The organism is Siphonobacter aquaeclarae, assembly GCF_900103285.1.
Taxonomy (GTDB): Bacteria; Bacteroidota; Bacteroidia; order Cytophagales; family Spirosomataceae; genus Siphonobacter; species Siphonobacter aquaeclarae.
Map to the genome: position 1 here is coordinate 173,015 of NZ_FNGS01000003.1, position 115,343 is coordinate 288,357.

Consider the following 115,343-nt stretch of genomic DNA (forward strand, 5'->3'; position numbering starts at 1 on the left):
TCCGCATAGCCCCTGAAGGGGAGTAAACGGGCGGCCCGTGAGCCGCCCGTTTACCCGTGTTATTGTTCAACCAGCTCGTGCTGCTCTTCACCTGGCTCTTCGCCGGCTGCAGGTTCCCCTTCGTGCGGTTTCAGGGGATAGCCGAGGATCTGAAGCATGGATTCATGCGTCTGCTGCGGCGCAAACAGCCGCGTAACGATGTTTCCGTCCTCATCGCGGTCGACGATCACGTGCTTCGGCGCCGGAATGAGGCAGTGCTGAATGCCGCCGTATCCGCCCAGGGACTCCTGATAAGCGCCGGTGTGGAAGAATCCGATGTACTGGTCTTCCTGGTCAATGTCAAAGCTCGGCACGTATAAGTCTTCCGAGTGCGCTTCGGTATTGTAGAAATCCTGTGAGTCGCAGGTAAGGCCGCCGAGGTTGACCTTTTCATACGGCCGCTCCCAGTTATTAACCGGCAGCATGATGTATTTCTGACCGATTCCCCAGGAGTCCGGCAGTTGCGTAATGAAACTGCCATCGATCATGTACCATAGCTCGCGGTCGTTCTGCTGCTTTTTGTCTACTACCTTGTAAACAACTGCGCCGCTTTCTCCTACCGTATAGCTGCCGAATTCCGTAAAGATATTCGGAACCGGTACGTTGTTCTTGTTACAGATCCACTGGATATTTTCGATGATTTCATCTACCATCGCCTGGTAATCGTACTTGAAAAACACCGACGTCTGAATCGGCAGGCCGCCGCCGATATCGATCGAATCCAGGTCAGGACATACCTTTTTGATTTCGCAGTACTTGAACATGAACCGGGTCAGCTCCGACCAGTAGTAGGCGTTGTCCTTGATGCCCGAATTGATGAAAAAGTGAAGCATTTTCAGCTTCAGCTTCGGATTGGGCTCGATCTTGTTCTTGTACAAATCCATGATATCCGAATACCGGATACCCAGACGGGAGGTATAGAAAGCAAAATTCGGCTCCTCGTCCGTAGCGATACGAATCCCGAGATTGACCGTTTCCGCGTGCGTATTCTGAATGTAATAGTCGATTTCCTTGAGGTTATCGAGAATAGGCACGCAGTTGAACCCGTCGTTGATCAGGTTTGTAATGTATTTCTGGTATTGCGGAAGCTTGTATCCGTTACAAAGAATATAGGTGTTCTTTGACAGCTTTTGCTGACGGTACAATTCCCGGATAATGGCAATGTCGTAAGCGGAAGAAGTCTCCAGGTGACAGTTATTGCTCAGTACTTCTTCCAGCACAAACTGAAAGTGAGACGACTTGGTACAATAACAATACGTGTACGCACCCTTGTAATTGAACTTTTTCATCGCGTTCCGGAACAGGACGCGGGCATGTTCAATATGCTCTTCGATTTTCGGCAGGTACGTAAGCTTGAGCGGAGTGCCATACTGACGGATGATGTCCATCAGGGGGACGTTGTTGAAGAGCAGCGTGTTTTGCTCGTCAATACCGAATTCCCGGGTAGGGAACTCGAAGGTCTGCTCAATGAGATCAATGTAATTTTTCATCCTTTGGGACGGAGGAACATAAAAAGGTTATTTTGTTTGCGTTCGTCCCCGGGTACTTCCCGGGAGGCCGGCCCCTTCCGTAGGACCGTCCGAAAAACGGGCGTGCGAAATTGCACGGAAATTACAACCTTTGCAACCGAAAAACGGATGCAATAATTGCAGGCCCGTTCATTTTTTTTCATTGAAGCTCAGATAATTGCCCGTCGCTTCCGGGAGAGGGTCCGCAAAGCAGCGGAATAGTCCCTTTTCTTGGAAATATTAAATTTTTAAATCACTGATTTTGAATGAGTTCACCTGACGTCACTACGCCGCAGCGTATTCACTTCATCGCCATCGGCGGAGCTGCTATGCACAATCTGGCCCTGGTTCTTCACCAAAAAGGCCATGCCGTGACCGGTTCCGATGATGAAATCTACGAACCGTCCCGCTCCCGGCTTGCGCAGGCGGGACTGCTTCCGGCCGAAATGGGCTGGTTTCCGGAGAAAATTACCGGCGATCTCGACGCCGTCATCCTCGGGATGCACGCCCGGGCCGATAACCCCGAACTGAAAAAAGCGCAGGAGCTGGGTATTCCGGTCTATTCCTACCCGGAGTTTGTGTACCGGCAGAGCCGGAACAAGCAGCGCGTGGTGATTGCTGGCAGTCATGGCAAAACCACGACTACCGCGATCATCCTCCATGTGCTGAAGCATTTCGACCGGAAATTCGACTACCTCGTCGGCGCACGCGTTGCCGGGTTCGATACCATGGTCAAATTGTCGGATGACGCGCCGGTGATTGTCATCGAAGGCGACGAGTATTTCTCTTCGCCGATCGATCGTCAACCCAAATTCCTGCACTACCATCCGCATATTACCCTGATTTCGGGCATTGCCTGGGATCACATCAATGTCTACCCGGAGTTTGAAGAATACGTACGTCAGTTTGAACTGCTGGCCGAAGATTCCCCGAAGGGCGGCGCGCTGATCTACGACGAAACCGACGACGTTGTTTCTGTTATTTGCAAGAAGGAACGCGTTGATGTTCAGCCCATTGGGTATGGTGAGCACCCGCATGTGATCCGGGACGGAAAGACCTACCTCGTCAAGCCTGACGGCGGCGAAGTATCCCTCCAGATCTTCGGCGGTCACAACATGAAAAACCTGAACGGCGCCAAGGCAGTACTCGAAAAGCTCGGCGTCGAGGACTTCATGTTTTATGAAGCTATTCAGTCGTTTACCGGCGCAGCCAACCGCCTGGAGCGTGTCGGAGAAAACAGCGGTACGGTGATTTTCCGGGATTTTGCCCACGCGCCGTCGAAGCTCGAAGCTACGTCTGACGCCGTGAAGAGCCAGTTTCCAGACCGCCGGCTGATCGCCTGCGTGGAGCTTCATACCTTCAGCAGCCTCAACAAGTATTTTCTGCCCCAGTACAAAGGGACCTTCAACACGCCCGATGTAGCGGCGGTGTACTATAGCCCGCATACCATCGAGCACAAGAAACTGACGCCGATTTCGCCGGAAGATATCGTCTCCGCATTCGGAAATCCGGACCTGAAGGTATTTACCGATAACCAGTCGCTCAAGCAATTCCTGCTGGCGCAGGACTGGCACAATGCCAACCTGCTCCTGATGTCGTCCGGTACTTTTGACGGCCTGAATGTGCCGGAACTGGTGAAGGAAATTCTGAACTGACAGAAATACCCATTCGTTCTCACCAAGCGGATGCTGACCCAGTATCCGCTTTTTATGTCGCTGGATATGAGAATGTTATCAATTGTTTCCGTACTTTTGTGCCTCCTTTTCCAAACGAAGGTACACGCCGCCAAACCCGGGCAGGGTATCCGCGGCCAGGTTGTCTGGAAAGCGGGCAATCAGATGCCGTCGCCTGACCGGCCTCCGTCGCAGGCAAAAGGCGTCAGACGGGAAGTGTGGATATACGAACTCACCCGGCAGGATCAGGTGACGAGCGACGAAGGGTTTTACGGACACTTCCGAACCAAACGGATCCGGAAAGTCGTTACCGACTCCCGCGGCCGGTTTTCGGCGGCGCTCCCACCCGGCCGGTATTCGGTGTTTACGAAAGAACCGAAAGGCCTATGGGCGAATATCACCGACGGCGACTCAAATCTGTATCCGGTGACGGTGGAGAAAGGAAAATGGACAGAGATCCGTTTTGAAATCAATTACGCGGCGGCATTCTGACCGGCGAAACTGAGCAATGAAAACAAAGACATTACGAAAGAATAAAGTCAATATCGTTACCCTGGGCTGTTCCAAAAACCTGGTCGATTCCGAAAACCTGTTTACCCAGCTGAAAGGCAACGGGTATGCTGTTTCCCACGAATCCCAGCAGGATGATTCCCAGATTGTCGTCATCAATACCTGCGGATTCATCGACAATGCCAAACAGGAATCGATCGATACCATCCTCCGGTATGTCGACGCCAAGGCGGAAGGAATGGTCGAAAAGGTGTACGTGACGGGCTGTCTTTCCCAGCGTTACAAAGACGAGCTGGAAGTCGAGATTCCGGAAGTGGATGCCTGGTTCGGGAGCAACGAAATGCCCCGCCTGCTCAAAACGCTCAAGGCCGATTACAAGCACGAACTGGTCGGTGAACGCCTCCTGACTACCCCCGCGCACTATGCCTACATGAAGATTGCCGAGGGCTGCGACCGCCCGTGCAGCTTCTGCGCGATTCCGCTGATGCGGGGCAAGCACGTTTCCCGGTCTATCGACGACCTCCTCACCGAGGCAAAGTCACTCGCCCGCCGCGGAACGAAAGAACTGATTCTCATTGCACAGGATCTGACCTACTACGGGCTGGATATTTACAAAAAGCGGAATCTGGCCGAGCTGATGGACCGCCTCTCGGACGTCGAAGGCATCGACTGGATTCGCCTGCAATACGCCTATCCGGCCGGTTTTCCGATGGACGTCCTCGACGTCATGAACGCCAAGCCAAACATCGCGAAATACCTCGATATGCCCCTGCAAACGGGTTCCACCGAGCTGCTGAAACTGATGCGCCGCGGCATTACCCGGGAAAAAACAGAGGATCTCATCCATACCATCCGGGACAAAGTACCCGGCATCGCGCTGCGCACCACGCTGATTGTCGGTCACCCCGGTGAAACCGAAGAGCTTTTTGAGGAAACCTATCGCTTTGTGGAAAAAATGCGGTTCGACCGCCTGGGTGTTTTCCAGTATTCCCACGAAGACCAGACGCACTCTGCGACGATGGAAGACAACGTTCCGGCTGAAGTAAAACAGGAACGTGCCGACGATATCATGGAACTGCAACAGGGTATTTCCCTGGAACTGAACCAGGCGAAGGTCGGTAATACCTATAAAGTTCTTTTTGACCGGAAAGAAGGCGGTTACTTCGTCGGACGGACAGAGTCTGACTCGCCCGAAGTCGACAACGAAGTGCTCGTTCCGGCAAGCCAGTATGTCCGCCAGGGAGACTTCGCCCAGGTCCGGATTACATCGGTAGAAGAGTTTGACCTCTACGGCGAACTGGTTTAAACTACCCTTCCGTGTATTCTGTGGTTTCTGTGAGAAATATCTTTTTGTTCTCACAGAAACCACAGAATACACAGAAAAAGAGGGAGTAGTTGTTTCTTCCGCCTGCAATCGGCAACCGAATAAAGCTGATTCGTCCCTTTCCTTTTCCTTACTTCTTCCGGTTTTGAACTAAGCGCTCCGCATTGCGGTTTGTTTGCTTGCCCCAATTCGCGAACTTCGGGCACCCAAATTCCGGTATTATGCAGGTTAGCTGTATCCCATTGGCCGCCACCCGGCAGTTTTCTTCTCTGTTTCTGAATTTTATTTCCGGCGATGAAACGCTGAAACCTTTTTACGGAGAATTTCCGAACCTGGATGGATTCCGCCGGCAGCTGGAAATCAAGCAACTCGATCCCGAAAGACGCCGGACGTTGGTGTCAGTTCTTGAAAAACAATATGCCGGGCTGGAAAATCAGCCGGATATCCGTTCCCTGCTCGACGAAAAGACGTTTACCGTTACCACCGGTCACCAGCTCAATCTCTTCACGGGGCCGTTATACGTGATTTTCAAGCTGGTATCAACCATCAACCTAGCCAAACGCCTCAGCCGGGAGTTTCCGGAACACCGGTTTGTACCGGTATACTGGATGGCTACGGAAGACCACGATTTCGACGAAATCAACCATTTCCGTCTTTCCGGAAAGACCTATACCTGGAATACATCGCAGACGGGCGCCGTCGGCCGGATGGACCCTTCCGGCTTAAAGGCGTTGTTTGAGGAAATTCCGGAACGCCTTCCCCTCTTCGAAAAGGCCTATTCCGAACAAAAGACACTGGCGGACGCGGTTCGGTTTTACATGCACGAACTGTTCGGCGCTGAAGGCCTGATTTGCCTCGATGCCGACGACCGCGACCTGAAAGCGTCTTTCCGAAGTGTCATCGAAGACGATATCCGTCACCATACCGCGCAGCGCCTCGTCGCCGAATGCGGCCTCGACGCCCTCGGCTACAAGCAGCAGGTCACCCCGCGCGATATCAATTTCTTTTACCTGAAAGACGGCCTCCGTGAACGGCTCATTCCCGCAGACGGAGGCGTACAGGTAAACGATACGAAAATTCATTTTTCAGACGCCGAAGTCCGGGATCTTCTGGAGCAAACGCCGGAAGTATTCAGTCCCAATGTCATTCTCCGGCCGTTGTACCAGGAAATGATTCTCCCGAACCTGGCCTATCTCGGCGGGCCGGGTGAATTGGCTTACTGGCTGCAATTGAAGCCGGTTTTTGATCACTATGGCGTGCCATACCCGGTATTGATGCCGCGGAACTTTGCGATGGTACTCTCGGCTGCGACACGCCGGCGTATCAGTAACCTGGATCTGTCTGCGGAAGAACTCTTTCAGGACGAGACACATCTGCGCCGGAAATACGTTGAAAAACATGCTGAGTATTCCCTCGATATCCACCCGGAACTCGGGCAAATCCTGAAATCGCTGGAAGGTATCCGGGAAAAGGCAGCACGGATCAACCCGACGCTCGACGGCCATATCAAAGCCGAAGAGCAGAAAGTAAAAAACTGGGCGGAAAGGCTGGAGCGCAGGCTGTTTGCCTCCGAATCGCAGAATCAGGAAACGGCCATCCGGCAGTTGAGCGAGTTGAAAGCCTATCTGTTTCCCGGGGGCGGTCTTCAGGAGCGGACGGATAACTTCCTCAATTTCTCCCTGGCAGACCCGGCATTCATCCCGAAACTACTTGAAACCTTTGACCCCTTCCGCTACGAATTTTACCTGCTGGAAGTATAGAAAAAGCCCCGGAATTCGAAATTCCGGGGCTTTTTTCAATCAGGATAATAACGTTTCGACAGGTAATAGTACGGCTCCAGGAAATGGTGGGTAAATACCCCTTTGGAACTGTCGGGATAGAGAGCAGGATACTTGTCGTCGGGCGCCAGAATAACCGGTACCCCCGCCCGTGTATAGTTGTGTACTTCGACGTATTTCGGCTGAACAAGGTCAGGCTTGAACTTGCGTATCTGGCTGTATACCACCTTGCCGAGGTATTTCCGGAAACGCCGTTCAGACTTGCGGGTGGAGCGGTTCAGGTGGTTGTATACCCGGTTTCCGTAAAGTCTGACGAGGAACTTCTGCTTTTTGAGGACCAATTTGATGTCCTTGAACGGGTTGACGTCGTTAAAATCGGACAGGGTTTGCAGCGAAAACGCCGTTTCCGGTACCCAGTCCTGCGAGTTGAGCACGGTAAAGCTCCAGCCACCGCGTGTCAGAAACTCATACTCATAGGCATAATAGAGGTTACCCGGTTTCGGCGCGGCGCTGCAATAGGTTTTGAAGCGGAGGTCTTTCGGCAGCTCTCCTTTTTCCATCAGGTCGGCCAGGTAGGAACGCGTCAGGAACGCCAGCGCGCCGCCCTGGCTATGGCCCATGAGGAGAAACTCCCGGACACCTGCGGCATATTGCTCCCGTATTTTCGGAATGAGCGTGACGGAAAGATCGGCGAGGCCCACGGTCCATCCGACATGTACCGCCGCTTTCGGGTTTTTCGACAGCTGATACCGGAACGTGCGCTGTTTATCGAGCTGCAGTTCGCCGGAGGCCGGAATCATGGCGGCGTAGAAGTTTTCGAGCCAGCTGGGGAGGTCGCTCGTCGTTCCGCGGATGGAGATAATACCGACGCCATCGTTCCGTTTCCACAGTTCCCAGCGGTTTTTCAGCTCGGATTCCGGGCTGCGGTAGAGGCGCTTGCTGCGGGCCGGTGCCGGAATAAGGTCTGATTTTACCGTGTCGATTTGCTGAAGGAATATTTCGAGCAATTCCCGGTATTCCTTGCCGTCAAAGCCGGGGCGAAGTTGCTGGGCCGACAGACCCCCCACGGAGCAGAGTATGCATAACAGAGTCAAAAAGCGGGTCATAAGGGCGGTTGGGGGCTGAAGGAGGTCATTTTTCCGGAGAATCCCGGGGAAGAATGCCGTCCAATGATGAGAGATAGCGAACTTCGGCAAAAATCAATCAAGAAAGCAAACTCCTGCCTATAATTCCTTTGCGTATGCGTTTTGCCACAAAAGCCATCCATGCCGGTGTTGAACCCGACCCTACGACCGGGGCCATCATGACACCTATCTACCAGACGTCGACCTACGTTCAGGAGGCGCCGGGCGTACACAAGGGGTATGAATATTCCCGCACGCATAATCCGACCCGCACGGCGCTCCAGAATGCGCTCGCAGCGCTGGAAAACGCCACGCATGGCATTTGCTACGCCTCAGGCCTGGCGGCTACCGACGCCCTGCTGAAGCTTTTCAAACCCGGGGATGAAATCGTCGCAACCAATGATCTCTACGGAGGTACCTACCGGATTTTTACGAAGGTCTTTGAAGGGTTCGGATTGACCTTCCGCTTCGTGGATATGAGCGATCCGGAGACGGTAGCTTCCGCGCTGACGGACAAAACACGCATGCTCTGGCTCGAAACGCCGACCAATCCCCTGCTCCGCCTCATTGATATCGAAGCGCTGACGACCCTCGCCAAAAGCCGGGGAATCCTGACCGTGGTAGACAATACGTTCGCGTCTCCCTACCTGCAGAATCCGCTCGATCTGGGCGCTGATATGGTCATGCACTCCGTCACGAAGTACCTGGGCGGGCATTCGGATACGGTAATGGGTGCGCTCATGCTCAACGACGACGATCTCGCCGCGCGCCTGCGGTTTATTCAGAATGCCTGTGGCGCAGTACCCGGCCCGCAGGACTGCTTCCTCGTGCTGAGAGGGCTGAAAACCCTGCCCGTCCGCATGCGCCAGCACTGCGAAAATGCCCGGAAGGTAGCCGCCTGGCTTCAGGCGCATCCGAAAGTGGGAAAAGTCTATTATCCGGGGCTGAAAAGCCACCCCGGCCATGCGCTGGCGGCGAAGCAGATGCGGGATTTCGGCGGAATGGTGTCGTTTGAGCTGAAAGGCGACGATTATGCGGAAGCCGTACGGGTAATGTCGTCCTTCCATGTTTTTTCCCTCGGCGAATCACTGGGTGGCGTCGAATCGCTCTGTACGCATCCCGCGAGCATGACGCACGCGAGTATTCCGAAATCCGAACGCGAAAAATCCGGACTGAAGGATACCCTCATCCGCCTGAGCGTTGGAATAGAAGACGTCGAAGACCTGATCGAAGACCTCGCACAGGCAATCGGCTAAGAAAAAAGGGAGGCTCGAAGGCCTCCCTTTTTTTGTAATACCCCGGGATCAGTTTTTATCCCAGAAGAGTTTGGAAGTGACCTTGTCACTTCCGATAGCATTGGATGCCGCCTGCCAGTTGGCGTTGTTCAGGGTCTGTTCGCCGATCGGATAGGTAAACCGTACGGGAATATCGGCATAGGTCATACCCGGAGGCGGATTAAATGTCGGAAAATCAAAGCGACGCCATTCGGTCCAGGCCTCGAACCCCCGGTTGTACAGGGCGATATACTTTTGCGTACCGATGACCTGCCGGAATGTTCCTTTGGCTGTTGCATAGGCCACATCGGGAGTGGCAAGGTAGGCCGAAGCGTCGTCCACAGTACCACCCCAGTAAGTAATGGAAGCGGTAATTCCCTTGTTGTAGAAAGATTCGGCCGTTCCGCCAACGTTAAAGCCCCGCGCGGCGCCTTCCGCCAGTCCGAAACATACTTCTGAGTAGTCCATCAGAACACCTTCCAGCGACGGAGTAAAGAAGATATCTCCGACCTGAGAGAAATTGGTATAGTTGCCGCCGGCCGCATAAGCTCCGCCGACGTATTTCCCGTTGAGAAGGGTGAAATACGCCTTTCTTCTGGGATCCGCGAGCTGGTTCATGAGATCCACGACGGTATTGGCGGGCACGAAATCGTGTCGCTGGCTTTGGACGAGATCCAGCCATACCGGGTTGGTATTGGGCATACTGGCCGAATACCGAAGCCGAGTGTTATCCGCATCGGACGAGAAAACACCTGCCGCCGCTGCTTCCACCATGGATTTGGCCGTTGCCGGATCCACGTCTGACAGGGTGAGCCCGATTTTTAATTTCAGGCTGTTGGCAAACTTCGCCCATTTGGTCATATCTCCCTGATAAATGAGATCGGCTGAGCCGAAAGACCCCCCATCCGCCTTGATACCTGCAATGGCAGCATCGAGGCGTTTGGCTAAATCCTGGTAGATCGTCTTGGCGTCATCGTATTTGGGCAGGACATTATCCGGGTTCGTGGCCTCAGAGTAGGGCACATTGCCGTAGGTGTCGACCAGGACCTGATACGTATAAATGGTGAGCAATTCGATGACCTGAATCTTGTTGGCTTTCGCTACTACTTCATCAGGTGCAATCGGCTTTTCAGCGGTAACGAGTGCTTTGGCCTCTTTGAGGTTGTTCAGCACCCGTATGTACAATTGAAACCAGACGGCATCGGGAATTTTGCGGTTCACGATGTTGTAGTTGCTTTCGTCAGTATAGGTGGTTTCTGTCCATTGCTGTGCAAACAGGCGGAACACGTTTCGGTTGACGCTCGTATTGACCATTTGCTCGAAAAGGTTCGTTTCAGCGGCCGCAAAGACGGTACCGGAGGGGACTGTTCCGGCGCTGGGATGCTTTTTGTCTGTATTGAGATCCTGAAGATCACGTTCGCAGGAAGCAGCAAGGGCCGCGACGATCAGGAGGGAAAGTATCTTTTTCATCTTAGTCAGATTTTGTCTTGATAGAAGGGCTGTGAGCTGATCAGAAAGAAAACCGGAGGCTTCCGCCAATTTCCCGCAGAGAAGGATAGGCGCCTGATTGCCAGCCCGACAGGTTTCCGGAGGTCAGCCCGTCTTCGGGGTCAGCATAGGGAAGATTCTTGTGGATAATCCACAGGTTGCGGCCTACCACAGATATTGACGCTGACTTGAAGAACCGGGTGTTACCGAGGATAGTAGCCGGCAATTTGTAAGAAAGGGTTACTTCCCGGAGTTTCACATAACCTGCGTCGTATACAAATACGCTGGCTGGGTTTCTCCGGTAGCCAAACACCCCGTAATTTTCGCCTGATACGCGGACAGTATTGGCGGATCCGTCTTCCTGAACGCCGTCGAAAACCCAACCGCCGCCCTGCGAAATCGGAGCACGTACCGAAACGCCCTTGTCATTGAGGATATCTGTTTCCTTGTATAGGCCGGTCGCAAGTCCGTAGTACCGGTCTAGGGAGAAGATACTGCCTCCATGCTGGATATCAATCAGGAAGCTGAAAGAGAAGCTCTTGTAATTCAAGGTGTTGGAAACACCCATTTTCCATTTCGGGGTGACGTTACCAATGATGGAAGTAGCATCCGTCTGCGTGTAGTAACCCGTTGTAGCGACGAGCTTTTGGCCGTTATCGTTCAGTTTGATGGCAGTCCCCTGCAATACGCCGTACGCCTGGCCACGGGTGGCGTTCAGGGTTACTCCGCCTCCGAAAGAGGCAAGTTGCAGGTTCGGGGTATCCCCGTAAAGCGAAACCACTTCGTTCCGGTTACGCGTAAAGTTGACGAGTACCCTCCACGAAAAGTCCTTCGTTTCCACCGGCGTACCGAAGGCTGAGAGTTCAATACCTTTATTCTGAATGGTACCTGCATTGACATATTTCGTGTCGTATCCGGTCGCTTTGGATACTGCCACCGGCATGATCTGGTCGACAGACATCGTGCGGTAAGCAGTCAGGTCAAATCCGATCCGGTTTTTGAGGAACTTCATTTCCAGACCGATTTCAGCGCTTCTTGTCCGTTCGGGACGCAGGTTCGGGTTGTTCAGCGTCGAGGATACGGCAAATAGTGTCTGGCCGCCGAATGCATCGCGGTTGTCGGCATTGAGGTTGGTCGGCTTGACATAGGTATTCTTCAGGCTGAATGCCGGTGCTGTATTTCCCACTTCCGCGTAGTTGACGCGCAGCTTGCCGAAGCTGAGCGCCGGAATCTTATCGCTGAGGTGATTCGAGAAAATATAGCTCAGCGAAGCCGACGGGTAGAAGTAGGTATTGTTCGCGACAGGAAGCGTGGAAGATACGTCGCGGCGCGCCGTCAGGTCCAGGTAGTACGTGTTTTTATAACCCAGAGAGACACTTCCAAAGACCCCCTGCTGATACAGTGCTACCGCGGTTTCAGTCGGAGCGCTCATCGGAGAGGCAGAGTTGGAAAGGGCGTAAATTCCCGGAACGACCAGTCCGCCTACCGTTGCAGCCCGCATGGTATTGACGTCTGTCCGCCGGATGTTATTCCCGAGCATCGCCTTGATGTTGAAATCTTCGGTGATGTTTTTTGAATAGTTGACAAACAGGTCGTAGTTCATTTCCCGGAAATCACGATTGAAACGCGCGTACTGGGCTGTCCCGTTGTTGACGATTGAGCCCACGGCCACCCGCTCTTCCTGAAGTTCGTTGTAAGTGTCCATGGTTACCCGTCCCATGACGTTGATGTCGTCCGTGATTTTATAGGTCAGGGCAACATTTCCGAAAAGGCGGTTGCGCCAATCTGTTTCGTAGTCGTTGTAGCGCTGCCAGTAAGGGTTGTTCCAGTAAATCGGCTTCAGATCGGTCGGGTCTGCCCAGTTCCAGGTAATGTTTTGACCGGTGCGTTCGAAAGCATTTTTCAGGTCGACGATGTCTACGTTCCGCTGATACCATTGGCGGAACGACGTCATGAGGTTGTCGCTATACCCGTTGCTGTATCGGCCTTTGGCATCCTGACGAGTGAAGTTGATGTTCGTGGAGACGGACAGCTTCTTGTTGAAATCATGCGTACCGGAAAACGAGAAATTGTTCTTCTGAAGCCGGCTGTTGGGAAGGATACCGGTTTGATCAAAACGGGTATAGGAAACGCGGAAAGATCCGTTTTCGCCGCCGCCGTCAATACCGACAGTACCGTTGAAAGTTGTCGCGTCCTGAAGGAACTTCGTCGGTACGTTCGCAGCGGCTGTCCACGGGCTGGTTTTTTGGTAATGTGAAGAGGTTGGATCAAAAGACCGCCAATCGTATACCTGCAGATTCGGGTCGAATTTGGCTCCCCAGGAAGCATCCTCCGAGGTCGGTACGACAAGGTGCTTTTTTCCGTCACTCGCCATATCCGGGAAGAGGTCGTTCAGGTCCCGGTAAAGGAACCGGGACGTGGGATCTTCGTAATACAAGCCATATCCGCCGCCGTAGTTGTTCTGGTACTTGGGTAATGTACTCTGATCCGGTGAGCCGACCGAATATCCCACACTCATCGATACCCCCAGGCCCTGGTTTTTCCGGCCTTTTTTGGTGGTAATCATGATGACTCCGTTGGCGGCCCGTGAACCGTACAGGGCCGTCGAGGCCGCTCCTTTCAGGACGTTGATAGATTCAATGTCGTCTGGGTTGATGTCGGACGCTACGTTACCGTAATCATACCCTCCACGCCCGGTTGCGGCGTCGTTGGTCGATGAGTTCGAGTTGTCAATCGGGACACCATCTACTACAAACAGGGCCTGGTTATTGCCCGTCAGGGATTTGAATCCCCGGACAACGATGTTCGAAGATGCGCCCAGGTTGTTGTTGCGTTTGATTTCAACGCCGGAAACTTTCCCGGAGAGGGAGTTGATAAAGTTGCCCTCTTTTGCCGTGTTGACCAGCTCTCCCTTGATTTCCTGTGAGGCATATCCCAGCGATTTCTTCTCGCGCGAGACCCCGAGTGCCGTCACAACGACTTCGGAAAGCGCGGAGACGCTTGGTTTGAGGTGTACTTCAAGGGTTGTCTGCGTATTGCCGACTTCGATGGTTTGCGGATCAAAACCAATGGATGTGAAAACGAGTACCGCGTCGTTGGAAATCCGGAGACGGAAGGTGCCGTCTGTTGCGGTATTGGTGCCGGTAGTGGTTCCCTTGACGGCAATACTGACGCCGGGAATCGGCGAGCCGTCATCACTGGAGGTTACTTTACCGGTGATGACCCGGTCCTGCGCCTGTGCCGTCCAGCAGGACAACACCAGCAGGAAACAGAAGAATAGAAATTTCTTCATGATGTAGTGGAAATAAGTGAATGAAAAAAAGGAGTTAGCAGCATGTAGCCGCCAGAGCGGCTGACCCGGGGCATGCTTCCCGGCCGGAAGTCAGAAAACAGCTTGGCAGTAAGAGGGCATAGTCATGGTTTCAGAAATTGATGAAGTGCGAAAAATACTCAAGATTAATGTATTTTTAAAAAGGATATTATAATTATATAAATACCAAAAGATGTATTATTGATAAATTGACAGATAGTGAGCGTTTTGAAGGATAAAATCTAACCCTTTATGGGGGATGTTGAAAACATGTTTCCGGAGTTTTCAACCATTGTTCTAGAAGATCAGCAGAAACTTGAATGTAATTATAATAGGAAAAAATAGATTTTATCAGCTATGATACAAAATATTATTCGGCTGAATACGCCAGTCAGCCGGGTAAGACTTGTTCAACGGTATTGAATAGGTGTTTCAATGCGGAAAAACGAAGGAACAAATATCCTTCAAAAAGGGGTAAGTGTAAGTCGCTAGAGAGTGCTATTATTGTCTATAGATAGAGTAGACATAGAAAGAATGAAATGCCGTGCAGAGGTATACGATCTAACGCTATTTTGTTATGTGACGCAGGTATATGAATAAAAATACCTATTTTTTTTAAGCACAGTACGGGTGCGCATTTTCAGGCAGGAACTGTCCCGGGGCGAGGGCATAAAAAAAACGGACTCCCTGCGATAGGGAGTCCGTTTTTGACGTGCAAAGAAGTTCAGCGATCAATAGCCGTCATTCTGAACCAGCTTGGGGTTTTTCTGCATATCATACAGCGGCAGGGGCAGTACAACATAATTAGAACCATAGGGCTGAGCTCCGACGATGCTGTGCGCGGGAATACCGCGGCCCGTCCGGAGGAAGTCGATGATGCCGTGGCCTTCGAAAGACAGCTCTCTGCGGCGTTCTTTCAGGATGGCATCGATCAGATCCGCCTTTGCGGCCGGAGCCGTAATGGCAGTAGCCTTGGAACGGGTCCGGATCTGGTTGACCAGGTCAACGGCCGTCTGGCTAACGTCTGAAGCAAGCTGCGCTTCGGCTTCCGCCTTGATCAGGAGGATTTCCGGGTAGCGCAGGATCGGCGCCCAGTCTGTAACAGACGTGTACTTCGTCGTCCAGGTCTGGCTGGTCGATACCTTCGTGAGGGTAGTCAGACGCAGGTCGGTTGCCTCAAACAGATCGGTGTAGTCCTTGCTGATGGAGATATCACCGCGCTTGTCCGGTGCATAGTGCTGGCCGAGGGCGTTGTTCGTGTTCGGGTTATCTGCACCGTTGTGTGCTACCGAGAAGATGTTTTCGGGAGAAGTATAAGTCCGGAAAGCAACGTCAGGCGTAGCATTCAGGCTGTACTTCTTGGAGGCGATAACGGCATCGGCATACGTTTTGGCAGAGGCATAATCGCCTTTGTCGAGGTACAGACGAGCCAGCAGGCCTTGCGCAGCGGCTTTCGTGGCGCGGGCTACGTTGCTGAAGTTGGCGTCTGAATAATCTGCCGGCAGGCCGTCGATGGCTGCTTTCAGATCCGTTTCGAGCTGCGTATACACTTGAGCGACGGTCGCACGGGCTACCTGGTTGGTGGCTGCAAACGGATCGTCGGCTGCTTCCAGAATCAGCGGTACACCGGGGTGAGAAGCGTCAGCCTTGAATTTGTACGGCTGCGCCCACAGGCTGACGAGGTAGTAGTACGACAGCGCCCGGATGAACTTCGCTTCGGATACGTACTGCGTGTACTTGGCGTCGGTTACCTTGCTCTTGTTGGCATCCAGGTTTTTCACGAAGAGGTTAGCTTCGTAAATCGTCCGGTAGCCGCCCTGCCAGGCGTTCGCTACGGTAGCGTCGCTGGAGATGAGGGTGTTAAAGTTCGGCATCTGGCCGAAAAACGTCGGAACGTTCGTATCGATGCTGCGGATGTCCGCATAGATCAGGACACGGCCACCGAGGTATTCCGGGTTCTGGAGTTTGTCGTACATCCCGACCGCCGATTTTTCAATCCGTTCGGCAGTAGCGAAAGCCTGCTCGGGTGACAGGTTTTTGTAAGGCTCCTCGAAAAGTTGCTTTTCGCAGGAAGACAGCCCGGCCAAAAGCACAGAGGCGAAGCCGATCTGCAAAAGATATTTATGAGTACGTTTCATGCTTTTTCGAATTTTTTCAGACGACACTACCTTAGAAAGCAACACTCAGGCCGAGCGTAAACGACCGGGGTTGGGGTACGGCACGGTTATCGATACCGACGGCGATGTTGCTGTTGTTCCGGTTGCTGTTGATTTCCGGATCAGCGCCTTTGTATTTCGTCAGGACAAATGCGTTGTACACCTGGCCATAGAGACGGATCCGCTCGACGCCGACTTTCTCACCGAGCAGACGCTTCAGGTCGTAGCCCAGGGTGATGTCCTGCAGACGGAGGAAGTCGCCCTTTTCCAGGAACCGGGTAGAGAACTGATTGGCCGTGTTGTTGGCAAACCACAGACGGGGAACATCCGTTACCTGACCCGGGGTCGTCCAGCGTTCCTTGATTTCGGCAACGTTGTTGTTGAGGTAGTTGCCCAGCATGCCTGACCGCGTGGTGTTGTAGATATAGAAACCACCTACGTAGTTGAACGTGAACCCGAAGTCAAAGCCTTTGTAAGTCAGGTTTGACGTCAGACCGCCGTACATGGTCGGAAGGCCGGATTTTCCTTCGATGTAAACCTGGTCGTTTCCGCCGATGGCCGTGGTAGCCGCTCCGTCAGAAGTATACCATTTTGACGTCGAGTAATCGAGGAACTTGCGAACGCCGTTTTTGTCGAGCCACGAGGGATTACCCGTTGCCGGATCTACGCCTGCCCAACGGAGGGTGTTGTAAACGCCCAGTACGCGGCCGACGCTGGCGCGGGTGATGGTACCGCTGATGATGTCGGAGCCGTCAGCCGTCAGCTGCGTGACGCGGTTTTTCAGGGAAGTAAAGTTGACCGTAACATTCCAGTTCAGGTCTTTCGTCCGGATGATGGAACCGTTGACGGTGAACTCCAACCCTCTGTTATACATCGAACCGATGTTTGTCGTAATGGAAGAGCTCGGGATACCCACCGTGTGGAGTACCGGCGCTGCCAGCACCATGTCGGTGATGTTGTTGTAGAAGTATTCCGCCGTCAGGCCGATGCGGTCGTCGAGGAAACGGGCTTCCAATGCCACGTTAGTCTTCTTGGAAGCTTCCCAGCGAAGGTTCGGGTTACCTGCCTGGGACAGACCAAAGCCGTTCAGAATGGCATACTGACCACCGCCGTACAGGGTGCGGGCTGCATATGAGCCAATACCGCGGGAGTTACCGACGATCCCGTAGCTGCCACGCAGTTTCAGGTAATTCAGCCAATGCGTCTGACCTTTCAGGAAGTCTTCTTCTGAAATCGTCCAGCCGGCAGATACAGACGGGAATTTCCCTACGCGTGAATTGGTACCGAAACCGGAATATTCATCTGAACGGTACAGACCTTCGATGGTGTACTTGTCTTTGTAGATATACGCCAAACGACCGAAGAAGCCACGCAGACCATTGGAGATGAGGTCCCCGCCGGTGAGTACCAGCGGCGTTCCGCCTGATTCGCTCGTATACAGACCATCCAGAATGTTCTTGTAGAACGGATCTGCGAAGTTTGAACCGCCCGTGTAGATCTGTTGCTCGCGGGTGTATTGCAATTCAACCCCTACGCCGGCCGATACGCGGTGATCGTTACCGAAGTTGTGGTCGAAGTTGGCGTAGTTCTGCCATGTCCAGAGGTTTCTCCAGAGGTAGTTATCCTGAACCAGACCGTTGTAAGACTTTCCGAGACCACCGATGGTCGGATCGCTGTACTGATCTTCAAAGTTGGTGAGGTAATCGATACCGAATTTCGAAGTCAGCGTCAGTGACGGAATCGGCTTGATGTCGATGTACGCGTTACCGACGAGGTTTTGCGCCGTGTTGTCGTTCCGTTGCAGGGCTACAACCGCTACCGGGTTGTAGATGTTGTTCTGGACAGAGCTGGCGCCGTTTACAGCCGTCAGGTTGTTGCCGAGGCCGAGGAGACCCGTGCCGGTGAGGTTGTAACCGCCGGTTGAGTTGTACGGAGAAATCGTCGGCAGGGCGTTCAGACCCGCTACCGTGATACCTGCGAGGTAGTTGTCGCTCAACAGACCGTTGTTAAAGGCCTTGTTGTAGCTGAACTGGATACCGGACTTGATCCATTTCTTCGGGGTTACGTCCACATTAAGGCGGACAGAACCGGTGCGCAGGCGGTTGCCGTTGGCAATACCCTGCTGATCGCTGTACCGAACGGAGCCGTAGTACGTAGCCTTGTCGCTGCCACCTGACATCGAGACGCTGTTATCGTGCGAGAAACCGGTGCGATAAATCTGGTCGAGCCAGTTGACGCGGTCGGGCTTGCCGTCGCCGTCCACATCGCTGTCTTTCGCGATGATGGCGTTCGGAGAGGCAGCGCCGAAACGGTTTGTCGATTTTTCGTTCTGGATGGCATTGAACTCGTCGCCGTTGAGGAGTTTCAGGTAGCGGCTCGGCTGGGTCCAGCTGATTTTCGAATCAACTGAAATCCGGCTGGAGCCTTTCTTGCCTTTCTTGGTCGTGATGAGGATAACGCCGTTGGCTGCGCGTGAACCGTACAATACGGCAGCGCCTGCATCTTTCAGGACTTCGAGTGACTCGATGTCGTTCGGGTTCACGAGAGCGAGCGGGTTGAAACGCGTACCGTTACCGGAGTTGAAAACGTTGAGGTTTTCACGCGTGTTGCTCGGCACACCGTCGATGACGATGAGGGGCAAAGAGCTGTTACTGATGGAGTTAATACCCCGGATACGAATGGCTACACCGTCGCCGAGAAGACCACCGGCGCTGGATACCTGCACACCTGCGGTTTTGCCGGCGAGTGCTTTGTCAAACGAACTGGTCGGAAGCGAGGCCAGTGCGGAACCGTTGATCCGGCTGATAGCGCCGGTCAGGTCCTTTACCTGCTTCACCCCGTAGCCCGTAACAACCACTTCGCTCAATTGACCGATGTCGGTTTTGAGCGTCACAGTGAGAGAGGTTTGGTTTCCGACAGCAATCGTCTGAGACTCAAAGCCGACGAAGCTGAACACGAGGGAAACCTGGGAAGAAGGAAGCGCAATCTGGAATTTTCCTTCGGAGTCGGTCGAAGCACCCCGGGAAGTACCCTTGATCTGGATGCTGACACCCGGGAGGGTTGTTCCGTCCTCCGCTTTGACAATCCCGGTCAAAATCCGGTCCTGTGCCTGAGCTGTCCAGCCGAACAACAGCAACAGGAAACTGAAGAATAGAATTCTCTTCATGATCTGTGGATGAATTGATTAAGAAAAATGAACGAAATGAAAAATCTTAACAGACCGGTTATCCGCCGTTGTGCAGCGACTGAACGGGACCCAAAGGCAAAAACCGGTAAAGAAGCGTGTATCTAGGAGACTGCAGGGGAGCCAGAAAGTCCGGAGAATTCCGGAATGCAGTGACAAGGGCTCAATGTAAATAAACAGTTCATAGTGGATGCTCGATGAAGTGGAAAACCGTTTGTAAATACCTAAAAACCACGACCAGTCTTTGTGATAAAAATACTATCTGTGTGGGTTGAAGGGGGATGTTTCACAAAATGGGTTACGAAATTACTTGATTTGATCAGATCTCCAAAGAAAATTTTGGGGATGCTGACTTTCCCCTTCAAACAGGTAGGAAGCGGCGCTTCGGATCTTCTGTTAGCAGAATCTCAAAAAAGGGGATTTTTGAGGCCATAAATTTATTTTTTTGAAAAGGAAGGCGGCCTTTTTTGAGAAAGTCTCAGCGCCTGGCCGAAAAGCAATCCCGCAAAATAAAATTTTTTAAAATAGTTCTTCTGCCCTGAAGCCTCCCCGGCGAATAAATGAGGGTACCTCATATTGGGTTAAGTAATAATATTCATCTGCCTAATTCAATACTTACTTCTGATGACCGGAATCCGGTCGCAAATAAAAAAGGGGTAGGTAAGCCGTGATTTCACCGAATTTTATCCCCCAATTCCGGAAATAGGGATAAAAAAAGGCCGCATACGGAGGTATGCGGCCCGCTCTTCGAGATGTTCCACAGGACATCTCGGGCGAAAGAGCAAAAAAAGCCGCATACATAACGTATGCGGCCTTGCATGGGATAAGCCCCAGGTTTAATTATCCTTACACAACGTATTCAACGCCAGCTCAGAAGCAGAAATCGGCCAGATGTAACCGCTTTCGCCCGGAGCCTTTGCCAGAATGGAACCCTTTGCAGGGATCGTCTGCTGCAGACGCATCAGGTCGTTGTTGCGGAGACCTTCACCGAGAAACTCGATCCGGCGCTCCTGAAGAATCGCCGCGATCAGTGCTGCGGGGGTTGCGAAGTTGGCCGCAGTGAACGTCTTTCCGGCGTCCGAGCGATTCCGGACGGCATTCAGCAGCGCAACAGCCTGGGGATCCACAGCGTTCGTCGTACGCACTTTTGCTTCAGCGAGGTTCAGCAATACTTCAGCGTAGCGGATAACCGGTACGTAGTCCGTATATGGGCTCGGCGCTTTGTATTTGATCAGCCAGCTCTTTGTGGCGCTCGTTGCTTTAATAAATGCCCGACGTTTGTCGGAGGCTCTCCAGGTAGTATCAGAAATAATTCCCTTGGAATTTAGCGAGTACTCCTGATTGCCGACACCGCCGTTGCTTGCAGAGGGAGAAAAATAGTAGGCCAATTGGTTCTGCGTGCCTGGGTAATCTCCTGCCGTGGAGGTCATCGGCATGGACAAAATGGATTCAGTCGTCGTATACGCAGTGAAGACGGTAGCAATGTCTGCCTGAAGGGCATTGGCCACGCCCGTCGGTGCTGAGAAGGGAGCTGCTGCCGGAACAATCTTGTTTGCCTCGGTTACTACCTGCGCATAATTCTGCATGCTGAGGTAAACCCGGGTTTTCAGTGCAATCGCCGTGTTTTTGTGCGCACGCGTCGTATTATCAGTAGCGGTTGCATAGGAGGAAGGCAGTCCCGCTTCTGCTTCGTTGAGATCCTTCAGAATCTGGGTATAAACTTCCGCGACAGTGCTTCGGGCCAGATTCGAAAAGCCGGAAACGGTAATGGGTGTCAGGCGCAGGGGCACGCCGAGGGACGAACCGTTGCCATCTGCATACGGCTTCGCATAAAACTGAAGCAGGCTGTAAAAGCTGAGAGCCCTCACGAGCTTTGCTTCGGCGATGTATCGCGTGGCTGTTTCGGTCGAGACAAGCGCGCTGCCTCCCTTGTCCATTTTGTCAAGGAAAATATTAACCCTGTTGATCGCCGAGTAGGCTGAACTCCACAGGTTTACGACGGCAGTCGCACTGTTGGTTGCATTGAGTGACCAGACATCGGATCCCGTCACCAGGTTCGATGTTTCGTTGATGAATTCTTCACTCCGGATGTCCCCGTAAATCACGAAACGGCCCCCGTAAAAGTTACCGGCTTTCAACGCTTCATACACCGAGAGCAGTTGCGTTGTTACGCGCGCCGGGGTATTCATGGATTCGTCTACAGCCACCGACGTCTGCGGAGTAGGATTTAACAGATCTCTGTTGCAGGAGCTGACAGTGGCCAGGGCTGCTACAGAGGCGTAGAGAAATATCTTTTTCATAAATGGAGATCATTAGGAATTAGAAACCAGCCTTGATGCCAAAAGTAAACGTCCGGGTATTGCCGACCGTGTTGCGATCTACACCCTGTCCGGTATTGCTGGCGAAACCGTTGGAAGAAACTTCCGGGTCCGGACCGGGATACTTCGTCCAGACGGCGAGGTTCTGGCCGCTGACATACACACGCAGATTGGTCATTTTTACTTTTGACAGCAACGAAGACGGAAGCGTATAGCCAAGCGTAAGTGTCCGGAGCTTCAGAAAATCTCCTTTGAAGACGTTGATGTCCATCGGAATGGCAGAGCCATTAGAGACGTTATCATTGAAGATCGGCTTGGCATATTTCTTGCCGGTGTCGCCCTCCTTCATCCAGGCATCGGTCAGAACGTCCGTGGCGTTGTTCCACCAGCGCTGATCGTGGAGACCTGCATTGGTACCGTAATAAACATTGAAGCCCAATTGATACGTCAGGAGTACGCCAAGGTCGAAGTTCTTGAACTTGAAGTTGTTGTCGAAACCGCCGTATTGCTTCGGGTTGACGTTGGCATACATGACCGCGTCAGCAGCCTGCGTAATCGACGTGCTGGACGGACCAATGTACCGGGTCTTTCCGTCCGGCGTTGTCGAGTAGTTGTACTGACCACTGGGAGCGTAATACTGATAGTAAACCTTTTGCCCCTGAGAGTTCAGGAAGATACGCTTACCTGTAGAAGGGTCTACACCGGCCGTACGCACTACCCAGAGCTGGCCAAGGGAATAGCCCGGAGCTGTCTGGTTGACGGTTTCCAGACCGCTGGTTCCCGTTTGCAGTACACTCATACCGGGTGCGAGAGCCGTTACTTCGTTCTTGTTGAACGTAATGTTGAAGTTCGTATTCCACTGGAACTGCGGCGTGCTGATAACGCGGGCACTCAGGGAGACTTCCAGGCCTTTGTTATACATCGAACCGATGTTGAGCGGAGGGCTGCTCGGCAGACCGGTCGACGGCGCCTGGGCAACATACAGAATCAGGTTGTCGATGTCATTCTTGTAGTAGGCTACTTCCCCGGTAATACGCTCGTTGAGGATGCCGAAGTTGAACCCTACGTCCGTTTTGGTGCTGGTTTCCCATTTCAGGTTCGGGTTTCCTACGCTTGAAAAGCCAAGGGTTGCCAGGCCGCCATAGTAGCCGGAAGAGAAAGTAGAGTACGGCGTATAATCGCCGATGCCGCCGATGTTACCGACTTTACCGTAGCTTCCGCGGATCTTGAAACTGCTGAATACATGATCGAGCTTCGCAGCCTTCCAGAAGCCTTCCTGTGCGATTTCCCAACCGGCAGATGCTCCCCAGAAGGTACCTTTTTTCTGGCCCAGCGCGGAGTATTCATCCTGACGGAGGTTACCGCTGAGAAAATACTTCTCCTTGTAGTTGTAGCTCAGACGTCCAAAGCCGGAAAGGAGATAGTTTTCACCATAGGTAAGCCCGGCAGTGTTGTTGTTGACATAACCTGCCTGAAGCTCGGTGTATGAAGCGTCGGAAAGACTCTGACGGTTCAGGCCAAACCCGCGTGACGTGCGGCGCTGCTGCTCCTGCCCGATGAGAAGACTGAAGTTATGCCGACCTCCTAAAGAACGGTCATACTGAGCTGTATTGGTCCAGAGCGACGTCTTGTATTTGCCATAGATACCGGTACCATAGCCACCGTAAGAGTACCCGTCGCCTGTTACCGGAGACCAGAACAGATCGTTATCGACAAACAAATAATCGATTCCGTAGGTACTCTTCAGCGTCAGGCCCTTGAAAGGTACTACCTGAAGATAGATATTGGATTGAATGTGGCTGACTTCCGAATTCGAACGGTTCAGCTTGAGCAGGGCAACCGGGTTGTAGTAAGAAAGGTTGGAAACGCCGGCGATGTTATTGGCAGAGCCGATGGCTGCTCCATTGGTATTGAGCGTACCATCGTTGTTATAAGGCGCCAGAATCGGAGGAAGAACAATTGCCAAGCGTCCGAGGCCGGAAGTGCTGAATGCTTCTCCGCTCAATGAACCGGAAGAGGTTGCCGCCAGGTTTTTCTCATTGGAGTAGGAGATTTTTCCTCCGATCGTTACGGCCTTGGTCAATTTGCTGTCAACATTAAAAAGGGCGTTGAGGCGCTCAAAATTATTCTTCCGGATAATCCCCTGTTGAGAGGTGTAGCCGGTAGAGAAGTAGTAGTTGGTCTTCTCACTACCCCCGGATACGTTCAGGTTGTGGCTGTGAGACGTTGCCTGACGATATACCTGGTCCTGCCATTTCGTGTCGATCGGGTTCCCGTTAGCATCGTTTGTCTGGGTGAATTTGTATGCACTTGCACCCGGGTTGTTAGCCACGGCCATCGTTTTATAAGCGATATAATCTTTGGCGTTAAGTACCTCGGGAATACGGTAGGTACTCGAAACGCCGACCCAGCCGTCATAGTTGACGCTTACCTTGCCTGATTTACCTCTTTTCGTAGTAATAAATACCACCCCGTTTGCTGCACGGCTACCGTAAATGGCTGTTGCAGCGGCATCTTTGGCGATATCCATGCTTTCGATATCGTTGGGGTTGATGCTGGCCAGCGGGTTACTGGCCGCGTTGGTCGAGCTGTAGTCGCCCGTAAACGTCGGAATACCATCCACCACGATAAGCGGATACGAGCTCAGGGAGATGGAGTTCGTGCCGCGGATCCGGAAGACCGGAGGCGCATTCAGTACCCCGGAAGGCACCGTGATCTGTACCCCTGCGGAACGACCGGCGAGGCCGGATTCAAAGCTTTGAACAGGCATTTGCGCAATGGTGGCACCTTTTACGGAACCGATGCTACCGGTAGCATCCCGCTTGGTTTGCGTACCGTACCCGATCACGACTACTTCAGAAAGCTCCCGCGAATCGGCAATCAATTGAATGTCTACTACTGAACGCGTGCCAATCGTCACTTCCTGCTTCTGGAAGCCGATGGAACTGAAAAGAAGAACAGCATTGGGGGAAGAAACACTGATCTGGTACTTCCCGTTGGCGTCGGTGGTAACACCCTTCGAAGTACCTTTGATAGATACGTTGACGCCCGGGATGGCGCTCCCGTCGTCAGAAGTCGTGACGATACCGGTCACAATCCGGTCCTGCGCATAGGTCACTCCGCCGGTGACCAATAGCAGAACACTCAAAAAGAGTAGGATTCTCTTCATTTTAGTTGGTAATTGGTTAAGGAATGTGTGATATGGGAAACAGGGAATGCGACTTTTCGGACAGCCGAAAAGACTACGGCGAATGAACAGCATGCCGCTCACCGCCAGGGGAAATCCAATAAGAAAAAGGGAAATACGCGACGACTCAGGCAGTCAACCCGCCCGAAGAGCTGCAACAGGAAATGGGAATGGAGGAAGTAGAAAGGAGAAACATACGCGATGATGAAGTTTTGGTTAAGGAAATATTGCAAGTATGTACAAATGTAGATGGAATATTTTGTCAAACAAGTAGATTGTATTTTTTTTACAAAAACTACCTGCTTCTTGACAGTTCCGTCAAATTCTCCCCTGCGTGAACCGCAAAAATTTTCATTTTAATAAAAAAAGAGCCCCGCTGGTTGCAAAACAACAACCGCAAAAAACAGAACCAAAACTATGAAATATGCTATTTTAATCTCCTTTTTAAGTTTTTCGGCCATCGCCGGCGGCCCTACAGATCCCCTCAAAACGGAAATGGACAAACGGGCCAAGGAAGTAGAGCAGAAGGTGGTCCGCTGGAGGCGGGATTTTCACGAAAATCCGGAGCTCGGCAATCGTGAATTCCGTACCGCCGAGAAAATCGCCGCACACCTTAAGTCGCTTGGCCTTGACGTGAAAACCGGCGTCGCCAAAACCGGCGTGGTGGCCTTGCTGAAAGGCGGAAAGCCTGGTCCGGTGATTGCGCTGCGGGCCGATATGGACGGCCTTCCCGTTACCGAGCGGGTCGATATCCCGTTTGCTTCGAAGGTCACAACGGAATACAACGGACAGAAAACAGGCGTCATGCATGCCTGCGGGCACGACGGCCACGTGGCCATCCTGATGGGTGTGGCCGAAATCCTGGCATCGGTTAAAAAGGACCTTCCCGGAACGATCAAATTCATCTTCCAGCCTGCCGAAGAAGGCGCGCCGAAAGGAGAAGAAGGCGGAGCCGCGCTGATGGTCAAGGAAGGCGTCCTCGAAAATCCGAAAGTGAATGTCATCTTCGGACTGCACCTGAACGCGCAAACGCCGATAGGCCAGATCAAATACCGTCCCGGAGGAACGATGGCAGCCGTAGACTTTTTCAGCGTGAAGGTACGCGGCAAGCAGTCGCACGGCGCGTATCCCTGGCTTAGCGTCGATCCGATTGTGACAGCCGCGCAGATTGTGAACAACATCCAGACGATCGTGAGCCGGAAAGTGGAGCTCACGAACGGAGCCGCGGTGGTCACCGTAGGCGCCATCCACGGCGGCATCCGCCAGAATATCATTCCGGAAGAAGTCGACATGATTGGTACCATCCGGTACCTCGACAGCCCCGCGCAACAGGTAATACACGACAACCTGAAGCAGATTGCCGAAAAAACAGCCGAAAGCCAGGGCGCAAAGGCGGACGTGAAGATTGATGTCATGTACCCCGTCACGTACAACGATCCCGCGCTGACCGATCAGATGGTACCGTCACTCGAAGAAGTAGCCGGCAAGGAAAACGTGCTTCTGACGCCGGCGGTAACGGGTGCGGAAGACTTCTCTTTCTTCCAGCAAAAAGTACCGGGATTGTTTTTCTTCCTCGGCGGCGCGCCGAAAAACAAGACGGTCCGGGAAACGGCTCCGCACCATACCCCCGACTTTTACATCGACGAAGGCGGGTTTGAACTGGGGCTGCGCTCTTTCTGCCACCTCGTGGTAGACTATGCCGCGAAATTCAATCAGGGAAAGGCCGTTACGGCAGGTCACTAGCCGAAATCCGGTAGTTTCGGATCATTCTCCACAACAAACCGGGGGCGTATCGTTTGAGGTACGCCCCCGCTGTTTCTTTCAGCCCGCCGATGTAGGCTTCGCGCTTTCGCTTGCGGATAGCGCGCAGAATCTGCGCGGCACAGGCTTCGGCGCTGAGGCCGTTGGCCTGATTATCGTCCATGCGATTATTGGGCTGCCCGTGCTGGTTGAGTGCGTTGACGGAAATAGCGGTCCGGATATACCCCGGGCAGATGGTCGTCACCCACAATCCGTCCCGCCAGATTTCTGCTCGCAATGCGTCAAAATAGCCTCTGACGGCAAATTTGGACGCCGCATACCCCGTCCGCATCGGCGTCGCAACGTGGCCCGCGATACTGGAGATGGGGACAAACAATCCTTTTTTCCGGGCGAGCATAGCGGGTAAAGCAGCCTTTGTCAGGGCGATTACTCCGAAAAAATTAACGTCCATGAGGTACCGGTCTACTTCCAGCGAGGTATCCCGGGCAAGGGAGCGCTGACTGATTCCGGCGTTGAGTACCAGGATATCAATGGCGCCGAACGTATCGAGGACCTGCTGAACGTGCGCGGCGGCGGCAGCCGTATCCGTGACATCCATCGGAAGAATCAGGACGCGGCCGGCCGGCAGGTTCAGCTCCGACGCTACGCGTTGCAGTTCGGCTTCGCGCCGGGCGGAGAGTACCAGCCGGCTGCCCTCCCGGGCAAAGGTATGCGCCAGGGCTTCTCCGATACCGGACGAAGCGCCGGTTATCCAGACGATCTGATCGTTGAACATGATAGCAGGCTTTAAGCTGTAGGCAGTAAGCAATAGGCTGTGCGCCCCGAAGATACGGGTGAAAGTATTCTGTAATAGAGATATCGGTCCCTGTTCGAAATAGCAGAAACCAACTCCCGGACTTATAGCTTATGGCATAAAGCCTAAAGCAAAAAAAGAACCGTCGCTTCAAAGAAGCGACGGTTGCTCTCACCCCAAAACTTAAACTACCCACAAGGGGATATTTTTATGCTTGTTGCACAGGAACCTAGTTATTGGAACCGGGCCGGCGGCGAAGTTCGCCTTTCTTTTCCTCGTACGTTTTCCACTGGGCCTCGGTCAGAATTTTCTGCAGTTCTTTTTCTTTGTCTCCGTTGAGCGACTGCATCTGCTCCCGGAAATTGTCTCCGCGATTGGCAAATAATTCCGCCATTTTTTCCGCGTACTTACTGTTGAGGGCTTCGACTTTCGGCGTCTGTTCCGGTGTAAGCTGCAGGGTGGTTTTCATCCACTCTGTTTGCCGGGTAGCCATTGCCTTGGGATCGGGTCCCTGCGCAAAGGCAGCCCCCATGAAAAGACAGGCGAGAAGGGTCAATACTGCGTTTTTCATTGTCTTGAATCGGTTTAGAGAATGGAAAAACATTTGCCGGGCGCCTCACCGGATCTCCGCGCCGTCAACGGAGCGGTTCGAAATCCTTCGTCAAATAACAAGGAAAGGATCGGGATTGTCACGGATGGGCAAACCGGAAATATACTGCCTTCGACTTTCTGCCGATCAGTAAGTTTAAAAGCGAGATAAGAATAATTGACAAAAAAGGGATAAGAAGCACAGGCCGCTTCAAACAGGCAGTTTATTCCACCTTTCCGGCGTTAATAGCTTTGAACAAGGCCTCTCCGTAGGATTCGCTGATCGGAATATGTACCTGCCCGATCTTGATGCGCAGGTTACGGATGGATTCAATCTTGTCGAAAGCAATAATAAAAGACTTGTGTACCCGCATAAACGGGCCGCTGGGAAGCTTTTCTTCCATCGCCTTCATCGTGAGGCGGGTAATGACCGGACGGGGCTGTCCTTCGAGGTAAATCTTGACGTAATCTTTCAATCCTTCGACATACTGAATCTCCGAAATCCGGATTTTGACCAGCGAATAATCCGCATTGACAAAGAGGTATTCGGGGGCAGTAGCCGTTTCCGGCTGCGGGCGTGTGCCTTCCTGTTTGCGCAGCGTGAAAAGCTCGTTCGCTTTGTTGACGGCTTTGAGAAACCGGTCAAACGAAACGGGCTTCAGGAGGTAATCCACCACGTCCAGGTTGAATCCTTCCAAAGCAAACTCTTCATAGGCGGTCACGAAAATCACCATCGGCGGATTCGGCTGCGCCATGCTCTGAACAAACTGCAAACCGGTAATACCCGGCATCTGAATGTCGAGAAACAGCAGATCAATCTGTTGCTGCTGCATGATCTCCTGCGCTTCAAAAGCGTTTTTGCACCGTTTGACCAGGTTCAGAAACGGTACTTTCTGGATGTTGTCTTCCAACAGATCCAGCGCCAGAGATTCGTCATCGACAGCCAGGCAATTCATCATGCGTTTGGAAAAGGATTTCTCGCGGGAACCAGTGCGGCCCGCGAATCTGTACGAAAGATAATACAAAAATGCGGTCAGATGTTCAGCGCCACCTTTGCAGCGGGCTGTTTCAGCGGCTGCTCGGTGAAATGAAGCGTCAGCTTCACCTCGTACCACTCGTCGTTTTCCTCGATCAGCAACTCGTGGGAGTCGGGATAGAGCAGGCTGAGCCGCCGGCGGACATTGGGCAGTCCGATACCTGAACTGGCGTCCTTGGCTTCCTTGAAGCGGCGGTTCACCTTGTTTCGTACCCTAAAAAACAGGGTATTTTCCCCGCCCTGCAATTGTACGTCGATGACCGGGTCCGCGATCAGGCCGACGCCGTGCTTGAAGGCGTTTTCGACAAACGGAATCAACAGCATGGGCTCAATCAGCTGGTTGGGCAGGCTGTTCCGCACCTCGAAGAGTATCCGGACGTCGTTTCCGAACCGGATCCGTTGCAGGTCAATGTAGTTGTTGAGGTATTTGATCTCCTTGTCGAGCGATACCCGCGAGCCATTCGATTCATACAGCATATACCGCATCAGGTCCGAAAGCTGAATCACAACCGGCTCTACCAGATCCGACTTTTTCCGGGATAGTGAAACAATACTGTTCAGTACGTTGAACATGAAGTGCGGACTGATCTGCGACCGGAGAAAGCTGAGTTCTGAACGCAAACGCTCGTTTTCCAGCTCCTTCCGCTGTTGCTCATCGGCGAGGTAATCGCTCAATGTGCGGTAGGTGGTGCTGATCGCCAGAATGAAAAAAATCGGGAACAGGGTATAGGTGGTAATCCGCGCCGAAGGCAGTTCCGGGAAGAAAACGTAGTTCCGAAGCGTCAGGTTGATCGATAGTACGGCTGTTACCGACAACGCGATATAGGCCAGGTAGAACCAGACGCCTTTGGTTTTTAATACCTTGGGAATCAGGATATTGGCATTCAGATAAAAAAGAGGAACAGCCAGCATCTGCAAGAGGATGATGACTTCGTCCGGTACTTTGACCCTTGGAGTTCCCGGCGGATTCTGCGGCGGCCTCAGCAGAAAGGGCAGAGAAAGGAAAAACGCCCAAAAGGCCAAGTGCACGAGAACCTGCAGCGTTTGGCTAAAGGATTTATTTTTCAGTTCTCCCACAGAATGGCGTGAATAGTATGGATAACTAAATTAAGAAAGGGAGAGTTTTCCCGGTTCTTCAAAGCGGCGAATCTCGCGATTACCGGGATAAAGTTCGCATTTGGAGCGATTTTTAAGAAACCGGAAACGTATTCCCGGGCCACCGCTCCTCCCCTTCTTTCATATTCGAAAAATTCGATGCATTTGACTCATTATCAGGAATGTGCGGGAATGTCAACGTAAAAAGTACTCCCGGTATCCAGTATACTTTCCAGCGAAATACTCCCTCCGTGCCACTGCGCAATCCGCTGGCAGACAGCCAGGCCAACACCGTAGCCGCTGAAACGGAGGGCGTTTCTGCCCCTGAAAAAAGGCTCGAAAACAGACGCCTGATCCTCCGGTGCGATGCCGATGCCGGTATCCCGGATGGCAACCCGGTAGCCGTTTTCATGACGCTCCAGGGTAATAGACGCCGCCTGACTGGCCGAGTACTTACAGGCGTTGTCGATCAAATTTGAAAAAAGGATGCGAAGAAGCGGCTCATTTCCGAGGACGGGGTATTCTTCCAGCCCTGCCGGATCAACCAAAACCGTATAATTCGGCCGGGAAGCCAGAAAATCAGCCTGGATATCGAGTAGTACATCCGTAACAGAAAAAACCCTCTTTTTAAGATTGCCCGAAAGATCGAGCGGGCGGGCGAGCTGCAGTAGCCCGTTGGTGAGACCGATGAGCCGCTGGGTATCGTCGTGCAGGTCTTCGAGGAGCCGCCGGTACTCGCGGGGTGTGAGGTCTTCTTCCAGGCCGGACTGAATATCGGCCTTCATGGCTGCCAGCGGAGTACGCAATTCGTGTGACGCATGGCCGACGAAACTGCGCTGCTGCTCGAACGACCGCTCCAGCCGGTCCAGCATCTGATTGAAATGAATGGCGAGCTGCGCGATTTCGTCTTTTTGATTTCCCTCCGGCAGCCGGTCCTTCAGGTTTTGGACGGTTATCTGCTGTACCTGCTCGTTGATCGCGGCGACGGGTTTCAGAAACAGGCCGGCGAGCATGCCCGAAGCCATAATCGTCAGCAAAACGCCCACCACCCAGGCTGCAACGAGGGTATTGCGGAGGTTGGCGAGTTTGCTGCGACCGAACTTGTCGTACGCGGAAGCCAGTACGACATAATCGCCCTCCGGGCCTTTGATGCCGGACGGAATGAGCAGGCCCACGAGCTCGTTCCGGCCGATGTTGTGTTCGACGTGTTTGTCACGACGGACTTCGTCGATCAGCGCCCGGTCGAAGGGCACCGCCTCGTCGTCGACATTGGAATACAGGAGCTGATCGTTCTGGTCGAAGACGAGGACGCGCTCATCTACCAGATCGCTGACCGAGTTCTGGTCAATGATCCGGAGTAGCTCGCCGGTAATTTCCTGTACGTCGACAAGGTAGCGGGCCGTCGTCCGGGCTTTGTTTTCCAGTCGCCCGAAAAACTCCTCTTCCCGGTATACTGCCGAGTTCTGGTAAATCAGCAACGAAAAAAGCGTGTGGAGGCCGGCCACGACCAACGTAAAAAGCAGCGCCAGCTTGTAGCGGATTCGCATGCGCAACGGAGGTTTCCGGTCAGGTTGGCTTCACCTGGTAGCCCTGTCCGGGTTTGGTGTGGATAAGTTTGGGCTCGAAGTTGCGGTCGACTTTCTTCCGCAGGTATGCGATGTATACTTCGACAATATTGGTTCCGGGATCAAAATTCAGTCCCCATACCTCTTTCAGAAGTTCGGCTTTGGTAATCAGTTTGTTCTGATGAAGCAGCATGTATTCGAGCAGGGCGTACTCCCGGGCGGTGAGCTCGAGTTTGTTGCCGCTGCGGGAAACGGATTTTGCCAGGAGGTTCATTTCCAGATCGGCGACTTTAAGTACCGTCTGCATCCGGAAATCATCGATGAACTCATTCCGGCGGAGCAGGGCCTGAATCCGGGCGTACAGTTCGCGGATATCAAAAGGCTTCGCCATGTAGTCGTCCGTACCCTGCTCAAAGCCCTTCAGGCGGTCTTCGGTATCGTCGAGCGCCGTCAGCATCAGGATAGGTAGCCGGGGTTTCTGCGCCCGGAGCTGCCGGCAGATGGCATAGCCGTCCATGCCCGGTAAAACAACATCCAGAATGACCAGGTCAAACGCCTGTGAAAGTGCCTGTGCGAGACCTTCGGCGCCATCGGGAATGGCCGTGACGTTGAACCCTTTCCGCACGAGCGTTCGGGAGATACTTTCCGAGAGGCGGTGGTCGTCTTCCACCAAAAGAATATGCCTGGTCTTCATGCCTGTTCCTGGAGTCTGCTGCCAAAACAACGGTAAAATACGGACAGAATGGATAAATCCGGTCGTGATCGGATAAGCGCGGCTCCGGCAAGTAGCCTGTGATCCCGTATATTTGCCGTAAATGGTATCCATGGATCAGCGGTTTAGAAAATCGGAGCGACTGAAAAGCAAAAAGACAATTGACCGGCTTTTTGCGCGGAATAACGAGGAGATCCTGGCCTTGTTCAGCTATCCGTTGAAGGTTTCGGCATTGCCCGGACCGGCGGAAGCCCTTCCTCAAATCTTGATATCTGTCTCCAAACGGCATTTCAAGCGGGCGGTAGACCGCAACCTCATCAAGCGCCGCATCCGCGAAGCGTACCGGCTCAACAAAGCCCTGCTGACGGCCGGCGGACATGCGCCGGCGAGCATTGCACTGGTATACGTTGCGAAAGAAATACTTTCTTATGCCGACATTGAAAAAAAGGTAAAGGTCGTTTTAAGAAAGTTGGGTAAACCGGAAGAATAAATCGTCTATCTTTATATAAACGGGTATACGTAAGCAACACTTGCCTATGAAATCGCTGAAAGTTGGAATTGTGGCCGTGGGAATGGCCGTCGGGCTGTTTGCCTTTACGGATCCGGGAGAGCGGACGTTCGAGATCATGAAGAACCTGGACATTTTTGCCACGCTCTTCAAAGAACTCAATACCTATTATGTGGATGACGTGAATCCCAACAAGGTCATCCGCACGGGCATCGACGCCATGCTGAAAAACCTCGATCCGTACACGGTATATTATCCCGAAGACGACATCGAGGACTACATGACGATGACCACGGGCAAGTACAACGGTATCGGTATTCTGACGCAGCATCGTCAGGGAAAATTCCTGGTTGTGATGGTATATGAAGGTACGCCTGCGGAGAAATCCGGCCTGCGCATCGGCGATGAGATTCTGAAAATCGACGGCGTAGAGATTTCAAAGGCAGGTACCAATGTCGACAAGCTGATGAAAGGCCAGACCGGAACGGCGGTGAAACTATCCGTCCGCCGGTACGGGCAGCAGCAGAGCGAGGAAATTACGGTCACCCGGGACGTCGTGAAAATGACCAACGTGCCCTACTACGGCATGATCAACGATGAAACCGGTTATATCGATCTCAAAGATTTTACGGGAACAGCCTCTCGGGAGGTTCGCCAGGCTTTTACCGAGCTCAAGGGCAAGGGGATGAAGAAGGTCATCTTGGATCTGCGCGATAATCCGGGCGGGTTGCTGAATATGGCGGTGGATATCTCCAATATCTTCGTCAACAAAGACTCTGAAATCGTTACAACGAAGGGTAAGGTAGCCGAATGGAACAAAACCTATACGGCTTTGTACCCGGCGGTTGATGCGAATATTCCGCTCGCCGTCCTCACCAACAGCCGCAGTGCTTCCGCTGCAGAAATCGTAGCGGGTGTTATTCAGGACTATGACCGGGGCGTACTCATCGGGCAGCGGAGCTTCGGAAAAGGGCTGGTGCAGATCACCCGGGACCTGAGCTATAACAGCAAACTGAAGATCACGACCGCGAAATACTACATTCCTTCCGGCCGGTGTATTCAGGCGATTGACTACAGCCACCGCAACCCGGATGGATCGGTCGGAAAAATCCCCGATTCCCTCCAGACGGCATTCAAGACCAAGACGAGCGGTCGCACGGTATACGACGGCGGAGGTATTGCTCCTGACCTGCCGGTAGAGCGCCCCGCCCAGTCTGCGATCCTGACGAGTTTATACCGCAAAGGATACCTGTTTGATTATGCCAACAAATACCGGTTCGATCACCCGAATATCAAACCCGGACGTGACTTTTCGCTCAGTGATGCAGAATATCAGGAGTTTGTAAAATGGCTCGGCGACAAGGACTATGATTACACGACGGATGTCGAGCGGAAATTTGAAGAACTCGAAGCGTCTGCACGCAAGGAAAAATACTACGATGTGGTGCAGGAGCAGTTGAAGGCGTTAAAAACCAAATTCGCCCACAGCAAAGACTCCGACCTGATGAAATTCCGGGATGAAATCCGGTACCTGCTGGAGCAGGAAATCGTCCTCCGTTATTACCTGCAAAAAGGCCTGCGCGAGCACTCGTTCACGAAAGACCCCGAAATCCAGGAAGCGCTCAAGCTCTTTGCAAATCAGGGCCGGTATGAGGCGATTCTGAAGGGAACGAAGTGAGGCTTAAAGCCTTGAGCATTAGGCTATAAGCTTTAAGCAGATGCCCGACGACACTATTCACGAATCGATGACATTGCTTATCGCTTATAGCCTACAGCCTATAGCTTCATGCTACAAGCAATAGGCCATACGCTTTAAGCCAGATGCCCGGCGACACTATTCGCCACTCGATGACATTGCTTATCGCTTATAGCATACAGCCTACAGCTAAACCAAAGGATTCAGGTCGGAATCGATCCACTGCCCCGGTTCCAAACCCATCAGCCAGGTTTGCCGGTCGGCTTCCTGGTGAGTATTGACTGGTGTGGTGACACGGGCGCCATCGGCGACGTAAATGACAGTCATTACTTCCCGCAGCCGGTCTGAGCTATTGCCGGGTGCGGCGTGGAGCGTCCAGCCGGCGTGGAAGGTAGCGTCTCCGGCCCGCATGGTCGTCGCCCGCGTAACCGGGTAGCCCCGCTCCTGAACAATACGGCTAAGTACTTCTTCTGATTCATCCGAAATAGCCATATTGCCGAGAAAGCCCAGTTCGTGCGAACCGGAGGCGAAAGTCAGCATGCCCATTTCTTCCGAGATATCCACGAGCGGCATCCACATGGTCACAGTCCGGTCGGTATCGACCGGCCAGTAGTACTGATCCTGATGCCAGGGAGTGGGCCCGCCTGAAGGCTCTTTGTACAGCGCCTGATCGTGGTAGATGCGCACGCGGTCGACGCCCATCAGGTCTGCTGCGATACCGGCGAACCGCTTTGCGAGGGTGAACCGGGCGACGTCCGGGTCCCGGCGCCAGAGGTTCATGATCTGGAGGAAGGCCTTGCCGTAGGTGTCACGATCTTCCATTTTGCGGGTTTCGGTATTGTAGCGGGCGGCCGCACGGGAGATGTATTCCCGGCTTTCTCCCGCCTCTGCGGGAGTCAGAACGCCGCGGAGAAGGATGTGTCCGTTGTCCCGGTAAGCGGCTTTCGCATCATCGGAAATCGCATAATACTGGTCGGGCAGAAAGAGGCCTGTTTTCATGGAAAAGAAGTTTACGGCAGGCAAATCACGGCGTTTCCGCTGCTCCTGACAAGCTAAAATTTGGCGGAAACTTGACGGATATTAGCCTGATTTTTTAAATTTGTCACAGAAGTATCAAAATAAGGCAAATGAAGCCCTCTTTCGAGCACATTGATTCGTTACCTGACAGTTCCTTCACCTTCCGAGAATTTGTATTACCCGCGTTTGATGCCCCCTATCATTTTCATCCGGAAATAGAACTGACACTCATTCTTTCGAGCCGCGGCAAGCGGTTCGTCGGCACAAATGTTTCCGATTTTGAAGCCGGAGACCTGGTCCTGATTGGCCCGAATCTGCCGCATTACTGGAAAAACGAAGGGAATACCGAGGAGGCCCATTCCATCGTGATTCAGTTCCGGGTTGATTTCCTCGGCGCAGACTTTTTCCGGAAGCCGGAATTCCTGTCGATCGCCCGGTTGCTGCAACGCTCCAAGTCGGGCCTGCATTTCTACGGAAAAACGGCTGAGCGCGCGATCAAGGAAATCCAGTACCTCCTGAAAGACAGCCATTTCCATCGCCTGCTGGGTTTGCTGGACCTGCTGCATACCCTTGCCGAAAGCCAGGAAGTAAACGTGCTGGATACCAGTCAGTTTTTTGCGCAGCTGCCGAAAACGGACTACGAACGTCTCAACAAAATCTATGCCTTCATGGCGGAGAACTTCCGGCAGGAGATCCGGCTGGAGACGATTTCGGAGCTGATCAACATGACGCCGCAGTCGTTTTGCCGCTATTTCAAGAAGGTAACGAAGAAAACCTTCATCGATTCGCTCAACGAATACCGGATTCGCTACGCCAGCCAGTTGCTGCTGTCGGACGGGGACCTGACCGTCGCCGAAATCTGCTACCAGAGCGGATTCGGGAATATTTCGCACTTCAACCGGCAGTTCCGGCAGATCACGGGCCTCGCTCCGTTGCAGTATCGCAATGAATTTTTGCGGGCGTAAGTTGCATTTCGAAAAAAAACGTCGTATTCTTGCAACCCGAAATCGAAGTACTGCACCATCGGGATGTGGAGCAGCTGGTAGCTTGCCACGTTCGGGACGTGGAGGTCGTGGGTTCGAATCCCGCCATCCCGACTCAAAAAAGGACAAAACGGACACTGCGCTGTTTTGTCCTTTTTGTTTGTAGCCGGATGTATGTTCCACCCATACCGGTTTCCTGATTACTTTTGGGATTCCGATTCCGGTTATTGCTCTCCTGCCTGGCTCTTATGCCTTCGTGATGGACCCGACGCGCGACGAATCCGCCGAACAAGTACTCTGGCACGCCTTCCGGGCGGGCGACGAAGAGGCTTATACCCGCCTCTATCACAACCACATCCGTGCCCTTTACCGGTATGGCATGAGCCTGGTGCCGGCGTCCGAGTCGTTTGTGCTCGATTGTATTCAGGATGTTTTCACGGAACTATGGATCAAGCGGGAGCGGGTAACAACGCCGGCCAGCGTCCGCCACTACCTGCTCAAAGCCCTCAAAAACCGCATTCTTCACCTCCTCGAACGAAAGGAAAAACCTTTTCAGCGGTTTCAGGAAATGGACCCGGAAGAACTATGGGCCGAGCCGAGCGAAGTAGAACAACGCGAAGAACTCGCTCACGCCCGTACCCGGGAAGAACGGCTCGAACTGCTCATCGCCCGGCTGCCACCCCGGCAACAGGAAGCACTCCGCCTCCGGTTTGTCGAAAACCTGGATTATGGCCGCATCGGCGAGCTCCTCGAAATCAGTAAACAGTCTGCCCAAAACCTCGTTTTCAGAGCGGTCGAGAAGCTTCGTGGCTGGATTTCGGTCGTTTCTGTACTTTTTCTATTATTTTTTTGAAAGAAAGCGAGTATGTTTTTGGAGATACTGTCATCTACTGACAACTAACTCCGGAACATGTCTCCTGCCGAACTCCTGACTGACGACGCGTTTGTCGACCACCAGCTGACGCCGACGCCCGCTTCGACGGCCTACTGGGCCGGGCGACTGTCCCGTTTTCCGGAAGAAAAACCGGCGTACGACGAAGCCAAGGCACTGCTTGAAGCGATCCGGCTGGGCTTGGACCGCTATGCGCAGACAACGATTCCGGAAGAGACCGTCCGGCAGTTGTTGTGGAAAATCCAGCAGGTCAACACATTGCATGGTTCAAAAGGGCGTAAGCCTGTTGTCCGTCGCTGGTTCAGCGGAGCGGCAGCAGTTGCTGCGGGTCTCGCACTGCTGCTTGGCGGGGGTGTCGCCTGGTGGCAGCTGTCCCGCCCGGTTCCGGCCTATGTCCGGAATACCGCCTCACTAAAAGATACCTCCGTCGAACGAACGAATACAAGCGGCAAGCCGGAGACCTTCCGCCTGCCGGACGGCTCGGAAGTCGTGCTCTCCTCAGGCAGCCGTCTGAGCTATCCTGCCGACTTCAACCGGCAGACGCGTACCGTTTATTTGTCGGGAGAAGCGAGTTTTTCGGTCACCAGAAATGCCGGCGTTCCTTTCCTGGTATATGCCAATGACGTGGTCACGAAAGTCATCGGGACGCGGTTTGTCGTCCGCGCGTTTGAGGGCGAGCAGGAGGTACGGATCAATGTTCAGTCCGGGCGGGTTTCCGTGTACCAGGACCGGCAAGCGCCCCGTGCCGACGCCAGGGGAGGGGTACTGCTTCTGCCCAATCAGCAGGTGGTCTTTTCCCGTCTGACCGAGCAATTCACCAAAAGCCTTATTGCACTTCCTCACCTGCTGCCCGGAGTGAGTACGCCCCGGTTTTCGTATGAAGAAACGCCCATTACCCAGGTTTTCAGGGACATAGAAAAGGCCTATGGCATCACGATTCTTTACAACGAAGAAACGCTGGGGCATTGCCAGCTGAATGCCTCGCTTGCGTCGCTCGGTTTTGAAGAAAAAATGGGTGTTATCTGTACGACGCTCGGCGCGCGTTACGAAATCATCGACGGACAGGTAATCCTGACCGGAGGTGGCTGCGAATGATGTATTTCCATTAACCGAAATTCTATTCACGCTATGATCCGTTAATCTCTACTCCTTTCCTCAATCCCCCATCCCGTCCGACTTATTACGACCAGCCTGCGCAGGGCCGGCAGGGAAATCGTGTGCCCGACTTATCCCAAATAACCTCCAGATCGATTACGAATGAAAAAACCTCCTTTTCACAACTATTTGAGAATAGCCTTCATCCAGGTACTCCTGGCGTCGCTGCTGGTCTCCGTTTCCTGGGCGCATCGTGCCGCCGCGCAGGAAGTACTGACGCAGCGGCTGTCGCTCAACGTCCGGAACGAGAGCCTGAAAAACGTTCTCAAGCTGATCGAAAAGTCGCTTAACGTTCGGTTTTCCTACAGCCCGCAGGTCGTTCCGCCGCATCATGCGGTATCGCTCAGCGTACAGTCAAAGCCGTTGCATGAAGTACTGGAGCAGTTGCTTACCCCGCTGGATGTGAGCTATACCGTTACGGGTCAGCAGATTATTCTGGTCCGGTCAAAAGGTCCCGGAATGGGCTTTCAACCGCCCCACCCCGCCGAAGCCATGGAAATTCCGGCGGAAGACCGCCCGATATCCGGCAGCGTCCGGGATGAAAAAGACGAACCGCTTCCGGGCGTGAACATCCTGCTCAAAGGCACCACGCGCGGTACCATGACCGACAAAAACGGGAATTACCGGCTGAGTATTCCGGAAGGTGCGCAGACGCTCGTATTCAGCTTCGTAGGCTTTCAGACGGAAGAAATTCCGGTGACGACGCAGCGGGAACTGAACGTACACCTGAAAGTTGCTGTCCGCTCGATTCAGGAAGTAGTGGTTGTGGGATACGGTACCCTGAGCCGGAAGGAAATTTCCAGTGCCGTGACGCACCTTTCCTCGAAAGACCTCCTGCAGGTAGGCGCCAACAGTCCGCTGATGGCGATTCAGGGAAAAGTTGCGGGGTTGTCGGTAACGAATACGGCTGCCGCTGATCCGAACTCTACGCCCAGTATTCAGCTGCGCGGGGTATCGTCGAGAAGCGCCGGGCTCGGACCGCTGTTTGTTATCAACGGTATTCCGGGAGGTAACCTCGATAACATCAACCAGAATGAAATCGAATCGATCGATGTGCTGAAAGGCGGCGCCGCCTCCGCGATCTACGGAACGCGCGGCAGCAACGGGGTCATCGTCATCACGACGAAACGGGGTTCCGAACAGTCCCGGATTTTTTACGACGGATACGGCTCGTTTGACTACCTGACGAATACCCTGCCCGTTTTGAGCAAGGAGCAGTTTCTGGCCAACAAGCGGGGCGTGGACCTCGGCGGAAATACCAACTGGCTCAAGGCCGTCAGTCAGGCGCCGGTATTCTCCCAGAAACATACCCTGCAGTTTTCAGGCGGAAACGGAAAAACGAATTATTTCACCTCGCTCGACTACCGGAACGCCCGGGGGATCGACCTGCGCTCTTCCAAAGAAGAATATGGTGGTCGGGTGAATATCAACCACACCTCCCAGAACAACCTCTACGCCCTTACGTTTACCGCCGCGCCGCGCTATGCCCGGACCAACTCGGCAGATTACAGCGGATTCAACTACGCGCTCACGCTAAATCCAACGCAGCCGATTTACGACCAGAACGGCCGGTATGTCTACATTACGACGGGCTTTTTTGCGAATAACCCGGTTGAAAATGCCAAGGAGGTCGTCGCGCAGGCAGAACGGAAATACCTCGATATCAACGGGTCCTTCAAACTCAATCTGACGGACAACCTGAATACGCTGGTGACGGTGGGTCAGGTGACGTCTTCCGTGCGGAATATGTCTTTCCAACCGTCTACGCTGACGACGATCATCAACGGAAACGGCCGGAACAATGCATCGCAGGGACTGGACGAGAATGATCAGAAGAGTTTCGAATGGACCGGCAACTATGCGCAGGAATTCGGCAAGCACTCGGTGAAAGCCCTGGCGGGGTATTCCTACCAGCTTTTTACCAGCTCCGGTTTTGGCGCTTCGAACGAGAATTTTCCTTCCAATGCCCTGACTTACAATAACCTCGGAACAGGTCTCTGGAACCTGGAGAAGGGGATCAACGGGGTGAGCTCCTACAAAAACAGCTCCAAACTGGTTGGCTTCTTCGGACGGGTGAACTATGATTTCAACCAGAAGTATTTCCTTTCGGCGAGTCTCCGCCGCGAGGGGTCATCCAAGTTCGGATATGACAACAAGTGGGGGTATTTCCCGGCGGCGTCTGCAGGCTGGCGGCTGAGCGAGGAAAACTTCGCAAAAGGTGTTTCCTGGATTAACGAACTGAAACTCCGGGCTGACTATGGCGAAACCGGCAACCAGGATTTCGGAAACTACCTGTCGCTCGATACCTACAGCGGTTATGGCTATTACCCGTACAACGGTACCTCGTATCAGGTATGGGGCCCGAGCCAGAATACCAATTACAACCTCCGCTGGGAAAAGGCGCTCAACTTCAACGTAGGGGTGGATTTTGACCTCTTCAAAGACAGCCGCCTTACGGGAAGTTTGAACTACTACATCCGGACGAACAAGGATCTGCTGGGTTCCTATGCCGTACCCAACCCGCCCAACGTACAGGGATCTACGTTCGCGAACGTCGGTACGATGAAAAACTCCGGCCTGGAGATTCAACTGAACGCGATGGTCGTCAGCAACAAGAAATTTACCTACCAGGTGAGCTTTGCCGGGGCGACGAACAGCAACAAATTTGTGTCGTTTTCGAACGAAGCCTACAAGGGTCAGACGTACGTCGACGTGGTGGGTATGCCCGCTCCCGGCAGCCCCGGAAACATCCAGCGGTTGCAGGAAGGTACCCGTATCGGGAGCTTCTACATGCTGAGATCGGCCGGTGTGGACCAGACCGGCGCGCTGCAGGTGTACAACAAAAAGGGTGAAGTAATCGCGGCGAATAAGGCGACGAACGACGACAAGCAGTTTGTCGGAAACGGTCTGCCGCAGTTTACCGCCAGCCTCAACAACTCCCTGCATTACGGGAAGTGGGACCTGACGGTATTCCTCCGCGGAACGTTCGGGTACAAGCTCTTCAACACCTACGCCTTTTACATCGGAACACCGGCCACGCAGCAGAACGCCAACGTGCTGACCTCGGCATATGACGGCGGCAAGTACTCGAAGCTGACCAATCCGGCGACGTACTCCTCTCTTTCCGATTACTTCCTCGAAGCAGGCTCGTTCGTGAAAGTTGACAACGTGACGCTGAGCTTTACCCAGCCGCTGCACTTCAAATTCCTGAAATCGGTACGCCTTTACGCGACTACCCGGAACCTGAAGACGTTCACCCGGTACACCGGCGGTGATCCGGATCTCGTGCAGGTAAACGGCCTGAATCCTGGCATCAATAATTCACTTTCCTATTATCCGGCCACGACCCAGTTGATCGGCGGCATTCAATTGACACTCTGACGATGAAATCTTTCAAAAAAATAGCAGGAGGAGCGTTCTGCGGCATGGCGATGTTGCTGGCTGCCGGTTGCACCAACCTCGACGAAGTACTGTACGACCGGATTACCTCCGGGAACTTCCTCCAGACCAGGCAGGACGTTATCCGGGACTTTCTCCGGGCCTTCGAACACAGCTACTGGAGCATTCAGGGCGGCGCGACGTTTATGTTGCAGGAAAACAGTACCGACGAACTCATGACGCCGAACCGGCAGGGCGACTGGTTCGACGGCGGGCAGTACCAGCGTGTGCACTACCACACCTGGACGCCTAATGACAACTACACCAGCGATGCCTGGAACGCTCTTTATCAGGGCGTTAACCTCGCTACCAACTCGCTCGAAGACCTCGAAGCCATTCAGAATCCGGACAAGTTTGAAATGACCCGGGCCGAACTCGACGGCATGATCGCCGAGCTCCGCGTACTCCGTGCCTGGCTCAACCTGCGCCTGTTTGACTTCTACCGGAATATTGTCCTTGTGAAAAAAGTGAAAGGGCAGTCTCAGGGCGGTCCGCAATCGCCGCCGCAGGAAACGTTCGCCTACATCGAGCAGGAATTGAAAGAAGCTCTTCCGAAACTGCCCACCCGGGAAAGCCTCGCCGGGCAGTCGTCGGGTCGCTGGACACAAGCCGGCGCCGCCTCTCTCCTCGTGCGTCTGTACCTCAACGCCAAGGTTTATACCGGCACGGATCGTTTCGCCGATTGCGCGACGGTATGCCAGGATATCCTCGCCGGAAAGTATGGCAAGTATGCGCTGGAAACCCGCTGGGACGCGCCGTTTGATTATACCAATCCCAACGGCAACGAAACGATTTTCGGTTTCCCGGGAAGCTTTGCCCTGACGCACTGGCAGTATGATTCGGGAATGTATTTCTGGATGCTTCCGTACCAGGCGACTTTCTACTTCGGATTCACCGATTTCGGAACCGCCAACCCGAAATATGCCCTTCAGCCGGGCCGCGACATAGACGGAAAAGAGTATACTTTTTCCCTCGGAAAGCCGTACCTGAAATTCGCGAAGTACCCGGATGATTTGCGGTTCAAAAACTATAAAAACCTCGGCGACAGCAAGCGTGAAGGCATGTTTCTCTCCGGATACCTGCTGTATACCAACGCAAAGGGCCAGCCGGATACCGTTCGCGGAAACAAAGGCCCGTACCCGCTGTATTTCCGGGATCAGGTCGGGATGTTCCTCAATGCCAAACCGGGTACGGTGATCGCCGACAAGGAGTCGAACATGAACCACGCCGACCATAACTCCGGCATTTTCCCGGTGAAGTACCCGTACTACCCGAGTACCGATGCCAACAAGATCACTTCGGCGTATGCGGAAATCCGGCTCGCGGAGATTTACTATTCCCTGGCAGAGTGCAAGTACCGGGCGGGCGACAAGGCCGCTGCCGCAACGCTCCTCAATACTGTTCGGGCGCGGAACTATCCGGTCGGCTCGCCAAGCCTGTACAAGGCCGACGGTAGCCAGCTCAACGACCAGGAAATGATCGATGAATGGGGCCGCGAGTTTCTGGTGGAAGGCCGCCGGCGTACCGACCTCATCCGCTGGGGCGTATTCAACTCCGGTACCTGGTGGGACAAGCAGCCGGATGCCGACGATCATACGGCTATTTTCTGTATCGGACAAAACGTCCTCAACGTCTCTACCCAACTCAAGCAGAATCCCGGATACTGATCCGGGCCACGGAAAACGACCGTGTTGTCGGGTCGGCGCTGGCGCCGACCCGACAACACGGTTACTTTTTTATAGCATGCCGCTGATCCGGTCTTTTTGGCGGAGGTGATGGCGGAGATGCATTTCCGCAAACTGAAGCCATTCCTGCGCGCTGAAGTACCGGAGACCGGGATGGGCTGTTTTTCCGACGGAAGTGGAAAAAGCGGGTTCTTCGGTCAGGCCGTTGACGCGGTCGCGTATGCGGACCAACCGTACCCGGAGTTCTTCGGTACTGGCCGGTTGCGGCAGGTCCAGGCGGTTGTAAGGGTTTTCGATTTTCAGATCCGGAAAGGCATTGGCGGCAAAGAAGCGTTTGGCTTCCGGGTGCATGGGCTCGGTGGCATGTTCGGTGCCACTTCCCATCGCCGTGATGATCTGTTCAACAAAATATTCGGTATCCTCGATGAGGTGCACGTACACCTGCCCGAGCGACCAGGCCTCTTCCGACGGCCGGTACTGCAACTGCGCGAGGGTGTAGTGATCGAGAAAACCGATCCATTGACCGATGGTCTCGTTGAATTGCTGCCGGAGGGCTTCGATAGGAGTTTTCATAGTACCGGAATCGGGAGAGTTGCGGTTTGCAGCATATCTCCGGCGATGGGTCAGGTGTGGTAAAAAATCAAAAAAAATTAGGGTAACGGGTCGGTGGGTTGTCACTACGTCGAAAATACACAACTCAACGCAAAGTCATGAAAACACGAACCCTGAAAACCTTTTTGTACATTCTTCCCCTTCTGTTTGCTGTATCCTGTCACAAAGATTCCGAACCTTCTCCCGGCCCGAATAGCTGGAAGTACCAGCGTATTGTCGACAAGTTTCTACAGGCTGGCGCTACAGGTGTCAGCGTAACCGTCATTTCTCCGCAGGGTACCTGGACCGGCGCCGGCGGGAAGGCCGACGTCCAGGGTAATACGGTTCTGAAGCCCGAAAATACCCTTCGCATCGGCAGTATGACCAAACTATTTGCGATGGCAACGATCCTGAAATTACAGGAAGAAAAAGTCCTGAATATCAAGGATAAAATCAGCAAGTACATCCCCGCATCCATCACCGGCCGGATTGCCAACGGCAACGACATCACGATCGAACAATGCCTGAACCATACCTCCGGTGTGGCCGAATACCTGACCGAAGACGTATTCGTCGGCATCATGAACGGGACCATCTCCCGGTTTTCCGCCGAGCGCAATCTCCAGTTTATCTACGACAAGCCCGCATATGCCACTCCCGGCAAAGGCTCGAAGTATTGCAACTCCAATTACCTGCTGCTTTCGTCCGTCATCAGTCATGCGACCGGTAAACCGGCCTACGATGTGGTCCGGGAAAAAATCATCACTCCCCTCAACCTGAAAAATACGTTCCCGGGTACTGCAACCCCGACCACCCTCACCAAAGCCTATTACAGCGAAGCGGAAAACGGTTCGAACGCCGCCGATGTAACCGCTCTGGATAACGCGGCGGTAGGTGGTGAAGGCGCACTCGACGGGGGTATGATCGCTACATCCGAAGATATTGCCCATTTTCTGGAAGCGCTGCTGACCGGTAAAGTACTGTCGGCCAGCTCCCTCGCGCAAATGCAGACCTTCCAGCCCATTAATCCCGAAGACCTGACAGAGGACCTGCTCTACTACAAAGGCTATGGACTGGGCCTGATGAAAATCGAAACGAACAAGGGTACTGCCCTCGGTCACGACGGCCACGTCCACGGTTTCGTCGGCAAAGCCTTCTACCTGCCTTCCCAGAAAGTAACGATGGTGATCCTGCTCAATAGCTGGTCCCCCGCGGCGGTGAAGGTGTTGAATGCGAAGGAGACGTTTGATTTGTTGTTTTAAGGCGATAAGCCGTAGGCTTTAAGCTATAGGCTCGCATTCGGTGGCGAGCTGCTTATAGCTTAAAGCCTACAGCTTAAAGCCGATTGCTTAAAGCCGAAAGCCGACCGCCATCTTCACGCCCCCGGCACCTTAAACCGAAACGTGCTGCCATAGCCGAGGCCTTCGCTTTGGGCGGAAATGCTGCCGCCCTGGGCTTCGATGAAGTCTTTGGCGATAGCGAGGCCAAGACCTGTGCCGGTTTTGCCGTGGCCGTCGGGTATCTGGAAATACCGGTCAAAAATGCGCGTGATGTACTGGGCTTCAATACCCCGCCCTTTGTCGGTAACGGAGAATACCACGCCGTCCTTTTCCAGGGTAATAGTCAGCGAAACAGTACTTTGCTCGGGACTGTACCGGATAGCGTTGGTCAGGAAATTAATGAGTACCCAGGCTGTTTTTTCGGGATCGGCGAGTACCGGTACCGGCTGGTCGGGCAGGGCGGCGTCGAGTATTACCTGCTTCTGGCCGGCGGTACTCCGCACGCTGTCGAGGGCGAGGGAGACGATCCGGCGGGCATCCACCGGCCCGATCTGCAACTGAATATTCCCGGTTTCCACCTGGGATAGTTCCAGCAGTTCGCCCGTGATGCGCAGCAGGCGCTGGGTATCTGCCTGGATACTGGAGATGAGCTGCTGCTGGTCGTCGTTGAGCGACCCCACGCGCGAATCTTCCAGCAATTGCAAACTCATCTTGATCGCTGAAATAGGCGTTTTGAGTTCGTGGGAGACCGTCGCGATGAAATGCGTTTTGGCTTGGTCGAGGTCATGAAACCGGGTGACATTCCGGAGCAGCAATACCTCGCCGATGGGCTTGTCGCCGCTCCGTACGACCTGCGTTTCCCGTGTGAAAAAGGCTTCCTGGCCATCCACGACAATCTTGAGCTCGTCCCGTTTTTCCTGCAAAAGCGTCCGGAGAAGATCGTTTCGCACGGCTACATCGGGCGCGTATTTCCCGACGAGTTCCGGCTCCTTCATCCCGAGCAGCGACAGAGCCAGGTCGTTGACAAAGAGAATAACCCGCTTTTCATCCAGCCCGATGATGGCTTCCGGCATCGAGGCGATGACGGTTTCAATGCGTCTTTTCTCAAACTGAAGCTTGGCCAGGTTGCTGTTCTCCCACTGATCCAGTTTCTGCGCCATGGTATTGAAGGCCTGGGCGAGTTCGCCGAACTCGTCGTCCGACCGGTAGCCCAGCCGCGTGGCGTAGTTCCGGGCGGCTACTTCCTTGATTTTTTCCGTGAGCTCCCGGATGGGGTTGGCGATAAAAGAAGGGACGTTGATGGCGAGGGAAAAGGTCACCAGGATACACAACGTCGCAATACACGTCAGCAGCACCAGCGCGGTCTGCGCGGTATCCTGTGCCGTTTTATTTTTCCGGAAGATGGCCTGCCGGTTGAGCTCCGCGATGCGGTGAAGCGGCTCCCGCAGGGATTTCAGCGGGAAAAACTGGCTCGTATCCTGCTTCCACCGGTCGAAACCCAGCCGGACGCGGCGGGAAAGATCGTTCTCGCCCACCTCGGTGCCGTTGTGCTCCTGCCGGGCGAGCGATTGCTCGAAGCGGTCGTAGTCCGTCGTCGGCAACCCCGCCTCCCGGTCGTCGATAAACTGGTTCATCTGTTCGACGTACTCGAGTGACTCGTAGTTGGCCTTCAGAATGTCCTGGGAGTCGTTTGCCAGTTCCCGCAGAAAATAAACGCCCAGTCCTCCGAGCATCGCGACTACGAGGAACAGAAACCAGAATCCCAGGGAAAGCTTTGCCTTCAGTTTCATGATAATATAATCAGGTCGATATCCGATTCCCCGAGCTTTTTCAGCAACCGGTTGAAGAGGCTGGTCCGCAGAATAACCTGAAACAGGCTGATATGCGGTTTCCCGATGCAGACGGTGGTAATGGCGTATTTTTCGGCAGTGGCGGTGATGGTACCGGCGATGTCCGCTTCGTGTACCTGAATGACCTCCGCGCCCAGCTCCGTTGCGAGCTTGAAGTTATTGATTAAATGCCGCTGCAAGGCCAGGGGTATGTTGTTTTGATTCTCCCGCGGGGTGTGTACGTAAAGCAGGAACCACTGCGCGTGGTAGTAGCTGGCGAGGCGGGCCGTTTTGCGGATAATCCGCCGGGCCGTCTCATGCGAGGAGCTGACACAGGCCAGAAAACGCTCGGGAGCCGCCGTACCGGGCAGCTCCTGCTCGATTTTCCGCTCCACCTGCGACGCTACTTCCCGTAGGGCAAGCTCCCGCAGTTGCAGGATTTTTTCCGACTGGAAGAAGTTCTGGAGGGCCTGGGCGACTTTTTCAGGATGATAGATCTTGCCTTCCCGGAGGCGGGTGATGAGCTCATCGGCCGTAAGGTCGATGTTGACTACTTCGTCGGCGGCGTGCAGTACCTGATCCGGTATCCGCTCCGAAATCCGGATGCCGGATATCCGCTCGGCTTCTTCATTGAGGCTCTCGAGATGCTGGACATTAACCGCCGAAATCACGCTGATGCCCTGATCCAGGATTTCGAAGACGTCCTGCCAGCGCTTTTCATTTTTACTTCCGGGAATGTTGGTGTGGGCGAGCTCGTCGACCAGCACCACCTCCGGCCTTGCTGTCAGAATGGCGGCGAGGTCCATTTCTTCCAGCTCTTTTCCCTTGTAAAAAACACGCCGGCGCGGAATGACCGGAAGCCCCTCTACCAGGGCTTCCGTTTCTTTCCGGCCGTGCGTTTCTATAAAGCCGATCTGTACATCCACCCCGTTGCGGAGCAGGGTATGCGCCTCCTGGAGCATCCGGAAGGATTTCCCTACGCCGGCACTCATCCCGATATAGACCTTGAACTTGCCCCGGCGGGATCGTTGGAGGAGTTCGAGAAAGTGCGAGTTTTCCATTGATCAGAACGAAAAACAGAGAGAGGTTTTCAGACTGGTATTCGAAGAGGCCACCCCGCCATCTTTCTGGAAGACAGCTTCTTTGCTGTTGAGTACCCGGCCCTCCATGCGCGCCAGTACATGGTCGGTGAAGCGGTAGTCGGCATTCAGAGAGTATCCCCAGACCGCAAACGGCGCCGGTGACGAAATGATAACTCCTTTTTTATCCTGATAGTACTCCACCCGGCCTGCCAGCGCGAGGCGGTCGGTCCACTGATACCGGACAATGGCGATGGGCGAGTACCAGGCGTCATAGGTGCTGCTGCCCTTGCTTTGCTGCTGGATACCGATGTCAAAGGCCGCCGTCACGCCCCAGCGATCCGATAGTTTGACGACGGCATACAGGTTGTGAAAATACCGCATCTGCCGGGTGGAATCCGGCTTGTCGCTGCCGATGAAACTGCTGGAATTCAGCGTTACCTTGTCGTTTGGCTTGAATTGTACCTGCCAGCCGAAGGCCGGCGTCTGATTGCCGGAGACGCGTTGAATGCGCTGCCAACCGTTGAGGTACAACGCGCTGAACTGCCAGTTTCCGGTGGCATAGGAGAGCTTCGCGCCGGCTTCGTAGTAGGGGGAGTTCTCGGCGAGCAGACTGCGGCTCAGGGTCCAGTTATCTTTTCCGACAGCACTTTCAAATCCGATGTGGGAAGGCATAATCCCGGCGTCGAGCCAGAGGTCTTTCGCCAGGCGTACGCCCACGTTTGCCTCCCATACATGCCGGAGAAGTTCCGGTTCGGCAGCGAGGTTATACTGGGCATAGGTCCCGGCCATGAGACCGATGTTCCCCCGGATGCGGTCGGTCTGATACGCGGCCTTCACCATAGCCAGGTTCAGGTTCAGTTCGTTGTGCCGGTTGAAGTTGTACAGAAAGCCGTCGCTCAGGTGGTTGGTTGGCCGGTTGAAATCGTAGTTGTAATACACTTCAGCATAGCCGCTGAAGGTCAGGGAAGAATCAGCCTGAGCCATCGCCGCCTGCGAAACGCCTGCCAGCAGGCAGGTAATACCCAACATTCGGAGCACTTTCATAATGGGAAAAGAAGAAAATTCAAGCGAAAAAAGCGACTTATAAAGCAAGATTCAGTTCGAGTACATTGACCGTAGCGACGCCGCCGATAGCCGAACGGCTGGTATGCGCTTCGACCAGTTTTTGTAATTTTTCGGGTGAAACACCGCGCAAACGGGCGATACGCGGTACCTGAACAAGCGCTGCTTCAGGCGAGATATCCGGATCGAGGCCTGAACCGGAAGCCGTGACGAGGTCGGCAGGTACATCCGACCGTTTGACGCCGGGATTATGTACCAGGAAAGTATCGATCCGCGCCTGTACTTCCTTCAGGTAGTCGGGGTTGGACGGACCTTTGTTGGACCCGGCCGATCCGGCCGCATTGTACCCGACGGCAGAGGGCCGTCCCAGAAAAAAGCGCTCGTCCGTGAACGACTGCCCGAGGAGCTTCGCGCCTACGACCTGGTCGCCTTTTTTCACCCATTCTACGTTGCCGCCGGTAGGACTCAGCTGAGCCACTGCCCAGACAATCGCAGGATATACCACACTAAAAAAGAGAATCGAAAAGGCGGTCAGCTTCAGCGCCGGCCAGAAATGCGTTTTCATATCCGGAAAATTTAAAAGAAGAGGGAAACGACCAGGTCAATAATCTTGATACCGATAAAGGGTACTACCACGCCGCCGAGGCCATAGATAAACAGGTTACGCCGCAGGAGCGCACTCGCTCCGATCGGCTTATAGGTAACCCCTTTCAGCGCGAGCGGAATCAGCAGGGGAATTACGATGGCGTTGAAGATAACAGCTGAGAGAATAGCCGACTCAGGGCTGTGCAATCCCATGATATTCAGCTTCTGCAAACCCGGTATGCTGAGGATGAACAGCGCGGGAACAATGGCGAAGTACTTCGCGACGTCATTGGCGATGGAAAAGGTCGTCAGCGTACCGCGCGTCATGAGCAACTGCTTTCCGATTTCGACGATTTCGATGAGCTTGGTAGGATCGTTGTCGAGGTCGACCATGTTACCGGCCTCTTTCGCCGCTTGAGTACCGGAGTTCATGGCTACTCCCACGTCGGCCTGGGCCAGCGCCGGCGCGTCGTTGGTACCGTCGCCCATCATGGCTACCAGCTTACCCTGCGCCTGTTCGGTACGGATGTACTGCATTTTGTCTTCGGGTTTGGCTTCGGCGATGAAGTCGTCCACCCCTGCTTTCCGGGCGATATACTCGGCAGTCAGCGGGTTGTCGCCCGTCACCATTACCGTTTTCACGCCCATCTTCCGGAGGCGTTCAAACCGCTCCTGCATACCGGGTTTGATGATATCCTGGAGTTCGATGACGCCTTGTACGTCTTCGTTGCGGGCCACAACCAGCGGCGTACCGCCGTTGCCCGCAATGGTGCGCACCCGATCACTTACTTCCGACGGGAAAGACTGCCCGTTTCGCTTCAGCATATTCCGGATAGCGTCCTGCGCGCCCTTGCGGATACTTTCACCAGACGGCAGGTTGATACCCGACGAGCGGGTTTCAGCGGTGAACTTGATGAGCTGCACACCTTCGGGGAGGGTCGCTTTCGCGCCCTGCTGGCGGGCCAGCTCAACGATAGACTTCCCTTCCGGCGTTTCATCAGCCAGGGAGGACAGCAACGCGATTTCGGAGAACGCTTCTTCCCGGACGCCGGGTGCGGGCCAGAAGTGCGTCGCGCGGCGGTTGCCAAGGGTAATGGTACCCGTTTTATCGAGCAGCAGGGTGTCTACGTCGCCCGCTGTTTCAACGGCACGGCCGGATTTGGTAATCACGTTGGCGCGGAGTGCCCGGTCCATCCCCGCAATCCCGATGGCGGAAAGAAGTCCGCCGATAGTGGTCGGAATGAGGCAGACGAAAAGTGAGATGAAGGCAGCGATCGGAATCGGCGTCTGCGCATAGTCCGCGAAGGGCTTCAGCGTCACACAGACTATCACAAAGACCAGCGTAAATCCGGCAAGGAGGATGGTCAGCGCGATTTCGTTCGGCGTTTTCTGGCGGGACGCGCCTTCTACAAGCGCGATCATCTTGTCGAGGAAGCTTTCACCGGGTTGTGTGGTGACAAGTACCTTGATCTGGTCAGACAGTACTTTCGTACCGCCGGTGACACTCGACCGGTCGCCGCCTGCTTCCCGGATGACCGGGGCCGATTCGCCGGTAATAGCCGATTCGTCGATCGTCGCAATGCCTTCGATGATTTCACCGTCGGACGGGATGATATCGCCGGTTTCGCAGAGAAATACGTCGCCTTTCCGGAGCTGGGAGGAAGGTACGGTCTTGACTTCGTTGAGGTACATTTCCCCGACGGTCTGGACGAGTTTGGCGGGGGTTTCTTCCCGGGTTTTCCGGAGGCTATCGGCCTGTGCCTTACCCCGTGCCTCCGCGATGGCTTCGGCGAAGTTGGCGAAGAGGACTGTCAGGAGCAGAATCAGAAAAACGAGCAGGTTATAGGCCAGAGAACCCTGGGACTGGTCACCGGTAAAGGCGACATACAGGGTAACGGCCAGCATGACGATCGTCCCGAGTTCAACAGTAAACATGACCGGGTTCCGGAACTGTACCCGCGGGTTCAGCTTCAGGAAGGATTGCCGGATGGCTGTGCGAACCAGTGCAGGTTCGAAAAGCCGGGTGGAGGAAGTACTCATTTCAGTGGAGGAGAGCGGAAATCGCCGCCTTCCGTTTGTTAGAGTGAGAAATATTCAGCGAGAGGACCAAGTGCAAGGGCCGGGAAGAACGACAGGGCTGCGAGGATCACGATGACCGCGAAGACCATGATGCCGAAGGTTCCGGTGTCGGTACGGAGCGTACCCGCCGATTCGGGAATGTATTTTTTGGAAGCCAGCAGACCGGCAATGGCCACAGGCCCGATGATGGGAAGAAAGCGGGTGAGGATCAGGCAGATACCGGTCGAAATATTCCAGAACGGATTGTTATCGCCGAGGCCTTCAAAGCCCGAGCCGTTGTTTGCGGAGGAAGAAGTAAATTCATACAGCATTTCGGAAAATCCGTGGAAACCGGGGTTGTTGAGCCAGGCGGTTGCGTGATTCGGCTGTCCCTCCGCATTGACAAACCACCAGCCCATGTTGGCGTCGGCCGAAGCGAGGTAGCTGGCAATCGCCGTACCGGTCATGATCATCAGCGGGTGAACGAGGGCGACGATCATCGCGATTTTCATCTCGCGGGCTTCTACTTTCTTACCCATGAATTCGGGCGTCCGGCCAACCATCAATCCGGAAATAAATACCGCCAGAATGATGAAGATGTAGAAGTTGAGGATACCCGCGCCGCAGCCTCCGTAAAAGGCGTTGGTCATCATACTGAGCAGCTCCATCGCGCCGGAAAGCGGCATGGTACTGTCGTGCATGCTGTTGACTGAACCGGTGGAGATAACCGTGGTGATGATGGACCAGTACGCGGAGGCCGTCGCGCCGAACCGTACTTCCTTCCCTTCCATCGCGCCGTGCGTTTGTGCGATACCGAGGCGGTCGATCGCCGGATTTCCCTGGATTTCACTCCAGACCGTCGGCGCAAGCAGCAATAGAAAACCGACCGTCATTACACCGAAGACCATGCGGCTGAAGCGGCGGTTCCGGATGTAGAAGCCCATCGCAAAGATCATTCCGAGGGGAATGACCGTCTGTGCCAGTAGCTCGACGATCATCGTCAGGTAGTTCGGGTTTTCGAGAGGGTGTGCGGAGTTGGCGCCGAAATACCCGCCGCCGTTGGTACCGATGTGCTTGATGGCAATCATCGCCGCGGCCGGTCCCTGGGATACCTGCACGGTATCGCCCTGAAGCGAGGTATACTCGGCCTTGCCGACGAGGTTCATCGGCGTGCCGTTGAATACCAGCACGATAGCGACGATAAGCGAAAGCGGCAGCAGTACCCGGGTACAGGATTTCAGGAAGAAATCATAGAAGTTACCCAGCTCCGTCGTTTGCCGGTCCCGGATCGCTTTGAAAATCACCACAGCGGCCGCCATACCTGTTCCGGCAGAAACAAACTGCAGGAAGTTGAGGCAGAAGATCTGGCTGAAGTAGGAGACGCCCGTTTCGCCGGAGTAGTGCTGAAGGTTACAGTTGACGAGAAAGCTGATCGCCGTATTGAAGGCCAGGTCCGGCGTCATGTCCGGGTTGCCGTCGGGGTTCCAGGGTAGCCAGCTTTGGTTGGTCAGGACGAACATCGCCCACAAAAACCAGATGAGGTTGATCGTCAGAAGGGCCTTGAGGTGGTCTTTCCAGGTCATTTCCCGGGAAGCGTCGATGCCGGAGGCCCGGAAAAACAACCGTTCGATCGGACCGAAAACCGCATCCAGGAAAGTGGATTCGCCTGCGTAGAGACGGGCCATGTAACGGCCGAGCGGAATGGAAAGGGCAACCGTCATGGCGAAAATGAACAGGATGCCCAGTAGTTCAGTAGTCATTTTCTAGAATTTTTCAGGCTTTAGCAGCACATAGATCATGTAGCCGAAGACCAACAGGGAAAGAAAGAACAGAGCGGAAAACATGGCGATCAGATTTTTTCGAAGTATTCGACCGATTTGAAAAAGAGCCAGAAGCAAAACAGGCCCAGCAGCAACCAGAGAACAGTGAAAAGCATGGCGTGATGAATTGGTGATACATGCCGGAAGAAGAAAGGCACATGCCATGTCGAAAAGAAAAACATCAACACGCTGAATATCAGTGTATTGTGTAATTGTTCGCCGGATATAAAACAAAAGAACCCTTCCAAAACGGAAGGGTTCTTTTTCATTTCGGCAGGATTAGCGGACCGTCAGCTGGTGTTCTTCTATTTTCCGGTAGAGGGTGGTGAGCCCTATTCCAAGCAAACGTGCCGCTTCGGTTTTGTTGCCGTGGGTATGCTGAAGGACGCGCTGGATATGCACGCGTTCAAGGGTAGCCAGGTCGTAACTATCTCCGGCCGGCGCCTGTCCGGGGCTGAGCGAAAACGGCAGGCTTTCCGCCTTGAGTACCCCGTTTTCATTCAGGATCAACGCCCGTTCGATCACGTTGCGCAGCTCCCGGATATTTCCGGGCCAGGAATGGCCGGATAGCTGCCGGAGAAAAGCCGGTTCAATTTCCCGGAAGGGTATCCGCAGCCGGGCGGACAGGGTACGCGCCAGACCCTCCGCAAGAAGGGGCAGGTCGCCGGGGCGCTCCCGTAACGGGGGCAGTCCGATCTGGAAGACGGACAGGCGGTAGTACAAATCCGGGCGGAATGTACCGGCCTGGCTTTCTTTCAGCAGGTCCCGGTTGGTGGCGGCAAGGATGCGGACGTTGACTTTCGTCGGTCGGGTGTCGCCGACGCGCAGAAATTCCTGGGTTTCGAGGACGCGGAGGAGTTTGGCCTGGAGATCGGCGGACAGCTCCCCGATTTCATCCAGAAAAAGAGTTCCGCCGTTGGCTTCTTCAAAAAGGCCTTGTTTGTCTTTGGTTGCTCCGGTGAAAGAGCCCGCCCGGTGGCCGAACAGTTCGCTTTCCAGCAACTCCCGCGAGAACGCCCCGCAGTTGATAGCCAGAAAGGTTTTGGCTCTCCGGCTGCTCTCCCGGTGGATGGCCTGGGCAAAGAGCTCCTTGCCCGTACCGGTCTCGCCGATGAGGAGGACGGTTGTATCGGTCTGGGCGACGCGCCGCGCCAGGTCCCGTGCGCGGACAATCTCCGGCGAAGTACCCTGAATATCGTCGAGTGAAAAAAGTGCACCAGCGACCTGCTCTTCCAGCTCCCGGACGCGCGCCTGGAGCTGTGCCTTTTCGAGTGCTTTGCTGACCACGGTGACAATGCGGTCGTTGTCGTCGCCTTTGACGAGGTAATCAAACGCCCCGTTTTTCATCGCCAGGACGCTGTCGGGAATGGTTCCGTAGGCCGTCAGCAGCAATACTTCTACCGCAGGATGCGCGGCCTTGATTTTAGCTACTGCTTCGATGCCGTTGCCGTCTGGCAGCCGGACATCCAGCAAAACCACCCGTACCTCCGGAGATTTATCGAGCAGCGCGACGCCTGTGCGCAGGCTTTCGGCCTCCAGAACCTCGTATTGTTCCAGGCGAAGCACCCGGGCCAGCAGGGTCCGCAGCCGCGTCTCATCGTCGATAATCAGGAGGGTGCTTGTCATGGTGGTGAGTATGTGGGTGCAAAGAAACAGGCGGAGTTCAGTTTTCGGTTTTCAGTTTACAGTTTTCGGTTGAAGTCTGCCAACCGAAAACAAAAAGAGAGAGCCTTGCTCACCAGCAGGGCTCTCTCTTTCAACTAACTGAAAACCGAAAACGATAAACTGAAAACCGAATTACTTACTGTTCTGCGGCGTCAGCAGTTCAAAAAACTGGTCGAGTTTCGGCGTGAGGATGATTTCGGTGCGGCGGTTTTGCTTCCGGCCGGCAGCGTTGCTGTTGGAATCCTTGGGAACATATTCACCCCGACCGGCAGCCGTCATGCGATCCGGCTCGACGTTGAATTTCTGCTGAAGCAGGCGGACAACAGAGGTCGCACGCTTCACAGAAAGATCCCAGTTATCCTTGAAGAGTTCGGTCGAGATCGGAGCGCTGTCGGTGTGGCCTTCGACCATCACTTCGAGTTCCTTGTGGTCGTTGATGACGCGGGCTACCTTGCCGAGTACTTCTTCCGCGCGGGCTGTTACGTTCGCCTGACCCACCTGAAACAGGAGTTTGTCAGAAATAGACACATATACAACGCCTTTCTTCACTTCTACGGTAACGTCTTCGTCATTGACGTTGGCCAGCGAGCGCTTGAGGTTCATGACCAGGGTCATGTTGAGTGAATCCTTGCGCTGGATGGAGTTATTCAGGCCCTGGATGTACTTGTTCTGGTTGTCAAGTGCTTCAAGGGATTTCTTGATACTTTCAGCACCTTGCTTGGACACAACGGAAAGATCCGCCATGCGGTCGAGCAGGCCGGAGTTGGTCCGCTTGAGGTAATCAAGCTGATCCTGGAGTTCTTTTACCTGATTGCCTTTGGCAGCCAGTTCGGTAGCCTTGGAATCGAGTTGAGACTGCAGAGAAGCAGATTTTTGCTGGCAGTCACCGAGTTCGACGCGGAGCTTTTCAGACAGGCGTGCGTTTTCGGTTTTAAGGTCATTGACCTGCGCTTGCAGTCCGGCGGCTTTTTTCTTGCTGACGCAGGAACTGGCGAGTACTACTGTGGACAAGAGAACGCAATACGCGATGTGTTTCATGATCCTTGCTTAAGGGTTAACGAAATAAGATAGGGTGTTATATGTCAGAAAATCGTGGAGTTCGGAAATGACGCGACAAATATACCATCTGAGGCGTTAGGATTTGCAGGCGGCGCGGCCCAAATTGACCTGTACCGGCCTGTTATAGCCGTCTTCCATCAGGAATACGGCGCTTCTCCCGAAAAATACCCTCAACAACTCCGAAAAGTCCTACGACTTTCTGCGGACAACCGGTAAAAAAACTGACCGGGGAATAACATCCCGGTCAGTCCATCCCAATTTTCTATAGTACTAAATGAATTCCTAAAGTTCGCCGGTTGCTTCTGCCCCGGCGAAAGCGGCGCATTAGAATTTTGTTAGAATTGTCAGTCTTCGAGATCCGTCATCGTATGGTAATTATGCCGGTTGAAGAAACGGTAGATAATCGGGAAGATCAGCAGCGTCAGGATCGTCGCCGTAATCAACCCGCCGATTACGACAATCGCCAGCGGCTTCTGCGTTTCCGAGCCGATCCCGTGTGAAATCGCTGCCGGAAACAAACCGATTGCCGCCATCAGGGCCGTCATCACAACCGGCCGTATCCGGGATTTTACACCCTCCCGGATAGCAGCGTCGAGCGGCATCCGCGCAGCCAGATTCCGGCTGAACACCGAAATCAGCAAGACCCCGTTCTGCACGCATATCCCGAAGAGCGCGATAAACCCTACCCCCGCCGATATCCCGAAGTTGATACCGGTGGCGTGGATAGCCAGAATACCCCCGATAAGGGCAAACGGAACGTTCATGAGTACCAGCCCGGCGTCTTTCGCATTTCCAAACGTGATAAACAGCAGGACGAAGATCCCGATGAGGCTGATGGGTACCACCAGGCCCAGGCGGTGCGTGGCGCGTACCTGGTTTTCAAATTCGCCGACCCACTCTACCGACGTACCCTTGCCGAATTTCACATGCTCCCGTACCCGCGCCTGCGCTTCGGCGATGGTGCTGCCGAGGTCCCGCCCGCGAACGGAGAACTTCACCCCGATAAACCGCTTGTTGTTTTCCCGGTAGACAAACGCCGACCCGGTAATTTTCCGGATACTGGCGATTTCCCGCAGGGGAATTTTGCCGCCCTGCAACGTCGGTACCATGAGCTTCATGATGTCTTCCTCGGTCTGACGGTACGGCTCCTGGTACCGCAGGCGGATCGGGAACTTGCGCTCGCCTTCGTACAGGATCGAAGCCGTTTTTCCACCGATCGCCATTTCAATAACGGCCTGGGCATCGGCAGTAGTGACGCCATACAGCGCCATTTTGTGATCATGCAGCAGCACGCTGATTTCCGGCTGGCCAACGTTCCGGATAATACCCAGATCGCGGATACCCGGTACCGTGCGGATGGCTTTCATGACTTCGTCGGCATAGGTTTCCAGTTCCGGAATATCCTGTCCGAAGATCTTCACCCCGTTACTGGCCTTGTAGCCGGCGACGGCCTCGGCGACGTTGTCGATGATCGGCTGCGAGAAGTTATAGGTAATGCCGTCAAACATCCGGAGACGTTTGTCCATCTCATCCGTCAACTGCTCAAAGGAAATCGGACGGGTCCATTCCTCCTTCGGCCGCAGGTCTACCTGAAACTGCGTAAAATAGAAGCCGTTGGGATCGGTACCGTCGTTCGAACGGCCTACCTGCGACAGTACCTGCTTTACTTCCGGAAAGGATTGCAGTTCCCGGCGGATATCTTTCGACAGCTTCACGCTTTCCGGCAGGGACATACTCATCGGCATCTCGGCCGTTACCCAGAGGGCGCCTTCGTTGAGCTGCGGAAGGAATTCGGTACCGAGGAAGCGCGTCGAGAAAAAGGTCAGCCCCATAAACGCAAGCGCCAGAAACAGGGCAAGCTTTTTCCGTTTGTAGCACCACTCAAAACCAGACGTGACGATCCGGTCGAAAAACAGCACGATGGGGTTATGTTTTTCCCGGACGTTTTTCCGCAATAAAATGGAGCAGAGTACCGGGACGAGCGTCAGGGTGTATAACAGCGCCCCCAGCAAGGCAAAACCCAGCGTCCAGGCCAGCGGACTGAACATTTTTCCTTCTACTTTCTGGAAACTGAAGATCGGCAGCAGGGCGGTAATGATAATCAGTTTCGAAAAGAAGACCGCCTTGCCCATCTCGGAACCGGTCTTTTTGATAAGACCGAGCTTGGATAGCTTGTTGAAGCGCTCCATACCCCGCTGGTGCGCCAGGTGATCGAGCGAGACGAACAGCCCTTCCACCATCACCACGGCGCCGTCGATGATGATCCCGAAATCTACCGCGCCCATCGACAACAGGTTTGCCGACATACCCTTCAACCGCAGGCAAAGGAAAGCGAAGAGCAGCGCCAGCGGAATGATGATGGATACGATGAGGGTCGTCCGCCAGTCGGCCATGAAGACAAACACAATCACCGTTACCAGGATAATCCCTTCTGTGAGGTTGTGAAGAACGGTATGCGTACAGAATTCGATGAGGTTATCCCGGTCATAGAACGTGACCATTTTCACGTCCGGCGGCAGGACTTTGGTATTGAGTTCTTCGATCTTGGCCTTTACCCGGGCGAGTACTTCGCTGGGGTTTTCGCCTTTTCGCTGGACAACAATACCTTCCACAACGTCGTCATCCCGGTTCAGACCTACCTGCCCTACCCGCGGCACGTTCGATTCCCGGACGTCTGCCACGTTTTTGACCAGTACGGGGTTTCCGCCGGCGTATTCGACGATGATGTTCTCTATGTCCGGAATGGAGTTCAGCAACCCGATCCCGCGCACCACATAGGCCTGTCCGTTTTTCTCGATGACATCGCCCCCTACGTTGACGTTACTGCGTGTCACGGCCTGGTAAACTTCCAGCGGCGTGATATCATACTTGGTGAGCAGCGTCGGGTTGACCTGTACTTCATAGATCTTTTCCCGGCCGCCGAAGGCCACGACATCCGCCACGCCGGGTACGCTGCGCAGTTGCCGGTCGATCACCCAGTTTTGCAACGTCAGCAATTCCCGGCTGTCCCGCTTGTCGCTTTTGAGGGTATACCGGAAGATTTCGCCGGTCGGGCCGTAAGGAGGTTGTACGTCCGGTTCGACGCCCTCCGGCAGCGAGACGGTCCTCAGCTGGTTATTGACCTGCTGTCGCGCAAAAAAGTCCTCTACGTCGTCTTCAAAGATGATTTTGATGACCGAAAGTCCGAACATCGTGACACTGCGGACGTTCGTTTTTTTCTGGACGGAGTTCATGGCGACCTCGATCGGGACCGTCACGAACCGTTCTATTTCTTCGGCGCTGCGCCCGTTCCATTCCGTCACCACGATAATCTGTGTGTTGGTGACGTCCGGAAAGGCTTCCAGCGGTGTATTGAGGTAACTGACCACGCCCGAGATAATGAGCAGGCCGGTCATGAAGAAAACGAAAAACCTGTTTTTGAGGGAAAAACCGACGATTCCCCGAATGAATTTATTCATAGTCTGGCAGGAAAAGAACGCGCATCAGTCGTTCAGGGCGTCGTAAATCAGCAACTGGTTTTTCGAAATGATGCGTTCTCCGGCCTTCAGGCCTTCGCGGATATAGGCGCGGTCACCGAGGGACCGGTACACTTCAATGGGCCGGGTTTCGACGTTGGAGCGGGAATGGAAGACCATTACCCAATGCTTGCTGCGCTCGAAAATGATGGCACGGGAGGGAATCGCCAGCATACTTCCTCCTTCGAGAAACTGCAGCTTGACCGTCGCATGCATCCCCGGCTTGAGCTTATAGCCGGCGTTCTGAAGGCGTATCCGGACCGTCATCGCTTTCGTTTCGGGGTCGAGTACGTTGAAGACCTTGTCTACTTTTCCGTGGAATACCTCTCCCGGATAGCTGAGGATACCGATCTGGGCTTCCATCCCGAGCTTTACCTGTCCGATATCGCTTTCGTTGACGTTGGCCAGTACCCAGACATCCGACAATTGCCCGATCGTGAACAGGCTCTCGGAGTGATCCGAACGCAGTTGCATTTCGCGGTTGATTTTCTTCTGGATGACGAACCCGTCGATCGGGGATTTTACCACATATGAACTGGTTTTCCCGAGTCCGTAAATCCGGAAGACTTCTTTGATGCGGTTGAGCTCGGCCTGGGCGTTGTCGACTTCCTTTTGCGCGGAGTTGACTTCCCGCTCGGGTGCGAGCTTGCTTTCAAACAGCTCCTGGGTGGATTTCAGGTTCTTTTGGGCGACGAGCAGATCGGCCTGTGCCTGGATCATCTGCCGTTCAAAATCGGCTACTTCTCCGGACCGGATCAGGGCCAGGCTCTGCCCTTTGCGGACGTAGTCGCCGAGCTCGGCATTCACCTCCTCGACATTACCGCCTACGAGGGGAAAGACTTCGATGACTTTGCTTTCATCGGCTACGATTTTTCCGACCAGCATCAGTTCATTCCGGATGGGTTCATCGGCGACCGAATCGAGTACGATCCGGTGCATCATCGTGTCCGACAGCATAAATGCCTGGGCTTCCTCCGCCGGTTTTTCAGATGACTGACAGCCGACGGTTCCTGCCAGACCTATTACCAGCAGAAGGACGGGGTATTTCATTGCTTGTTGTTTGATTCGTTAGTGAAACAGTTCTTCGCCGACGGTGAAGTTCAGTTCTTCGTAAGCTTTGATTCGGGTAGCTTGCAGGCGGTTGTACTCGCGGATCGTTTCCTGATAGGTTTCAACGAAATCCACGAATTCGAGCAGGGAAATATTCCGTTTCCGGAAATTCTCATACATCCCCTTGCTGAGCTGGTCGAGGGGCTCTGTCAGGCGCTGGCCTGTGCTGGCCTGCTCTACCTCTTCTACCTTGCGGACGGCCGTGACTACTTCATTTGCCAGCTCTATTTTCTTTTGATCGAGGAGCTGGCGGCGGTAATCGACATGCTGCCGTGCCGCCCGGATATTTCCCTGGTTTCGGTTGAGCAGCGGAATCGCGGAGGACACAGAAATACCTACATAGTTGTTGATATAGCTGCCCGCCTGGTCATACGTGGCGCCAACCTGAAGATCCGGGACGGCCTGGGCTTTCTCGAGCGACAGGCCCAGTTCTGCCTGCCTGGCCAGGGATTCGGTTACGTGCAGGTCCGGGCGGTTGCGGAAAGCCCGGGCTTTGAGATCGTCGGCAGTAAAGGGGCCGAGCCGGTAGCGTGCCAGCCGGGTACTGTCCGAGACAGGGAGGATGTATGCCTGGGTACCGAGCAGGTTGCGGAGTACCCGCTGGTTGTCGGTGAGCTCAAGGTTAATTTCCGTCCGGTCGTTTGTCAGCTGAAAAAGCAGGGCTTTGAGCCGGACGACTTCCTTGAGCGAAATATTGTTCCGGGCAGATTCTTTTTCGAATGCCTCGACGGTTTCCCGGAGTACTGTAATCTGCTCGGAAAACCGGCGGATGGTCCGCATCAGAAACAGTGATTCGAAAAAGCGGTCGCGTAATTCGAACTTCAGCGTGCGCATCAGTTCGGCAAATTCGTATTCGGTCAGGCGCGTCGCCTCCGACGCGAAAGCGACCCGTTTATTTCGCTTTCCGGCGGTGTAAAGAAGCTGCTGAAGCGAAATGATTTTTTCACCTCCCTTTCCGACATCAAGCACGCGGGAGCGGTTGCTGTTGTACGTACTGAGTTCAACAGAAAGTGTCGGATTATCCCAAAGTCCCGCTTGCAGTTCGAGCGCTTTGGAAGCATTGATCCGGTAATGTTCGGCCAGCAATAACAAGTTGCCGCGGAGAAAAAGGCTGTCGGCCTCATTCAGACGAACCCGTAAGGTATCCTGAGCTTTCAGCGGCAATGCCGCAAGAGTCAGACAAAGCAAAAAAACACAACGCATGGACGCAGTAAAATGGAGGGACAAACTTAGCCCCGTCAACGGATGCGGACGGTTTCGCAGACATTAAAAGTTCATTAGAAGTAATGGCGGGAATTTTAACCCGCTTTTAATCTCGTATTCTGAAGATAGATGGCCGGAAAAATAAAAAAAGCAGGACCCGCGGAGAGCCCTGCTTTACTATTGCTTGCAGCGTTGTCTTATTCGTCGTCGGAAGCGGAACCGTCCCGGGGAGTTTTTTCCTTCAGGAGCAATTCATAGCCGCTGACTTCTTCGTATTCGAAAGGCTTAATCTCAAAGGTGTAGTCGAGTGTAGCGTAATCGATACCCATTTTGTGGAGGATAGGCCCCAGGGGAATTCCGTGGCCACGTCCACTTTTTGCGATGGCAAAAGCTTCGGCATCATCATTCGCCGCTTTTACCAGGAAGAAAGAACCGACGCCTCTTTTCCGCTCTTCGGTTCCGACGCGGAAACGGCTTGTGGCGGGGTCAGCGGCCAGTAAATCAAGCACCGCGGGAGAGAGTAACAACTTTCCTTTTTTGGAAATGGAAGTCGTCAGAAGGTCTTTCGATTTGGTCTCTTTTTTCTTTTCCTCCACATTGTCGTTCGGAGAAAAGAAACGAATAGCTTTTTTCTTCATGATAAATTAAGTTGCTGCTTGTGATTGAGAAACAAATATGTGTTTTCGCAACTAGAAAACAAACGACCCAATCTTGAAATTTAGCGTACGAGCGGAATTAAATAACGATTTTCTGACAAAAATAAACACCCGGTAGCAGTTACGTTTGCCGGATTGGAGGACCCGAAAAACCCGATATGGGTTGGCATGCAGCGAAATCAGGGCGATCAGTCCTGTTTCTTTTTTGATTTGCCTTTCCTTGATAAAAGCCAAGGATAATAACGTATATATTCCGTATAAAAAGCCCCGTTCACCTGCCCGATTCCGGGGGATATTCCGGATTGAAAGAACGTATTTCCTGCCGGAAAACGCGAAGAAAGCAGGAGACAGAAAACGGATTTCCGGCGGGGTACAACGGAGGATTTTCCGGAAATACCCGGGTAAAAAAGAAAAAAACACCGGCAAACAGGGTTGCTTTGACCGGAACCGGGAAGAAATCCTGCCCGGTGGGAAAACCCGTTTCTCCGCAGACGAAATGCCTGAAACTGTTTATCTTCACCCGGTATTTCAGAACCCGCCGGTTTCGGAGCGTCTTTCCAACCAAGCCTATGAGAACTCTTTTCTGGAAGTCACGTATTCTGCTTTTAGTGGTAACCGCATTCGTGGTTGCCTGTAAAAATGGAGGAGATCCCGATCCTTCTGCGTCCTATCAGTACCTGGTTGAAGCCAAACAGGTAGCCAGCCTGACAAAAGACCAGGTGGCCTCACAAGTTGCCGCGGCTAATCCGATCTTTTCAGGACTGGTGCAGTTCGGCGTCACCACTTACCGGATTACCTATAAGACCAAAAATGCCGACGGAACGGAGGTAATGGCGTCAGGCGCCCTGGTCGTTCCGGCCACGCAAAACGCCGTCCCGATGGTCAGTTACCAACACGGCACGATTACGTCAGATGCCAGCGCCCCTTCGTACTTTTCGGCTACTTCCGGAATGGACGGGCAATTGGTTATTCTGATGGGATCTGTCGGTTACATCACCGTAGCGCCTGATTACATCGGCTATGGTGTGTCGAATACCCTTCCGCATACGTATGAAAGCCGCCAGGGGCTGGCGCAGGCCAGCCTTGATCTGCTTCGTGCCGCGAAGGAATTTTTTGCTGGAAAAAGCGCCTGGGATAACCGCCTCTACCTGACGGGCTATTCCGAAGGCGGATATGCCACCATGGCGCTATTGAAAAAAATGGAAGAGGAAGCACCGTCGGAATTCAACATCCGGGCGGTTTCGTGCGGGGCGGGCGCTTATAATAAGACGTCGTTCATGAAGCATCTCGTGAATGATACCGGGACGACACTGGCCGCATATAATCGGCTGTATGTCTGGGTATTGATGACGTACAACCGGATATACGGGCTGAACCGGGCCCCGTCCTATTACTTCAAAGAACCCTATGCTTCCCAGATTCCGGCTATTGTCAATTCGGCGGCAGACCTGGACAATGTCACCATCAACGCGAGCCTGAATACGGCCTTCACGGATTCGTTCCGGAAAGGATTGAATGACGGGACAGATACCGCGTTTCTGAACGCCATCAAAGACAACGATATCTACGACTGGAAGCCCAAATCCACCTTGCAGTTGTATCACGGTGATGCCGACGAGCTCGTTCCGTTTTACAACTCCCAAAGCGCTTACGACGCGATGAAAGCCAGGGGCGCCGCAAACGTCGAACTCATCACGATGAAGGGAAAGACGCATACCTCCGGTATTACGGAGTATGCAACGGGTACACTGATTCTGTTTACGTCGGTGAAGTAACAGGTCAAAACGAAAAAGGAGCCTCCCGTAAGAGAGGCTCCTTTTTTCCTAACCGTTATTACTTATTTCACCGGAGGAAGTCCGTGTTTTTCTATCATTTCCCGGGCATGGGTGTGTTTTTTAGGGAAAAGGACCTTGCCCGCATACATCTCATCCAGTGCATGATCAATAATGACCTTGCCGTCTGATAGCCGCTTCGGTTGCTCTGCCTGAGTTTTCATGATGTAATATTCATCTTTTCTTGTGAATTACAAACGCTTCGTAGTTAATATTCCCTTCAAAGGGTCTCCATGTGCCTTCCGCGAGGCCCCACAGAGAGAAGTCTCTCATTATCAGAGAATGGTATTTCCTGAGTTTGCGCTGATAGAGCCACGTTCTGGATGCCGTCAGCCCCTGAGCGTAAACACTGGCTTCGGGGTTTTTTGATCAGAAAGTCTTCAACGGCAGCAGCGACAGTGTTGAGGACCGTTTCCATATCTCCGTTATCTGAAACAACATGGTCTTTCAAAGACCCGTCTGCATCTGTATCGCCAAAAGCCAAATTGAAAAACGGAATTAATAATCCGCTGTCGTCATGAAGCTGGATAAATTCTATTTTTTTCAAAATTATGCCTTTGGGACCAATACTTTGAAATGAATAGATATATACACCGCTCTCTCCGGAGGACGCCGATAAGTCATAGCTGTTTTGCTGCATTGTGAGTTGCAAGGGCTTACCGGCAAAAATAATGGTCTGCCTCGCTTGAGACAGACCATTTAGTAAGAAATACTCAAAAGTGCTTTAGGATCCGCACATCTCGCAGCCTTCCGGATCGTCCAGCGAGCAGGCGATAGCCGCTTTGGCATCGTCTTCTGACCATTGTACTACTTCCTTCTGCATAGCCGCCTGTGCTTCGGGCGTAGCGAGGTAGTTCATGGCTTTCTCGTGAACGGTTTCGGTGCTCGGCTGGAGAGCTACCTGCGCCTGCGTTTCCACCGTAAACTTGATGGCGTCGGCAGCAGCTTTGGTCCGCAGGTAATACATGCCGGTTTTCAGTCCCCGCTCCCAAGCGTGGAAGTGCATCGACGTGATTTTACCGAAGTTGGCGTCCGTCATGTGGATGTTGAGTGACTGGCTCTGGCAGATGTAGGCGCCGCGGTCGGCCGCCATATCGATGATCGTCTTTTGCTTGACTTCCCAAACCGTCTTGTACAGGTCTTTGAGGTTTTGGGGCAGCTCGGCGATGTTCTGAACGGAACCGTTGGCCGCGATGAGCTTGTTTTTCATCGTTTCGTTCCACAGGCCCATCTTCACGAGATCGCGGAGGAGGTACTTGTTCACAACGACAAATTCTCCGGAGAGTACACGACGCACGTAAATGTTTGAGGTAAACGGCTCGAAACATTCGTTGTTGCCGAGGATCTGGCTCGTCGAAGCCGTCGGCATCGGCGCTACCAGCAGGGAGTTGCGTACGCCGTGGGTTTTGACCTTTTCGCGGAGGTCTTCCCAGTCCCAGCGACCGGAATCAGGCGTCACACCCCACATGTCGAACTGGAAAATACCCTGGGAAATCGGGCTGCCGGCCCAGGTCTGGTAGGTACCGAATTGCTGTGCCTGCTCCATCGAAGCCTCCATCGCTCCGAAGTAGATGGTTTCGAAGATGTCCTTGTTGAGCTGGCGTGCTTCTTCGCTCTCAAACGGCATGCGCAGCAGAACGAAGGTATCGGCGAGGCCCTGTACGCCGAGACCGATCGGCCGGTGGCGCTTGTTCGAGCGCTCGGCTTCCGGAATCGGGTAGTAGTTGATATCAATGATTTTGTTGAGGTTGCGGGTCGCGACCTTCGTGATTTCGTACAGCTTCTGGTGGTTGAACCGCAGGAAGCCGTCTTCGCCTTTCTCGACAAACTTCGGCAGCGCGAGGGAAGCGAGGTTACAAACCGCTACTTCATCTGCGGCCGTGTATTCGATGATCTCCGTGCAGAGGTTCGAAGACTTGATGGTACCGAGGTTCTTCTGGTTGGACTTGCGGTTGGCATGGTCCTTGAAGAGCATGTACGGCGTACCGGTTTCAATCTGGGATTCAATGATTTCGAACCACAGGTCCTGTGCCTTGACGGTGCGGCGGGCTTTGCCTTCGCGCTCGTATTTTTCGTACAGGGCTTCGAATTCGTCTCCGTAGGCATCCGCCAGACCGGGGCATTCGTGGGGGCAGAGCAGCGACCATACGTCGTTGTCTTTCACCCGCTTCATAAACAAATCAGGTACCCAGAGGGCATAGAAAAGATCCCGGGCACGGAGTTCTTCCTTGCCGTGGTTCTTCTTCATCTGGAGGAATTCAAAGATATCGGCATGCCAGGGCTCGATGTAAATAGCAAAAGAGCCTTTGCGCTTGCCACCTCCCTGATCGACGTACCGGGCGGTATCGTTGAAGACGCGGAGCATCGGGACGATACCATTGGAAGTACCGTTCGTACCCTTGATGTAGCTGCCCGTTGCGCGGATGTTATGGATGCTGAGGCCAATGCCGCCCGCTGATTGGGAAATCAGGGCGCATTGCTTCAGGGTATCGTAAATACCGGTGATGCTGTCATCCTGCATAGTCAGGAGGAAGCAGGAAGAAAGCTGGGGTTTCGGCGTGCCGGCGTTGAAGAGCGTCGGGGTAGCATGCGTAAACCAGCGTTCAGACAGCAGGTTATAGGTTTCAATCGCGGCGTCTACCTCGTTTCCGTGGATACCGATCGCCACACGCATGAGCATATGCTGAGGGCGCTCCGAAATCTTGCCGTTCATTTTGAGGAGGTATGACTTTTCGAGCGTCTTGAAGCCGAAGTAGTCATATCCGAAATCCCGGTCGTAGATAATGGTGGAATCGAGCAGGGCCGCGTGCTTCTTGACCACTTCATACGTTTCCTTTGAGATCAGGGCGGCATTTTCGCCTGTCTTGGGGTCTACATAGTGGTAGAGTTGCTTGATAGTCGCCGAGAACGATTTAAGCGTATTCTTATGCAGGTTAGAAATAGCGATACGGGCAGCGAGCGTCGCATAGTCCGGGTGACGCGTCGTGAGAGACGCGGCGGTTTCGGCTGCGAGGTTGTCCAGTTCGGCCGTGGAAACGCCGTCGTAAATACCGGCAACCACTTTCATGGCTACTTCCACAGGTTGGACAAAGGAAGGATCCAGGCCGTAGCACAGCCGCTCGATCCGGGCCGTGATTTTGTCGAACTTCACGGATTCCCGGCGTCCGTCTCGTTTAATAACGTGCATATTGTCAGCGAGTTAGAGTATATCAGTTAAAAGAAGGAGAGTTTCAAGGTTGAAAATTGCCGGAAAGAACCGCGCCACCGCTTAACCTCTTCGCCCTGCCATTTGTTCCGGCTCGGGCCATATCTTATCAGAAGATAGATTTCTGTCTTTTCCGAATGTGAAATTAGTGTTAAGAACAATAGGGTGCAACCGTCCGATTAGTTCATAATTGTCTATATAAAAGCTATATAGCTCCCGGCGCCGGTCCAGTTAATTCAAACCCAAAACGTTACCTTTGCCACTTCAATTTTTACTTGAGAGAAGCCGTCTGAAAGAAACTTTAAAAAGTCCAATAAAAAGATTTTCAATAAAATAACTTGAAAAACATCCGGAGAAATCCTTGGGTACTTTTGAAAAGATGCGTATTTTTGCGGCCCGTTCGTTTTGGAATCGTAACTGACTAACACTCAATACAATGGCGAAAGCAGATATTCATCCCGAGTACCGCGAGGTGGTATTCTGGGATCTTTCAAGCGACTTCAAGTTCCTGACCCGTTCGACTGCCCAAACCCGGGAAACGGTTGAATTCGAAGGCAACACCTATCCTGTTGTGAAGGTCGAAGTTTCTTCAGAGTCACACCCGTTCTACACCGGCAAGAACGTCCTCATGGACACCGCCGGTCGTGTCGACAAATTCCTCAAGCGTTACGGAAAGAAATAGTCCGTTTCGCGCTGGGTTTTGGAAGCTCCGGTGGCCATTGGTCACCGGAGCTTCTTTTTTTTACCGGGGTTTGAACGCCCAGATCATTCCCGGATTCTTCTTCCCTTCACTGGACAAAAACAGCGTGCCGTCGGGCGCGAAGCAGATACCTTCCGGCTGCTCGAATACTTTCGGATCCAGTTTTTCGACCGATACAAACTGCCCGCCCTTCCGGTCGAGTACAATCAGCTTGTGGCCATTCGAGGCCAGGATATACACATGTTTCGTCAGCGGATGCACCGCAATACCCGACGGATTGAATGTCGCATCCTTTCCGGTGAAACCGAGTTCCTCAAAACTTTGTTTGCGGAGCACGATGCCTTTCCAGGAGAGGTTCCGTGCCCGGTCGTAGAAATAGACATACCGGGTGTCGGGTTTACCGCTGCCGCCTTTGGTATTCTTGGCGGCGACGAAAAACCACTTCGTCTTCGGGTCGAAACAGAAGCCTTCAAGCTCGTTTTTGTCTCCGGGAAGAACCAGGCCGAAAGAACGGATCGAGCGGGTTGTTTTATGATCTTCGTCTCCGGCCTGAATCGTCTCACTGAGCGGAAAGACGAACAGTTTGCCATCGCTCCGCATGATATAAAAGGTATTATCGACGTACGCCAGGTCTTCGTAATCGCCGGGGGTGCCCCACATCCGGCGGTCGGTTACTTTGCCGGATTTATAGTCGAAAAGAAACAAGTCGCCGTCCTCGTCGTTAATACACGCGAGCTGCCCGTCTTTCACATAAGTAATGCCCGAAATTTCCTTCAAACTTGCAGGAAGGGGAAAGGTACGCGAGGGATGGGCAAGGTCGTACGCCAGAGGGCTCAGCGCAGGTGCCGAAGCGGAAGCGGTTTGTTCCTGCTTTTTGGACTGGCAGGCGCCTGCCGCCGCCATCAGCAGAAAAACGAAGATAGAACGCATATGGGCTGATTTTGGCGGGAATTTGCTACATTTCAATGATTTTCTGACCATCGATCACGTGAAAAATAGTGTCGTCACCGAAGCTGCCGCGTCCGAAGCCGGAACGCTCGTCGACCGCGCCCGGGAAAATGCCGAGCAGGTGCTCCAGCGCCTGCCCAAAACGGTTGTTTACCACAACCTGAATCACACCCGGCAGGTAGTCGGGATGACGGAGGAAATCGGTCGGGCTACGGGGTTATCGCCCGAAGAACTGGAAATCGCGCTGATCGCAGCCTGGTTTCACGATACCGGCTATGTCAACGGGTCCAAGGAAGGGCACGAAGACCGGAGCAAAGTCTTCGCAGAGGCGTTTCTGCGGGAAGAAGGCGCTTCGGAAGAAATGATCGATGCCGTCCTGCTCTGCATCGACGGAACGAAGCTTCCCCAGAAGCCGGCTACCCGCCTGGCAGAAGTCGTTGCCGACGCCGATCTTTCCCATACCGCTGCCGATAACTGCCTCGATCTTTCCGAACTGCTCCGCCAGGAGCTGACGTTTTCCTACGGAAAAATCGGGAAGAAAAAGTGGCTGCGGGGAACGCTCGACTTTTTCGGCAACCACCATTTTTTCACCCCTTACGCAAAAGAAGTGCTGGAAAAGAAAAAAGAAGCCAACCTCGAACGCATCCGCCGGCAACTGGAAGAAAAGGAAGCAGAAGACAAGGAGGAAAAGCCGAAGGATAAGAAAGAGGGCAAAAAGGACGAAGAGGGAGGTAAGAAGACCTTTCGTGGTATTGAAACCATGTTTCGGGTGACATCGCAGAACCACAACCAGTTCTCAGCCATGGCCGACAACAAGGCCAATATCATGATCTCCGTCAATACCATCATCATCTCGGTAATCCTGTCGGTACTGATCCGGAAACTGGAAGAATGGCCGCACCTGGTTATTCCGACGGTTATGCTCGTGACAACATGCCTGTTTGCGACGGTATTCGCCGTGCTGGCAACCCGGCCCAATGTCATCCGTGGTACATTCACGAAGGAAGACGTACTTCACCGGAATGTGAACCTGCTGTTTTTCGGCAATTTCAGCCGGATGGAGTTGGCCGACTACGAATGGGGTATGAAAGAAATGATGAACGACCCGGATTTTCTCTACAGTAGTATGACCCGGGATATCTTTTTGCTTGGAAAAGTACTCGACAAAAAATACCGCCTGCTGCGGATCTCCTATAACATCTTCATGTTTGGCTTTGTCGCCTCAGTAGTGGCGTTTGCGGCAGCCAGTATCTACTTTAAACATCACTAAGCCGGCTTGCGGTCGGAATGCCCGAGGGGTTTGCCGGGGGCTATCAGGTCGCGAACGTGCTGCTTGAGGTCTTTGATTTCAGGGAAACCGCCGGCCGTTTTCCGGTCGAAAATTTCTTCGTCATTCAGAAATATCTTAAACGACCCGGCTACTTCGGACGGGCGGAGGGATACTTCGCCCAGTTCGTCGGCAAACGTTGTCAGCAATTCCTGCGCCAGCCAGGAAGAGCGGAGTAACCAGCCGCACTTGGGGCAGTATTCGAGGGTAATACGGGGTTTCATAGGCAGGGAGGCCGGGGGAAATGAGGCACCGGCTGGCTCGTTCAGGCAAATCTTGGCATCTTTCCGGCATCGCGCAACCCTATGACTGAATTTTTGTGGCCGAGCACCTGATCACCGGCGAAAAAGGAGAAGATATGGCCGCGTTCTTTCTTCAGAAGAGCGGTTATGAAGTGGTAGGTCGTAACTACCGGTCCGGCAAAGCCGAAATCGATCTGATTATCCGGAAAAACGATTGGCTCATTTTTGTCGAAGTAAAAACCCGCAGCGGCGTCGCATTCGGGTATCCTGAATCCTTTGTATCTCCGGTCAAAGCAGCTTTGCTGAAGCGGGCGGCGGAAGAATATATATTCGCTGTCGACTGGAAGGGGCCGATCCGTTTCGACATCGTTTCCATCATTCTGAGCCGGGAAAGCGCTGAAATCCGGCATTTTGAAGACGCTATTCCCTGATCGCTTCTTTCCCGGTATAAGAGTATGGCGGCTTTCCGCAGGTCTTTACGGATAAAAGAACCTCTTTATCCGCGACATGAAAAAAAGATTGCTGTTACTCTGGCTGGCCGGGTGCCTGTCGACCACCCTCTTCGCCCAGAAAAAATACGAAGCCAACTGGGCTTCGATTGATTCACGGCCCGTTCCGGGCTGGTTCGAGGACGCCAAATTCGGTATTTTCATACACTGGGGATTGTTTTCGGTGCCGGCTTTCGGCCCTACCGCGCGTGACGGCGTCGGTATCTACGACCGGTACGCTGAATGGTACTGGAAGAAATGGAGCGATCCGACCGCGAAGAGCTACCCCGTTTTTCAGAAATTTCACGAACGGGTTTACGGCCCGAATGTGAAGTACCCGGATTTTGTAGAAGGATTCAAGGCGGAGCTGTTCAATCCGGACGAATGGGCGAAAGTATTTGAACAATCCGGCGCGAAATACGTCGTCCTGACATCGAAACACCACGAAGGCTTTACGCTCTGGCCGAGTGCGCAGTCCTGGAACTGGAATGCCGTGGATGTAGGACCACACCGGGACCTGGCCGGCGACCTGATCAAATCCGTGAAAGACAAAGGTCTGCGGATGGGGTATTACTATTCGCTGTATGAATGGTTCAACCCGCTGTACAAGGAAAATGTAAACCGGTATGTGGACGAGCACATGATTCCTCAGCTCAAAGACCTCGTCACCCGTTACAAACCTGATATCGTCTGGACGGACGGAGAGTGGGATCATCCCTCCGATGTCTGGAAAAGCACGGAATTTCTCGCATGGCTGTATAACGAATCGCCGGTGAAAGAGGAAGTTGTCGTCAACGACCGCTGGGGTAAGGAAACCCGCGCGAAACACGGTGGCTTTTTTACGACAGAATATGAACTCGTTCACAGTGACAATTCGGAAAGCATGAAGTTCAGCCGTCCCTGGGAAGAATGCCGGGGTATCGGCAGTTCATTCGGCTACAACCGGGTAGAATTGCTGGAAGATTATTCGTCTTCGGCAGACGTCATTCACATCCTGATCGAAAAAGTGTCCCGGGGCGGAAATCTGCTCCTGAATATCGGACCTACCGCCGACGGCCGGATTCCGGTCATCATGCAGCAGCGACTGAAAGACATGGGCGACTGGATGAAGGTCAACAGCGAAGCCATTTACGGCACCCGCGCCTGGGACAAAGCACCAGCTTTCAAAAAAGGAAACAAGCTGTTCTTCACCCGAAAAGGCAACGACCTGTATGCCATCGCGACGGAGTGGACGGACCAATTGGTGATGGACGGCATCTCACCGAAAAAAGTTACGCTGCTCGGATACAACGGCACGATCAAGGCAACGGGTAAAGGCGGCAAGTGGACCATTACGGCTCCGGCTGTAACCCCGTCGACGATACCCTGCCAATATGCCTGGGTGTACAAGCTGGAAGCGGCGGTGAAATAAGAAAACCGGCACAAAAAAGCCTCCGGAATAGCTCCGGAGGCTTTTTTGCATCTCAGCGTTTGAGATTGATCCGGCTGTCGAGCCAGGCAGGCGCGTTACGTTGCCAGTAGCTCTGTATACCGGCGTAAACCAGTAGGGTCGTGACGGTACCGACGATTGAACCGACGTACACATCCGCCACAAAGTGCTGAAAAAGGTACACCCGCGAATAGGCCGCCAACGCTGCAAGGAAGACAAATAGCCACCCCCAGCGTTTATTGGCTACAATCAATGTCAGAAAACAAAATAACGCGAAGACCGACGTCGAGTGCCCCGACGGGAAACTGTTTCGGGTATGCAGGTCGAGACCTTCGACGGTATGAAAGAGCCAACCGGAATTCTGATAAACCGCGCTGGGCCGCATCTCATGGTCAAAGAAGCCGTGTTTGAGCAATTGTGTTACTTCTCCCGACAATAAAAAGCACAATCCTCCGAGCAACGCCCACCGGAAACGAACAAACAGAAGCGCAACTACTACAAGCGCACTCACCACTCCGTCAGCCAGGTCTGTAAAATGATAGAAAAACCGGTCCCAGAAGGGGTGGTTCCGGTCATTGACCCAGCGCATCAGGTCGGTTCGGTCGGATTGCGCAAGCAGGATTCCGACCACTATCAGCAGGAGCGCATAGGGCAGAAAAAAGGAATAGTTCTGTCGGATTAAACGAGCGATCATCGGGAAGAAAAGGCTATTCGCCGTCCATCTCTTTTTTGAATTGTTCGAAAGCTTTGAAAACGGCTTCGGCCAGCTTGGCCTGCCCGTCTTCACTGCGGAGGAAGGCTTCTTCCTCCGGGTTGGAAAGATAGCCGGTTTCGATCAGGACAGACGGAGTAGCGGTTTCCCACAAAACGATAAACCCGGCCTGTTTCACGCCGCGACTGGTGCGGCCGGCCCGCTTGAAATAGCGTTCGATTTTGGAGGCGAAATTAAGGCTGCTCGTCAGGTAGGCATTCTGGTAGTTTTCCAGCATGATCATGCCCAGCGGAGAATCCGGATCGAAGCCCTTGTACTTCTTTTCGTAATTGGCTTCCTGAAGAATAACGGCGTTTTCGCGCTTCGCTACAGCCAGGTTCTGTTCGGACTTGTGTAACCCCATGACGTAGGTTTCCGTGCCGTAGTAATCCCGGCGACTGGCCGGCAGTGCATTGGCATGGATGGAGATAAACAGGTCGGCTTTGTTTCGGTTGGAAATGGCGCCGCGTTCGTGTAATTCGATGAATACGTCGGATTTACGGGTAAAGATGACCTTGACGTTGGGGTAGTTTTCCCGGATAAGCCGGCCCACTTCCAGGCCGATCGGGAGGACCACATTCTTTTCCTTGGTACCGTTTTTCCCGATTGCTCCGGGGTCTTTGCCGCCGTGGCCGGGATCAATGACGACCGTCCGGATCACGGACGACCGTTCGGGTTTGCTGCCGGGGTCACTTTCCTGGAAACTGAACAGGAAGAAAACAAGGCACAGTACCGGCCATACATTAACACACTTTAACTGGCTTTTTTCACGCATCTGTCTGAAGGATGGGGGAGATACTCCTTATTTTTGTTCGCAAAAGTACGGGAAAAAGCGAGTTGATGGCTTCTGAACCCATTTTCAGCCGGTTATCTTCGCGTTTTCAATACTACAACGAAGGAATCGGCAAACTGTTTTTCTGCCTGGCGCCGGAGCATTTCACCATCCCATTAACTACTCAAAAACGTTGCTTTACCGTCTTCTTCTGCTCTTTTTCGTGATGCTGGGTGTGCAGGCCTGGGGGCAGGATAAGCCTGCAGCGAAACCGCGTGCGGGTGTGCCGTTTGGCGCTATCCGCCGCCCGGTCAAAGCCGATTCGCTGAAACCCGTCGTGAAGGCGGATACTGTTAAAATGACCCATGCAGACTCGCTCCGGGAACAAAGCGACCTGCAGGCTCAGGTAGATTACTACGCGAAAGATTCGACTATTATGACGACCGACGAGCAGATCGTCGAGCTCTTTGGTGACGCGAAAGTCGACTACCAGGATATTCACCTGAAGGCGGATTACATCAAACTCAACTGGAAAACCAACGAGGTATATGCCATCGGCCGGAAGGATTCAACCGGCCGCATGATCGGCGAACCGGTCTTCGAACAGGGCGCTGATACCTACAACACCAGCGAAATCCGGTATAACTTCAAGAGCAGGCGGGCGGCTATCAAAGCCATCATTACCAAGCAGGGAGAGGGAAACGTCCGCGGAAAAATCGTCAAAAAAGACAGTTCGAATAACTTCTTTCTGCGGGGAGCTTTTTATACGACCTGTGACCTGGTCCACCCCCACTTCGGGATTCAGGCGTCCAAAATCAAGCTGGTGCAGGGGAAAGGAGATAACAGGCAGGTGATATCCGGGCCTTTCAACCTTGTGATTGCGGGGGTGCAGTTGCCACTGGGGCTCCCATTCGGCTTTTTTCCGTTCTCAGAAAAACGAAAATCCGGGTTTATCCTCGGAAACTACGGGGAGGAGCCTCAGAACCGGGGCTTTTATCTCCGGGATTTCGGATACTACTGGGCTGTTAATGACTACATGGGGCTGCGTTTTACCGGCCAGGTATACTCCAAAGGCGGCTGGGGCGCCGGTACGCAGGGAAACTACATAAAGAAATACAAGTACAGCGGAAGCTATAGCCTGATTTTCAACCACAATAAATCAGGAGACGAGGTAGGTTCAAACAAAACCATCTCGAACGACTTCAGTATTCAGTGGTCGCACTCCCCGCAAACGCTGGGCCGGCCGTACAGCTTCTCGGCGTCGGTCAACATCGCCAGCAGCAACTATACCCGGAACAACGAACAGAATATTACCAGCACAACCGGTTTGGGGCGGTACCAGCAGAACGTGTTCGGGTCGTCGGTGCAGTACTCCCATAACTTTGGTAACTACATCCAGACGAGCGCGAACTTCCGGGTCAACCAGAACGTGACCACAAAAGCACTGACAGCCGGCGTCAGCGTCAGCGCGGCTGTGACGCAGTTCCAGCCCTTCCGCCGGAAAAAGGCCGTGACACCGGCCTGGTACGAATCGTTCCGCCTGGGGATGAACCTGACGAGCTCCGCGGACTTGACTAATAACGTAACGACGCAGGTAACGACGAGCAGCAGCTATTCCAACGAATTCCGGCTCATTGCAGACAGCACGCAGACGAAGGGCATTAAAACCGGTGTCATTCCGTTCAACATCGACAACCTGCCGACGATTCTCAAAAACAGCCAGGTGAAGACGTCGTTCTCGGTGCCTATTTCCCTGCCGAACTTCAAAATCGCCCGGAATATCAACGTCACGCCGGGGGTGAGTCTCCAGGGAGATGTGTATACGAAACAGTACAAGTATACCTATGTCCCCCCTACTATTAAGTATGATTCAACGACCGGCGCGTACACCCAGGCCGACAGCGGGGGCGTCATGGTAAGTACAATCAGCAAGCCGGGCGTAACCTATTCATATGCGTTTTCTCTGGGAATCAATACCCGGACCTACGGAACCTTCTACTTCAAGAAACTCGGTCGTGTAGAAGCCATCCGGCATACCTTCGCTCCCTCCCTCAGCCTGAGCTATACGCCTGATTTTTCGAGCCCGTCTTTCGGTTTTTACCAGAAAGTGCAGATCAACCAGCGGGGCGACCAGCGGTATCTCTCCAAGTACGTAGGCTACAGCGGAAGCATCGGAAAGTCGGCCGCGGCGAGCTTCAGCCTGACTAACCAGCTGGAGATGAAAGTCCGTGCGAAATCGGATACCGCCAAAAATGCGTACGAAAAGATCAGCCTCCTTGATAACTTCTCGATTTCCGGCAGTTACAACTTTATGGCGGATACGATGAAGCTGTCGAATATTTCGGTGTCGGCCAATACGGTTATCAAGAAGAAATACAACATCGCGTTTGCGTCCGTGTTTGACCCATATGCTGTTTTGCAGGATCCGTTTGTGGCGACAGGCGTACGGATCAGGGATTTCAAAATTTCCCGTGGACAGGGGTTGGCGCAGCTTCAGAGTATGACGATCGGTTTCAGTACGGCTTTCAAAGGCGGGTCGAAGAAAAAGGACCAGAAGCCGAAAGAGAAGCCGGAGGGGATGAGCGACGCCGATATGAAGTTTATTCAGACAAATCCACAGCTGTATATCGACTGGGATGTTCCCTGGAACGTAAACGTAGCTTACAACTTCAGCTACACCAAATATGGCTTGGCCAAGGCACAGTCGTTCCAGACGCTGAGTTTCAACGGAGATATCAAGCTGACTGAAAAATGGGCAATGACGTTTACGACGGGCTGGGATTTTGTGCAGGGAGCGCCTTCGCTCACCAATATCGGTCTGACACGCAACCTGCACTGCTGGGAGGCGGCATTCAACTGGACGCCTATTGCCCAGAACCTCCGCGGAGGAAACTATAATTTTGAGCTCCGCGTGCGCTCATCGTTGCTGAAAGATTTGAAGCTGTCCCGCCGCCGGAGCTTCTACGATATGGGTGGCTATTAAAAAATTTGAAGCAAAAAGTAGGAATCGGCTGCAAAATGATTACTTTTGCCGTCCCAACAAGTCTCCGTAGCTCAGTTGGTAGAGCAATTGACTCTTAATCAATGGGTCGAAGGTTCGAGCCCTTCCGGGGACACAATAGCGAAAGCATCTGTCAATCATTCGATTACAGATGCTTTTTCGTTTTTATTCGGGTTGATCGCGTGCTTTAAATGTCTTTGTGTAAGAGAAATCAACAGAAGAAAGAGCCAGAAAGTGATCGAGAACGGAACAGGTGGAAATGTATAATTTGCTGGTTGTCAGAAATTTGTTTGCAGAGAAGAACGGAACGTTTCCTGGATATTGGAATGAGGAATCAATGGAACTGGATTATGCGTCGGTATCTGAGTCCCGCAGAATCAAGTATCATCCCCCTCCCTCCTCTCTTATTACCCCGAAATCGTCCTCTGACTCTATCCTATGATCCAACGCCTCGTCCCCGGAATGCTGGCCCTTGTGCTCGCTCTTCCCGGGTTTGCCCAGAAGATCTCCTACAAACAACCCGCCCGTACCTGGGAAGAAACCGTCCCGATCGGAAACGGCCGCCTCGGCGCCAGTCCGGACGGAGGAATAACTTCCGAAAAAATCGTCCTGAACGACATTACACTCTGGTCCGGCAGCAAACAGGATGCCGACGCACCCGAAGCCCTCAAATACCTTCCCGAAATCCGTAACCTGATCTTCGCCGGCAAAAACGACGAAGCAGAAGCCCTGATGTACAAGTCCTTCGTCTGCAAAGGCGCCGGATCGGGTCATGGAAACGGCGCCAACGTCCCCTTTGGCTGCTATCAGGTCCTCGGAACGCTCCTGCTTCAGGCGAAACATACCGGCGAGGCTACCGGTTATACCCGGGAGCTGTCCCTTTCGGACGCCATCGCCCGTACCCGCTACAAAGTTGGAAACACGACCTTTTCCCGGGAATATATCGCCAGTTTTGATGACGATGTGCTGGTCGTGCGGCTCACCGCCGACCAGGCCCGGCAACTGAGTTTCAGTGTGTCACTCAGCCGCCCCGAACGCTTCCGGACCTCCGTATCCGGCCAGGAACTCCGCATGGAAGGGCAGCTCAATAACGGTACCGACGGCAAGGGCATGCGGTACATGACACGCGTCCGACTGAAGCCGGAAGGAGGCAGTCTGACGACGACCGATACGTCTCTTGTCCTCGAAAAAGCAAATGCCGTAACGATTTATATTTCATCGTCAACCGATTTCAAAAAGGAAGACCCGGCGGCTGTCTCGGCCCGCCACCTTACTGCCGCGATGAAGAAGTCGTATGAAGCGGAAAAAGCGGCCCATATCAAAGCATATCAGCAATTGTACAACCGGACGGCGCTCTCGCTCGGCACGTCGGATAAGGATGATATGCCGACCGACGAACGCCTGCGCGCCTACCACTCGGGAGCAGAAGACCAGGGGCTTGCAGCGCTGTATTTCCAGTTCGGGCGGTACCTGCTCATCAGCAGCACCCGGCCCGGCCTGCTTCCGCCGAACCTGCAGGGACTTTGGGCCAATTCCATCCAGACGCCCTGGAACGGCGATTATCACCTGGATATCAACATCCAGATGAACCACTGGCCCCTTGAAATGACGAACCTGCCAACGCTCAACGAACCTTTCTTTACCCTGGTAAAAGGCCTGGTGGAACCGGGGCAGAAAACGGCGAAAGTATATTACAACGGCAATGGCTGGGTAGCTCACGTCATTACCAATGTATGGGGATATACTTCGCCTGGCGAGCATCCTTCCTGGGGCGCGGCGAATACCGGCTCAGGCTGGCTCTGTCAGATGCTTTGGGAACATTATGCGTTTACCGGAGACAAAGCATACCTGAAAGCGCTGTATCCTATTCTCAAGGGATCCTCGGAATTTTACCTGTCGACCATGGTAAAAGAGCCGGAAACAGGCCGGTTAGTCACGATTCCGTCCAATTCCCCCGAAAACTCCTTTAAACTGCCTAACGGCAAAAGCGCACACGTCTGCGCCGGTCCGACGATCGACAACCAGATCATCCGGGCGCTGTTTTCCCATACGCTCGAAGCCGCGAAAGAACTGGGACTCGACGCTCCTCTGCAAGCAGAACTGAAAACTGCAATTCAGCTTATCCCCGGTAATCAAATCGGAAAAGACGGCCGCCTGATGGAATGGCTGAAAGAATACCCGGAACCCGAACCGCACCACCGGCATATCTCGCATCTCTGGGGCCTGTATCCCGGAAATGAAATTACGCCGGAAGGTACGCCCGAGCTGGCCCGGGCGGCGCGCGCGTCTCTCGAAGGTCGCGGAGACGCGGGTACCGGTTGGTCGCTCGCCTGGAAAATGAACTTCTGGGCCCGTTTACAGGACGGTAACCGCAGTCTTCAGCTACTGAAAATGCTGCTGAAGCCCGTAAGCGGTAACGGTGTAAACATGACGAACGGCGGCGGTACCTATGCCAATCTCTTCTGCGCTCACCCGCCCTTCCAGATTGACGGAAACTATGGCGGCGCTGCCGGTATCGCTGAGATGCTGTTGCAGAGTCATACCGGCCAGGTACACCTGCTTCCGGCACTGCCCGGCGACTGGAAAGACGGAAAGGTCAGGGGGCTCGTAGCCCGCGGCGGCTTTGAAGTGGATATGGAATGGAAAGAGGGTAAGCTGACCTCTGCGACGATTCACAGCAAAAACGGGGGTATCTGTAAGCTGCGGTCCGCGTCAGGTTTGAAGACGGGAAGCCTTTCCGGAAAGGAAATAGCGCTCCCGACAGAGAAAGGAAAATCCTATACCCTTTCAGTCCTCTAAAAATGTCTGTGCAGTCTGTGTAGTCTGTGAGCCTTATTTTCTCACAGACTTCACAGACTGCACAGACTTCACAGACGTAGCCTATGCCTCGTCAGCGCTCGGGCCATAGCTACCCGGAATCGGAATATCCAGCAGACGGAGGTATACGCCCAGCTGAGCCCGATGGTGGACAATCTGGCAATACGTCATCCGGAGCGTTTCTTCTTTGGACGCCTCGTAATAAACGGCCTCTCCTTCACGGAGTTTCCAGGTACGGTCGAGCTCTTCTTCCTGACCGGCTGCAAGTACCTTACGGCCGTTTTCCAGCGATTTTTCGAAGTAATTAACCAGTTCCCCGGTATTGGCAATGGGGACGGGCTGATACGGGTTGACGGCGAAGTCCAGCTCATCCTGGTTCAGCGTGAAATCGATCCACGTGGGCAGCTCGGCAATGTGCGTAGCGAGCTGACGGACGGTCATGCTTTTGGGGTGCGGCTGCCAGTCCATTTTGTCGGTGGGCACACGCTCAAGCATTTTACGGGTAGTAGCGGCTTCGCGTTCGAGTTCAGAGGCAAAAGAGGTAAGTCGTGACATGGCTTTGTTTTTTTGAGTGTGATACAAAGCAACAGCCGCCTGGTGACAGCCCTATGTCAGCAGGATTTTCCGACTCAGAAAAAACTTCAGATTTGTTTCCGGATGGCGCCCTTTTCCCCTCCCGGCAGGCCATAGAAAAATACCCACGTACTGAAATCCTCCGAAAATGCCACAAAATGATGCTCCGCTCCGGCAGGTACGAAGAGCACATCGCCTGTACTCACCGACGTACGGGTTCCTTCCAGCAGAAAATCCGAAGTACCCGAGGTGATGACGTATAGCTCATCCCGGTCATGCGGTGTCTGCTTGTCGACCTCGTGCGGGCGGTAGAGTTCGACGACGAGGCTACCCGTCTGCAATACTTCCGCAAATTCTTTTCCCGAAGCCACCAGATGGGCCGCCGCTTCTGCCAGTCCGATTTTCATAGGCTCGTTGTGTTTGGCACAAAAAAAGCAGCCTCCCGTGAAAGAGGCTGCACGATTTTCACAAAGTAATTGATCAGGATAGAATTTTTGAGAGGTTTTGATAGCTGGTTTTGATGCTGTCGATCGACGGAGCCATGTCCTGTTCGACAAAGAAATACTTCAAACCCGCAATCTTCGCCGCTGCAAAGGCATGCTTGAAGTCCACCACGCCGTTTCCGACTTCGGTGAGCGTCTTCATGTCCTCTTTGATGTCTTTTACGTGGAAAAGCGGAAAACGGCCCGGATGTTCCTTAAACAGCGCAACAGGGTCTTTTCCGGCTTTCGTCGCCCAGGCGAGATCCAGCTCCATCTTCACCAGCTCCTTGTCCGTTTGCGACAGGATGAGTTCATAGGGCGTTTTTCCGCCTTCAACAGGATCGAATTCGGTCGCATGGTTGTGATAGGCAAACTGAAACCCCGCTTTTTTCGCGGCTTCTCCGGTTTTCTGGAATACTTCCACGGAGCTCTTGATCTCGTCGAGCGTACTCACGGGCGTGCTGGCGCAGACGAGGTAGCTGAGGCCTGCTTCGGCTGCGTCGTCAACGAGCTGCTGGTAATTATCCCGCAGGCTGAGCATCGGCGGAATGGAAATGGGTTTTCCGTCGGCGCCTGCTGGCAATTTCATTCCCGGACGGGGTTTAAACGGCGCGCCCATCGCGTGGTGCGCCCGCCAGTGCAGGCCCAGGTCCTCCAGCAGCTTTCGGAATTCTTTCGGTTTGTAGCCGTAATAGCCACCCCGCATGCTGAAGGCCGATTCGATTTCCTTGTACCCGACGGCCGCCACGCTTTCAAGCGTGCCTTTCGGATCCTCGTTCATTTGTTTGAAGAGGGTAAATAGCTGAATGCCAATGGGTGGTGCCGCCGTTTCGGCGAAGGCCGGAAGGGCGACAGCTCCCGCGAGGAGGGCGCCCGAGCTTTTGATAAAAGTTCTGCGAAGCATCATGTACAGGGTTTAGTTCGAAAGCTGGTCCCGGAATTTTACCGTCGAAAACGACATGAGCGGCTGAATATCTTTTGCCTTATCGTTCCGGAAAACAAAGTAGAGATCATGGAAGCCCGCCGTCTCCTTCAGTGCAATTTTGACCGGAGGCTGGGCAAACGGATTGAAGTTGGCGGGAACGGCTTTCTTTTCGCCGGGCTTCGCGTTTTTCTGAGCAGATTCCAGTTCAGCCATGATTTTGGCTATGTCGCGTTCGGGCGCTATATCCACGGTGATACCGCCGATTTTCTCTCCCTGAGGTGAATCCAGGCGGATTTCAATACTGCCGCCGGCACTACCTTCCCGCTTCAGCGCTGCCGCGTCAAGTTCCAGTTCCCGGATACCGGTCAGGTCAATCCGGCGGTAGCCAATGTAGCTGTTCGGGAACGGCACGACGCTCACGCCCTTACCCGCCATACCTTTCGATTTCATATCCACACCCTGGTGGTACTCGGCTTCTCCGCCTTCCAGTTGCGGGCTGTGGAGGATAACCGTCTTTTCAACGGTTTGAGCGGGTACTGTTTTGCCGGCTCCGCGGTCGGTATATGCCGCGCGGACGACTACCGAGCCCTTGCCGTTGTCGCCCTCCGGTATCCGGACGGTATAATCACCCGCGAGCGGAAGCGATCGGAGCGTCTTATCATTGATATGCAGGATGTACCTGACGATTGTCTCGGCGTCCGCTACGGAGATAGCCGGGTGCGCCGGCATGCTGATCTCGCCCCATACGCCCGATCCGCCGCTGCGGATCTTCTTGGCGAGGTAGTCGATCGAACCGGCCTGATCCTTGTACTTTTTCGAAATTTCGGTGAATGCCGGGCCGGCAGATTTGGTAGCTACCTGGTGGCAGACTTTGCAGTCCGACTGCCCCATCAGCTGGCGGGCAACGGCGTACTGTGTCGACGCATCCACACTCCGCTGACTTTGAGCCACTTCTGCAAAATCAAAGCCCTGGGAAGCGTAATCGATACTCATCGCGACACGATCATCCCCGATTTTCCGGTCAGCCAGACTGCCGTCTTCCTTGTCAGAAACCTGAACAGCATAGCGGATCGGTTGTCCCGGGAAGAAGAAACTCTGGTTTCCTTTCAGCCCGAGCGTTACAACCGGCGGCTCATTCCCGGCGATGATTTTGACGGACTGACTATTGCTTGCGCCTTTCGGATCCGAAACGGTGAGCGTAGCAGTATAAACGCCCGGCTTGTCGAATGAGACAACGGGATTGGCTGTCGCATATGTTTTCGGTGCGACGCCCGGGGCGCTTACCTTCCAGCGGTAGCTGAGTGCGTCTCCGTCGTAATCCTTGCTGCCTTCTGCCGACAGCGTTGCTTTGAAAGGTACCGTTCCGCCTTTTTTATCGGCGGATGCCTGTACAACCGGCTTGCGATTGCCGCCGTTGTACTCGATCCGGACGAGACGGGAGTTATCGCTCTTCCGGAACCAGTTATTGCCATATTCGAGAAGATAAAGATCGCCTTCCGGCCCAAATTTCATGTCGATGGGCTGAACGGGCTTGTAGGCCGGCAATACGCGCTCCATGGACTGGTAGTTGCCGTCGGCATCCATCGTCACCGCCATGATCCACCCGCGGGAGAAATCCGTCACGATCCATTTATTCTCGTAATACGCCGGCCAGGGGCGCTTCGGATTCTGGAAGTCGGAACGGTGATAGACCGGCCCGCCCGTAGCACTCCGGGCGCCTGAACCTACCAGCGGGAATTTCTCCGAAATCCCGTATGGATAGTAAATGAATGCCGGCACAATCGGAGGCAGCTCTTTCAGGCCGGTATTATTGGGGGAATTGTTGACGAGGTGTACCGGGTCTTTTTTGTCGAGGGGCTTGTTGGTAGCATAATCGAAAACTGGAAAAGCCTGATTATCACCCACAAACCACGGCCAGCCATAGTTGCCGGGCTTTTTGGCCTGGTTGAGCTCATCGTACCCGCGGGGGCCGATTTCCGTGTCTTCGCTGGCGTCCGGGCCTACTTCGCCCCAGTAGATGTAGCCGGTTTTGCTGTCGATTGAAATACGCCAGGGGTTCCGGTGGCCCATCGTGTAGATTTCGGGGCGGGTTTTAGCGGTTCCTTTCGGGAACAGGTTGCCTTCGGGAATGGTATAGGTACCGTCCGGCTCCGGGTGAATGCGGAGTATTTTCCCGCGGAGATCATTGGTATTGCCGGCATGGCCCTGGTCGTCCCAGCTGGCGCGGCCGGGGCGTTCGTCGGTTTGGGCGGCTTGCTGGTTGCCTGTGTTATTTCCGACGGTCAGAAAGAGGTGGCCGGCTTTATCCCAGACCATACCGCCGCCGGTATGGCAGCAGACTTCCCGCTGCGTTTCGACTTCCAATACCACTTTTTTCGACGCATCAACCAACTGATCATCCTTCAGTTCCCAGCGGGTCAGAATATGCTTCTTTTCGGTAGGATGGGCGTAGTAAAGGTAAATCCAGTGGTTTTTCTCGAATTGAGGATCCACCGTCAATCCCATCAGACCTTCCTCCGCCTCCCGGGCAACGCCCTCGGCGCTGGTGTATTTGGTGTTGACGGGGATGTTCGCAATGACAGACGTCGTTTTCGACGCCGGATCATACTTTTTGAGCGCTCCCTTGCGCTCCGCGATAAAGGCCGTTCCGTCTTTGAGGACTTCAAAGGCCATCGGTTCGTCGAGGTCCTCAGCCAGAACTACGGTAGTAAATCGGCTTTCGTCGGGTTTGACATCCTGCTGATTCGTGAAAGAAACCAGCCCGATCACAAAAGAGGAAAAAATGGAAAGTAGAGGCTTTCGCTTCATGAAGGCTCCGGTCAGGAATGAATAAATCGGTTATTGAACAGAGTCAGTAGAATGAAGAGATATATTGTATCAATCGGATACAATCGTACGGTATTTTCTAATTTTTTCCAATTATTTTATGGTTTTTGTGGAGGCAGTAAGCCGTAGGCTTTAAGCTGTAAGCAGGGATACCTGGTTCATTGCCCGCCGCCTACCTAAAGCGCTAAACTTCCCCGACGCACCCCAGCCTACTGCCTACAGCTTAAAGCTTACAGCCACAAAAAAGAACCCCTTCCCGTCTGAAACGGAAAGGGGTTCGGTATTTGATGAAGCGTACTGTTTACAGATTCATGAGGGATTCGCGGCGGCGCATCTTGCCGGCCGGAATACCGAACATCATTTTGAAGCGACGGCAGAAATAAGCCGTGTCTTTGTAACCCACTTCGGCGCCGATCGCCCGGATGCTCTTTTTGGAGGTCCGGAGGAGGTTTACGGCTGCTTCCATGCGCTGGTATTCGATATAATCCTGCGGGTTGATACCCGTCAGCATCTTGAAGTATTGTCCGACGTAATCTTCGGAGACGTTGGCGACGTTGGCCAGTACCTTGTTGGAGAGGTCGCCGCCGATGTTATCCTTGATGTACGTAAAAATATCAATCAGGCGGGGATCCTTGAAGTAGGTGCTGTTGGTGGCGAGTTGCTCCACAAACAGGCGGTGCTTCAGGATATACCGGATGATGTTGATGACGATTTCCTCGGTCTTGATCTTGATGACCCGTCCACGGCCGGCTTCATCCCGGAAATCTTCTGCCAGGATATCCCGCAGGGCATAGGCCAGCGTGTCCTCGCCCTTGATCAGGAACGGAGGAACATCCAGGGACGTGAAGAAGTTAACCGAGTCGAAAACCTTGGCTTCGAAGGCTACCAGTCCGAACGAATTCGGCAGCTTGCCGATTTCGGCCGGGTCCCGGCGGGAGTCGAAATACCGCTCCCGGAACGTCAGGAACTCTTCGTTCGTGATCGATTTCGGGTTTTCGCTGCTGCCATAGGTAATGTTGAGGGACTTACCTCCGGGAATAAACAGCATGTCGCCGGGTTCGGCGCGGGTACCGTCTTCACCGAAAGAAACCTCTCCGTCATACAGAATCAGGAGCGAGTTTTCGATATCGTAAAAGTTCTTGATCCGGATGGGCTGTTGCATCCGAATATGCCGGGCCTTGATGAAGCGGACGCCCAGCGACTCAATGATTTTGTTGTAATCTTCCATTGCGATGGGGTAAGGCCGGCTCAGAGTTCGAAGATCGGACCTTGCTTAAACTTGGACAAAACTAATAATTGTATTTTTAAAAGCAAATTGGACAAAAAAAATAAACGCGATTCGAAAACCGCGTTTAAACCGTATTCAAGACAGTTTGCCCATTTTGAAATTTACCGGAGCAGTTCTCTGGCAATAACAATTTTTTGTATTTCAGAGGTTCCCTCGTAAATCTGGGTGATTTTGGCGTCCCGCATGAGCCGTTCCACGTGGTATTCCTGGACATACCCGTACCCGCCGTGAATCTGCACAGCCTCGATTGTAGCCCACATCGCAACCTCCGAAGCGAAGAGTTTTGCCATCGCAGCAGCCTGTACATAATCTTCACCGGCATCCTTGCAGGCAGCCGCCTGATGTACCAGCAACCGCGCTGCTGTAATCCGGGTGGCCATGTCGGCGAGCTTGAACTGAATGGCCTGATGCTCGGAAATAGGCTTGCCGAACGACTTCCTTTCCTTCGAATACTGAAGCGCAAGCTCATAGGCTCCCGCCGCAATCCCGAGCGCCTGCGCCGCAATCCCGATCCGGCCGCCGTTGAGCGTATTCATCGCAAACTTGAAACCAAAGCCGTCGTCTCCTATTCGGTTTTCTTTCGGCACCCGTACGTCGTTGAACATCAGGGAGTGCGTATCCGATGCCCGTATCCCCAGCTTCTTTTCCTTTTTGCCGACAGAAAAACCTTCCCAGCCCTTTTCCACAATCAGGCAGTTAATCCCTTTGTGCTTCAGTTCGGGGTGCGTCTGGGCGATGACCAGGCTGATCGAGGAAGAGTTTCCGTTGGTAATCCAGTTTTTGGTACCGTTGACGAGGTAATGATCACCCTTGTCTTCGGCCAGTGTCCGCTGGGACGTCGCATCCGAACCGGCTTCGGGTTCCGACAGGCAGAATGAGCCGAGAACCTGACCCGAGGCCAGGGGCGTCAGGTATTGGCGCTTTTGTTCTTCTGTCCCGTATTTCTCCAGCCCGTAACAAACCAGCGAATTATTGACCGACATGATGACCGCGGCCGAGGCGTCGATTTTTGCAATTTCCTCTATCGCCAGTACATATGATAGCGTATCCATGCCCCCGCCCCCGTATTCCGGCGATACCATCATCCCCAGAAAGCCCAGCTCCCCCATTTTCCGGACCTGCTCCGTGGGAAATTGAGCAAATTCATCCCGTTCTGTCACGCCGGGCAGCAACTCGTTTCGGGCAAAACTTCGGGCAGCCTCCTGCACGGCGAGGTGCTCCTCAGTCAATCGGGGATGTATCATGGCGTATAGTATTATTTGGTGAAGTAATAGAATGCCGCGCCAAGTTAGAAAAATAATTGGTATGCTAGCATAACTTTTTGCGGGAAGAAAGAACGGCCGGAACAATGATGGTAATAGGCTGTCTGCGAGGGAATTGCAGAAACGTATACAGAAGGATACTTCCCGGAAAGTACCGCCGGCAGCCAGGCGGGCACGCGACCGTTCCCTGCTTTCCGTCGTATCTTCGTCTGAAACAGCCCGGTCGATGAATCAGTTTTCAGCTTCTGACCAATTGGTCGAACAATTACTTGCCAACGGTTTTGCGGAAGTGACCGAGCAGTATTTTCCTCATTGCCATGTGCGCCTTCAGCTCAAGGGCGAAGCGTACCATCCGGCGTATTTCCAGCGGGCTTTCCGCCTTTCTGCGGGAACGGCCCTGATTATCCTGCATTATCTTACGATCCGGGTACTGTATAAATCGCATGTTGTGGCCGAAAGCCGCCGACTAAGCGAAGAAGAACTACAGACCATCATGGCCTTCTGCAAGCTGCCGGCCAAGCGGCAGGCGGTACTGGCGGCCCGCCGGCTGAGCCTCGCCGATCTGAAAACGGCCGTAGATGCCGAACCCCGGCTGGCCGACTAAGGATTGATTTGCAGAATACTCGTCGCCGAGAGGTACTGCAAAATACCATTCAGAATCAATTGTTTGGATTGATACGTTCCGGCAGGAACCGATACGGTATGCCCGGCCTGAATCGTCACGTCGGTCCGGGCATTGGGAATACACCCGGCACAGTTACTGGTCCAGGTTGCCGGAGTAGTCCAGTCGCCCGATTGCGCAGACGTAAAAGACGTCAGAACCTGGACATTGGTATTGACCGGCGTTCCGGAGCATCCGTAGAGATTTCTGACGGTGAGAACATAAGTTCCGGCCTGCGTGGCGGTCACATTCGGAATGGAAAAAGACTGCTTCAGGGAAGAAAAGCCATTCGGCCCGGTCCAGTTGTAATACTCTGATCCGGAGGCGCTCACGGTGAGGGTATTGCCAAGCGGAAGCGGGGTGTTGGCCGAGACCGTCTCGACAGGAACCGTTCCGGTCCCGGCCGGTATTGTCATCAGCGGGGAGATTACAATATTGCCGACCGCATCGGTAACCCGCAGTTTATAATCTCCTCCCCCAAAGTCAACGTGCTGACCCGTGGCAAGCGAATTGACACCGTTGTTCGTATTCGGGTCTGTCCATTGATAGAAGCTCCAGCCGTTATCGGCTCCGAGGTGCATCTGGGTGCCGCTGTTGCAGGATGGGTAGATACGGACCAGGGAAAGTGCCGCATAGGGATTCGCAGCGGTATTGATACTCGCGTTTTCGAGGGCGTCCGCCCAGGCTTGTGCCACTACGTAATGGCCGTCGCCCATAAAGTGAATACTGTCAGCATCACGCATATTGGGCCCGACGATATCGTCGGTAAACGGTCCTGCAAATACCTGATTGGACGGATTGATAAGCGCATTCTGCCCTGCAATGACGTTGGCATTGACCGTCGAAACCCCGCCAACCTTGTACCGGGAAGCCCGGGCTACTACCCACGGCAATTGCGGTTTTCCGGAATGGCTCCGGCTGGATGAAATGACATTATTCCAGCGGTTGGTATAGTCAGCCTGACTGGTATTGACCTGGTTATCTGCTTCGCCCTGGTGCATGAGTACTGCCCGGACGCCATACTGCGCCGCATAGTTGGTCAGACTGACCCGCAGATTACCGTACGGAAGACCCGCAGGATAGGAATAGCCGTAGTACGACCCCGGCGTTGCATTCGGATCGAGGCTTTCGTACCACTGCTGGCTGCCGGTACCCGTCCACCCGGCCTGAAAAAAGGCCACCGGAACGTGCCAGCGGGTCACCAGCTGATCGCCTACTGCACCCCAGTACCAGGAAGAAAAGCCGAACGGCGCCATGGTTACCGAAGATTCGAGGTGAAGAAAAGCCGGGTCAGCGATTTTGTCTTTGGCGTTCGGAAAGGCCCACGGATACCACGTACCCGGATCTCCGGGATTGGGTGTGGGTGAAACTTTGTACCCGACGGCGACGGCACTTACCTGATCATATTGCGCCGACGGGCCCGGGTTCGACGGATCTCCGATACCCGACGCATTCGACTGCCCTGCAATCACAAATACCTCGCCGATTCCGACTTTGGGTTGGGTAGCGACCGAACCTGTTACGGCTCCGTTCCGGTGTGCCCGTACTTCGAGGTTATACCATCCGCCGGTACCTGTCAGGGTTCCCTGGAAATAGCTGTTGGAAGGCGCGGCATCGCCGAGGTATTGCCAGATGGTGGTCCAGTTTGTCGTCACGGCGTCATTGGCTCCGACGGTACCTCCCGCCGGAATAGCTACCAGGCGGGCCTGAATGGAGTCGACGTATTGGGAATACAGTCCTGCCACCGTCAGCGTCGCCTGATTGGACAGGTTACGCTGAAATACGGCTCTTGTAACCGGGAATGTGACGGTAAGCTGTCCCCATCCGCTGAGGGGAAGGACGCAGCTACTCAGGAAAACACAAAGACGGAAAAAGAACGGTTTCATGACGGGGAGATGGATTCAGGTGCAAAGATACGAAACGCATCAATCCAGTCGAACTATCGCATCTTCCTCAAGATCAGGTAGCTGCCGGTACCTCAGGAAAAGCCGGGCCAGGACAACGACGTCTTCCCGGCAGTACCGGGCAATGCCTTCCAGGTCGTCCCGGAGGTAGTAGGCGGGTGTAACCTGATCGCCGGAAAGCGTCTCCTTGCTCGATGGAATATCGAAAAGTGCGGCAAGAAGCTCGAGGGAAGTATAGTGTTTGTAATCGCCGAATTTCCACATATCCATAGTATCCAGGTGCGGATTTTCGAACCGCCTCCAGGCCGGGTTCCAGAGGTTTTTCGGGATGGGAATATTCCGGACGAGCAATCGCCGGCATAGAAACGGGTAATCAAATTCCCGTCCGTTGTGCGCGCACAGGGTCAGGTGCCGGGGGTATTTTTTTCGGAGAAGTGCGGTGAATTCGGTAAGGAGGGCGTGCTCATCATGCCCGCGCAGCGTCCGGACCCGAAAGGTCCTGGTTCCGTCTTCGTCTTCGTGAAAAAAACCGAGACCGATAGCGACGATTTTTCCGAACTCGGCGAAAACGCCGGCGCGGCTGAAATACAGGGCTTCATCGGAGAGGCCCTCCTCATTTTTGAGGTACGACGCTTTCCGGAGCCATTCGCTGCGGAGACGGTCGGGAAGGTCTTGGAAAGAGGCTGCCCCCGAAACCGTTTCGATGTCGAGGAACAGTAAATGGGCATACGTCGTGTCAGGCATGATACCGGGTGGATTTTCCCCCGAAATAAAACCCCTCCTGCCGTAGGACCAAACCGCTTATACAGCGGTATCAGTCGTGCAGAACGCCTTCCTGACCCAACTGTCCGATCTGGATAAGGTTGGACTCGTCCAGGCTCCCCGGTACAAAAATGAAGCGCTTGTCGTATACCTGGTCGCCGATGAAGTAGCTGACCCAGAATTCGTTCGTCAGGTGAAAAACGGACGTATCGATCAGTTCGATGAGTTGCACGCCGTGTCCTTCCACTTTCTCGAAAAAATGCCGGAGAGTAGACGTTTCCTGCGGATTACCGCTGTCAGACCGGGTATAGCCGCGGGAGGTGACAAACACGCTCCGGAGTGTTTCGTCGTTGCGGTTGAGCAGAAACACCCGCCATTCGGCCTGTTTATCTTCATTGATTTGCCGGGTGACGGCCACTTTGACGCCCTCTACCGGCAAAAACGGAATATCTTTTTTCATAGGGATGATAGACTGTCCTGCACGAGCTCCATGCCGAACAGCGTCGCCAGGTGCCGGCGCAGGCGCTCAGATACCTCTTCAAAGGGTACGGGGTGGCCCAGCTCTTTCGCCAGGGAGGTGACCTCTTTTCCCTCCAGCCCGCACGGAACAATATACGTAAAATGCCCCAGGTCGTTGTTGACGTTCAGCGCGAAACCGTGCATCGTCACCCAGCGACTGGCCTTCACGCCCATTGCGCAGATTTTCCGGGGATTCTTTTGTTCGGCGTGATCGAGCCAGACGCCCGTCATACCGGGAATACGCCCGGCATCAAGACCATAGTCGGTGCAGGTTTGAATAATGGCTTCTTCCAGCGTACGCATGTACCAGTGGATATCCGCCTTGAAATTGTCGAGATCGAGAATGGGGTATCCGACCAATTGGCCGGGACCGTGGTACGTAATATCGCCTCCCCGGTTGATTTTGTAGTATTGAATACCCTGTTCCTGCAAAACGTGCTCGTCTTCGAGCAAATGCTCCGGCTTACCGCTCTTGCCGAGCGTAAATACCGGCGGGTGCTGGACAAAGAAAAGATAATTGGAGGTAGGTACCTGTTCCGTTTCCGGTAGACGCCGGTTTTCGACTTTCCGGGCCACGGTTTCGGCCAGTACCCGCTCCTGTTCGGCCCAGGCTTGTGCATAATCGCGAAGGCCCCAGTCCTGAAAATATACCTGTCGGTTCTGCATGGCGTAATCCTCGTTTCCGGATACGAAACTACAGGAAGCCGGGAAAGATTCCGAATCGGCAGCGGGAAGGCCTGTCAGGAAAACAAGTCGCCGTTACGCAGGAAGTCCGGCCACTCCGTTGCAGCGCCGGTGCCGTACCGCACCACCTCCCCGAGCACAATCACGGCCGGATTGGCGAGCTTGTGCTCAAGTGCCAGCCGCGGGAGTTCTTTGGCGGTACCAATGGCCAGGCGTTCGTCGGCCGTGGTGCCGTTTTGCAGAATAGCGGCGGGCAGGTCCGCTTTTTCCATTTTGCGGCAGATATCCGCGATTTCAGCGAGTTTGTTCATACCCATGAGTACGACGATCGTCGCCGATGAGCACAGTGCCAGGCAAAGGTCTTTGGAAAGAGACCCGTCGGATTTGGTGCCGGTAATCACCCAGAAGCTTTCGCTCACGCCACGGGCGGTCATCGGAATGCCCGCATGGCCCGGAACAGCAAGCGCCGAGGAAATACCCGGAACATACGCGGTTTCGATCCCGAAGCGGCGGGCGTGCTCGATTTCCTCCTGTCCGCGGCCGAACACGAATGGGTCTCCGCCCTTGAGGCGAACGACATGCCCGGCGGCCCAGGCTTTTTCCACAATCAGGTCGTTGATCGAATCCTGGGAATGGCTCTCCCCGGGACGCTTCCCCACGTAGATCTTTTCCGCATCCGGACGGCAGTGGCTGAGTAGTTCGGGGTCGATGAGGGCGTCATACAACACAACGTCCGCTTCGCCGAGTACCCGCACGGCCTTCAGCGTAATCAATTCCGGATCGCCCGGTCCGGCGCCGACAACCGTCAGCTTCGGACCGGGCTTTGTTTTGTTGCTCATGTGTACGAATCAGGCTTTCGCGGCGACGGCTTCTTCCCGGAAGGATTTGGCCCGTTGCAGAAAATCGAGGGCGTCGGAGAGGAATTTCGTTGCGAACGCTTCCGAAGGCTCGTTTTTGTTGATCTGCAGGGTTTTGTCGCTGAAAGAAGCACCGTCGAACGTAAACTCGCCGGTCTCTACAAATTGCTTGTCAAATTCCTTGATAACACCGTGCTGGGTGCTGACGTTGACGTTTTTATCGAGCAGCAGGGCCTTGGCGCCGGAGATAAATACGGAGTAGCTGTGGTAGATCGAATCCGCGAAACGGCCTTCTTCATATGCACTGACCGCCCACTCGTATTTCTCTTCGGTTTCGAAAAGAAGCGTAGCCACGAGGTCGATGATGACGCTTGCGCACTCGCCTACCCCGATTTCCGTCTGGAACTGATCGCTCTGGCCCCAGTCGATGAACTCGCTGTCAACGACGTTGGACAGGTCTGTCAGCGGCTTCAGCAGGGCGTAGAAGTACTTTTCGCCCTGACGATCGTAGTAGCTATTGAAGTATTCTCCCTCAGTGCCGTTCGTTTCGTAGTCATTGAGAACCATACGAAGCGCTTCCGGGCCTCTTTTAGAGGGAATCTTGATCACCTTGTCGGAAATACGGCCTTCGCCGTTTCCGAGCGTACCGCCGCCGAGCAGCACCTGGAGCGCGGGGAGTACCCGCTTGTCCGGAGCTTTCATCGAGCTTCCGTGGAAGCCGATCTGCGCCATGCTGTGCTGGCCGCAGGCGTTCATACAGCCGGAGATCTTGATGAGGATATCGTTGTTGAAAATCAGGTCGGGAAATTCTTCCTGCATCACGCGCTCGAATTCAACGGATACTGCCGTGGAATCAGAGATAGCAAGGTTACAGGTGTCCGTACCCGGGCAGGCCGTAATATTGGCCGTACTGTTGGCGCCGGGCTGAGCCAGGTGATGCGCCTTCAGGACAGCGTATACCGCGGGCAGGTTCTCTGCTGCAACAAAGCGGAAAAGCAGGCCCTGATTGACCGTTACCCGGACATCATCCGCCACATACGGCTGGATTTTATCGATCAGGCTGCGGCTGAGCTCTGAGCGGATGTTTCCGAGCTGAACCCGTACATAAACGCCGAAGAAACCTTCCTGCTTCTGCGCGAAGACGTTGGAAGCCAGCCATTTGCTGTAGGCTTCGTCGTCAGCCTCCGGCAATGCCGAAGGTGCTGCCGGTGTAGATTCGGGACCTTCAATCGGGAAAGACTTGGATTTCAGGGCTGTCCATTCCTCTTCGACCAGGCGTTTGAACTCGTCAAAGCCGATTTTGGCAATGAGGAACTTGAGACGCGCCTTGTGGCGGCTGTTCCGCTCTCCGTGCCGGTCGAAAACCCGCAAAACGGCTTCGATCGTCGGGATGAGCTGATCAGCAGGCAGAAACTCGTGGTACAGATGCGCGAGAGCGGGCTGCGCACCGAGACCGCCGCCTACTACCACGCGGAAACCGCGCTGGCCGTTCTCAACCTTGGGGATAAACCCGAGGTCGTGCATGTAGCTGAGCGCTGTATCGGCGTCGGAACTGGAGAAGGAAATCTTGAATTTCCGGCCCATTTCCTGGCAGATCGGGTTCCGGAGGAAGTACCGGAAGGCTGTATCCGCATACGGCGTCACGTCGAACGGCTCCTGCGCATCAATACCCGCCGTCGGCGATGCCGTAATATTCCGGACAGTATTGCCGCAGGCTTCGCGCAGGGTGATATCATCCTGTTCGAGCTTGGCCCACAACTCCGGCGTACGGTCGAGGCTTACAAAGTGAATCTGGATATCCTGCCGGGTCGTCAGGTGCAGGTTCCCGGTTGAAAATTCGTCCGAAATGTCAGCAATCCGCTTCCATTGTTTGAATGTCATTTTACCGTACGGCAGCTTGATCCGAACCATCTGGACCCCCTGTTGCCGCTGGCCGTAAACGCCCCGTGCGAGGCGGAGACTGCGGAATTTCTCCTCGTGAATCTTGCCCTCCCGGAACATCCGGATCTTTCTTTCCAGATCAATGATATCCTTTTCTACAAGAGGGTTTTCCAGTTCGGTACGAAAGCTTTGCATGGTGTATGACGAGAGTAATGACTTTTATTCTATCGAACTAGTAGAATTAGCCTGCAAACGTAGGGCTCATTTTCGGAACGGCCAAATACTACAGGATTAAAATTTAGTAATCTGAACCAGAGGCGATTTCGGTTCAAATCATGTCTTTCCGGGTTGGCCTTTGGAACGATTTCCTAAATCGACTCAAAAGGCCTGTTCATCGATGAATTTACGAAATGAGTCCTGCCGGGGAGGCAGGTCAGTAAACTTTGGTATGGCTGTCCGGTCTATGGTGGAACCGGGGCCCGAACGAACCTTCTTTAAACGACCCGGGGCCGCATTTTCTACTGAGATGAAAACTACGAACTATTGGTGTCTGCTCCTTGCCTGTCTGTCGGCTTCCTGGGCTTCTGCTCAGGACGGGTCCGTATCCGGGCGCGTCGTACAAGCGTCGCGTAAACCGGTTCCGGAAGCAAGACTCCTCCTCATACAACCCGCCGATTCAACCAAACGCCTGACCGGTCAGACCGATACCTCCGGCTACTTTGCCTTCAATGGTCTCGAACAGGGGCCTGCCTATCGCCTGCGCATTGCCAAGGCCAATTTTCAGGCCCGTGAAGTGGAGATCGCTCCGCTGAAAGGCCGGATGGATATGGGAGAAATTGCTATCGGCGGAGGAACAATCGCCCGGGATACAATAGTTCCGGCCGCAGCGGCTCCTGCGCCAAAAGATTCGCTGCCGAAACCGGCTACGCCGCCTGCAAGTCCTGCTACGCCGGTAGCGGCCGCGCCGACTATCCAGCGGGTTCCGTCCGGGTCGGGCACGGAAGTCCGCGGAAAAGTCACCGATAAGGCAGATGGTTCGGTACTCTTCGGAGTGACGGTGCTGCTCATCAACGCCGCGGACTCCACGCAGCGAAAAGGTACCACTACCGACGCTGACGGCGCTTTCACCTTTCCGAACGTCAGCCGCGGAAACTACCGCCTGCGCCTCTCCAACATCGGATATATCACTGAAAATGTTCAGATACGACCTTTTCAGGCGGTCATGGATCTGGGTAAAATTCAGCTCACCGGAAATGCCAAAAACCTGAAGGAAGTAACCGTGAAGGGCGTTCAGGAGCGGGTTCAGCAGAAATCGGATACACTTATTTATAATGCGGATGCCTATAAAGTGACGAAAGACGCGAACGTCGAAGACCTCGTCACCAAAATGCCCGGTATCACCATCGAAAACGGCGCTGTAAAGGCGCAGGGTCAGGATGTCAAGCGGGTACTGGTAGATGGCCGTGAGTTTTTCGGCGACGATGCCTCGCTTGCCCTGAAAAACCTCCCTGCCGAAGTCGTAGACAAGATTCAGGTATTTGACCGGCTGAGCGATCAGTCCCAGTTTACCGGTTTTGACGACGGAAACTCCGAGCGGACGATCAACATCACCACCCGCAACGGGCGGAATAACGGGCAATTCGGCAAAGTATACGCCGGCTATGGGACGGACAACCGGTATGCTGCCGGCGGCAACGTTAACTTCTTCGAAGGCTCGCGTCGTATATCCATCATCGGGCAGACGAATAACATCAACCAGCAGAATTTCGCCATGCAGGATCTCCTCGGCGCGCTGGGCTCCAGCGGTGGCGGCGGCAACCGCGGTGCAGCCGGCGGCGGCGCCCGTGGCGGCGGTGGCGGTGCAGGTGGCGGAAACCGTGGCGGCGGCGGTGGTGGCGGAAGCTTCGGCGGCGGTAATTCGGCCGGGAACTTCCTCGTCGGCCAGCAGGGCGGGATTACTTCTACCAACGCACTGGGAGTCAACTATATCGACAACTGGAGTAAAAAACTGAAGGTAACCGGCAGCTACTTTTTCAACGGCGCTAACAATACCTCTGAAAGCACGCTGACCCGCAACTACTTCTCTGCTGCCAACTCCGGACAGAAGTACGATCAGCAGAGTACGTCTGCCAATGACAATACCAACCACCGCGTCAGCCTGCGGATGGAATACCAGATTACGCCCAGAAGCTCCCTCATCTGGACGCCGCGGCTCAGCTTCCAGAATAACAACAGCAACAGCCAGGTCGAAGGGCTCAATACCCTTTCGGAAACCGGCGCCAAACTGAGCGAAACGAGTACCAACAACTCAGCCCACAGCAACGGATACAACATCGGGCAGAATCTCCTCTTCCGGCACCAGTTCAAGAAGCAGGGCCGGACGATTTCACTCGGTGTCGGAACCTCGCTCAGCCTGAACCACCGCAATGGTCTGCTGAAGTCAGAAAACCGGTATTACAGCCAGTCAGACTCGCTGCAACTGGTGGATCAGAAGTCGGATTCGCGGTCGAACACGACTACCTGGTCCGGCAACGTCAACTATACCGAACCGCTGTCGAAGATGAGCCAGCTGCAGTTTAGTTATAACCTGTCGGTCACCAACAGCAACAGCAATAAGGAAACCTATGATTTCAGCGCCGCGTCGGAATCGTATTCAGAGCTGAACAAAATTCTGAGTAACAAATTCGACAACCGGTACCTGACCAACCGGGCGGGGCTGGCTTACCGCCTGCGGACGAAGAAGGCCTTTTTCACCCTTGGTACGGACTACCAGTATGCCGACCTTTCCGGAAATCAGCTATTCCCGAAAACATTCTCGGTCAATAAGACCTTCCAGAACTGGATGCCGAATGCTGACGTGAATTACAAGTTTACGCAGACGAAGAACCTGCGGTTCAATTACCGGACGTCGACCAACGCGCCTTCGATTTCCCAGCTTCAGAATGTATTCGACAACACCAACCCGCTCTTTATCTCCAGCGGTAATCCGAACCTGAAGCAGGAGTACTCACATACGCTTTCGTTGCGATACAACAGTACGAACCTGGCCAAGTCGGTTAACTTTTTCGGAGGATTCTTCGCCACGTTCACGGCCAACAACATCACCAACGCTACCCTCATCGCCAACAAGGATACGGTGCTGACAGAAGGTGTGACGCTCTTCAAAGGCTCACAATACAGCCGGCCGGTCAACCTGCAGGGCTATCAGAGCATGCGGGGGTTCTTCAGCCTGGGGTTCCCGCTGAAGTCTCTGAAAAGCAACCTGAACGTAAACGCCGGCGTGAACTATACCCGGACGCCCGGTCTGATCAACGAAGTATCGAATATCTCGACGAATTACGCCATCAACTCCGGCGTGGTATTGAGCAGCAACATCAGCGAGCGGTTTGATTTCACGCTTTCGTATTCGCCGGCTTACAACATCATTCAGTACTCGATTCAGCCGCAGCAGAACAGCAACTATTTCTCTCACACGGCCCGTCTGCGCCTGAACTGGATCAGCGCGAAAGGCTTCACGATCAACCCGGACGTCAGCAATTCCCTGTATTCGGGCCTTGGACCCGGGTATGACCGGAGCTTTACGCTGTTTAACCTCGGGATCGGGCAGAAGATCTTCAAGGAGCAGCGCGGCGAAATCCGCCTGACGATCTTCGATTTGCTGAATCAAAACAACAGCATCAGCCGGAATACGACGGAAACATATGTGGAAGACAACCGTACGCTTGTATTGAAGCGGTATTTCATGCTGACGTTCACATACAACGTCCGCAATTTCCGGAGCGCGGCCAAGAAATAACCCCGCCTGCTTTCCCCCACCCAGGGAGCTTCCGCCAGGGAGCTCCCTTTTTCTTTTTGTACCGTTGGATCAGGATATTATCAAATTGATAAATATTGTTCTTGAATTTATAATTATTCTCTACTTTTGGGTATTACTTCCCGGTTTACCCTGAATGTATAAGTATATCTAACCTGTTACAACGATGGACGCACACGTTATCCAATCCCATTTATCCAACCGCGAGAAGCATATTTTGTTTCTCCTGTCGTGCGAGCTCGACAGCCGCCAGATTGCCGAGCGCCTCGGCATCAGCGAGTACACGGTATTCACGCATCGCCGGAACATCAAAACCAAACTGAAGCTGACGGGCAAGCGTGACGGCCTGATCCGCTATGCGCTGCTGAATCGGGAGCACCTGCATCAATGGGCGCTGCTGGAGGCAAAACGACCGGATTACGCGGAAAGCAAGTAGGTAATTCCCTGTATTTGAGTATTTCTATCTATTCAAAAAGACGAAATCTTTGCGAAGGCTTCCAGGGTTGGAACCACGCTGCCACGTGGATGAAGCTGCAGATGTCGGCCGGTTCGGCGGCGCCCTTCGGGTAGAAGGGCGCCGGCATCCGGATGCGGATTGGCCGGCGATGCGCGGATTCTGTAGGTGCTGACGGTCGGTCATACCCTGCATACAGGAATTACCCAAACAGCGTATCGGATTGATCACTAAACCATCGTACAGAGATGACCTGGCTCTGGAGTGCCTCTAATGTGATGCTGATCGCGTTTTTCGCGGTCCTGCTGTACCTGCTTTTCCGGTTTTTAAAGAACAACGGAAAGCGGGCAAATCCCTAACATTTTCCACCTTCTAATCCTTTGTGCCAGTGAAAAGAACATTTTCCCTGATGGTTGTCTTTTGCCTTTTTGGCGCACTCCAGTCCTGCCATCGGCAGCAGGATGTACAACCGGAGGTCACCATGAACGAACTGGTGAGTACGTTTGCATTGAAGAAAGTTTCTGCCGGTGAGTTGCAGAACAGTGGCAATTTTGCCCGTTTTGCTTCGGTAGCGGAAGCAAATGAATACCTGAAAAAGCTGCAATCGATCCGGCACCGTTCTGTTTCCGGGAAGATGGCGATGACGGGTGAGCCGGGAACGGCCTCGTCCCTCGTCATCGGCGACTTCCGCAAGAAGGTACTCGGTTCCTATCTCGGCTTCGCGAGTGAACCGGAAGAGATCAAGCCCGGCCAGTCGACGTCCACCAACTCCAATTGGTCTTATCCGTTTAACACCAGTGTGACGATTGCCTGGCAGACCGACTACGCCAGTCCGGTTGCTACCGGCTACCTCACGGGTTTTACCATGGGCTATTCGTTTACACAGGTACAGCAAACGACGTCGATGAACTATTCGACGGGTGTGATGACGTATACCATCAACGGTACGCTGAACTACAATTTCCTGGTTGAAGGTATCGGAACCATCTATCAGCAGCCGTTCATGATCTACGGAACGTACAACACACGGAACGGCGACTTTATCGTGCATACGTACAAAGGAGGCTGATAAACGCGAACGGTTCCGTGTCTGAAAGTCTGTTGTCGTCGGATAGGTTGCTTCGTTTTGGGGTGATCTATCCGGCGCCCTTTGTCTGCTGGCTGAGTGCAGAGATCCGGTCGCCGGTTCAACTGGAGAAAATCTGGATACCACTCAGTCTCTGGGTCGTGGCGTTGCTGGCAGCGGGAAAAGGTCCTCTCCGGACGATACAGGTCCTGGCGTTTTTGCTCGCAGCCGTTTTATGGCTGCTGAATACCGGGAGGCCTTTGTCTGATGCGGTCTTCAGTTTTTCATTGCTGGCCCTGTTTGCGCTGACGCCCGTTTACCGGGGTTTCAATCCGACAACGTTCCGGGAGTTTACGGCAGTGATTGGGACATTGGTGATCCTGAGTCTTTCCCTGCATTTTCCGTGGGTTCAGAACCGCAGCCTTTCCACAATCGGCAATTATCTCTGCGTATTGCTGCCCTTTTCCTTTGCCCGCCGCGACCGAAAGGCCGGCTGGCTCATGGTGTTGCTGCCGGCGTTGGCATTGGTTCTGACGCGGGATTTGAATGCGTTGCTGGTCGGAGGAGGCTGTGCTGCGGTTTTCTACCTGAGCGCCGTCCGGAAGTTTTTCTGGAAGGCTCACCTGCCCGGGTTTGCCATCCTGGTTGTGCTGCAGCCTTTCGGCATGAGGCTACTTGCTGCCTGGCAATCCTTACCGGGTTTCGTCACCGGAAGGGCGTTGATACTGGATGTCGTGCAGAAAGAACTCCTGCCGGAAAATTGGCTGACGGGGGTAGGATACGGCGGCTTCCCGAAGGTGTATAACCTGGCGCAGGCCCGTTACCTGGAAAAGCTGGACTTGCTTCATCAGCCGTTTCAGCAACACTACCTGATGCCCGATAATACCTTCTGGGCATTCAATGAGTATGTGCAGTTTGCGGTCGAAAACGGCGTGCCCTGTACCTTGCTGCTGGTTGGTTTTCTGTACTATTTGTTAAAAAAAGCAGCGTCAGCAGTCCGGAAAGACGAAACGCTGTTGAAACCTTACCTGGCGCTGGCAGCAGCTCTCGGGCTTTCTTTTTTCGACAATGCACTTCATGTGTACCTGATTTACAGCATCCTTTTCCCGTCTTTGTTTCTTCTTCTGCGTGAAGCCGGAGAATCCCGGTGGCGTATCACGCCTCTCCCGGCGTTGCTGGCCATCGGCGCCTGTCTGCTTTGGGGTACGTTTGCCCACATGCGGTGGGTCGTGGCCGACCAAACGGAGCAACCGGCTTTGCGGATACAGCGCTTCCGGACTGCTCATGCCGGTTTGCCGCAAAACGGCGCTTTCCTCTACCAGTACGGCGTTCTTCTGGCACAAAACGGCCGGAATGCCGAAGCCCGTGAAGTACTCGGAAAAGCGAAAGATCTCCTGCCCTGTACCGATGTTTACCTGGCCTTGGGAGACCTCTACCGGGAACGCGACTGGAAGCAATCGGAACACTACTACCGCACCGCCGCGCTGATGGTCCCCAAGTACCTGTTTCCGAAGTATCAGTTGTTTGAGTTGTACCGGGCTGCCGACCGGCCCGCAGACGCTCTCATCTGGGCCGATTTCATCGGACGCATACCGCTGAAAACCTGGACGAACGAAGGCTACATCATGAAACAGGAAGCGCTGAAATACAGCGATGAAGCAAGGAAAAAGCCTGGTTTACAGCACTAATCTTCCTGCAATGCCAGGTGTGCATGATCCCGGACGAGGGTCTGAAGGAAGGTCCAGCTATCTGCTTCGGTATGAATCCCGGTGGTTTCCCGGACTTTTCCGGCCGTAAGCTCCAGTAGTTCGAACGTGTGGTATTCCTGTGTTTTTTTGAGGACCTTCCGGATGGTATTGATGTCGCGGTCGGAGAGGACGATGGCCTCCGGATAAGTCACGTGGTAGTTGTCCGTTTCCGTAACCGGAGCGATGAGTTGTTCGAGTTGAACCGGCGGCCGCATTTTGACGACAGCGGTACGTGCAGCCCGGTCACCCAGCCGCTGCCCGTTGTACATGGCCATGGTAATCAGCCCGACCAGGCCCGACATGACCCAGATATCCAGCATGCGCAGCAGCCAGCGCATGAGGTAGTCGCCCAGACGCGGCGGAGTACCGTCGAGGCGTACGACGCGCAGGCCGAGGGCCTTCTTGCCGATCGACTGCCCGTTCATGAATACTTCCGACAACAGGCTGTAAAACATGGCCGGAAGCGCCACGATGAGGACAAAACCGGCAATCTGCCACGACGAATCCAGCTCTGAGAACAGTTTCCCGAAAACCAGCGAGCCGCCCAGCAGCCAGGCGGCGATGATCACGCCGTCCAGCAAAAACGCCAGGATGCGATCGCCGATACTGGCCGGCAGAAATTCAAGTAATACGTTCTGAGTGGTTTGGATGTGCAGGTTCATGCAGGGCGTGCCGGGGTGAAAATCATCTTTCCGCAAGCGGGGTGTGGCGAATTTCGAAAAAGTTTTGGCTATTTTGAAGGGGTTTCGACGCCGGAAAATAAAATGCGGCCGGAGCCGATCGTTTCCTACCAGATCCTGCAGCACCTTTACCGATGCGAGAAGCGGCCTTTATCAAACAAAATGCGGAGAAGTGGAAGAAGTATGAGCAGGAAGATACCCGCCAGCCCGACGAACTTTCGGAGCGGTTTATTGAGCTGACCGACGACCTTTCCTACGCCCGGACGTTCTACCCCGAATCGCCCGTTACCCGTTACCTGAATACCCTGACGACCCGCTTTCATCAGCGGATTTATGCCAACCGGAAGGAAAAATCAAACGCCTTTTTCCGGTTTTGGCTGTACGATCTGCCGTACCAGTTTTACCAGTCGCACCGCGCACTGCTGTACTCCTTTCTGTTTTTTCTGGCGGCTACTATACTGGGCATTGTTTCGACGTTGTATGACGAAAGTTTTGTCAGGCTCATTCTGGGCGACAACTATGTCAACATGACCCTGGAAAACATCAAAGCCGGAGATCCGATGGCCGTTTACAAATCGGACAGCATGACGGCGTCGTTTCTCACCATCACCCTCAACAACGTCCGGGTGGCATTTGCGGCGTTTGTTTACGGAATTGTTCTTTCGGTGGGAACGGTGTATGTACTCTTTTACAACGGTGTGATGCTCGGCGCGTTCTTTACCTTTCTTTTTCAGCAGGGTGTGATCCGGGCGGCGCTGCTGACTGTCTGGATACACGGTACATTGGAAATATCAGCCATTATCATCGCCGGCTGCGCCGGACTGACCGTTGGCAACAGCATTCTTTTTCCGAAGACCTACTCCCGGCTCGTGTCGTTCCAGCGGGGGGCACGGCAGGGGCTGAAAATTGCGGTGGGTCTTGTTCCGATTTTCATTACGGCCGGTTTTCTGGAGGGTTTTGTGACCCGCCAGCCGTTGTATCCGGCTGTCAGTATCCTCATCATCGGTGTTTCGGCTTTTTTCATTGTCTGGTATTTCGTCTGGTACCCGATCCGGCTGAACCGCCGCCCCTGACCTTTTTTCCCCAACCATCTGCAACGTATGCATCCGATACAGCTTCGTGAAGAGCGGAATTTCAGTGAAGTCATCAACGCTACCTTTCAGTTTACCTTCCGGAACCTGAAAACACTCGGGCCGATTCTGCTCTACTTTGCGGCTCCGTTTTCCCTTATTGCCGGGATTTCTGTCGGGCTGTTTCAATCCCAGATATTTGATTTCACGACCAAAATCAACCGCGGCGCCAATCCATTCAATTTTCTGTTCAGCCTGGAGTACTTTCTCAGCATTGTTTTCAGCCTGATGGGAGGCCAGGTGCTGTCGCTGGTTGTCAGCAGCTACCTGGTCGAATACATGGATCACGACGGCCCCGTCGAAGCATCGGCGGTATGGGAGCATGTCAAAAAGTACTTTCTCCGGTCGGTCGTCGTCGGACTGCTGTACGGCGGCTCGCTGATTCTGGGGCTTGCCCTGTGTTTTTTGCCGGTCGTGTATCCGTTTACGGTGTTCAGTCTGGCGATGACGGCGATGGTCCGGGAAGACCTGTCGGCGTCGGAAGCGCTGGCCCGCTCCCGCGACCTGGTTCACCTGAACTGGACGGAAGGAATCAGCACATTCGGTCTCCGCATCGTGATGAGCGTCGCAACGAGCATTCTGGGCAGTATTCTTTCAGTACCGATGTACCTGGTCATGTTTCTACAGGGGCTGAAGGTAGTCGGCGAAAACATGCAGTGGGCATTGCTGCTGTCGTCGGTGATCGCGACAACCGGAACGACGGTTATTACGTCCCTGGCAAACGTCGCCCTCGGGTTCCAGTATTTTTCACTGGTGGAAAAGAAAGAAGGAATCGGGTTGATGAACGAAATTGAATCCATCGGGCAGGCCAGACCGGTCCGCGACGAAGGAGAATACTGACATGCGGATCATCCTTTTCACTTTCGTATGGCTGCTGAGCCTCACGGCGTCTGCCCAGCGTGATACCACGGCGCGGACTGTCGGCAAGCAGATATTTGCCGCCGACACGCTCCGGCCCGCTCTCCGAAAACCAGATCCTGCCGTATGGAAAGGCATCCGGGAAGCGCGGGAATACCAGTACAAGCAGGACGTACGCCCGCCTTCCGGCCTGCTGGAGGAACTATGGCAGCGCTTTCTGAACTGGCTTGTGGAATTTTTGTACAGCCCCGATACCCGCAAAGGCCGGGAATGGGTGCAAATCCTCTTCGTGATCGGCGTAGTGAGTTTCTTCATTTACCGCATCGCCGGAATGGAGAAAGTCGGCCTCTTCGGACGAAAATCCCAAACCCCTGCCCTGCCCTATGAGGCGTTTCACGAAGACATTCACGGGATGGATTTCGAAGACGCTATCGGCCAGGCCGTCGCTGCGCATAATTACCGCCTGGGCGTCCGGTTGCTGTACCTGCGGAGCCTGAAACGGCTGGCCGACCGGGGCCTGATCAGCTGGCAGATCGACAAAACCAACCGCGCCTATGTCTATGAAGTAACACAGCCGGAAATACGGCCGGCGTTTGAGCGGCTTACTTCGCTTTTTGAGTATGTCTGGTATGGAGACTTTCCCGTTCGGGAGATGGATTTCAGCGACGTGAAACGGGAATTTGAAACCTTCGAAAAGGCTGTATGAAAAACAAAAAATACCTCCTCATTCTCGGGACAATCGTCATCCTGTTCGTGCTGGTGGAGTATTTCAGACCCCGGCCGATCGACTGGACGCGTACCTTCCGGAATGACCAGAAAATACCTTTTGCTACCGAAGCGGTGTACGACCTGCTGCCGGGGTTGTTTCCGGGGCAGGAAGTAACGTCGGTCCGGCTGCCTTTTTATAACCTCGCCGACGACGGCAAACTTCCCGAACAAACAAGTACCTACCTGTTTATCAGCGAAAGTTGTGAAATGGCAGAGGAAGATGTGGAAGAGCTGCTGGCTTATGTTCACGACGGCAATACAGCCTTTTTGTCGGCCAATAGCTTCCCGCAGTTGCTGACAGATACCCTTCACCTGAAAATCGGGACGAACAGCCTGATCGATTTTAACCGGGCCTATCAGTCTGAAAAGAACGAAGACGAAGACCAGGACGCATACTACAACCGGTTCCGGTTTGACAGTATGCAGGTAAACCTCACCGATCCCCGCTTCCGTGTAGGTCGCAAGGGCTATGTACTGGAAAAGGAAACGGCTGAAAATCATTTTGTAACGACCGATTCTACGCTCAAGGCGTCCGTCCTCGGTGTTAACCAGCACGGGCAGTATAACTTTCTGCGGTTCCGCTTCGGAAAGGGAGAGCTGTTTCTTCAGTCGGCTCCGGAGGTTTTCAGTAATTACTACCTGCTGAAACAGGGGGAAGGCAACTATGCCTTCAAAGCGCTTTCCTACCTGCCCGCACAGCCGATTCTGTGGGATGAGTATGCCGAGCAGGGCCGGGAAGGCGAACGGAGTATCCTTCGCTTTCTCTTCACCAGTCCCAGCCTGACCTGGGCCTATTACCTGACCCTGGCAACGCTGCTGCTCTTCGTGATTTTTGAGGGGAAACGGCGGCAGCGGGTGATTCCCGTTCTGGAGCCGGTTACCAATTCTTCCCTGGAGTTTGTGGAAACCGTTGGCCAGCTTTACTACAACCAGGCGGACCACGCCAATCTTGCCGAAAAGAAGATCCAGCACTGGCTGACCTACCTTCGGCAGCGGTTCGGGATGAAGACCACGGAGCTGGATGAGGAGTTCCGGGAAACGCTGGTGTTGAAAACCGGTATCGACCGGAAAGATGTGGATAACCTGGTTGCCCGCATCCACCAGGTACGGTATTTCTCTGGAAATCTGGCTGAAAATCAGTTGGTAGACCTCAGTAATCAGATCGAATCGTTCTACCGGAAGGTGCAGTAGTCTGAAAGTTATCCACATTATCCACAGTAAATCCACGGGTTATCCACAGAAAACGGGGGAAAAGTGGTGGAATAGTCTGGGTTTTCCACATTGTCGACCGTTTTTGCCTGAAAGTCAGCCAACAGGTATCCTCCCCTTTTCCACATGAGCCGTGTATATGTGGATAACTTGGGGTATTGCGGTGGAAAACCCGCTTTTCTCCAAAAAACAAAAAGGCCGTTTGGCTGCTACGGCGCAAACTCCGAATTTTGCACTCCGATTCCGGTCGCTCCCGAAACCGCCTTTGGTTTCGCCGCAGATAAGCCGGCTTTTATGCGTATGAAACTGTATTCCACCAAACACCAGAGCCCGGACGTTTCGCTGGAAGAGGCGGTCTTTCGCGGTCTTCCGCCCGACAACGGGTTATACATGCCCGAATCGATTCCGGTATTGCCGGCGTCCTTTTTTGACGGGATCGATCAGCTGAGCCTTTCCGAAATTGCGTTGGCGGTGACGAACGCCCTCCTCGGTGATGATATTCCCGCGGACGATCTCCGTCGGATTGTGGAGCGGGCCATTACGTTCGATGCCCCAGTGGTACCGGTGGAAGAAAATACGTATGTCCTGGAGCTTTTCCATGGACCTTCTATGGCGTTTAAAGACTTCGGCGCGCGCTTTATGGCCTCGCTGATGTCTTACTTTCTGGAAAAGTCTTCGAAAGAAATCCACATTCTCGTGGCTACTTCGGGAGATACCGGTGGCGCTGTCGCACAGGGTTTCCATCATACGCCGGGTATCCGGGTAACGATCCTCTACCCCAGCGGGAAGGTTTCCGACATTCAGGAGAAACAACTGACGACACTCGGCGGAAATGTTACGGCACTGGAAGTAGACGGTACGTTTGACGACTGCCAGCGCCTCGTCAAGGAAGCTTTTCTGGATGCGGATCTCCGCGCGAAATTCAACCTGGCCTCGGCTAACTCGATCAACATCAGCCGGCTGATTCCCCAGTCGTTCTACTATTTCAACGCCTACGCCCGTCTGAAGCACCTGGGTAAATCGCTGGTTTTCAGTGTGCCCAGCGGAAACTTCGGTAACCTCTCGGCGGGGGTGATCGCCTACCGGATGGGGCTGCCTGTCCGGAAGTTCATTGCGGCCACCAACGCGAACCATGTTGTGCCGACGTTTTTGTCGACCGGCACATTCGAGCCCAAACCTTCCGTCGAAACCCTCTCCAATGCGATGGATGTGGGAAATCCGAGCAACTTCCCCCGCCTGCTTCTGCTCGGCGGCGGCGAATGGGAAACGGTACGCGATCTGGTTTCCGGTGTGTGGTACTCGGATGCGGAAACACAGGCGGCGATCCGGGAGGTCTTTGAATCCACCGGCTACCTCATGTGCCCGCATACCGCGATTGCCTGGAAGGGACTGAGAGATACCGTCGCGAAAATGAACGAGGACGTTACCGGGGTATTCCTGTCGACAGCCCACTATGCCAAATTCCTGCCCACGATGGAGGCCACCCTCGGTCAGTCGGTGCCGGTACCGGAGCGGCTGGCAGAACTGCTCGACAAGCCGAAAGTCGCTACGCCGATGAGTACACGCTTCGCTGATTTCAAAGCATATCTGCTCGGGTAATCCTTCCCGTGACAACCATACAAACAAGCCGGGTCAGCGCCCGGCTTGTTTCTTTTTCCGGGGAGTGGTACCTTCCCCGGACACAACCGCTCTATTCCTATGAAAACGCTTCTTCCGCTGTTGCTGGGCCTGTCCCTGATGGGTGGCGATGCTCCTTCCTTTAAAGCACAGGTTATTGACAATCAGATAGATATTGGATATGGTCTGGCCATCGGGGATGTGGACGGAGACAAGCGGCCGGATATTCTTCTGGCCGACAAAAAGGAGATCGTCTGGTACCGGAATACGGGGAAAGAAACCTGGCCCCGGTACGTCATGGCAGCGAATCTGACGGAGAAAGACAACGTCTGTATCGCGGCAAGGGACCTGGACGGAGACGGAAAAGTAGAAGTAGCGGTAGGCGCCCAGTGGGATCCCGGAGAAACGCACGATCCTGCGCAGTCGGGGGCGGTATTCTACCTCGTTCGCCCCGCCGACCCTACCCAAACCTGGGAGGCCGTCCGCCTGCCCCACGAACCTACCACCCACCGCATGAAATGGGCAAAGGTGGGCAAAAACAAGTCTCAGCTGATTGTGGTCCCCCTGCACGGGCGCGACAACAAAAACGGCGAAGGCCGAGGGGTGAAAATCCTCGCCTATGAATTCCCCGAAAATCCGAAAGGAGAATGGAAGACGGAACTGGTAGACAGCACATTGCATATGACCCATAACGCCGAAGTCTGGGAAGACGGACGCGAAACAAAGCTTATCGTCGCCGCCAAAGAAGGCTGTAAAATCCTGCGGTATACCGGCGGCAAATGGCAGCACGAAGGGGAATGGATCGGAAAAGACTACCCGGCCGGGGAAGTGAAACGGGGACTGTCATCCGACAAAAAACCGCTTCTCGCGACAGTATCTCCCATGCATGGAAACGAACTGGTGGTATTCCGGGACAACCGGCCGACGGTCCTCTTCAACCGGATGGCGCAGGGGCATGCGGTGGTATGCGCAGACTTTCTCGGGCTGGGCTACTCGCAGGTAGCGACCGGCTGGCGGATGCCGAACGGCGACAGGACTTTCGGGGTACGGTTATTCACCCCTGACGGTACCGGGTGGAAGCAGCAGGAAGTAGATGAATCCATAAAAATGGCTTGTGAAGACCTTCAGGCAGCAGATCTCGACCTGGATGGAGATCCGGACCTGATTGCTTCCGGACGGTCTACGCTCAACGTGGTCGTGTACTGGAATCTACGGAAATAGAAAAATCGGAATACGGAGCGTATCGGAATGGGGAAATAATCCCCCATAAAAGCCTGTGGTATCGTTTTTGTTCGACAAGGGCAGAGAATCAACCTTCGCCCAGGCCGTTCAGGCCGACGCTATTGAACAACTTTCAACCACTTTCTGAAAACCCGACCCACGCATTTCATTCATTTGTCCGGAAGGGAATACTATCTTTCAGCGGACACAACCAACTGATTCAACCATGTCAAAGAGAAGTCTGATCGGATATGCGGTTGCCGGAGCCGTCGGCGTATTTATCGGAATGATGATCGCCCCGGAGAAAGGCAGCAAGAACTTTAAGAAAGTAAAACGCCTCGTGAACGACTGGGCCTCCCGGGCGCTGGACGAAATCGAAGCACGAAAGGAAGAAGTCGAGGCGGCAGCGCAGGACGCGCGCGACCAGGCCTTTGAACTCAAAGGAAGGGCCGAAGCCAAAGCCGAAGACCTGGTGGACGACGTCCGCCGGACGTATGAGGAAGCCCGCAGCCGGGAATCCTGAAAGGCGTTTATCCAATCCAGAAAAAAGGGTGTTTTCCGACGGAAAACACCCTTTTTTCTGGATGCATGGGGCAGAGGGCATGGGGCAGCGACGCCATCCCCCGACCCCGCAGGGGTCTAACCCCATTACCCCCGGGCGGCAGCCCGGGGGTATCCCATGCTCCATGCTCAAAACCGTACCCCCACCCCAGCCAAAACGTTAAACCCTGCCTGCGGGTAATAGTAATTTTGAGTAGTAAATGCTCCCTCCTCAGTGTAACTGAAGGTATACCCGTTGGATTCGTACAAACGGTTGAACACGTTGTTCAGCAATAGACTGAACGTAATTTCTTTTACAAATTTCGGCCGGATGGCGTACGTCGCCCGGATGTCATTCGTGAAATAGCTGTTCAGTTTGCGGGTTTCATTCTGGGTATTGTCGAGATACTGTTTGCCTACATACTTGGCGAGCCAGGCCAGTTCAAGCTGGCTGACAGGCTTCCAGAGCAACTGCCCGCCGGCAATGACCGACGGCGAGAAGGAAATATCCGTATTCCGGGAGGTTTCGCTGGTCTGACCATAGCGCTTCGTGACTTCGTTGTAATCGTCGTAATTGTCGTAGTACGACACGAAGGTTTCGATTTTATTCCGGCTGAATGTCGCGTTGGCATTCAGCGTCAGCGTTTTCGTCAGGCGGTACCCGGCTTCCAGTTCGAGACCTGCCCGGTAGCTTTTCCCGACGTTCGTCCGCGTGGGGCTGCCTACGTCATTGAGCTTCCCGGTCAGTACCAGCTGATTCCGGTAGTTCATGTAATACCCGTTGACACTGAAGGCCAGGTTCCCGCTGTGGAGGCGATAGCCCGCTTCCCAGTCCTGCAGCCCTTCTGCTTTCGGGCGGCTTTCGGGGGTAGACTGGGTGTAGTCGTCCCGGTTAGGCTCCCGGTGCGCAACGCTGAAGGAAGCGTAAACGGAGTGATTGTCTGCTAACTGCCAGTTGAACCCGACTTTCGGATTGAAGAAGTTCAGGTCTGCTTCCTGCTGCACATTATTCAACTGGCTGTTGAAGCCGAGGAAACTGTAACCGACTTTCCGGAACTGCATATCGCCGAAGACATTCAGGGCTTCCGTCAACTGGTAGTATGCCTTGGCATAGAGGTTAAAATCGGTCTTGGTCGCGTCATCTTCGTAATACCGCTGACGGATGGAAGAAGTACTTGCGTATTTCGCCCAGATGATTTCACCGTAGTGTTTGCCCTGATAGCGGTTCCAGCCTCCTCCTACGTTGATCTTGAGCTTCCTGAAGGAATCATAGTCAAAGGAGAATACGGTGCCATAGAAGTCGTTGTCGAGCCATTTCCGGCGAATGAGATCCGTTGCGAGAATGGTCGTGTCTTTCAGAACGACCGGCGGCAGCCCATAGTCGGCCAGTGCCTGCTTCTTCTTGAATTCTTCGTAATACCCCCGCCCTTTGGTGTAGTGCAGGTTGAAGTTGAACGTCAGTTTCCGGGAAAGCTGGTGGGACGTCAGCAGTTGATAGTGATCCTGCTGGTAATTATCCGTCTGGTTGTCGTACGTAAACTCATTGTACGTGCGGTTCGTCTTCAGCAGCGCTTCCGGAACGCCGTTCCAGGCCTGATAGGTCTTTTCCTGTCCGGAGAAGATATTGAGGCGGACGAAGGACTTCTTCCCGAAATACGCGCCGGATACATAGAAGGATTTGAGGTTGGACGACGCCCGGTCAATGTACCCGTCAGACGACAGGCGCGAAAGGCGTGCGTCGACCGTAAACTTCCCGTCGATCAACCCCGTACCTGCCATGATGTTGTTTTTCAGCGTATTAAAAGAGCCATAGCTGTTGTTGGTTTCGGCGTAGGCTTCTTTCCGGAATTCGTTGGTCTGTATGTTGACCGTCGCGCCGAAAGCACCCGCCCCGTTGGTGGAGGTCCCTACCCCGCGCTGAATCTGAATACTCGATGAAGAGCTGGCAAAGTCCGGCATATTGACCCAGAACGAACCCTGGCTTTCGGCGTCGTTGTACGGAATGCCGTTGAGCGTGACGTTGATGCGCGTCGCGTCGGAGCCGCGGATGCGCATGCCGGTATAGCCGACCCCGGCGCCGGCGTCGGATGTGGTGACGAGCGAGGGCTGAAAATTGAGCAGAATGGGCAGGTCCTGACCCAGGTTTTGCTTTTTGATCTCTTCAGCGGTGACGTTGGTGAAGGCCATGCCCGTCCGCTGGTTGACACGGGTTGCGGAGACGACTACTTCGTCAGCCGTAAACGTTGTCCGGACCAGGCGGATATCCAGCGGTCCGCTCACGCCCTGAAGAGGCAGCGTCTGCTTCTCGTAGCCGAGGTAACTGATTTCGAGGGCGGTAGCGCCGGCTGCTGTAACAGAAAAAGAGCCGTCGAGCCGGGTCGTGATACCCCGCTGGGTACCGATCAGGCGGATCGAAGCGCCGGGCAGCGGCTGCTGGTCGGCCGCGTCGGTGACTTTGCCGGTCAGTACCTGCTGCGCCTGAACGCTCAGGGCAAACAGAAAAAGAAAGAGGGTACTCAGTGACGTTTTCATTGGAAGAATGAAAAGCGACAGGTAAAAGGGGCTGAATCCCGTCTGGGTTTCAGTAAACAGAATATAAAGCTTGGATACGGCGTCCGAAATGGACGACCGTCGCTTCCCTTCGGCGGCATTACCCGCATCAGGTTCAATGGGTATGATCTCAGCCCGTTCGGTAGGGCACCCCTTTATGCGATCAGTAGGACAAAGATAGGGGGAATTGCGGCATAATTATTTTCCTATCTCTGTCATTACAACTCCTGCAGGAAGTAGTGTGTCCTGAATACGTGTTTGCTAAACCCCGTTTTAACATGAAGATTCTGATCATGCTGGCGTTTATGGCGATGGCTTTTTTCCTGGGTATCAGCCTCTCCGGTAGCGCACCGCACCCTCCCGCCGATAAGAACCTGGGAATTGCGATTGACCTGACCCTGTACGTGGTCGTAACAGCCCTGGTAACCATATTCCTGATCCACATGGCCCGTTTGCGCCTCACTGCCCGCCGGGTGAGTGGGGAAGAGCGGGGAGAATAGGGAACAGTTTTCGGTTGATGGTTTTCAGTTTTCGGTCGAAGTCCGCTAACTGAAAAACCGAAAACAAAAAACAAAGAAAGAGAGCCTCGCTGGTAAGCGGGGCTCTCTTTCTTTGGGGAACTAACTGAAAACTAAAAACAGTAAACGGCTGCTATTTACTCGCCTGCGGTGTCAGCAGTTCAAAGAACTGATCGAGTTTCGGCGTAAGGATGATTTCGGTGCGGCGGTTTTGCTTCCGGCCGGCAGCGTTGCTGTTGGAATCCTTGGGAACATATTCACCACGACCGGCAGCGGTGAGGCGATCCGGCTCGACGTTGAATTTATGCTGGAGAAGACGAACAACAGACGTCGCGCGCTTCACAGAAAGATCCCAGTTATCCTTGAAGAGTTCGGTCGAGATCGGAGCGCTGTCGGTATGGCCTTCGACCATCACTTCGAGTTCCTTGTGGTCGTTGATGACGCGGGCTACCTTGCCGAGTACTTCTTCCGCGCGTGAGGTCACATTTGCCTGACCGACCTGGAACAGGAGCTTGTCAGAAATAGATACATACACAACACCCTTCTTGACTTCTACGGTGACGTCTTCGTCATTGACGTTGGCCAGCGAGCGCTTGAGGTTCATGACCAGGGTCATGTTGAGTGAATCCTTGCGCTGGATGGAGCTGTTCAGTCCCTGAATGTATTTGTTCTGGTTGTCGATTGATTCGAGGGACTTCTTGATGCTTTCGGCGCCGGCTTTCGATACGACGGAAAGATCCGCCATGCGGTCGAGGAGGCCGGAGTTGGTCCGCTTGAGGTAATCAAGCTGATCCTGAAGCTCTTTCACCTGGCTGTTTTTGGCGGTGAGCTCGGTAGCCTTGGAATCAAGTTGTGACTGAAGCGAAGCCGACTTCTGCTGGCAGTCGCCGAGTTCGACGCGGAGCTTTTCAGACAGGCGCGCGTTTTCGGTTTTAAGGTCATTGACCTGGGCCTGCAGGCCGGCGGCTTTTTTCTTGCTGACGCAAGAGGTGGTCATTACGGCGGTGGACAACGCCAGCACAATCCAAACTTTTCTCATACAATGGTAAGGTTTAGCGAGTTAACGGGTTGGCAAACCCAAGAACCCGCAAAAAAAGGGAAAAAAAGGGATGCCACAAAACCGAGACCCGCTGTCTGTAGTGAATAACGGTATATGACCGGAGTTCTTGCCCGGCCGGACGAAGAAACATACGGTACATTTAGGAGGAAAGACGTAGTCCGTCAGATGATAACTTCCATTCAGCCAAAAAATTACCTGTACATACCGCTGGTATTTTTCTAAGGAATCGTCTAATTTTGCACCCCGATTGCCGGAGTATAAAACCGAGCTTATCCGGAAGCCTGGCAATACTCCAAGGACTGACCAAAGGTTCGGAAACAAACACAATCATAAAACCAATAATGGCAAGAGATTTAAAGTACACGCGAAACATTGGTATTGCCGCCCACATCGACGCAGGGAAAACGACCACGACGGAACGTATTCTCTACTACGCCGGTGTAAGCCACAAGATCGGTGAAGTTCACGATGGTGCGGCCACGATGGACTGGATGGAGCAGGAGCAGGAACGTGGTATCACGATTACCTCTGCTGCGACGACGGTTAACTGGAAGTACCGCGATCAGAGCTACCACATCAACATCATCGATACTCCGGGTCACGTTGACTTTACCGTAGAAGTAAACCGTTCACTGCGGGTACTCGACGGGCTGGTATTCCTC

85 protein-coding genes, 2 tRNA genes, 2 pseudogenes and 1 riboswitch (1 of these 90 cut by a window edge) are annotated in these 115,343 nt (G+C 53.9%); of the genes and pseudogenes, 37 read left to right on the top strand and 52 right to left on the bottom strand.

Going from position 1 to position 115,343, the window contains the following annotated elements:
• Positions 1–59: 59 nt before the first annotated feature.
• The gene (locus BLR09_RS07970) at positions 60–1,529 is read right to left on the bottom strand and encodes a type III PLP-dependent enzyme domain-containing protein (protein WP_093200136.1); all 1,470 of its coding nucleotides are present in this window, start codon (positions 1,527–1,529) and stop codon (positions 60–62) included.
• Positions 1,530–1,813: 284 nt separating this feature from the next.
• Between BLR09_RS07970 and BLR09_RS07980 the strand changes: the two genes are divergently transcribed.
• The 4 genes from BLR09_RS07980 to bshC all read left to right on the top strand — a co-directional run bounded on the left by BLR09_RS07980 (position 1,814) and on the right by bshC (position 6,814).
• The gene (locus BLR09_RS07980) at positions 1,814–3,202 is read left to right on the top strand and encodes a UDP-N-acetylmuramate--L-alanine ligase (RefSeq protein WP_093200140.1); all 1,389 of its coding nucleotides are present in this window, start codon (positions 1,814–1,816) and stop codon (positions 3,200–3,202) included.
• A 66-nt stretch (positions 3,203–3,268) separates the two neighbouring features.
• The gene (locus tag BLR09_RS07985) at positions 3,269–3,712 is read left to right on the top strand and encodes a peptidase associated/transthyretin-like domain-containing protein (RefSeq protein ID WP_143011054.1); all 444 of its coding nucleotides are present in this window, start codon (positions 3,269–3,271) and stop codon (positions 3,710–3,712) included.
• 16 nt (positions 3,713–3,728) lie between these two features.
• A complete protein-coding gene (gene rimO / locus BLR09_RS07990) occupies positions 3,729–5,036 on the top strand; it encodes a 30S ribosomal protein S12 methylthiotransferase RimO (RefSeq protein ID WP_093200148.1) in 1,308 nt (435 codons plus the stop codon).
• 239 nt (positions 5,037–5,275) lie between these two features.
• A complete protein-coding gene (gene bshC, locus BLR09_RS07995) occupies positions 5,276–6,814 on the top strand; it encodes a bacillithiol biosynthesis cysteine-adding enzyme BshC (RefSeq protein WP_093200151.1) in 1,539 nt (512 codons plus the stop codon).
• A 35-nt stretch (positions 6,815–6,849) separates the two neighbouring features.
• Here the strand turns inward: bshC and BLR09_RS08000 are convergent, their stop codons facing one another.
• Positions 6,850–7,938 (bottom strand): lipase family protein, encoded by a 1,089-nt coding sequence (locus tag BLR09_RS08000; RefSeq protein ID WP_093201379.1) that lies wholly within the window; start codon positions 7,936–7,938, stop codon positions 6,850–6,852.
• 134 nt (positions 7,939–8,072) lie between these two features.
• On the opposite strand from BLR09_RS08000, the gene BLR09_RS08005 reads away from it, so the two are divergent.
• On the top strand, positions 8,073–9,212 hold the full coding sequence (locus BLR09_RS08005; protein WP_093200154.1) for a cystathionine gamma-synthase: 1,140 nt from the start codon (positions 8,073–8,075) through the stop codon (positions 9,210–9,212).
• Between the two features lie 48 nt (positions 9,213–9,260).
• On the opposite strand, the gene BLR09_RS08010 is transcribed toward BLR09_RS08005, so the two are convergent.
• The 6 genes from BLR09_RS08010 to BLR09_RS08035 all read right to left on the bottom strand — a co-directional run bounded on the left by BLR09_RS08010 (position 9,261) and on the right by BLR09_RS08035 (position 24,855).
• The gene (locus BLR09_RS08010) at positions 9,261–10,700 is read right to left on the bottom strand and encodes a SusD/RagB family nutrient-binding outer membrane lipoprotein (RefSeq protein WP_093200156.1); all 1,440 of its coding nucleotides are present in this window, start codon (positions 10,698–10,700) and stop codon (positions 9,261–9,263) included.
• Positions 10,701–10,740: 40 nt separating this feature from the next.
• Complete coding sequence (locus BLR09_RS08015; RefSeq protein WP_093200158.1) at positions 10,741–14,010, bottom strand: SusC/RagA family TonB-linked outer membrane protein; 3,270 nt, start codon at positions 14,008–14,010, stop codon at positions 10,741–10,743.
• Between the two features lie 749 nt (positions 14,011–14,759).
• On the bottom strand, positions 14,760–16,166 hold the full coding sequence (locus BLR09_RS08020) for a RagB/SusD family nutrient uptake outer membrane protein (protein ID WP_093200160.1): 1,407 nt from the start codon (positions 16,164–16,166) through the stop codon (positions 14,760–14,762).
• Between the two features lie 31 nt (positions 16,167–16,197).
• The gene (locus BLR09_RS08025; RefSeq protein WP_093200162.1) at positions 16,198–19,350 is read right to left on the bottom strand and encodes a SusC/RagA family TonB-linked outer membrane protein; all 3,153 of its coding nucleotides are present in this window, start codon (positions 19,348–19,350) and stop codon (positions 16,198–16,200) included.
• An 854-nt stretch (positions 19,351–20,204) separates the two neighbouring features.
• On the bottom strand, positions 20,205–21,668 hold the full coding sequence (locus BLR09_RS08030; protein WP_093200165.1) for a RagB/SusD family nutrient uptake outer membrane protein: 1,464 nt from the start codon (positions 21,666–21,668) through the stop codon (positions 20,205–20,207).
• Positions 21,669–21,687: 19 nt separating this feature from the next.
• Positions 21,688–24,855 carry a SusC/RagA family TonB-linked outer membrane protein gene (locus BLR09_RS08035; RefSeq protein WP_093200168.1) on the bottom strand — a complete coding sequence of 1,056 codons (3,168 nt, stop codon included), beginning with the start codon at positions 24,853–24,855 and terminating at the stop codon, positions 21,688–21,690.
• A gap of 435 nt (positions 24,856–25,290) precedes the next feature.
• On the opposite strand from BLR09_RS08035, the gene BLR09_RS08040 reads away from it, so the two are divergent.
• Positions 25,291–26,616, top strand: coding sequence for an amidohydrolase (locus BLR09_RS08040; RefSeq protein ID WP_093200171.1), 1,326 nt, complete (start codon positions 25,291–25,293; stop codon positions 26,614–26,616).
• Here BLR09_RS08040 and BLR09_RS08045 read toward each other — a convergent pair.
• From BLR09_RS08045 to BLR09_RS08070, 6 genes are all read right to left on the bottom strand, one after another.
• The gene (locus tag BLR09_RS08045) at positions 26,600–27,409 is read right to left on the bottom strand and encodes an SDR family oxidoreductase (RefSeq protein ID WP_093200178.1); all 810 of its coding nucleotides are present in this window, start codon (positions 27,407–27,409) and stop codon (positions 26,600–26,602) included. The genes BLR09_RS08040 and BLR09_RS08045 overlap by 17 nt on opposite strands.
• 247 nt (positions 27,410–27,656) lie before the next feature.
• Positions 27,657–27,998, bottom strand: coding sequence for a hypothetical protein (locus BLR09_RS08050; RefSeq protein ID WP_093200202.1), 342 nt, complete (start codon positions 27,996–27,998; stop codon positions 27,657–27,659).
• 241 nt (positions 27,999–28,239) lie between these two features.
• Positions 28,240–28,974, bottom strand: a complete 735-nt coding sequence (locus BLR09_RS08055) for a LytR/AlgR family response regulator transcription factor (RefSeq protein WP_317039208.1) — start codon at positions 28,972–28,974, stop codon at positions 28,240–28,242.
• A 74-nt stretch (positions 28,975–29,048) separates the two neighbouring features.
• A complete protein-coding gene (locus BLR09_RS08060) occupies positions 29,049–30,080 on the bottom strand; it encodes a sensor histidine kinase (RefSeq protein ID WP_143011055.1) in 1,032 nt (343 codons plus the stop codon).
• 242 nt (positions 30,081–30,322) lie between these two features.
• Positions 30,323–31,693 (bottom strand): HAMP domain-containing sensor histidine kinase, encoded by a 1,371-nt coding sequence (locus tag BLR09_RS08065; RefSeq protein WP_093200209.1) that lies wholly within the window; start codon positions 31,691–31,693, stop codon positions 30,323–30,325.
• Between the two features lie 19 nt (positions 31,694–31,712).
• Positions 31,713–32,405, bottom strand: a complete 693-nt coding sequence (locus BLR09_RS08070; protein ID WP_093201383.1) for a response regulator transcription factor — start codon at positions 32,403–32,405, stop codon at positions 31,713–31,715.
• A 130-nt stretch (positions 32,406–32,535) separates the two neighbouring features.
• Here BLR09_RS08070 and rnpA point away from each other — a divergent pair, with 130 nt between their 5' ends.
• Together rnpA and BLR09_RS08080 are read left to right on the top strand one after the other, a co-directional pair.
• Positions 32,536–32,913, top strand: coding sequence for a ribonuclease P protein component (rnpA, locus tag BLR09_RS08075; RefSeq protein WP_093200212.1), 378 nt, complete (start codon positions 32,536–32,538; stop codon positions 32,911–32,913).
• A 46-nt stretch (positions 32,914–32,959) separates the two neighbouring features.
• Positions 32,960–34,609, top strand: coding sequence for a S41 family peptidase (locus BLR09_RS08080; RefSeq protein WP_093200220.1), 1,650 nt, complete (start codon positions 32,960–32,962; stop codon positions 34,607–34,609).
• A gap of 207 nt (positions 34,610–34,816) precedes the next feature.
• Here the strand turns inward: BLR09_RS08080 and BLR09_RS08085 are convergent, their stop codons facing one another.
• Positions 34,817–35,626, bottom strand: coding sequence for a phytanoyl-CoA dioxygenase family protein (locus BLR09_RS08085; RefSeq protein WP_093200225.1), 810 nt, complete (start codon positions 35,624–35,626; stop codon positions 34,817–34,819).
• Positions 35,627–35,754: 128 nt separating this feature from the next.
• On the opposite strand from BLR09_RS08085, the gene BLR09_RS08090 reads away from it, so the two are divergent.
• The 6 genes from BLR09_RS08090 to BLR09_RS08115 all read left to right on the top strand — a co-directional run bounded on the left by BLR09_RS08090 (position 35,755) and on the right by BLR09_RS08115 (position 43,779).
• Positions 35,755–36,609: a helix-turn-helix domain-containing protein gene (locus tag BLR09_RS08090; protein ID WP_093200227.1), complete on the top strand. Its 855-nt coding sequence runs from the start codon at positions 35,755–35,757 to the stop codon at positions 36,607–36,609.
• Between the two features lie 59 nt (positions 36,610–36,668).
• Positions 36,669–36,741: transfer RNA gene (locus BLR09_RS08095), tRNA-Pro, on the top strand.
• A gap of 145 nt (positions 36,742–36,886) precedes the next feature.
• The gene (locus tag BLR09_RS08100; protein ID WP_093200228.1) at positions 36,887–37,480 is read left to right on the top strand and encodes an RNA polymerase sigma factor; all 594 of its coding nucleotides are present in this window, start codon (positions 36,887–36,889) and stop codon (positions 37,478–37,480) included.
• 57 nt (positions 37,481–37,537) lie between these two features.
• Entirely contained in the window at positions 37,538–38,614 is a 1,077-nt protein-coding gene (locus tag BLR09_RS08105) for a FecR family protein (RefSeq protein WP_093200229.1), read from the top strand.
• A 162-nt stretch (positions 38,615–38,776) separates the two neighbouring features.
• Positions 38,777–42,055 carry a SusC/RagA family TonB-linked outer membrane protein gene (locus BLR09_RS08110; protein ID WP_093200233.1) on the top strand — a complete coding sequence of 1,093 codons (3,279 nt, stop codon included), beginning with the start codon at positions 38,777–38,779 and terminating at the stop codon, positions 42,053–42,055.
• 2 nt (positions 42,056–42,057) lie between these two features.
• A complete protein-coding gene (locus tag BLR09_RS08115; RefSeq protein ID WP_093200235.1) occupies positions 42,058–43,779 on the top strand; it encodes a RagB/SusD family nutrient uptake outer membrane protein in 1,722 nt (573 codons plus the stop codon).
• A gap of 69 nt (positions 43,780–43,848) precedes the next feature.
• On the opposite strand, the gene BLR09_RS08120 is transcribed toward BLR09_RS08115, so the two are convergent.
• On the bottom strand, positions 43,849–44,370 hold the full coding sequence (locus BLR09_RS08120; protein WP_093200237.1) for a DinB family protein: 522 nt from the start codon (positions 44,368–44,370) through the stop codon (positions 43,849–43,851).
• A gap of 137 nt (positions 44,371–44,507) precedes the next feature.
• Here BLR09_RS08120 and BLR09_RS08125 point away from each other — a divergent pair, with 137 nt between their 5' ends.
• On the top strand, positions 44,508–45,650 hold the full coding sequence (locus tag BLR09_RS08125; RefSeq protein WP_093200239.1) for a serine hydrolase domain-containing protein: 1,143 nt from the start codon (positions 44,508–44,510) through the stop codon (positions 45,648–45,650).
• Between the two features lie 113 nt (positions 45,651–45,763).
• On the opposite strand, the gene BLR09_RS08130 is transcribed toward BLR09_RS08125, so the two are convergent.
• From BLR09_RS08130 to BLR09_RS08185, 13 genes are all read right to left on the bottom strand, one after another.
• Positions 45,764–47,458: a HAMP domain-containing sensor histidine kinase gene (locus BLR09_RS08130; protein WP_093200245.1), complete on the bottom strand. Its 1,695-nt coding sequence runs from the start codon at positions 47,456–47,458 to the stop codon at positions 45,764–45,766.
• Positions 47,455–48,558, bottom strand: coding sequence for a histidine kinase (locus BLR09_RS08135; RefSeq protein WP_093200247.1), 1,104 nt, complete (start codon positions 48,556–48,558; stop codon positions 47,455–47,457). The genes BLR09_RS08130 and BLR09_RS08135 overlap by 4 nt, the downstream gene beginning before the upstream one ends.
• A gap of 3 nt (positions 48,559–48,561) precedes the next feature.
• On the bottom strand, positions 48,562–49,623 hold the full coding sequence (locus BLR09_RS08140; protein ID WP_093200248.1) for a porin: 1,062 nt from the start codon (positions 49,621–49,623) through the stop codon (positions 48,562–48,564).
• A gap of 37 nt (positions 49,624–49,660) precedes the next feature.
• A complete protein-coding gene (kdpC, locus tag BLR09_RS08145) occupies positions 49,661–50,206 on the bottom strand; it encodes a K(+)-transporting ATPase subunit C (protein WP_093200249.1) in 546 nt (181 codons plus the stop codon).
• A gap of 11 nt (positions 50,207–50,217) precedes the next feature.
• Positions 50,218–52,266, bottom strand: a complete 2,049-nt coding sequence (gene kdpB / locus BLR09_RS08150) for a potassium-transporting ATPase subunit KdpB (RefSeq protein ID WP_093200251.1) — start codon at positions 52,264–52,266, stop codon at positions 50,218–50,220.
• Positions 52,267–52,304: 38 nt separating this feature from the next.
• Positions 52,305–54,044 (bottom strand): potassium-transporting ATPase subunit KdpA, encoded by a 1,740-nt coding sequence (kdpA, locus tag BLR09_RS08155; RefSeq protein WP_093200253.1) that lies wholly within the window; start codon positions 54,042–54,044, stop codon positions 52,305–52,307.
• A gap of 3 nt (positions 54,045–54,047) precedes the next feature.
• Entirely contained in the window at positions 54,048–54,269 is a 222-nt protein-coding gene (locus BLR09_RS25935; RefSeq protein ID WP_218126631.1) for a potassium-transporting ATPase subunit F, read from the bottom strand.
• 114 nt (positions 54,270–54,383) lie between these two features.
• Complete coding sequence (locus BLR09_RS08160) at positions 54,384–55,730, bottom strand: sigma-54-dependent transcriptional regulator (RefSeq protein ID WP_093200254.1); 1,347 nt, start codon at positions 55,728–55,730, stop codon at positions 54,384–54,386.
• Positions 55,731–55,901: 171 nt separating this feature from the next.
• Positions 55,902–56,807 (bottom strand): OmpA/MotB family protein, encoded by a 906-nt coding sequence (locus tag BLR09_RS08165; protein WP_093200256.1) that lies wholly within the window; start codon positions 56,805–56,807, stop codon positions 55,902–55,904.
• A 365-nt stretch (positions 56,808–57,172) separates the two neighbouring features.
• Entirely contained in the window at positions 57,173–60,286 is a 3,114-nt protein-coding gene (locus BLR09_RS08170) for an efflux RND transporter permease subunit (protein WP_093200258.1), read from the bottom strand.
• A gap of 24 nt (positions 60,287–60,310) precedes the next feature.
• Positions 60,311–61,393, bottom strand: coding sequence for an efflux RND transporter periplasmic adaptor subunit (locus BLR09_RS08175; protein ID WP_093200260.1), 1,083 nt, complete (start codon positions 61,391–61,393; stop codon positions 60,311–60,313).
• Positions 61,394–61,411: 18 nt separating this feature from the next.
• Complete coding sequence (locus BLR09_RS08180; RefSeq protein ID WP_093200262.1) at positions 61,412–62,656, bottom strand: TolC family protein; 1,245 nt, start codon at positions 62,654–62,656, stop codon at positions 61,412–61,414.
• 197 nt (positions 62,657–62,853) lie between these two features.
• Positions 62,854–63,294: a hypothetical protein gene (locus tag BLR09_RS08185; RefSeq protein ID WP_093200264.1), complete on the bottom strand. Its 441-nt coding sequence runs from the start codon at positions 63,292–63,294 to the stop codon at positions 62,854–62,856.
• Between the two features lie 587 nt (positions 63,295–63,881).
• On the opposite strand from BLR09_RS08185, the gene BLR09_RS08195 reads away from it, so the two are divergent.
• Positions 63,882–65,087, top strand: a complete 1,206-nt coding sequence (locus BLR09_RS08195; protein ID WP_093201385.1) for an alpha/beta hydrolase family protein — start codon at positions 63,882–63,884, stop codon at positions 65,085–65,087.
• A gap of 62 nt (positions 65,088–65,149) precedes the next feature.
• Here BLR09_RS08195 and BLR09_RS25480 read toward each other — a convergent pair whose 3' ends face one another.
• From BLR09_RS25480 to BLR09_RS08205, 4 genes and pseudogenes are all read right to left on the bottom strand, one after another.
• Positions 65,150–65,308, bottom strand: a complete 159-nt coding sequence (locus BLR09_RS25480) for a hypothetical protein (RefSeq protein WP_176785492.1) — start codon at positions 65,306–65,308, stop codon at positions 65,150–65,152.
• Between the two features lie 10 nt (positions 65,309–65,318).
• A complete protein-coding gene (locus BLR09_RS25940) occupies positions 65,319–65,417 on the bottom strand; it encodes a hypothetical protein (RefSeq protein ID WP_394331400.1) in 99 nt (32 codons plus the stop codon).
• A 70-nt stretch (positions 65,418–65,487) separates the two neighbouring features.
• Positions 65,488–65,784: pseudogene (locus BLR09_RS08200) on the bottom strand (DUF6934 family protein); the annotation flags it as partial.
• 84 nt (positions 65,785–65,868) lie between these two features.
• Positions 65,869–68,331, bottom strand: coding sequence for a ribonucleoside-diphosphate reductase subunit alpha (locus BLR09_RS08205; protein WP_093200273.1), 2,463 nt, complete (start codon positions 68,329–68,331; stop codon positions 65,869–65,871).
• Between the two features lie 454 nt (positions 68,332–68,785).
• Between BLR09_RS08205 and BLR09_RS08210 the strand changes: the two genes are divergently transcribed.
• On the top strand, positions 68,786–69,031 hold the full coding sequence (locus tag BLR09_RS08210) for a type B 50S ribosomal protein L31 (protein WP_093200276.1): 246 nt from the start codon (positions 68,786–68,788) through the stop codon (positions 69,029–69,031).
• 60 nt (positions 69,032–69,091) lie between these two features.
• Here BLR09_RS08210 and BLR09_RS08215 read toward each other — a convergent pair whose 3' ends face one another.
• Positions 69,092–69,979 carry an SdiA-regulated domain-containing protein gene (locus BLR09_RS08215; RefSeq protein WP_245689884.1) on the bottom strand — a complete coding sequence of 296 codons (888 nt, stop codon included), beginning with the start codon at positions 69,977–69,979 and terminating at the stop codon, positions 69,092–69,094.
• A gap of 58 nt (positions 69,980–70,037) precedes the next feature.
• Here BLR09_RS08215 and BLR09_RS08220 point away from each other — a divergent pair, with 58 nt between their 5' ends.
• Positions 70,038–71,267, top strand: coding sequence for a Pycsar system effector family protein (locus BLR09_RS08220; protein WP_245689885.1), 1,230 nt, complete (start codon positions 70,038–70,040; stop codon positions 71,265–71,267).
• Here BLR09_RS08220 and BLR09_RS08225 read toward each other — a convergent pair.
• Positions 71,264–71,548, bottom strand: coding sequence for an Rdx family protein (locus BLR09_RS08225; RefSeq protein ID WP_093200282.1), 285 nt, complete (start codon positions 71,546–71,548; stop codon positions 71,264–71,266). The two genes, BLR09_RS08220 and BLR09_RS08225, sit on opposite strands and share 4 nt — an antisense overlap.
• Before the next feature lie 95 nt (positions 71,549–71,643).
• On the opposite strand from BLR09_RS08225, the gene BLR09_RS08230 reads away from it, so the two are divergent.
• Both BLR09_RS08230 and BLR09_RS08235 read left to right on the top strand, forming a co-directional pair.
• A complete protein-coding gene (locus tag BLR09_RS08230; RefSeq protein WP_093200285.1) occupies positions 71,644–71,997 on the top strand; it encodes a YraN family protein in 354 nt (117 codons plus the stop codon).
• 76 nt (positions 71,998–72,073) lie between these two features.
• Positions 72,074–73,465 carry an alpha-L-fucosidase gene (locus BLR09_RS08235; protein ID WP_093200288.1) on the top strand — a complete coding sequence of 464 codons (1,392 nt, stop codon included), beginning with the start codon at positions 72,074–72,076 and terminating at the stop codon, positions 73,463–73,465.
• 52 nt (positions 73,466–73,517) lie between these two features.
• Here the strand turns inward: BLR09_RS08235 and BLR09_RS08240 are convergent, their stop codons facing one another.
• Entirely contained in the window at positions 73,518–74,177 is a 660-nt protein-coding gene (locus tag BLR09_RS08240; protein ID WP_093200291.1) for a phosphatase PAP2 family protein, read from the bottom strand.
• 13 nt (positions 74,178–74,190) lie between these two features.
• The gene (locus BLR09_RS08245) at positions 74,191–75,009 is read right to left on the bottom strand and encodes an N-acetylmuramoyl-L-alanine amidase family protein (protein ID WP_093200294.1); all 819 of its coding nucleotides are present in this window, start codon (positions 75,007–75,009) and stop codon (positions 74,191–74,193) included.
• A 190-nt stretch (positions 75,010–75,199) separates the two neighbouring features.
• Here BLR09_RS08245 and BLR09_RS08255 point away from each other — a divergent pair, with 190 nt between their 5' ends.
• The 3 genes from BLR09_RS08255 (at position 75,200) to BLR09_RS08265 (ending at position 80,806) form a co-directional block, all read left to right on the top strand.
• Positions 75,200–77,989, top strand: coding sequence for a putative LPS assembly protein LptD (locus tag BLR09_RS08255; protein WP_143011057.1), 2,790 nt, complete (start codon positions 75,200–75,202; stop codon positions 77,987–77,989).
• A gap of 60 nt (positions 77,990–78,049) precedes the next feature.
• Positions 78,050–78,122, top strand: a tRNA-Lys gene (locus BLR09_RS08260).
• A gap of 323 nt (positions 78,123–78,445) precedes the next feature.
• On the top strand, positions 78,446–80,806 hold the full coding sequence (locus tag BLR09_RS08265) for a glycosyl hydrolase family 95 catalytic domain-containing protein (RefSeq protein WP_093200303.1): 2,361 nt from the start codon (positions 78,446–78,448) through the stop codon (positions 80,804–80,806).
• Between the two features lie 81 nt (positions 80,807–80,887).
• Here the strand turns inward: BLR09_RS08265 and BLR09_RS08270 are convergent, their stop codons facing one another.
• From BLR09_RS08270 to BLR09_RS08295, 6 genes are all read right to left on the bottom strand, one after another.
• Positions 80,888–81,379 carry a DinB family protein gene (locus BLR09_RS08270; RefSeq protein ID WP_093200306.1) on the bottom strand — a complete coding sequence of 164 codons (492 nt, stop codon included), beginning with the start codon at positions 81,377–81,379 and terminating at the stop codon, positions 80,888–80,890.
• Positions 81,380–81,465: 86 nt separating this feature from the next.
• Positions 81,466–81,804: a cupin domain-containing protein gene (locus tag BLR09_RS08275; protein ID WP_093200309.1), complete on the bottom strand. Its 339-nt coding sequence runs from the start codon at positions 81,802–81,804 to the stop codon at positions 81,466–81,468.
• A gap of 73 nt (positions 81,805–81,877) precedes the next feature.
• A complete protein-coding gene (locus BLR09_RS08280; protein ID WP_093200312.1) occupies positions 81,878–82,786 on the bottom strand; it encodes a sugar phosphate isomerase/epimerase family protein in 909 nt (302 codons plus the stop codon).
• Positions 82,787–82,795: 9 nt separating this feature from the next.
• Positions 82,796–85,612: a PQQ-dependent sugar dehydrogenase gene (locus tag BLR09_RS08285; RefSeq protein ID WP_093200315.1), complete on the bottom strand. Its 2,817-nt coding sequence runs from the start codon at positions 85,610–85,612 to the stop codon at positions 82,796–82,798.
• 319 nt (positions 85,613–85,931) lie between these two features.
• Positions 85,932–86,858: a helix-turn-helix domain-containing protein gene (locus tag BLR09_RS08290; RefSeq protein WP_093200318.1), complete on the bottom strand. Its 927-nt coding sequence runs from the start codon at positions 86,856–86,858 to the stop codon at positions 85,932–85,934.
• Between the two features lie 161 nt (positions 86,859–87,019).
• Positions 87,020–88,162 carry an acyl-CoA dehydrogenase gene (locus BLR09_RS08295; RefSeq protein ID WP_093200321.1) on the bottom strand — a complete coding sequence of 381 codons (1,143 nt, stop codon included), beginning with the start codon at positions 88,160–88,162 and terminating at the stop codon, positions 87,020–87,022.
• A 133-nt stretch (positions 88,163–88,295) separates the two neighbouring features.
• Here BLR09_RS08295 and BLR09_RS08300 point away from each other — a divergent pair, with 133 nt between their 5' ends.
• Positions 88,296–88,784, top strand: a complete 489-nt coding sequence (locus tag BLR09_RS08300) for a hypothetical protein (RefSeq protein ID WP_093200324.1) — start codon at positions 88,296–88,298, stop codon at positions 88,782–88,784.
• Between the two features lie 899 nt (positions 88,785–89,683).
• Here BLR09_RS08300 and BLR09_RS25985 read toward each other — a convergent pair.
• The 6 genes and pseudogenes from BLR09_RS25985 to BLR09_RS08330 form a co-directional block, all read right to left on the bottom strand.
• Positions 89,684–90,727 (bottom strand): annotated as a pseudogene (locus tag BLR09_RS25985) (sialate O-acetylesterase); the annotation flags it as partial.
• A gap of 39 nt (positions 90,728–90,766) precedes the next feature.
• Positions 90,767–91,489: a 3'-5' exonuclease gene (locus tag BLR09_RS08310; RefSeq protein WP_093200330.1), complete on the bottom strand. Its 723-nt coding sequence runs from the start codon at positions 91,487–91,489 to the stop codon at positions 90,767–90,769.
• A gap of 70 nt (positions 91,490–91,559) precedes the next feature.
• Complete coding sequence (locus BLR09_RS08315) at positions 91,560–91,967, bottom strand: hypothetical protein (protein ID WP_093200333.1); 408 nt, start codon at positions 91,965–91,967, stop codon at positions 91,560–91,562.
• On the bottom strand, positions 91,964–92,692 hold the full coding sequence (gene lipB / locus BLR09_RS08320) for a lipoyl(octanoyl) transferase LipB (protein WP_093200336.1): 729 nt from the start codon (positions 92,690–92,692) through the stop codon (positions 91,964–91,966). Before lipB ends, BLR09_RS08315 begins: the two co-directional genes overlap by 4 nt.
• A gap of 74 nt (positions 92,693–92,766) precedes the next feature.
• Positions 92,767–93,549 (bottom strand): uroporphyrinogen-III C-methyltransferase, encoded by a 783-nt coding sequence (gene cobA, locus BLR09_RS08325; protein ID WP_093200339.1) that lies wholly within the window; start codon positions 93,547–93,549, stop codon positions 92,767–92,769.
• Positions 93,550–93,558: 9 nt separating this feature from the next.
• Positions 93,559–95,643 carry a HEPN domain-containing protein gene (locus tag BLR09_RS08330; protein ID WP_093200342.1) on the bottom strand — a complete coding sequence of 695 codons (2,085 nt, stop codon included), beginning with the start codon at positions 95,641–95,643 and terminating at the stop codon, positions 93,559–93,561.
• Positions 95,644–95,974: 331 nt separating this feature from the next.
• Between BLR09_RS08330 and BLR09_RS08335 the strand changes: the two genes are divergently transcribed.
• The 4 genes from BLR09_RS08335 to BLR09_RS08350 all read left to right on the top strand — a co-directional run bounded on the left by BLR09_RS08335 (position 95,975) and on the right by BLR09_RS08350 (position 102,470).
• Positions 95,975–99,244 (top strand): TonB-dependent receptor domain-containing protein, encoded by a 3,270-nt coding sequence (locus BLR09_RS08335; protein WP_176785494.1) that lies wholly within the window; start codon positions 95,975–95,977, stop codon positions 99,242–99,244.
• A 184-nt stretch (positions 99,245–99,428) separates the two neighbouring features.
• Entirely contained in the window at positions 99,429–99,698 is a 270-nt protein-coding gene (locus tag BLR09_RS08340; RefSeq protein WP_093200348.1) for a response regulator transcription factor, read from the top strand.
• Between the two features lie 406 nt (positions 99,699–100,104).
• Complete coding sequence (locus BLR09_RS08345) at positions 100,105–100,785, top strand: hypothetical protein (protein ID WP_143011059.1); 681 nt, start codon at positions 100,105–100,107, stop codon at positions 100,783–100,785.
• A gap of 17 nt (positions 100,786–100,802) precedes the next feature.
• Positions 100,803–102,470: a hypothetical protein gene (locus BLR09_RS08350; protein WP_143011060.1), complete on the top strand. Its 1,668-nt coding sequence runs from the start codon at positions 100,803–100,805 to the stop codon at positions 102,468–102,470.
• Here BLR09_RS08350 and BLR09_RS08355 read toward each other — a convergent pair.
• Positions 102,467–103,192 carry an RDD family protein gene (locus BLR09_RS08355; RefSeq protein ID WP_143011061.1) on the bottom strand — a complete coding sequence of 242 codons (726 nt, stop codon included), beginning with the start codon at positions 103,190–103,192 and terminating at the stop codon, positions 102,467–102,469. The two genes, BLR09_RS08350 and BLR09_RS08355, sit on opposite strands and share 4 nt — an antisense overlap.
• A 152-nt stretch (positions 103,193–103,344) precedes the next feature.
• Here BLR09_RS08355 and BLR09_RS08360 point away from each other — a divergent pair, with 152 nt between their 5' ends.
• From BLR09_RS08360 to BLR09_RS08390, 7 genes are all read left to right on the top strand, one after another.
• Complete coding sequence (locus BLR09_RS08360; RefSeq protein ID WP_093200360.1) at positions 103,345–104,283, top strand: stage II sporulation protein M; 939 nt, start codon at positions 103,345–103,347, stop codon at positions 104,281–104,283.
• A 27-nt stretch (positions 104,284–104,310) separates the two neighbouring features.
• Entirely contained in the window at positions 104,311–105,180 is an 870-nt protein-coding gene (locus tag BLR09_RS08365; protein WP_093200363.1) for a hypothetical protein, read from the top strand.
• A gap of 1 nt (position 105,181) precedes the next feature.
• Positions 105,182–105,904, top strand: coding sequence for a DUF4129 domain-containing protein (locus tag BLR09_RS08370; protein ID WP_093200366.1), 723 nt, complete (start codon positions 105,182–105,184; stop codon positions 105,902–105,904).
• Positions 105,901–107,157, top strand: coding sequence for a DUF4350 domain-containing protein (locus BLR09_RS08375; RefSeq protein WP_093200369.1), 1,257 nt, complete (start codon positions 105,901–105,903; stop codon positions 107,155–107,157). The genes BLR09_RS08370 and BLR09_RS08375 overlap by 4 nt, the downstream gene beginning before the upstream one ends.
• Positions 107,158–107,475: 318 nt before the next feature.
• The gene (gene thrC, locus BLR09_RS08380; protein ID WP_093201390.1) at positions 107,476–108,774 is read left to right on the top strand and encodes a threonine synthase; all 1,299 of its coding nucleotides are present in this window, start codon (positions 107,476–107,478) and stop codon (positions 108,772–108,774) included.
• A gap of 99 nt (positions 108,775–108,873) precedes the next feature.
• A complete protein-coding gene (locus tag BLR09_RS08385; protein WP_093200372.1) occupies positions 108,874–110,013 on the top strand; it encodes an FG-GAP and VCBS repeat-containing protein in 1,140 nt (379 codons plus the stop codon).
• A 226-nt stretch (positions 110,014–110,239) separates the two neighbouring features.
• On the top strand, positions 110,240–110,536 hold the full coding sequence (locus tag BLR09_RS08390; protein WP_093200375.1) for a YtxH domain-containing protein: 297 nt from the start codon (positions 110,240–110,242) through the stop codon (positions 110,534–110,536).
• Positions 110,537–110,703: 167 nt separating this feature from the next.
• Here the strand turns inward: BLR09_RS08390 and BLR09_RS08395 are convergent, their stop codons facing one another.
• A complete protein-coding gene (locus BLR09_RS08395; RefSeq protein ID WP_093200378.1) occupies positions 110,704–113,085 on the bottom strand; it encodes a TonB-dependent receptor in 2,382 nt (793 codons plus the stop codon).
• Between the two features lie 86 nt (positions 113,086–113,171).
• Positions 113,172–113,268: riboswitch (TPP riboswitch) on the bottom strand.
• A gap of 113 nt (positions 113,269–113,381) precedes the next feature.
• Between BLR09_RS08395 and BLR09_RS08400 the strand changes: the two genes are divergently transcribed.
• The gene (locus tag BLR09_RS08400) at positions 113,382–113,603 is read left to right on the top strand and encodes a hypothetical protein (protein ID WP_093200381.1); all 222 of its coding nucleotides are present in this window, start codon (positions 113,382–113,384) and stop codon (positions 113,601–113,603) included.
• 151 nt (positions 113,604–113,754) lie between these two features.
• Here the strand turns inward: BLR09_RS08400 and BLR09_RS08405 are convergent, their stop codons facing one another.
• Positions 113,755–114,660, bottom strand: coding sequence for an OmpA/MotB family protein (locus BLR09_RS08405; RefSeq protein ID WP_093200384.1), 906 nt, complete (start codon positions 114,658–114,660; stop codon positions 113,755–113,757).
• A gap of 362 nt (positions 114,661–115,022) precedes the next feature.
• Here BLR09_RS08405 and fusA point away from each other — a divergent pair, with 362 nt between their 5' ends.
• On the top strand, positions 115,023–115,343 hold the 5' end (the start) of the coding sequence (gene fusA, locus BLR09_RS08410) for an elongation factor G (protein ID WP_093200387.1). 1,773 nt of this gene lie beyond the right edge of the window; the window shows 321 of its 2,094 coding nt (coding positions 1–321); it begins with the start codon at positions 115,023–115,025; its stop codon lies off the right edge, out of view.

What these genes read in the sequence shown, in the direction of transcription:
- BLR09_RS08110 (WP_093200233.1), top strand. Translation starts at nt 38,777, where the DNA reads ATGAAAAAACCTCCTTTTCACAACTATTTGAGAATAGCCTTCATCCAG.
- cobA (WP_093200339.1), bottom strand. Translation starts at nt 93,549, where the DNA reads ATGAGCAACAAAACAAAGCCCGGTCCGAAGCTGACGGTTGTCGGCGCC.
- BLR09_RS08340 (WP_093200348.1), top strand. Translation starts at nt 99,429, where the DNA reads ATGGACGCACACGTTATCCAATCCCATTTATCCAACCGCGAGAAGCAT.
- BLR09_RS08240 (WP_093200291.1), bottom strand. Translation starts at nt 74,177, where the DNA reads ATGATCGCTCGTTTAATCCGACAGAACTATTCCTTTTTTCTGCCCTAT.
- BLR09_RS08405 (WP_093200384.1), bottom strand. Translation starts at nt 114,660, where the DNA reads ATGAGAAAAGTTTGGATTGTGCTGGCGTTGTCCACCGCCGTAATGACC.
- BLR09_RS08010 (WP_093200156.1), bottom strand. Translation starts at nt 10,700, where the DNA reads ATGAAAAAGATACTTTCCCTCCTGATCGTCGCGGCCCTTGCTGCTTCC.
- BLR09_RS08135 (WP_093200247.1), bottom strand. Translation starts at nt 48,558, where the DNA reads ATGGAAAACTCGCACTTTCTCGAACTCCTCCAACGATCCCGCCGGGGC.
- rnpA (WP_093200212.1), top strand. Translation starts at nt 32,536, where the DNA reads ATGGATCAGCGGTTTAGAAAATCGGAGCGACTGAAAAGCAAAAAGACA.
- BLR09_RS07970 (WP_093200136.1), bottom strand. Translation starts at nt 1,529, where the DNA reads ATGAAAAATTACATTGATCTCATTGAGCAGACCTTCGAGTTCCCTACC.
- BLR09_RS08335 (WP_176785494.1), top strand. Translation starts at nt 95,975, where the DNA reads ATGAAAACTACGAACTATTGGTGTCTGCTCCTTGCCTGTCTGTCGGCT.
- BLR09_RS08295 (WP_093200321.1), bottom strand. Translation starts at nt 88,162, where the DNA reads ATGATACATCCCCGATTGACTGAGGAGCACCTCGCCGTGCAGGAGGCT.
- BLR09_RS08065 (WP_093200209.1), bottom strand. Translation starts at nt 31,693, where the DNA reads ATGCGAATCCGCTACAAGCTGGCGCTGCTTTTTACGTTGGTCGTGGCC.
- BLR09_RS08385 (WP_093200372.1), top strand. Translation starts at nt 108,874, where the DNA reads ATGAAAACGCTTCTTCCGCTGTTGCTGGGCCTGTCCCTGATGGGTGGC.
- BLR09_RS08245 (WP_093200294.1), bottom strand. Translation starts at nt 75,009, where the DNA reads ATGCGTGAAAAAAGCCAGTTAAAGTGTGTTAATGTATGGCCGGTACTG.
- rimO (WP_093200148.1), top strand. Translation starts at nt 3,729, where the DNA reads ATGAAAACAAAGACATTACGAAAGAATAAAGTCAATATCGTTACCCTG.
- BLR09_RS08265 (WP_093200303.1), top strand. Translation starts at nt 78,446, where the DNA reads ATGATCCAACGCCTCGTCCCCGGAATGCTGGCCCTTGTGCTCGCTCTT.
- BLR09_RS08355 (WP_143011061.1), bottom strand. Translation starts at nt 103,192, where the DNA reads ATGAACCTGCACATCCAAACCACTCAGAACGTATTACTTGAATTTCTG.
- kdpB (WP_093200251.1), bottom strand. Translation starts at nt 52,266, where the DNA reads ATGAGTACTTCCTCCACCCGGCTTTTCGAACCTGCACTGGTTCGCACA.
- BLR09_RS08005 (WP_093200154.1), top strand. Translation starts at nt 8,073, where the DNA reads ATGCGTTTTGCCACAAAAGCCATCCATGCCGGTGTTGAACCCGACCCT.
- BLR09_RS08015 (WP_093200158.1), bottom strand. Translation starts at nt 14,010, where the DNA reads ATGAAGAAATTTCTATTCTTCTGTTTCCTGCTGGTGTTGTCCTGCTGG.
- BLR09_RS08310 (WP_093200330.1), bottom strand. Translation starts at nt 91,489, where the DNA reads ATGCCTGACACGACGTATGCCCATTTACTGTTCCTCGACATCGAAACG.
- BLR09_RS08330 (WP_093200342.1), bottom strand. Translation starts at nt 95,643, where the DNA reads ATGCAAAGCTTTCGTACCGAACTGGAAAACCCTCTTGTAGAAAAGGAT.
- BLR09_RS08040 (WP_093200171.1), top strand. Translation starts at nt 25,291, where the DNA reads ATGAAATATGCTATTTTAATCTCCTTTTTAAGTTTTTCGGCCATCGCC.
- kdpA (WP_093200253.1), bottom strand. Translation starts at nt 54,044, where the DNA reads ATGACTACTGAACTACTGGGCATCCTGTTCATTTTCGCCATGACGGTT.
- BLR09_RS08115 (WP_093200235.1), top strand. Translation starts at nt 42,058, where the DNA reads ATGAAATCTTTCAAAAAAATAGCAGGAGGAGCGTTCTGCGGCATGGCG.
- BLR09_RS08400 (WP_093200381.1), top strand. Translation starts at nt 113,382, where the DNA reads ATGAAGATTCTGATCATGCTGGCGTTTATGGCGATGGCTTTTTTCCTG.
- kdpC (WP_093200249.1), bottom strand. Translation starts at nt 50,206, where the DNA reads ATGAAAACGCATTTCTGGCCGGCGCTGAAGCTGACCGCCTTTTCGATT.
- BLR09_RS08360 (WP_093200360.1), top strand. Translation starts at nt 103,345, where the DNA reads ATGCGAGAAGCGGCCTTTATCAAACAAAATGCGGAGAAGTGGAAGAAG.
- BLR09_RS08105 (WP_093200229.1), top strand. Translation starts at nt 37,538, where the DNA reads ATGTCTCCTGCCGAACTCCTGACTGACGACGCGTTTGTCGACCACCAG.
- BLR09_RS08395 (WP_093200378.1), bottom strand. Translation starts at nt 113,085, where the DNA reads ATGAAAACGTCACTGAGTACCCTCTTTCTTTTTCTGTTTGCCCTGAGC.
- BLR09_RS08175 (WP_093200260.1), bottom strand. Translation starts at nt 61,393, where the DNA reads ATGAAATACCCCGTCCTTCTGCTGGTAATAGGTCTGGCAGGAACCGTC.
- BLR09_RS08270 (WP_093200306.1), bottom strand. Translation starts at nt 81,379, where the DNA reads ATGTCACGACTTACCTCTTTTGCCTCTGAACTCGAACGCGAAGCCGCT.
- BLR09_RS08120 (WP_093200237.1), bottom strand. Translation starts at nt 44,370, where the DNA reads ATGAAAACTCCTATCGAAGCCCTCCGGCAGCAATTCAACGAGACCATC.
- BLR09_RS08315 (WP_093200333.1), bottom strand. Translation starts at nt 91,967, where the DNA reads ATGAAAAAAGATATTCCGTTTTTGCCGGTAGAGGGCGTCAAAGTGGCC.
- BLR09_RS25935 (WP_218126631.1), bottom strand. Translation starts at nt 54,269, where the DNA reads ATGGCATGTGCCTTTCTTCTTCCGGCATGTATCACCAATTCATCACGC.
- BLR09_RS25480 (WP_176785492.1), bottom strand. Translation starts at nt 65,308, where the DNA reads ATGAAAACTCAGGCAGAGCAACCGAAGCGGCTATCAGACGGCAAGGTC.
- BLR09_RS07980 (WP_093200140.1), top strand. Translation starts at nt 1,814, where the DNA reads ATGAGTTCACCTGACGTCACTACGCCGCAGCGTATTCACTTCATCGCC.
- BLR09_RS08225 (WP_093200282.1), bottom strand. Translation starts at nt 71,548, where the DNA reads ATGAAACCCCGTATTACCCTCGAATACTGCCCCAAGTGCGGCTGGTTA.
- BLR09_RS08080 (WP_093200220.1), top strand. Translation starts at nt 32,960, where the DNA reads ATGAAATCGCTGAAAGTTGGAATTGTGGCCGTGGGAATGGCCGTCGGG.
- BLR09_RS08030 (WP_093200165.1), bottom strand. Translation starts at nt 21,668, where the DNA reads ATGAAAAAGATATTTCTCTACGCCTCTGTAGCAGCCCTGGCCACTGTC.
- BLR09_RS08085 (WP_093200225.1), bottom strand. Translation starts at nt 35,626, where the DNA reads ATGAAAACAGGCCTCTTTCTGCCCGACCAGTATTATGCGATTTCCGAT.
- BLR09_RS08185 (WP_093200264.1), bottom strand. Translation starts at nt 63,294, where the DNA reads ATGAAGAAAAAAGCTATTCGTTTCTTTTCTCCGAACGACAATGTGGAG.
- BLR09_RS08290 (WP_093200318.1), bottom strand. Translation starts at nt 86,858, where the DNA reads ATGGAAGATTACAACAAAATCATTGAGTCGCTGGGCGTCCGCTTCATC.
- BLR09_RS08025 (WP_093200162.1), bottom strand. Translation starts at nt 19,350, where the DNA reads ATGAAGAGAATTCTATTCTTCAGTTTCCTGTTGCTGTTGTTCGGCTGG.
- BLR09_RS08050 (WP_093200202.1), bottom strand. Translation starts at nt 27,998, where the DNA reads ATGAAAAACGCAGTATTGACCCTTCTCGCCTGTCTTTTCATGGGGGCT.
- BLR09_RS08140 (WP_093200248.1), bottom strand. Translation starts at nt 49,623, where the DNA reads ATGAAAGTGCTCCGAATGTTGGGTATTACCTGCCTGCTGGCAGGCGTT.
- BLR09_RS08070 (WP_093201383.1), bottom strand. Translation starts at nt 32,405, where the DNA reads ATGAAGACCAGGCATATTCTTTTGGTGGAAGACGACCACCGCCTCTCG.
- BLR09_RS08370 (WP_093200366.1), top strand. Translation starts at nt 105,182, where the DNA reads ATGCGGATCATCCTTTTCACTTTCGTATGGCTGCTGAGCCTCACGGCG.
- BLR09_RS08055 (WP_317039208.1), bottom strand. Translation starts at nt 28,974, where the DNA reads ATGATGAATTGCCTGGCTGTCGATGACGAATCTCTGGCGCTGGATCTG.
- thrC (WP_093201390.1), top strand. Translation starts at nt 107,476, where the DNA reads ATGAAACTGTATTCCACCAAACACCAGAGCCCGGACGTTTCGCTGGAA.
- bshC (WP_093200151.1), top strand. Translation starts at nt 5,276, where the DNA reads ATGCAGGTTAGCTGTATCCCATTGGCCGCCACCCGGCAGTTTTCTTCT.
- BLR09_RS08045 (WP_093200178.1), bottom strand. Translation starts at nt 27,409, where the DNA reads ATGTTCAACGATCAGATCGTCTGGATAACCGGCGCTTCGTCCGGTATC.
- BLR09_RS08275 (WP_093200309.1), bottom strand. Translation starts at nt 81,804, where the DNA reads ATGAAAATCGGACTGGCAGAAGCGGCGGCCCATCTGGTGGCTTCGGGA.
- BLR09_RS08020 (WP_093200160.1), bottom strand. Translation starts at nt 16,166, where the DNA reads ATGAAACGTACTCATAAATATCTTTTGCAGATCGGCTTCGCCTCTGTG.
- BLR09_RS08170 (WP_093200258.1), bottom strand. Translation starts at nt 60,286, where the DNA reads ATGAATAAATTCATTCGGGGAATCGTCGGTTTTTCCCTCAAAAACAGG.
- BLR09_RS08365 (WP_093200363.1), top strand. Translation starts at nt 104,311, where the DNA reads ATGCATCCGATACAGCTTCGTGAAGAGCGGAATTTCAGTGAAGTCATC.
- BLR09_RS08180 (WP_093200262.1), bottom strand. Translation starts at nt 62,656, where the DNA reads ATGCGTTGTGTTTTTTTGCTTTGTCTGACTCTTGCGGCATTGCCGCTG.
- BLR09_RS08090 (WP_093200227.1), top strand. Translation starts at nt 35,755, where the DNA reads ATGAAGCCCTCTTTCGAGCACATTGATTCGTTACCTGACAGTTCCTTC.
- BLR09_RS08100 (WP_093200228.1), top strand. Translation starts at nt 36,887, where the DNA reads ATGGACCCGACGCGCGACGAATCCGCCGAACAAGTACTCTGGCACGCC.
- BLR09_RS25940 (WP_394331400.1), bottom strand. Translation starts at nt 65,417, where the DNA reads ATGAGAGACTTCTCTCTGTGGGGCCTCGCGGAAGGCACATGGAGACCC.
- BLR09_RS08285 (WP_093200315.1), bottom strand. Translation starts at nt 85,612, where the DNA reads ATGAAGCGAAAGCCTCTACTTTCCATTTTTTCCTCTTTTGTGATCGGG.
- BLR09_RS08205 (WP_093200273.1), bottom strand. Translation starts at nt 68,331, where the DNA reads ATGCACGTTATTAAACGAGACGGACGCCGGGAATCCGTGAAGTTCGAC.
- BLR09_RS08210 (WP_093200276.1), top strand. Translation starts at nt 68,786, where the DNA reads ATGGCGAAAGCAGATATTCATCCCGAGTACCGCGAGGTGGTATTCTGG.
- BLR09_RS08195 (WP_093201385.1), top strand. Translation starts at nt 63,882, where the DNA reads ATGAGAACTCTTTTCTGGAAGTCACGTATTCTGCTTTTAGTGGTAACC.
- BLR09_RS08035 (WP_093200168.1), bottom strand. Translation starts at nt 24,855, where the DNA reads ATGAAGAGAATCCTACTCTTTTTGAGTGTTCTGCTATTGGTCACCGGC.
- BLR09_RS08165 (WP_093200256.1), bottom strand. Translation starts at nt 56,807, where the DNA reads ATGAAACACATCGCGTATTGCGTTCTCTTGTCCACAGTAGTACTCGCC.
- BLR09_RS08125 (WP_093200239.1), top strand. Translation starts at nt 44,508, where the DNA reads ATGAAAACACGAACCCTGAAAACCTTTTTGTACATTCTTCCCCTTCTG.
- BLR09_RS08390 (WP_093200375.1), top strand. Translation starts at nt 110,240, where the DNA reads ATGTCAAAGAGAAGTCTGATCGGATATGCGGTTGCCGGAGCCGTCGGC.
- BLR09_RS07985 (WP_143011054.1), top strand. Translation starts at nt 3,269, where the DNA reads ATGAGAATGTTATCAATTGTTTCCGTACTTTTGTGCCTCCTTTTCCAA.
- BLR09_RS08000 (WP_093201379.1), bottom strand. Translation starts at nt 7,938, where the DNA reads ATGACCCGCTTTTTGACTCTGTTATGCATACTCTGCTCCGTGGGGGGT.
- BLR09_RS08280 (WP_093200312.1), bottom strand. Translation starts at nt 82,786, where the DNA reads ATGATGCTTCGCAGAACTTTTATCAAAAGCTCGGGCGCCCTCCTCGCG.
- BLR09_RS08130 (WP_093200245.1), bottom strand. Translation starts at nt 47,458, where the DNA reads ATGAAACTGAAGGCAAAGCTTTCCCTGGGATTCTGGTTTCTGTTCCTC.
- BLR09_RS08235 (WP_093200288.1), top strand. Translation starts at nt 72,074, where the DNA reads ATGAAAAAAAGATTGCTGTTACTCTGGCTGGCCGGGTGCCTGTCGACC.
- BLR09_RS08160 (WP_093200254.1), bottom strand. Translation starts at nt 55,730, where the DNA reads ATGACAAGCACCCTCCTGATTATCGACGATGAGACGCGGCTGCGGACC.
- BLR09_RS08215 (WP_245689884.1), bottom strand. Translation starts at nt 69,979, where the DNA reads ATGCGTTCTATCTTCGTTTTTCTGCTGATGGCGGCGGCAGGCGCCTGC.
- lipB (WP_093200336.1), bottom strand. Translation starts at nt 92,692, where the DNA reads ATGCAGAACCGACAGGTATATTTTCAGGACTGGGGCCTTCGCGATTAT.
- BLR09_RS08375 (WP_093200369.1), top strand. Translation starts at nt 105,901, where the DNA reads ATGAAAAACAAAAAATACCTCCTCATTCTCGGGACAATCGTCATCCTG.